The sequence below is a fragment of the Glaciihabitans sp. dw_435 genome (genome assembly GCF_018449675.1).
Lineage (GTDB): Bacteria > Actinomycetota > Actinomycetes > Actinomycetales > Microbacteriaceae > Glaciihabitans.
Genome location: NZ_JAAVUZ010000001.1, coordinates 400,512 through 513,148, shown reverse-complemented (window position 1 = coordinate 513,148; position 112,637 = coordinate 400,512). Strand labels below are relative to the sequence as shown.

115 protein-coding genes and 1 tRNA gene (2 of these 116 cut by a window edge) are annotated in these 112,637 nt (G+C 66.0%); 43 read left to right on the top strand and 73 right to left on the bottom strand.

Annotated elements, in window-relative coordinates:
• The 8 genes from rbfA to HB677_RS02390 all read right to left on the bottom strand — a co-directional run.
• A protein-coding gene (gene rbfA / locus HB677_RS02425) for a 30S ribosome-binding factor RbfA (RefSeq protein WP_213814041.1) crosses the window boundary here: on the bottom strand, window positions 1-418 show its 5' portion. The gene continues 143 nt to the left of window position 1, outside the view; the window shows 418 of its 561 coding nt (coding positions 1-418); the start codon lies at window positions 416-418; its stop codon lies off the left edge, out of view.
• 183 nt (window positions 419-601) lie between these two features.
• Window positions 602-3,376, bottom strand: a complete 2,775-nt coding sequence (infB, locus tag HB677_RS02420; RefSeq protein ID WP_213814040.1) for a translation initiation factor IF-2 — start codon at window positions 3,374-3,376, stop codon at window positions 602-604.
• A 94-nt stretch (window positions 3,377-3,470) separates the two neighbouring features.
• The gene (locus HB677_RS02415; protein ID WP_213814039.1) at window positions 3,471-3,743 is read right to left on the bottom strand and encodes a YlxR family protein; all 273 of its coding nucleotides are present in this window, start codon (window positions 3,741-3,743) and stop codon (window positions 3,471-3,473) included.
• 26 nt (window positions 3,744-3,769) lie between these two features.
• The gene (gene nusA / locus HB677_RS02410; protein WP_213814038.1) at window positions 3,770-4,771 is read right to left on the bottom strand and encodes a transcription termination factor NusA; all 1,002 of its coding nucleotides are present in this window, start codon (window positions 4,769-4,771) and stop codon (window positions 3,770-3,772) included.
• A gap of 132 nt (window positions 4,772-4,903) precedes the next feature.
• Entirely contained in the window at window positions 4,904-6,691 is a 1,788-nt protein-coding gene (locus HB677_RS02405) for a proline--tRNA ligase (RefSeq protein WP_213814037.1), read from the bottom strand.
• Window positions 6,692-6,737: 46 nt separating this feature from the next.
• Entirely contained in the window at window positions 6,738-7,886 is a 1,149-nt protein-coding gene (gene ispG / locus HB677_RS02400) for a flavodoxin-dependent (E)-4-hydroxy-3-methylbut-2-enyl-diphosphate synthase (RefSeq protein ID WP_213814036.1), read from the bottom strand.
• 45 nt (window positions 7,887-7,931) lie between these two features.
• Entirely contained in the window at window positions 7,932-9,368 is a 1,437-nt protein-coding gene (locus tag HB677_RS02395) for a site-2 protease family protein (RefSeq protein ID WP_213814035.1), read from the bottom strand.
• 82 nt (window positions 9,369-9,450) lie between these two features.
• On the bottom strand, window positions 9,451-10,530 hold the full coding sequence (locus HB677_RS02390) for a 1-deoxy-D-xylulose-5-phosphate reductoisomerase (RefSeq protein WP_213814034.1): 1,080 nt from the start codon (window positions 10,528-10,530) through the stop codon (window positions 9,451-9,453).
• A gap of 131 nt (window positions 10,531-10,661) precedes the next feature.
• Here HB677_RS02390 and HB677_RS02385 point away from each other — a divergent pair, with 131 nt between their 5' ends.
• Window positions 10,662-12,140 carry an HNH endonuclease signature motif containing protein gene (locus tag HB677_RS02385; protein WP_213814033.1) on the top strand — a complete coding sequence of 493 codons (1,479 nt, stop codon included), beginning with the start codon at window positions 10,662-10,664 and terminating at the stop codon, window positions 12,138-12,140.
• A gap of 79 nt (window positions 12,141-12,219) precedes the next feature.
• Here the strand turns inward: HB677_RS02385 and HB677_RS02380 are convergent, their stop codons facing one another.
• Together HB677_RS02380 and HB677_RS02375 are read right to left on the bottom strand one after the other, a co-directional pair.
• The gene (locus tag HB677_RS02380) at window positions 12,220-13,191 is read right to left on the bottom strand and encodes an FKBP-type peptidyl-prolyl cis-trans isomerase (protein WP_213814032.1); all 972 of its coding nucleotides are present in this window, start codon (window positions 13,189-13,191) and stop codon (window positions 12,220-12,222) included.
• 130 nt (window positions 13,192-13,321) lie between these two features.
• The gene (locus HB677_RS02375) at window positions 13,322-13,789 is read right to left on the bottom strand and encodes an OsmC family protein (protein ID WP_213814031.1); all 468 of its coding nucleotides are present in this window, start codon (window positions 13,787-13,789) and stop codon (window positions 13,322-13,324) included.
• A 64-nt stretch (window positions 13,790-13,853) separates the two neighbouring features.
• On the opposite strand from HB677_RS02375, the gene gabT reads away from it, so the two are divergent.
• Complete coding sequence (gene gabT / locus HB677_RS02370; protein WP_213814030.1) at window positions 13,854-15,200, top strand: 4-aminobutyrate--2-oxoglutarate transaminase; 1,347 nt, start codon at window positions 13,854-13,856, stop codon at window positions 15,198-15,200.
• Complete coding sequence (locus tag HB677_RS02365; RefSeq protein ID WP_213814029.1) at window positions 15,197-16,180, top strand: asparaginase; 984 nt, start codon at window positions 15,197-15,199, stop codon at window positions 16,178-16,180. The genes gabT and HB677_RS02365 overlap by 4 nt, the downstream gene beginning before the upstream one ends.
• A gap of 96 nt (window positions 16,181-16,276) precedes the next feature.
• Here HB677_RS02365 and HB677_RS02360 read toward each other — a convergent pair whose 3' ends face one another.
• The 13 genes from HB677_RS02360 to HB677_RS18720 all read right to left on the bottom strand — a co-directional run bounded on the left by HB677_RS02360 (window position 16,277) and on the right by HB677_RS18720 (window position 38,411).
• Complete coding sequence (locus HB677_RS02360; RefSeq protein ID WP_307852457.1) at window positions 16,277-17,071, bottom strand: ABC transporter permease; 795 nt, start codon at window positions 17,069-17,071, stop codon at window positions 16,277-16,279.
• Between the two features lie 68 nt (window positions 17,072-17,139).
• Window positions 17,140-18,054, bottom strand: a complete 915-nt coding sequence (locus HB677_RS02355; protein ID WP_213814028.1) for an ABC transporter permease — start codon at window positions 18,052-18,054, stop codon at window positions 17,140-17,142.
• Window positions 18,055-18,056: 2 nt separating this feature from the next.
• A complete protein-coding gene (locus tag HB677_RS02350; protein ID WP_213814027.1) occupies window positions 18,057-19,253 on the bottom strand; it encodes an ABC transporter ATP-binding protein in 1,197 nt (398 codons plus the stop codon).
• Window positions 19,253-20,458 carry a PotD/PotF family extracellular solute-binding protein gene (locus HB677_RS02345; RefSeq protein WP_213814026.1) on the bottom strand — a complete coding sequence of 402 codons (1,206 nt, stop codon included), beginning with the start codon at window positions 20,456-20,458 and terminating at the stop codon, window positions 19,253-19,255. The genes HB677_RS02350 and HB677_RS02345 overlap by 1 nt, the downstream gene beginning before the upstream one ends.
• 139 nt (window positions 20,459-20,597) lie before the next feature.
• A complete protein-coding gene (locus HB677_RS02340; RefSeq protein WP_213814025.1) occupies window positions 20,598-23,480 on the bottom strand; it encodes an FtsK/SpoIIIE domain-containing protein in 2,883 nt (960 codons plus the stop codon).
• A gap of 198 nt (window positions 23,481-23,678) precedes the next feature.
• Window positions 23,679-24,776: a zinc-ribbon domain-containing protein gene (locus tag HB677_RS02335; protein ID WP_213814024.1), complete on the bottom strand. Its 1,098-nt coding sequence runs from the start codon at window positions 24,774-24,776 to the stop codon at window positions 23,679-23,681.
• A gap of 38 nt (window positions 24,777-24,814) precedes the next feature.
• Complete coding sequence (locus tag HB677_RS02330; protein ID WP_213814023.1) at window positions 24,815-27,094, bottom strand: transglutaminase-like domain-containing protein; 2,280 nt, start codon at window positions 27,092-27,094, stop codon at window positions 24,815-24,817.
• On the bottom strand, window positions 27,091-28,521 hold the full coding sequence (locus HB677_RS02325; RefSeq protein WP_307852445.1) for a DUF58 domain-containing protein: 1,431 nt from the start codon (window positions 28,519-28,521) through the stop codon (window positions 27,091-27,093). Before HB677_RS02325 ends, HB677_RS02330 begins: the two co-directional genes overlap by 4 nt.
• Window positions 28,518-29,489 carry a MoxR family ATPase gene (locus tag HB677_RS02320; RefSeq protein ID WP_213814022.1) on the bottom strand — a complete coding sequence of 324 codons (972 nt, stop codon included), beginning with the start codon at window positions 29,487-29,489 and terminating at the stop codon, window positions 28,518-28,520. The genes HB677_RS02325 and HB677_RS02320 overlap by 4 nt, the downstream gene beginning before the upstream one ends.
• Before the next feature lie 13 nt (window positions 29,490-29,502).
• Window positions 29,503-35,478: an Ig-like domain-containing protein gene (locus HB677_RS02315; protein WP_213814021.1), complete on the bottom strand. Its 5,976-nt coding sequence runs from the start codon at window positions 35,476-35,478 to the stop codon at window positions 29,503-29,505.
• Between the two features lie 66 nt (window positions 35,479-35,544).
• Entirely contained in the window at window positions 35,545-36,999 is a 1,455-nt protein-coding gene (locus tag HB677_RS02310) for a serine/threonine-protein kinase (RefSeq protein ID WP_213814020.1), read from the bottom strand.
• A gap of 63 nt (window positions 37,000-37,062) precedes the next feature.
• Complete coding sequence (locus HB677_RS02305; RefSeq protein WP_213814019.1) at window positions 37,063-37,857, bottom strand: PP2C family serine/threonine-protein phosphatase; 795 nt, start codon at window positions 37,855-37,857, stop codon at window positions 37,063-37,065.
• Window positions 37,857-38,411, bottom strand: a complete 555-nt coding sequence (locus HB677_RS18720; protein WP_213814018.1) for an FHA domain-containing protein — start codon at window positions 38,409-38,411, stop codon at window positions 37,857-37,859. Before HB677_RS18720 ends, HB677_RS02305 begins: the two co-directional genes overlap by 1 nt.
• Before the next feature lie 177 nt (window positions 38,412-38,588).
• On the opposite strand from HB677_RS18720, the gene HB677_RS02295 reads away from it, so the two are divergent.
• From HB677_RS02295 to HB677_RS02285, 3 genes are all read left to right on the top strand, one after another.
• Window positions 38,589-39,071 carry an Lrp/AsnC family transcriptional regulator gene (locus HB677_RS02295; protein WP_213814017.1) on the top strand — a complete coding sequence of 161 codons (483 nt, stop codon included), beginning with the start codon at window positions 38,589-38,591 and terminating at the stop codon, window positions 39,069-39,071.
• On the top strand, window positions 39,068-40,501 hold the full coding sequence (locus HB677_RS02290; protein ID WP_213814016.1) for an aspartate aminotransferase family protein: 1,434 nt from the start codon (window positions 39,068-39,070) through the stop codon (window positions 40,499-40,501). The genes HB677_RS02295 and HB677_RS02290 overlap by 4 nt, the downstream gene beginning before the upstream one ends.
• Before the next feature lie 94 nt (window positions 40,502-40,595).
• Window positions 40,596-41,153 carry a YceI family protein gene (locus tag HB677_RS02285; protein WP_213814015.1) on the top strand — a complete coding sequence of 186 codons (558 nt, stop codon included), beginning with the start codon at window positions 40,596-40,598 and terminating at the stop codon, window positions 41,151-41,153.
• Window positions 41,154-41,264: 111 nt separating this feature from the next.
• Here the strand turns inward: HB677_RS02285 and HB677_RS02280 are convergent, their stop codons facing one another.
• Window positions 41,265-42,230 (bottom strand): aldo/keto reductase, encoded by a 966-nt coding sequence (locus tag HB677_RS02280; protein WP_213814014.1) that lies wholly within the window; start codon window positions 42,228-42,230, stop codon window positions 41,265-41,267.
• A gap of 93 nt (window positions 42,231-42,323) precedes the next feature.
• On the opposite strand from HB677_RS02280, the gene HB677_RS02275 reads away from it, so the two are divergent.
• Both HB677_RS02275 and HB677_RS02270 read left to right on the top strand, forming a co-directional pair.
• The gene (locus HB677_RS02275; RefSeq protein ID WP_213814013.1) at window positions 42,324-42,839 is read left to right on the top strand and encodes a methylated-DNA--[protein]-cysteine S-methyltransferase; all 516 of its coding nucleotides are present in this window, start codon (window positions 42,324-42,326) and stop codon (window positions 42,837-42,839) included.
• Window positions 42,836-43,411, top strand: coding sequence for a DNA-3-methyladenine glycosylase I (locus HB677_RS02270; RefSeq protein ID WP_213814012.1), 576 nt, complete (start codon window positions 42,836-42,838; stop codon window positions 43,409-43,411). The genes HB677_RS02275 and HB677_RS02270 overlap by 4 nt, the downstream gene beginning before the upstream one ends.
• Before the next feature lie 20 nt (window positions 43,412-43,431).
• Here the strand turns inward: HB677_RS02270 and HB677_RS02265 are convergent, their stop codons facing one another.
• The 13 genes from HB677_RS02265 to HB677_RS02205 all read right to left on the bottom strand — a co-directional run bounded on the left by HB677_RS02265 (window position 43,432) and on the right by HB677_RS02205 (window position 54,130).
• A complete protein-coding gene (locus tag HB677_RS02265; protein ID WP_213814011.1) occupies window positions 43,432-43,911 on the bottom strand; it encodes a DUF5684 domain-containing protein in 480 nt (159 codons plus the stop codon).
• 4 nt (window positions 43,912-43,915) lie between these two features.
• Window positions 43,916-44,656 (bottom strand): peroxide stress protein YaaA, encoded by a 741-nt coding sequence (locus HB677_RS02260; RefSeq protein ID WP_307852444.1) that lies wholly within the window; start codon window positions 44,654-44,656, stop codon window positions 43,916-43,918.
• 183 nt (window positions 44,657-44,839) lie between these two features.
• Window positions 44,840-45,100 carry a F0F1 ATP synthase subunit epsilon gene (locus HB677_RS02255; RefSeq protein ID WP_213814009.1) on the bottom strand — a complete coding sequence of 87 codons (261 nt, stop codon included), beginning with the start codon at window positions 45,098-45,100 and terminating at the stop codon, window positions 44,840-44,842.
• Window positions 45,101-45,102: 2 nt separating this feature from the next.
• Window positions 45,103-46,569: a F0F1 ATP synthase subunit beta gene (gene atpD, locus HB677_RS02250; protein ID WP_213814008.1), complete on the bottom strand. Its 1,467-nt coding sequence runs from the start codon at window positions 46,567-46,569 to the stop codon at window positions 45,103-45,105.
• Window positions 46,570-46,588: 19 nt separating this feature from the next.
• Entirely contained in the window at window positions 46,589-47,491 is a 903-nt protein-coding gene (locus HB677_RS02245; RefSeq protein WP_213814007.1) for a F0F1 ATP synthase subunit gamma, read from the bottom strand.
• A gap of 24 nt (window positions 47,492-47,515) precedes the next feature.
• Window positions 47,516-49,153, bottom strand: coding sequence for a F0F1 ATP synthase subunit alpha (gene atpA / locus HB677_RS02240; RefSeq protein ID WP_213814006.1), 1,638 nt, complete (start codon window positions 49,151-49,153; stop codon window positions 47,516-47,518).
• A 33-nt stretch (window positions 49,154-49,186) separates the two neighbouring features.
• Window positions 49,187-49,981 (bottom strand): F0F1 ATP synthase subunit delta, encoded by a 795-nt coding sequence (locus HB677_RS02235; protein ID WP_213814005.1) that lies wholly within the window; start codon window positions 49,979-49,981, stop codon window positions 49,187-49,189.
• A 3-nt stretch (window positions 49,982-49,984) separates the two neighbouring features.
• Window positions 49,985-50,542 (bottom strand): F0F1 ATP synthase subunit B, encoded by a 558-nt coding sequence (locus HB677_RS02230; protein WP_213814004.1) that lies wholly within the window; start codon window positions 50,540-50,542, stop codon window positions 49,985-49,987.
• Between the two features lie 9 nt (window positions 50,543-50,551).
• Window positions 50,552-50,788 (bottom strand): ATP synthase F0 subunit C, encoded by a 237-nt coding sequence (gene atpE, locus HB677_RS02225; RefSeq protein ID WP_213814003.1) that lies wholly within the window; start codon window positions 50,786-50,788, stop codon window positions 50,552-50,554.
• Window positions 50,789-50,856: 68 nt separating this feature from the next.
• The gene (gene atpB / locus HB677_RS02220) at window positions 50,857-51,657 is read right to left on the bottom strand and encodes a F0F1 ATP synthase subunit A (RefSeq protein ID WP_255546048.1); all 801 of its coding nucleotides are present in this window, start codon (window positions 51,655-51,657) and stop codon (window positions 50,857-50,859) included.
• A gap of 120 nt (window positions 51,658-51,777) precedes the next feature.
• The gene (locus tag HB677_RS02215) at window positions 51,778-52,233 is read right to left on the bottom strand and encodes a hypothetical protein (RefSeq protein WP_213814002.1); all 456 of its coding nucleotides are present in this window, start codon (window positions 52,231-52,233) and stop codon (window positions 51,778-51,780) included.
• Entirely contained in the window at window positions 52,230-53,456 is a 1,227-nt protein-coding gene (locus tag HB677_RS02210) for an MraY family glycosyltransferase (RefSeq protein ID WP_213814154.1), read from the bottom strand. The genes HB677_RS02215 and HB677_RS02210 overlap by 4 nt, the downstream gene beginning before the upstream one ends.
• On the bottom strand, window positions 53,453-54,130 hold the full coding sequence (locus HB677_RS02205; protein ID WP_213814001.1) for an L-threonylcarbamoyladenylate synthase: 678 nt from the start codon (window positions 54,128-54,130) through the stop codon (window positions 53,453-53,455). Before HB677_RS02205 ends, HB677_RS02210 begins: the two co-directional genes overlap by 4 nt.
• Window positions 54,131-54,187: 57 nt before the next feature.
• Between HB677_RS02205 and HB677_RS18715 the strand changes: the two genes are divergently transcribed.
• Together HB677_RS18715 and HB677_RS02195 are read left to right on the top strand one after the other, a co-directional pair.
• Window positions 54,188-54,814, top strand: coding sequence for an HAD family phosphatase (locus HB677_RS18715; RefSeq protein WP_213814000.1), 627 nt, complete (start codon window positions 54,188-54,190; stop codon window positions 54,812-54,814).
• Window positions 54,811-55,443, top strand: a complete 633-nt coding sequence (locus tag HB677_RS02195) for an HAD family phosphatase (RefSeq protein ID WP_213813999.1) — start codon at window positions 54,811-54,813, stop codon at window positions 55,441-55,443. Before HB677_RS18715 ends, HB677_RS02195 begins: the two co-directional genes overlap by 4 nt.
• 51 nt (window positions 55,444-55,494) lie before the next feature.
• On the opposite strand, the gene prmC is transcribed toward HB677_RS02195, so the two are convergent.
• The 10 genes from prmC to HB677_RS02145 form a co-directional block, all read right to left on the bottom strand.
• Window positions 55,495-56,364, bottom strand: coding sequence for a peptide chain release factor N(5)-glutamine methyltransferase (gene prmC / locus HB677_RS02190; protein WP_213813998.1), 870 nt, complete (start codon window positions 56,362-56,364; stop codon window positions 55,495-55,497).
• Between the two features lie 17 nt (window positions 56,365-56,381).
• Window positions 56,382-57,461 carry a peptide chain release factor 1 gene (prfA, locus tag HB677_RS02185; protein WP_213813997.1) on the bottom strand — a complete coding sequence of 360 codons (1,080 nt, stop codon included), beginning with the start codon at window positions 57,459-57,461 and terminating at the stop codon, window positions 56,382-56,384.
• A complete protein-coding gene (gene rho, locus HB677_RS02180; protein ID WP_307852443.1) occupies window positions 57,461-59,839 on the bottom strand; it encodes a transcription termination factor Rho in 2,379 nt (792 codons plus the stop codon). Before rho ends, prfA begins: the two co-directional genes overlap by 1 nt.
• 139 nt (window positions 59,840-59,978) lie before the next feature.
• Window positions 59,979-60,914 (bottom strand): homoserine kinase, encoded by a 936-nt coding sequence (gene thrB, locus HB677_RS02175; RefSeq protein WP_213813995.1) that lies wholly within the window; start codon window positions 60,912-60,914, stop codon window positions 59,979-59,981.
• The gene (thrC, locus tag HB677_RS02170; protein WP_213813994.1) at window positions 60,911-61,987 is read right to left on the bottom strand and encodes a threonine synthase; all 1,077 of its coding nucleotides are present in this window, start codon (window positions 61,985-61,987) and stop codon (window positions 60,911-60,913) included. Before thrC ends, thrB begins: the two co-directional genes overlap by 4 nt.
• Complete coding sequence (locus tag HB677_RS02165; protein WP_213813993.1) at window positions 61,988-63,325, bottom strand: homoserine dehydrogenase; 1,338 nt, start codon at window positions 63,323-63,325, stop codon at window positions 61,988-61,990.
• On the bottom strand, window positions 63,322-64,725 hold the full coding sequence (lysA, locus tag HB677_RS02160; protein WP_213814153.1) for a diaminopimelate decarboxylase: 1,404 nt from the start codon (window positions 64,723-64,725) through the stop codon (window positions 63,322-63,324). Before lysA ends, HB677_RS02165 begins: the two co-directional genes overlap by 4 nt.
• Window positions 64,726-64,861: 136 nt before the next feature.
• Complete coding sequence (locus HB677_RS02155; protein WP_213813992.1) at window positions 64,862-65,791, bottom strand: LmeA family phospholipid-binding protein; 930 nt, start codon at window positions 65,789-65,791, stop codon at window positions 64,862-64,864.
• Window positions 65,792-65,793: 2 nt separating this feature from the next.
• Window positions 65,794-67,455, bottom strand: a complete 1,662-nt coding sequence (gene argS / locus HB677_RS02150) for an arginine--tRNA ligase (protein ID WP_213813991.1) — start codon at window positions 67,453-67,455, stop codon at window positions 65,794-65,796.
• A 49-nt stretch (window positions 67,456-67,504) separates the two neighbouring features.
• Window positions 67,505-68,299 carry a transglutaminase family protein gene (locus tag HB677_RS02145; protein ID WP_213813990.1) on the bottom strand — a complete coding sequence of 265 codons (795 nt, stop codon included), beginning with the start codon at window positions 68,297-68,299 and terminating at the stop codon, window positions 67,505-67,507.
• Window positions 68,300-68,547: 248 nt separating this feature from the next.
• Between HB677_RS02145 and HB677_RS02140 the strand changes: the two genes are divergently transcribed.
• On the top strand, window positions 68,548-69,069 hold the full coding sequence (locus HB677_RS02140) for a flavin reductase family protein (RefSeq protein ID WP_213813989.1): 522 nt from the start codon (window positions 68,548-68,550) through the stop codon (window positions 69,067-69,069).
• Window positions 69,070-69,071: 2 nt separating this feature from the next.
• On the opposite strand, the gene HB677_RS02135 is transcribed toward HB677_RS02140, so the two are convergent.
• Window positions 69,072-69,731 (bottom strand): pyridoxal 5'-phosphate synthase, encoded by a 660-nt coding sequence (locus HB677_RS02135; RefSeq protein ID WP_255546046.1) that lies wholly within the window; start codon window positions 69,729-69,731, stop codon window positions 69,072-69,074.
• 24 nt (window positions 69,732-69,755) lie between these two features.
• Here HB677_RS02135 and HB677_RS02130 point away from each other — a divergent pair.
• Window positions 69,756-69,830 (top strand) — tRNA-Arg (locus tag HB677_RS02130).
• Window positions 69,831-69,867: 37 nt separating this feature from the next.
• Here the strand turns inward: HB677_RS02130 and HB677_RS02125 are convergent.
• Window positions 69,868-70,770, bottom strand: coding sequence for an NAD-dependent epimerase/dehydratase family protein (locus HB677_RS02125; protein WP_213813988.1), 903 nt, complete (start codon window positions 70,768-70,770; stop codon window positions 69,868-69,870).
• Window positions 70,771-70,858: 88 nt separating this feature from the next.
• On the opposite strand from HB677_RS02125, the gene HB677_RS02120 reads away from it, so the two are divergent.
• The 5 genes from HB677_RS02120 (at window position 70,859) to HB677_RS02100 (ending at window position 75,929) form a co-directional block, all read left to right on the top strand.
• On the top strand, window positions 70,859-71,215 hold the full coding sequence (locus HB677_RS02120; RefSeq protein ID WP_213813987.1) for a MerR family transcriptional regulator: 357 nt from the start codon (window positions 70,859-70,861) through the stop codon (window positions 71,213-71,215).
• An 82-nt stretch (window positions 71,216-71,297) separates the two neighbouring features.
• Entirely contained in the window at window positions 71,298-72,032 is a 735-nt protein-coding gene (locus HB677_RS02115; protein ID WP_213813986.1) for a VOC family protein, read from the top strand.
• A gap of 56 nt (window positions 72,033-72,088) precedes the next feature.
• Window positions 72,089-73,093 (top strand): alpha/beta fold hydrolase, encoded by a 1,005-nt coding sequence (locus HB677_RS02110; protein ID WP_213813985.1) that lies wholly within the window; start codon window positions 72,089-72,091, stop codon window positions 73,091-73,093.
• 92 nt (window positions 73,094-73,185) lie between these two features.
• Window positions 73,186-73,863, top strand: a complete 678-nt coding sequence (locus tag HB677_RS02105; protein ID WP_213813984.1) for an SDR family NAD(P)-dependent oxidoreductase — start codon at window positions 73,186-73,188, stop codon at window positions 73,861-73,863.
• A gap of 56 nt (window positions 73,864-73,919) precedes the next feature.
• Window positions 73,920-75,929: an AarF/ABC1/UbiB kinase family protein gene (locus tag HB677_RS02100; RefSeq protein ID WP_213813983.1), complete on the top strand. Its 2,010-nt coding sequence runs from the start codon at window positions 73,920-73,922 to the stop codon at window positions 75,927-75,929.
• A 22-nt stretch (window positions 75,930-75,951) separates the two neighbouring features.
• On the opposite strand, the gene HB677_RS02095 is transcribed toward HB677_RS02100, so the two are convergent.
• Window positions 75,952-76,593 (bottom strand): phosphoribosyltransferase, encoded by a 642-nt coding sequence (locus HB677_RS02095; protein ID WP_213813982.1) that lies wholly within the window; start codon window positions 76,591-76,593, stop codon window positions 75,952-75,954.
• A 126-nt stretch (window positions 76,594-76,719) separates the two neighbouring features.
• Here HB677_RS02095 and HB677_RS02090 point away from each other — a divergent pair, with 126 nt between their 5' ends.
• Complete coding sequence (locus HB677_RS02090) at window positions 76,720-77,196, top strand: SRPBCC family protein (protein ID WP_213813981.1); 477 nt, start codon at window positions 76,720-76,722, stop codon at window positions 77,194-77,196.
• Window positions 77,197-77,236: 40 nt separating this feature from the next.
• On the opposite strand, the gene HB677_RS02085 is transcribed toward HB677_RS02090, so the two are convergent.
• From HB677_RS02085 to HB677_RS02075, 4 genes are all read right to left on the bottom strand, one after another.
• Window positions 77,237-77,533 (bottom strand): SHOCT domain-containing protein, encoded by a 297-nt coding sequence (locus HB677_RS02085; protein ID WP_213813980.1) that lies wholly within the window; start codon window positions 77,531-77,533, stop codon window positions 77,237-77,239.
• A gap of 23 nt (window positions 77,534-77,556) precedes the next feature.
• Window positions 77,557-77,823: a DUF6325 family protein gene (locus tag HB677_RS18245; protein WP_307852456.1), complete on the bottom strand. Its 267-nt coding sequence runs from the start codon at window positions 77,821-77,823 to the stop codon at window positions 77,557-77,559.
• On the bottom strand, window positions 77,726-77,983 hold the full coding sequence (locus tag HB677_RS18930; RefSeq protein WP_374193755.1) for a DUF6325 family protein: 258 nt from the start codon (window positions 77,981-77,983) through the stop codon (window positions 77,726-77,728). Before HB677_RS18930 ends, HB677_RS18245 begins: the two co-directional genes overlap by 98 nt.
• A gap of 96 nt (window positions 77,984-78,079) precedes the next feature.
• A complete protein-coding gene (locus HB677_RS02075) occupies window positions 78,080-78,730 on the bottom strand; it encodes a DNA alkylation repair protein (protein ID WP_213813978.1) in 651 nt (216 codons plus the stop codon).
• A gap of 132 nt (window positions 78,731-78,862) precedes the next feature.
• Here HB677_RS02075 and HB677_RS02070 point away from each other — a divergent pair, with 132 nt between their 5' ends.
• Window positions 78,863-79,237, top strand: coding sequence for a DUF4180 domain-containing protein (locus HB677_RS02070; RefSeq protein WP_255546116.1), 375 nt, complete (start codon window positions 78,863-78,865; stop codon window positions 79,235-79,237).
• Here the strand turns inward: HB677_RS02070 and HB677_RS02065 are convergent.
• Window positions 79,187-80,803: an ABC-F family ATP-binding cassette domain-containing protein gene (locus HB677_RS02065; RefSeq protein ID WP_213813977.1), complete on the bottom strand. Its 1,617-nt coding sequence runs from the start codon at window positions 80,801-80,803 to the stop codon at window positions 79,187-79,189. The genes HB677_RS02070 and HB677_RS02065 overlap by 51 nt on opposite strands.
• Window positions 80,766-81,482 carry an SRPBCC domain-containing protein gene (locus tag HB677_RS02060; RefSeq protein ID WP_213813976.1) on the bottom strand — a complete coding sequence of 239 codons (717 nt, stop codon included), beginning with the start codon at window positions 81,480-81,482 and terminating at the stop codon, window positions 80,766-80,768. Before HB677_RS02060 ends, HB677_RS02065 begins: the two co-directional genes overlap by 38 nt.
• A gap of 215 nt (window positions 81,483-81,697) precedes the next feature.
• Between HB677_RS02060 and HB677_RS02055 the strand changes: the two genes are divergently transcribed.
• Together HB677_RS02055 and HB677_RS02050 are read left to right on the top strand one after the other, a co-directional pair.
• Window positions 81,698-82,072, top strand: a complete 375-nt coding sequence (locus HB677_RS02055; protein WP_213813975.1) for a hypothetical protein — start codon at window positions 81,698-81,700, stop codon at window positions 82,070-82,072.
• Window positions 82,073-82,152: 80 nt separating this feature from the next.
• The gene (locus HB677_RS02050) at window positions 82,153-82,509 is read left to right on the top strand and encodes a TIGR02611 family protein (protein WP_213813974.1); all 357 of its coding nucleotides are present in this window, start codon (window positions 82,153-82,155) and stop codon (window positions 82,507-82,509) included.
• Between the two features lie 26 nt (window positions 82,510-82,535).
• Here the strand turns inward: HB677_RS02050 and HB677_RS02045 are convergent, their stop codons facing one another.
• A complete protein-coding gene (locus HB677_RS02045; protein WP_307852442.1) occupies window positions 82,536-82,928 on the bottom strand; it encodes a DUF1294 domain-containing protein in 393 nt (130 codons plus the stop codon).
• A gap of 161 nt (window positions 82,929-83,089) precedes the next feature.
• Between HB677_RS02045 and HB677_RS02040 the strand changes: the two genes are divergently transcribed.
• Complete coding sequence (locus HB677_RS02040) at window positions 83,090-83,839, top strand: putative protein N(5)-glutamine methyltransferase (protein WP_213814150.1); 750 nt, start codon at window positions 83,090-83,092, stop codon at window positions 83,837-83,839.
• A gap of 6 nt (window positions 83,840-83,845) precedes the next feature.
• On the opposite strand, the gene HB677_RS02035 is transcribed toward HB677_RS02040, so the two are convergent.
• A complete protein-coding gene (locus tag HB677_RS02035; protein WP_307852441.1) occupies window positions 83,846-84,256 on the bottom strand; it encodes a PPOX class F420-dependent oxidoreductase in 411 nt (136 codons plus the stop codon).
• A gap of 149 nt (window positions 84,257-84,405) precedes the next feature.
• Here HB677_RS02035 and HB677_RS02030 point away from each other — a divergent pair, with 149 nt between their 5' ends.
• Entirely contained in the window at window positions 84,406-84,900 is a 495-nt protein-coding gene (locus HB677_RS02030; protein ID WP_213813972.1) for a CarD family transcriptional regulator, read from the top strand.
• Between the two features lie 10 nt (window positions 84,901-84,910).
• Here the strand turns inward: HB677_RS02030 and HB677_RS02025 are convergent, their stop codons facing one another.
• Together HB677_RS02025 and HB677_RS02020 are read right to left on the bottom strand one after the other, a co-directional pair.
• Window positions 84,911-85,240, bottom strand: coding sequence for an ATP-dependent DNA ligase (locus HB677_RS02025; RefSeq protein WP_213813971.1), 330 nt, complete (start codon window positions 85,238-85,240; stop codon window positions 84,911-84,913).
• A 45-nt stretch (window positions 85,241-85,285) separates the two neighbouring features.
• Complete coding sequence (locus tag HB677_RS02020; protein WP_213813970.1) at window positions 85,286-85,645, bottom strand: hypothetical protein; 360 nt, start codon at window positions 85,643-85,645, stop codon at window positions 85,286-85,288.
• A gap of 61 nt (window positions 85,646-85,706) precedes the next feature.
• On the opposite strand from HB677_RS02020, the gene HB677_RS02015 reads away from it, so the two are divergent.
• The 7 genes from HB677_RS02015 (at window position 85,707) to HB677_RS01985 (ending at window position 91,154) form a co-directional block, all read left to right on the top strand.
• On the top strand, window positions 85,707-86,798 hold the full coding sequence (locus tag HB677_RS02015) for a glycerate kinase (RefSeq protein WP_213813969.1): 1,092 nt from the start codon (window positions 85,707-85,709) through the stop codon (window positions 86,796-86,798).
• Window positions 86,799-86,878: 80 nt separating this feature from the next.
• Window positions 86,879-87,460 carry a sigma-70 family RNA polymerase sigma factor gene (locus HB677_RS02010; protein ID WP_213813968.1) on the top strand — a complete coding sequence of 194 codons (582 nt, stop codon included), beginning with the start codon at window positions 86,879-86,881 and terminating at the stop codon, window positions 87,458-87,460.
• Complete coding sequence (locus HB677_RS02005) at window positions 87,450-88,223, top strand: hypothetical protein (RefSeq protein ID WP_213813967.1); 774 nt, start codon at window positions 87,450-87,452, stop codon at window positions 88,221-88,223. The genes HB677_RS02010 and HB677_RS02005 overlap by 11 nt, the downstream gene beginning before the upstream one ends.
• A 108-nt stretch (window positions 88,224-88,331) precedes the next feature.
• The gene (locus HB677_RS02000) at window positions 88,332-89,063 is read left to right on the top strand and encodes a PspA/IM30 family protein (RefSeq protein ID WP_213813966.1); all 732 of its coding nucleotides are present in this window, start codon (window positions 88,332-88,334) and stop codon (window positions 89,061-89,063) included.
• Window positions 89,064-89,089: 26 nt separating this feature from the next.
• On the top strand, window positions 89,090-89,524 hold the full coding sequence (locus HB677_RS01995; protein WP_213813965.1) for an NUDIX domain-containing protein: 435 nt from the start codon (window positions 89,090-89,092) through the stop codon (window positions 89,522-89,524).
• An 11-nt stretch (window positions 89,525-89,535) separates the two neighbouring features.
• Complete coding sequence (locus HB677_RS01990; RefSeq protein ID WP_307852455.1) at window positions 89,536-90,210, top strand: NAD(P)-binding domain-containing protein; 675 nt, start codon at window positions 89,536-89,538, stop codon at window positions 90,208-90,210.
• A 122-nt stretch (window positions 90,211-90,332) separates the two neighbouring features.
• Window positions 90,333-91,154, top strand: coding sequence for an arginase family protein (locus HB677_RS01985; protein WP_307852440.1), 822 nt, complete (start codon window positions 90,333-90,335; stop codon window positions 91,152-91,154).
• Between the two features lie 15 nt (window positions 91,155-91,169).
• Here HB677_RS01985 and HB677_RS01980 read toward each other — a convergent pair whose 3' ends face one another.
• On the bottom strand, window positions 91,170-91,967 hold the full coding sequence (locus HB677_RS01980) for an NAD(P)-dependent oxidoreductase (RefSeq protein ID WP_213813963.1): 798 nt from the start codon (window positions 91,965-91,967) through the stop codon (window positions 91,170-91,172).
• Between the two features lie 113 nt (window positions 91,968-92,080).
• On the opposite strand from HB677_RS01980, the gene HB677_RS01975 reads away from it, so the two are divergent.
• Together HB677_RS01975 and HB677_RS01970 are read left to right on the top strand one after the other, a co-directional pair.
• Window positions 92,081-92,866, top strand: coding sequence for a crotonase/enoyl-CoA hydratase family protein (locus tag HB677_RS01975; RefSeq protein ID WP_213813962.1), 786 nt, complete (start codon window positions 92,081-92,083; stop codon window positions 92,864-92,866).
• A gap of 59 nt (window positions 92,867-92,925) precedes the next feature.
• Window positions 92,926-94,344 carry an NAD(P)/FAD-dependent oxidoreductase gene (locus HB677_RS01970; RefSeq protein WP_213813961.1) on the top strand — a complete coding sequence of 473 codons (1,419 nt, stop codon included), beginning with the start codon at window positions 92,926-92,928 and terminating at the stop codon, window positions 94,342-94,344.
• A 22-nt stretch (window positions 94,345-94,366) separates the two neighbouring features.
• On the opposite strand, the gene HB677_RS01965 is transcribed toward HB677_RS01970, so the two are convergent.
• Window positions 94,367-95,572, bottom strand: coding sequence for a glycosyltransferase (locus HB677_RS01965; protein ID WP_213813960.1), 1,206 nt, complete (start codon window positions 95,570-95,572; stop codon window positions 94,367-94,369).
• A 50-nt stretch (window positions 95,573-95,622) separates the two neighbouring features.
• Here HB677_RS01965 and HB677_RS01960 point away from each other — a divergent pair, with 50 nt between their 5' ends.
• Both HB677_RS01960 and HB677_RS01955 read left to right on the top strand, forming a co-directional pair.
• Complete coding sequence (locus tag HB677_RS01960) at window positions 95,623-96,078, top strand: hypothetical protein (RefSeq protein ID WP_255546043.1); 456 nt, start codon at window positions 95,623-95,625, stop codon at window positions 96,076-96,078.
• Window positions 96,075-96,902: an SDR family NAD(P)-dependent oxidoreductase gene (locus HB677_RS01955; protein ID WP_213813959.1), complete on the top strand. Its 828-nt coding sequence runs from the start codon at window positions 96,075-96,077 to the stop codon at window positions 96,900-96,902. The genes HB677_RS01960 and HB677_RS01955 overlap by 4 nt, the downstream gene beginning before the upstream one ends.
• 39 nt (window positions 96,903-96,941) lie before the next feature.
• On the opposite strand, the gene HB677_RS01950 is transcribed toward HB677_RS01955, so the two are convergent.
• Window positions 96,942-97,355, bottom strand: coding sequence for a siderophore-interacting protein (locus HB677_RS01950; protein WP_213813958.1), 414 nt, complete (start codon window positions 97,353-97,355; stop codon window positions 96,942-96,944).
• A gap of 89 nt (window positions 97,356-97,444) precedes the next feature.
• On the opposite strand from HB677_RS01950, the gene HB677_RS01945 reads away from it, so the two are divergent.
• Window positions 97,445-98,494 (top strand): LLM class flavin-dependent oxidoreductase, encoded by a 1,050-nt coding sequence (locus tag HB677_RS01945; RefSeq protein ID WP_213813957.1) that lies wholly within the window; start codon window positions 97,445-97,447, stop codon window positions 98,492-98,494.
• A 154-nt stretch (window positions 98,495-98,648) separates the two neighbouring features.
• Complete coding sequence (locus HB677_RS01940; protein WP_213813956.1) at window positions 98,649-99,155, top strand: hypothetical protein; 507 nt, start codon at window positions 98,649-98,651, stop codon at window positions 99,153-99,155.
• 28 nt (window positions 99,156-99,183) lie between these two features.
• Here the strand turns inward: HB677_RS01940 and HB677_RS01935 are convergent, their stop codons facing one another.
• Window positions 99,184-100,599 carry an amidase gene (locus HB677_RS01935; RefSeq protein ID WP_213813955.1) on the bottom strand — a complete coding sequence of 472 codons (1,416 nt, stop codon included), beginning with the start codon at window positions 100,597-100,599 and terminating at the stop codon, window positions 99,184-99,186.
• Window positions 100,600-100,690: 91 nt separating this feature from the next.
• Here HB677_RS01935 and HB677_RS01930 point away from each other — a divergent pair, with 91 nt between their 5' ends.
• Genes HB677_RS01930 through HB677_RS01920 form a run of 3 tightly spaced genes read left to right on the top strand, consistent with a single transcriptional unit; the run spans window position 100,691 to window position 102,752 of the window.
• Entirely contained in the window at window positions 100,691-101,089 is a 399-nt protein-coding gene (locus HB677_RS01930; protein ID WP_307852439.1) for a GntR family transcriptional regulator, read from the top strand.
• Window positions 101,086-101,976 carry an ABC transporter ATP-binding protein gene (locus HB677_RS01925; RefSeq protein ID WP_213813953.1) on the top strand — a complete coding sequence of 297 codons (891 nt, stop codon included), beginning with the start codon at window positions 101,086-101,088 and terminating at the stop codon, window positions 101,974-101,976. Before HB677_RS01930 ends, HB677_RS01925 begins: the two co-directional genes overlap by 4 nt.
• On the top strand, window positions 101,973-102,752 hold the full coding sequence (locus HB677_RS01920; RefSeq protein ID WP_213813952.1) for a hypothetical protein: 780 nt from the start codon (window positions 101,973-101,975) through the stop codon (window positions 102,750-102,752). The genes HB677_RS01925 and HB677_RS01920 overlap by 4 nt, the downstream gene beginning before the upstream one ends.
• On the opposite strand, the gene HB677_RS01915 is transcribed toward HB677_RS01920, so the two are convergent.
• Together HB677_RS01915 and HB677_RS01910 are read right to left on the bottom strand one after the other, a co-directional pair.
• Window positions 102,753-103,121: a hypothetical protein gene (locus tag HB677_RS01915; RefSeq protein ID WP_213813951.1), complete on the bottom strand. Its 369-nt coding sequence runs from the start codon at window positions 103,119-103,121 to the stop codon at window positions 102,753-102,755. It abuts the gene before it with no gap.
• 57 nt (window positions 103,122-103,178) lie between these two features.
• The gene (locus HB677_RS01910) at window positions 103,179-103,613 is read right to left on the bottom strand and encodes a glyoxalase/bleomycin resistance/extradiol dioxygenase family protein (protein WP_213813950.1); all 435 of its coding nucleotides are present in this window, start codon (window positions 103,611-103,613) and stop codon (window positions 103,179-103,181) included.
• Window positions 103,614-103,718: 105 nt separating this feature from the next.
• On the opposite strand from HB677_RS01910, the gene HB677_RS01905 reads away from it, so the two are divergent.
• Window positions 103,719-104,045: a multidrug efflux SMR transporter gene (locus tag HB677_RS01905; RefSeq protein ID WP_213813949.1), complete on the top strand. Its 327-nt coding sequence runs from the start codon at window positions 103,719-103,721 to the stop codon at window positions 104,043-104,045.
• Window positions 104,045-104,572 (top strand): TetR/AcrR family transcriptional regulator, encoded by a 528-nt coding sequence (locus tag HB677_RS01900; protein WP_213813948.1) that lies wholly within the window; start codon window positions 104,045-104,047, stop codon window positions 104,570-104,572. Before HB677_RS01905 ends, HB677_RS01900 begins: the two co-directional genes overlap by 1 nt.
• A gap of 25 nt (window positions 104,573-104,597) precedes the next feature.
• Here the strand turns inward: HB677_RS01900 and HB677_RS01895 are convergent, their stop codons facing one another.
• From HB677_RS01895 to HB677_RS01865, 7 genes are all read right to left on the bottom strand, one after another.
• A complete protein-coding gene (locus HB677_RS01895) occupies window positions 104,598-105,176 on the bottom strand; it encodes a GNAT family N-acetyltransferase (RefSeq protein WP_213813947.1) in 579 nt (192 codons plus the stop codon).
• Window positions 105,177-105,215: 39 nt separating this feature from the next.
• On the bottom strand, window positions 105,216-105,896 hold the full coding sequence (locus tag HB677_RS01890) for a uracil-DNA glycosylase (protein WP_213813946.1): 681 nt from the start codon (window positions 105,894-105,896) through the stop codon (window positions 105,216-105,218).
• 14 nt (window positions 105,897-105,910) lie between these two features.
• The gene (locus tag HB677_RS01885) at window positions 105,911-106,624 is read right to left on the bottom strand and encodes a Type 1 glutamine amidotransferase-like domain-containing protein (protein ID WP_213813945.1); all 714 of its coding nucleotides are present in this window, start codon (window positions 106,622-106,624) and stop codon (window positions 105,911-105,913) included.
• Complete coding sequence (locus tag HB677_RS01880) at window positions 106,621-107,142, bottom strand: phosphoribosyltransferase (RefSeq protein ID WP_213813944.1); 522 nt, start codon at window positions 107,140-107,142, stop codon at window positions 106,621-106,623. Before HB677_RS01880 ends, HB677_RS01885 begins: the two co-directional genes overlap by 4 nt.
• A gap of 35 nt (window positions 107,143-107,177) precedes the next feature.
• A complete protein-coding gene (locus HB677_RS01875) occupies window positions 107,178-107,954 on the bottom strand; it encodes an SDR family oxidoreductase (RefSeq protein ID WP_213814146.1) in 777 nt (258 codons plus the stop codon).
• Between the two features lie 149 nt (window positions 107,955-108,103).
• The gene (locus HB677_RS01870; RefSeq protein ID WP_213813943.1) at window positions 108,104-109,582 is read right to left on the bottom strand and encodes an MFS transporter; all 1,479 of its coding nucleotides are present in this window, start codon (window positions 109,580-109,582) and stop codon (window positions 108,104-108,106) included.
• Window positions 109,582-110,148, bottom strand: coding sequence for a PadR family transcriptional regulator (locus HB677_RS01865; RefSeq protein ID WP_213813942.1), 567 nt, complete (start codon window positions 110,146-110,148; stop codon window positions 109,582-109,584). The genes HB677_RS01870 and HB677_RS01865 overlap by 1 nt, the downstream gene beginning before the upstream one ends.
• Window positions 110,149-110,313: 165 nt before the next feature.
• On the opposite strand from HB677_RS01865, the gene HB677_RS01860 reads away from it, so the two are divergent.
• Window positions 110,314-111,630, top strand: a complete 1,317-nt coding sequence (locus HB677_RS01860; RefSeq protein ID WP_213813941.1) for a bifunctional o-acetylhomoserine/o-acetylserine sulfhydrylase — start codon at window positions 110,314-110,316, stop codon at window positions 111,628-111,630.
• 43 nt (window positions 111,631-111,673) lie between these two features.
• On the top strand, window positions 111,674-112,637 hold the 5' portion of the coding sequence (locus HB677_RS01855; protein WP_213813940.1) for a homoserine O-acetyltransferase. It continues 242 nt past the right edge of the window; only the first 964 of its 1,206 coding nucleotides appear in the window; it begins with the start codon at window positions 111,674-111,676; the stop codon falls past the right edge of the window.

The window sequence follows — 112,637 nt, the reverse complement described above, 5'->3', positions numbered from 1 at the left end:
CGCGCGGCTTGACGTAGGGGTCTTCGTCCCCGGCGTACTGGGCGTTCGCGGCGAGGCCGGAGACCTCGGTGTCGCGGTTGCGCGCCTCGACGAGAAGGGAGTCGATGAGAGCCGCGTTTTCCGGGATTCCATCGGGAATGAATTCGAGCGACGGGGTGAGGCGGGCGGTGATGTTCTTGCCCACCTCGCTGCGCAGCATTCCCGTGGCCGACCGGAGAGCCGCGGCCGAATCGGCCCGCTCTTCGTCGGTGCCGTACACGGTGAAGAAGACGGAGGCGTGCTGCAGGTCACCGGTGACGCGAACGTCGGTGATGGTGACGAACCCGAGCCGGGGATCCTTGATCCCCTTCTCCAGACGCTTGGCGATGATGACCTTGATGCGATCCGCCATCTTGGCGGCGCGAGCCGGATCAGCCATGGACTACTCCTTGCGTGTGTGGGCCCCGAAACGCAGTGCGCTCGCGGGGCAGTGACCTGTGATGGTCTTCTGTTTCACGTCTCCCGCGCTAAGCCGCGGGAGGGGTCCCGGGTTTCCCTGCGGAGACCCGGGGTCGGGGGTCCCGCTCTCCCTGAGGAGAACGGGACCCCGACGACCACGCGGTTAGACGCGCGGCTTTTCCTTCATTTCGATCGTCTCGATCTCGTCACCGATCTGGATGTCGTTGAACTTGCCGAGGCCGATACCAGCCTCGAAGTCCGTACGAACCTCGGTGACGTCATCCTTGAAGCGACGCAGCGACTCGATGGCCAGGTTGTCCCCCACCACGACGCCGTCGCGGATGACCCGCGCCTTGGCGTTGCGGGTGATGGTACCCGAGCGAACGATGACACCGGCGACGTTTCCGAACTTGGAGGAACGGAAGACCTCGCGGATTTCTGCGACACCGGACTGCACCTCCTCGTACTCGGGCTTGAGCATTCCCTTGAGGGAGTTCTCAATGTCCTCGAGTGCGGCGTAGATGACCGAGTAGAAGCGAACGTCGACGCCTTCACGTGCAGCACGCTCGCGCGCCTTCGTGTCGGGACGAACGTTGAATCCGATGATGATCGCGTTGTCGACCGTTGCGAGGTTGACGTCGCTCTCGGTGACAGCACCAACACCGCGGTGGATGATGCGCAGGGCGACCGAGTCGTCCACATCGATCTTGAGCAGCGATTCCTCGAGCGCTTCAACAGCACCGGAAACGTCACCCTTGATGATGAGGTTGAGCGAGTCGACCTTGCCCTCTTCGAGTGCACGGGTGAAGTCCTCGAGGCTGATGCGCTTGCGGGCACGGGCCAGCTGAGCGTTACGCTCAACGGCTTCGCGCTTCTCAGCGATCTGACGAGCGGTGCGGTCATCCTCAATAACAAGGAAGGTGTCACCGGCGCGAGGCACCGTCGACAGACCCTGCACCTGCACCGGACGAGCCGGAGCGGCCTCGGCCACTGCAACGCCGTCCTCATCGAACATGGCGCGAACCTTGCCGTACGCGGTACCGGCGACGATCGAGTCACCGACGCGAAGCGTTCCCGACTGGATGAGCACGGTAGCAACAGCACCGCGTCCCTTGTCGAGGCGAGCTTCAATGGCGACTCCACGTGCGTCCTTGTTCGGGTTGGCGCGAAGGTCGAGACCCGCGTCAGCAGTAAGGAGCACAGCGTCGAGCAGCTTGTCGATGCCGAGGTTGTTGAGCGCCGAAACGTCAACGAACATCGTGTCTCCGCCGTACTCTTCCGCGACGAGGCCGAATTCGGTGAGCTGCTGGCGAACCTTGGCCGGGTTAGCGCCGACCTTGTCCACCTTGTTCACCGCAACGACGATCGGGATGCCAGCGGCCTGGGCGTGGTTGAGCGCCTCAACCGTCTGCGGCATGATTCCGTCATCGGCCGCGACCACGAGGATTGCGAGGTCAGTGACCTGTGCACCACGTGCACGCATGGCGGTGAACGCCTCGTGACCCGGGGTGTCAATGAAGGTGATGGCACGTTCGATGCCCTCGTGCTCGGTCCAGACCTGGTAAGCACCGATGTGCTGGGTGATTCCACCCGCTTCGCCGGCAACAACGTTGGCGTGACGGATCGAGTCGAGCAGCTTGGTCTTACCGTGGTCAACGTGACCCATGACCGTGACAACCGGGGGACGAATCTCGAGATCGCTCTCTTCTTCGTCCTCAAGCTCCTGGTCAAGGTCCATGCCGAAGCCGCTGAGCAGCTCGCGGTCCTCGTCCTCGGGCGACACCATCTGAATCTTAAAGCCCAGCTCGTCGCCGAGGATCTCGAAAGTGGCCTCGTCGAGAGACTCCGTCGCGGTCGCCATCTGTCCCAGGTGGAACAGGACGGTGACCAGGTTGCCGGGGCTCGTGTCGATCTTGTCAGCGAAGTCCGTGATGGAAGCTCCACGACGCATGCGGACGATGGTCGAACCGTCGCCACGGGGAACGCTCACGCCGCCAAGCGACGGAGCTTCCCTGAGCTCGAATTCTGCCCTCTTCGTACGCTTTGACTTGCGGGCCTTGCTCTTGCCGCCACCACGACCGAAGGCACCAGCGGTACCACCGCCGGGACCACGGCCACGGCCGCCTGCGCCGCCACCGGCCGGACGCGGAGCGCCGAACGCGGGTGCTGCACCGGGGGTGCCGCCGGGACGCTGGAAACCGCCGCCTGCAGGTCGGCCGGCTCCGCCGGGACGCTGCTGGAACGGGGCTCCGCCGGGACCGCCGGGACGCTGGCCGAAGCCGCCCGGACGGGCACCCTGGCCGGGACCACCGGGACGGGGAGCGGAGGGACGGGGAGCACCGGGACGCGGGATGGCGCCGCCGGTTGCGGGAGCGCCGGGACGCTGCATGCCCTGGTTGCTCGCGAACGGGTTGTTACCCGGACGCGCCGCTCCCGGACGCTGCATGCCCTGGTTGCTCGCGAACGGGTTGTTACCCGGACGAGGAGCTCCCGGACGCGGAATGCCCGACGGACGCGGAGCTGCAACATCGGACGAACCGGTTGCTGCTTCGGGGGCCTTCGGTGCGGGGTTAGCTGCGGCGGCCTCGGCCTGAGCCTGGCGTTCCGCAACCGTGAGGGGTGCCGGGGTGGGCGGGACGACCTCGACCGGAACCTCGGCTACCGGAGCAGCAGGGGCAGGGGCGGGGGCGGGAGCCGGCGCGGGGCGCGGTCCACCGGGGCGGGGAGCCTGGGCGCGAACCGGCGCGGCCGGAACGGCGGCAGGCGCCTTGATTCCATCGGCTTCGAGCGCAGCTTTCAGCTTGCGCGCGACCGGTGGTTCGATGCTGGAGGAAGGTCCCTTGACGAATTCGCCCATTTCCTTGAGCTTCGCGAGGGCAACCTTGCTATCGACGCCGAGTTCGGCGGCGACTTCGTGTACGCGTGGTTTGGCAGCCACTTTTCTCCTGTCTGGGTCTGCACCCGGACAGGGGCAGACACCTAATTACGGACGGGTCTCATTTCGAGCCGCTCATTAGTTGTCCATAGGTCAATCAGCCTGTTCTTTGGGGAACCTCGGACGAGATTCCGACTGTTGCGCGGACCTGCTCGGTGGAAAGCGCCGTTGTGACGCGCAGCGCACGGCCAAAGGCCTTGCGAGCGACGGCTTTCTCGACGCACTCGGGCGTGGGATGGACCCACGCGCCTCGGCCAGGAAGTGTCGCGGACGAATCCGGTATCACTTCGCCTTCGTGTGCGACGACCCTCAGCAAAGTGGATTTATCGGCGCGCGAACGGCAGCCCAAGCAGGTTCTTACGGGTTCCATGATACCCCCTGCGCAACTTCCGTGGTTCAGCTCTCGAGGATCGAGTCGGGCTGGATGTCAATCCGAGCGCCCGTGAGCTTCGCCGCGAGCCGCGCGTTCTGGCCTTCCTTGCCGATGGCGAGGGAAAGCTGGTAGTCCGGCACGAGTGCGCGGACTGCCTTGAGTGACTCGTCAATGACGAACGCACTGGTCACCTTGGCGGGCGAGAGCGCGTTCGCTACGAACGTCGAGAGGTCCTCCGAGTAGTCGACGATGTCGATCTTCTCGTTGTTGAGCTCTGCCGTCACCGCACGGACACGCTGGCCGAGTTCGCCAATGCATGCGCCCTTGGCGTTGACCCCAGGCTGCGTGGCACGAACAGCGATCTTGGTGCGGTGACCGGCTTCACGGGCGAGAGAGGTGATCTCCACGATTCCGCTGGCGATTTCCGGAACCTCGAGTGCGAACAGCTTGCGCACGAGGGACGGGTGCGTGCGGCTGACGGTGATCTGCGGTCCCTTGAGTCCCTTGGTCACCGCGGTGACGTACACGCGGATGCGCTTGCCGTGGGTGTAGTCCTCGCTCGGGACCTGCTCCTCGGGAGGAAGAATCGCCTCGATCGAGCCAAGGTCGACATGGATCATCCGGGGGTTGGGGCCCTGCTGGATGATGCCGGCAACAATGTCACCCTCGCGTCCGCGGAACTCGCCGAGAACGTGCTCGTCGGCGATGTCGCGCAGTCGCTGGTTGATGACCTGCTTCGCCGCGAAGGCCGCGATACGACCGAAGTCGCTCGGGCTGTCTTCCGCTTCACCGATGACGTTGCCGTCCTCATCACGCTCCTCAACAAAGACGGTGACGTGACCCGACTTGCGGTCAAGCTCAACGCGCGACTTCGTCAACGGGGCATCCCCGGGAGCCAGGTCGTCTTCACCCGCGTGCTTGAGGTAGGCAGTGTGAATGGCCTGTTCGATGATCAAAACGAGTTCCTCGAAAGGAATCTCTCGCTCGCGCTCCAAGAGACGCAGCACGCTCAGGTCGATGTCCACTGAGGGCCTCCACTATTCAAATTCTTGTGACTCCGCTGGCTCGTGCCAACAGATGTCCTTCGTCTACGGTACCCGAACCTTGTCGGTCGCACATGACGCGGCCGGGCACGAGCCCGACCGCGACGGTCGTTCTTAGAGCGCTGCGATGGCCGCGGCGACCTCCGCGACGGGAAGCGGGGTGCGCTCCCCCGTGCGTCGGTCCCACAGCTCTACGGTGCCGTCTGCTGCGCTGCGACCCACGATGACGATGACCGGAACGCCGAGGAGCTCAGCGTCGCCGAACTTCACCCCCGGGGACACCTTGGGTCGGTCGTCAAAGAGCACGTCAAGGCCACTGTCCTCGAGCGTCGCGGAGAGCGCCTCGGCGACCTCGTACACGACTGCGTCCTTGCCCGCGGCGACGATGTGCACGTCAAACGGCGCAACGTTCTTGGGCCAGATCAGGCCCTTACCGTCGTTGTTGCTCTCGGCGATCACGGCGAGGACGCGCGTGACACCAATGCCGTACGAGCCCATGGTGACGGTCACGAGCTTGCCGTTTTCATCGAGAACCTTGAGCCCGAGGGCATCCGCGAAGAAACGTCCAAGCTGGAACACGTGGCCGATTTCCATACCGCGCGCGAGCTCGACAGGGCCGGATCCATCGGGAGCGGGGTCGCCCTCGAGAACCTCGGCGACGTCGGCAATCCCATCGGCGGTGAAGTCGCGTCCCGCAACGAGACCGAAGACATGCTGACCGTGCACGTTGGCGCCCGTGATCCAGCCGGATCCGTCGACCACGCGGGGATCCAGCAGGTAGCGGATGCCAGTGCTCGAGGTTTCACCGAGGACCGGGCCATCCACTCCCCATGGACCGATGTATCCCTTGACCAGCGCCGCGCGTCCCTCAAGCTTCGCGTGTGCGGCGAAGTCTTCCGGGGTTGCAGCTTCGACCTCGGCCGGCTGGAAAACTACCTCGGCGCGCTTCATGTCGACGTCGCGGTCTCCGGGAAGGCCGATGACCACCAGCTCACGGTTCCCATCGACGTTCTTCACCGTCAGCACGATGTTCTTGAGGGTATCCGCGGCGGTCCACGCGCGCCCGTCGGGTCGCGGGTGCTTCTCGTTCGCGACCGCGACGAGGGTCGCGATGGTCGGCGTGTCGGGGGTGTCGAGCACCTCAGCGGGAGTGAGGCCCTCGATGGAGCGTGCTTCGGGGGCACGTGTCACGAACGCCTCGACGTTTGCGGCGTACCCGCCGGCGGAACGAACGAAGGTGTCCTCTCCAACCAGGGTCGGGTGCAGGAATTCCTCACTGCGGGCGCCACCCATAAGGCCGCTGTCGGCGGCAACGATGACGTAGTCGAGGCCGAGGCGGGTGAAGATCCGCTCGTACGCGTCGCGCTGCGCCTGGTAGCTGACGTCGAGCCCGGCATCGGTGTAGTCGAAGGAGTACGCGTCCTTCATGGTGAATTCGCGGCCGCGCAGCAGACCACCGCGGGAACGGGCCTCATCGCGGTACTTGTCCTGGATCTGGTAGATCGATAGGGGCAGGTCCTTGTACGAGGAGTACAGGTCCTTCACCATCAGGGTGAAGACCTCTTCGTGCGTGGGGGCCAGAAGGTAATCGGCGCCCTTGCGATCCTGCAGCCGGAAGATGCCGTCGCCGTATTTCTCCCAGCGACCGGTCTGCTCATAGGGCTCACGGGGCAGCAGCCCGGGGAAGTGAACTTCCTGCGCACCGGCAGCGTCCATCTCCTCGCGGATGATGGCCTCGATCTTGCGCTTCACCCGGAGGCCAAGCGGCAGCCACGCGAAGACACCCGGCGCCTGACGGCGGATGTAGCCGGCGCGAACCAGCAGGCGGTGGCTCGCTACCTCCGCATCGACGGGGTCTTCGCGGAGGGTACGGACAAAGAGGTGTGAGAGGCGTGTTGGCACGGGTCCAATGTTACCGGCGCACCGCCGGACGCTCCGAACGCCGCTGTTACGCGGTGACGACGACGGGAGAACCGAGTTCGCCAGCCGGCATTTCGGCGGCCATGCGGTTGGCCTCTTCGATGAGGGTTGCAACGATCTCGGACTCGGGGACGGTCTTGATGACCTCTCCGCGAACGAAGATCTGGCCCTTGCCGTTACCGCTTGCGACACCCAGGTCGGCGTCACGTGCCTCGCCGGGCCCGTTGACGACGCAGCCCATGACCGCAACGCGGAGGGGAACTGTCATTCCCTCGAGTCCGTCGGTGACGTCGTTGGCGAGCTTGTAGACGTCCACCTGGGCGCGTCCACAGCTCGGGCAGGAGACGATCTCGAGCTTGCGCTCGCGCAGGTTGAGCGACTGCAGGATCTGCAGTCCAACCTTGATCTCCTCGGCGGGCGGCGCGGACAGTGACACACGAATGGTGTCTCCGATGCCCTCCGAGAGCAGGATGCCGAAGGCGGTCGCGCTCTTGATGGTGCCCTGGAAGCTGGGTCCGGCCTCGGTCACACCGAGGTGCAGGGGCCAGTCGCCGCGCTCGGCGAGCAGGCGGTAGGCCTTCACCATGACGATCGGGTCGTTGTGCTTGACAGAGATCTTGAAGTCGTGGAAGTCGTGCTCCTCGAAGAGGCTCGCCTCCCAGACGGCGCTCTCGACGAGGGCCTCCGGGGTGGCCTTGCCGTACTTCTGCAAGATCGAGGGCTCGAGCGAACCGGCGTTGACACCGATGCGGATCGATACGCCTGCGGCCTTGGCTGCTGCGGCAATCTTTCCGACCTGGTCGTCAAACTTGCGGATGTTTCCGGGATTGACGCGAACGGCGGCACAGCCGGCATCGATCGCGGCGTACACGTAGTTCGGCTGGAAGTGGATATCCGCGATGACGGGGATCTGGCTCTTCTTCGCGATGATCGGAAGCGCTTCGGCGTCGTCACGGCTGGGCACGGCGACGCGAACGATGTCGCAGCCGGAGGCCGTCAGCTCGGCGATCTGCTGGAGAGTCGCGTTGATGTTGGTCGTGGGTGTCGTGCACATGGACTGCACGCTGATGCGCGCATCGCCACCGACGAGCACCTTTCCCACCTTGATCTGACGGGATTTGCGACGCGGCGCAAGGATTTCGGGGACTTTCGGCATTCCAAGATTGATTGCAGGCACAAACAGATTCTACTTCTCGTGTCTCCGTGGTCGCTGGATGCGGCGCTAGAAGATGCTGACCGGTTTCACGATGTCTGCATAAACCAGTAGCAGGCTCATGCTGCCGAGCAGAATGACCACGACGAAGGTGATGGGCACCATCTTGGCCGTGTCGACGGGCCCCGGGTCGCGGCGCTTGAAGATCTTGGCGAAGAATCGGCGGATGCCCTCCCACAGGGCTCCCGCGACGTGGCCGCCGTCGAGCGGCATGAGCGGCACGAGGTTGAACACGAAGAGGGCGATGTTGAGCGATGCGATGAGTCCGATGAGGGCGGAAATCCGCTCGACGACCGGGATCGTGTTGAGGCTCGTGATCTCTCCCGCGATGCGGCCAACGCCCACGACGCTGATCGGGCCGTTGGGGTCCCGCTCACCCGGCCCGAAGGCGGCGTTGACAATATCAACGAGACGGCTCGGCAGGTTCACGATGAGGTGCACAACACTGCCAATGTTGTTGCCCACCGCGGGAAGCACTGCGCTGACGGGCTGCTGGACGATCTCGGATGCCGGCCCAATGCCGAGGAATCCGACCTTGCTGGTGATGGCCTTGCCGCTCGAGTCCTCGATGACCTTGTTGTTGCTGTCGTAGCTGACGCGGTCTGTCAGCAGCGGGGTGGCGGTGAGCGTGACATCCGCCCCGTCGCGCTCGACGACGATGGTGAGGGGTTCTCCGGCGGAGTCTCGGATGATCGAGGTGGCCTGCGCCCACGTGGTGATGGCGGTGCCGTTCATGCTGAAGAGCTTGTCGCCCGGCTTGAGGCCTGCCGCCGCGCCTGGGGCGGCCGGGTCATCCGCTGCGCACTCCGTCTGTGAGCTCGTGGAGGCGATCACGCAGGCCGACACGGATCCGACCGTCGTGCTCAGCTGGGCGGTACCGAAACCGCAGAGCAGCACCGCGTAGAGAACGAGCCCGATGAGGAGGTTCATGGTCGGGCCGCCGAGCATGATGATCACGCGCTTCCAGATCGGAAGGTTGTAGAAGGTGCGGTGCTCTTCACCCTCGACGACCGTGGCAGCGCTGGCGTCGCGGGCGTCCGACACCATGGTCGACAGCACGGAGCCGGAGCGCGGTTCATCGGTGAGGTCAGGGGTGGTGAGTGTGGCAACTGTGGACTTGTAGTCCTCCGCGAGCTTCGCATCGTCCTGAACGAGAGTCTGAAAGAAGCCGGTGCTCGCGGTACGCGCCTTGCCGCCCTTCTTGGCGGGCGGGTACATGCCGGACATCGAGATGTAGCCGCCCATGGGGATGGCCTTGAAGCCGTACTCGGTCTCACCGAACTTGCGGGAGAACAGGGTGGGCCCGAAACCAATCATGTACTGCCCGACGCGGACGCCAAAGAGTTTGGCCGGGATGAGGTGACCGATCTCGTGCAGACCGATCGAGACCGCGAGGCCGACGACAACCACGAGGATCCCGAGAATGTAAAGCAGCACAGTTTCCACGAGCACAGAGTACAGCCGGGATCATCCGAGCCCTCTGTGCGGTGGCTGGGTGAACCGTATGGAGCGGCCCTCCGAATACGGACTAACGGGACGCGATGAGCGCGTCGGCCGCGGCGCGTGCCGTCAGCTCTGCCGCGAGAACGGCCTCGAGCGACATCTCCCCCGCCTCGTGTGCCTCAACCACGCGCTCGACGATGTCGAGAATGTCGAGGTATCCGATGCGCCCGGCGTGGAAGGCGAGAACCGCCTGCTCGTTGGCGGCGTTGAACACCGCGGGAAACGTCTTGCCGGCAATGCCGACGCGCTTGGCGAGGTCCACGGCGGGAAATGCCACCGTGTCGAGCGGCTCGAAGGTCCACGTGCTCGCGGTCGTCCAGTCGAGCGGCGCGCCAACACCGGGAATGCGGTGCGGCCAGTCCAGCCCCAGCGAGATCGGCAGGCGCATGTCCGGCGGTGACGCCTGCGCGATGGTGGAGCCGTCAACGAACTCGACCATGGAATGGACGATGGACTGCGGATGAACCGTGACGTCGATTTTCTCGTACGGCACATCGAACAACAGGTGGGCCTCGATGATCTCGAGTCCCTTGTTGACGAGGGTTGATGAGTTGGTCGTCACGACCAATCCCATGTCCCATGTGGGATGCGCGAGTGCCTCGCGGGGCGTGACGTTCGCGAGAGACTCACGGGTTCGTCCACGGAAGGGGCCGCCCGAGGCCGTCAGCACGAGGCGACGCACCTCGTCCGCGGTTCCGGAGCGCAGCGCCTGCGCAATCGCGGAGTGCTCGGAGTCGACGGGAACAATCTGGCCGGGGGCAGCCGCGTTTGTCACGAGCTCCCCGCCGACGATCAGGCTTTCCTTGTTGGCAAGGGCAAGGGTCATCCCGGATTCCAGCGTCGCCAGAGTGGGTCCGAGCCCGACCGAGCCGGTGATGCCGTTAAGCACCACGTCGGCGCTGACGGACCTGACGAGGGCGGATGACTCGTCCGCACCCATCGCGACGTGCTCGACGCCAAACGCGGCAGCCTGCTGGTCGATCAGCTCGCGGTTGGTGCCGGCGGACAGGCCGACGACCTCGAAGAGGTGGGGATTGGCGGCGATGACGTCGAGCGCCTGGACGCCGATGGACCCTGTGGAACCGAGAATGATGACCTTGCGCACGCCTGCCAACCTACCCGGTTCGCCGCGGGTCGGGCATGTGGCACTTATCCACAGTTCGCGGCGTCGGCCGGTTATCCACCGATCGCCACAGCGCGGGCCACCGCGGCGAACACCCCTGAAACGATGAGGTCATGGATGACTCGCTCGATTCCACCCCGTCGGTCGCCGACGGGTCGGCAGCAGCGACGTCTCTTGCCTCCGAGCTCCTGACCGGGGCTACGGCCGTGGCTTCCCTTGGCAACACCGCGGCCGATATTGCGTCACTCGGGCAGGATCGACTCCGTGACGCGTTGGAGCTCGTGACGGCAGTGCAGCGCAGCCTCGATCGCTACGCGATTGCGATTGCGTCGCGGGTTGCGTTCTTCTCCCGCCTCGAACTGGGCGGTTCCGGTCTGGCACAGCGGGAGGGGCGTCGAACGGCGGAAGGATTCATCCAATCCGTCACGGGCAGCACGCGTGTCGTGGCGGCCACGCTCGTTCAGGTGGGCACCATGGTCGACAATGTCCTCGCCGCCGAACGCCTTGCCGAGACGGATCCCGAAGCAGCCGCCACCGTGTACGGAGACGTCTGGCAGACACCGCTGGTGCGCGCAATCGAGAACAATCAGCTGCGTCCCGACGCGGTGGACAGCATCCGACGGGGGCTCGGAAATCCCGGCGCGGGGGTATCAACCGACCAATTGCGCACCGGCTGCGAACTTTTGGTGGCCTCTGGGGCTGGCGGCGGGACCGCCGGAGTCCGTCCCACCACCGACGAGCTCTACAGGGCCGCCCGTGACTTCCGCGACCGCATCGACTCGGATGCCGTCGAGCATCGCGAGAAGACTCAGCACGACAATCGGTATCTCAAGGCGTACCGCCGGGCCGATGGCATGGTGCAGGGTTCCTTCCGGCTGTCTCCCCCGGACGGTGATCTGTTGTTGCAAATGCTCGATCAGGGAACCAGCCCCCGCCGCGGTGGGCCTCGGTTTGTGCGGGACGACGAACGCGCATGGGCCCGGAAGGTGATCGATGATCCCCGCACAAACGAGCAGATCAATGTGGATACCCTCATTGCCGCTCTTCACCTCGCCGCGAACGCCGACCACTCCCGGCTTCCCGGACAGCGTCCCGCGGTCCGGGTGATCACCACCGCTACTGTCGCCGGCAACCGCGCCGAACCGGGGCTCCTCGAAGACAGCCACCAGCCCGTGTCTGCTGGGTCCGTTGAGCTATTCATCTGCGACGCCGGCACCATGCAGGTCGTCGTCGATGAGCAGGCGCAGATTCTGCAACTTGGTCGCGAACAGCGCCTCTTCAGCAGACGACAACGGATCGCGCTCGCGGTGCGCTGGGGCGGTTGTGCCTTCGTGGGTTGCGAGCGACCCCCGGGCTGGTGTGAAGCCCATCACGTTCGCTGGTATCAGCGCGATAACGGCCCCACCGACATCGCGAATGGCATCCTCCTCTGTCGACACCACCACATGCTCATCCACAACAACGGGTGGGACATCCACCTGGAGAACGGAGACTACTGGCTGATCCCGCCGGCGTCCGTGGATCCATCCCGAACACCCCGGTTGCTGGTGAGCAAGAACGGTCTGATTGAGGAGATCCGGGACGCGCGCTAATTGGGCGCCGCGACACCAAAGGCCCGCTGGTTCACTTCGATCGAAGTGGACCAGCGGGCCCGATGAATCGTGCTGGGGACTAGCTCAGTCCCAGAATGTCGATGACGAACACGAGGGTGTCTGTGCCCTTAATGCCTGCCGTCGTGTTGCCCTCGGTGCCGTATCCGAGCGACGGGGGAATGGTCACGAGGATCTGGGATCCAACGGTCTGTCCTTCGAGCGCCTGCTTGAAGCCGGCAACGACGGCGCCGGTGTTGAACGTGGCGCTTGCGCCGCGCGCCCAGCTGTCATCGAAGATCGTCTTGGTGGACCACACGGTGCCCTGGTAGTTCACAACGACGTTGGAGTTTTCGGGAACCGTGGCTCCCTTGCCCTTGATGAGGACCTCTTTCTCCAGCTTGGTCGACGGGTTACCGCTCGGGATGGTCACCGTCGGTACGCCAGCGTCGGAAAGCTTGACGGTCGGGAGACCTGCAACCGGCTTCTGCGCGTCGCCCGTCGCCTTGGTCAGGAGGGTGTCGGCCTTGGAGATGACGTCGGCAACGAAAACGATACTGTCGGTCGCGGCGATGTTGTTGGTCTCGGACCCGGTCGTTCCAAACGCGTCAACCGGAGGAATTACACCAACAACGCGAGAACCAATGGTCGAGCAGTTGAGCGTCTTGACGATTCCGGGGATGAACTTGGCCTCGTCGAGCTCGAACGTCACCGGCGTGGTGGCGTAGCCCGTGTTCGTGATCTCGGCACCGGTGGTGCCGTTGTACATCGTGAATTCGACCTTGACGCGGTCGCCGGTGACGACGGCCTTGCCATCGCCCTTGGTGACAACGGTGCGCTGGGTGGCGGTCGCGGTAACGGGAGTCGTGAGCTTGACGGTCGGCGCCTTGCCTACGGCACCGGTCACGGCAACGGCGTCAGATACCTTGCCCGACGCCGCCGGCGTGCACGCCGATGCCGCGGTGGTTGAGCTGCTGTCGGAGGTTGAGGAGGTGCAGGCGGCCAGTGAGGCCATCAATCCGACGGCGAGAACGAGTGCAGCGGCTTTGCGCACAATGCGCCTTCCTGTTAGCGAAAAAAATCAGCTTCCAGTCTGCAACATCACCCTGAGTGTTTAAGCCACTCCGGGACTCGCCCAGTGAATTCTTGGGGTTTCGTTACCCCACCCGGTGCGGAGTGCCCGGTTACCGCGTCAGTGTTGTCGGCTCGTGCCGAACCGGAAAGTTCATCGACGCGGCAATGAAACACTTCTCCTCGGCCTCGTCGTGCAGCGCAAGCGCCAGGGCGGAATCGCCCGATTCGATCGTGACGACAGGGCGCAGGGTGACAGAGGTGAAGTGTCCCCCGCCGTTGCTGGTCTGCCGCATGCTGCCGACCGCGGCATCCGTATAGTCCGTCACAACGATGCCGTGACTCGCGGCGACGTGGAGGTAGCTCAGCATGTGGCACTCACTGAGCGAGGCAAGCAGCAACTCTTCCGGATTCCACCGGTCAGCGTCGCCCCGGAACGGACGGTCGGCCGATCCGGCGATGGGGTGCTTGCCCTCAGCGACGATCGAATTGGACCGGCCATACGACTTGTAGTCGCTCGTGCCAGTTCCCCGGTTACCCTCCCAGGTCACGGTCACCGCGTACGAATGGTCGATGTTCATGAAGCGTCTCCTCTGGCCGTGTTCTCTGCTGCTGTGCGTGCCTGGCCACTAAAGTTAGTCCACCATGACTGACACGCTTGAGACCCCCAGCGCCCCCGTTATTGTCCAGGAACGCCGCATCGTCACCGCGATTCCCGGTCCAAAGTCGCAGCAGTTGCATGAGCGACGACGGGCGGTTGTGTCCGATGGTGTGTCATCCACCCTGCCTGTCTACATCGACCACGCACACGGAGCGATCGTCGTGGATGTCGATGGCAACCAGTTCATCGACCTGGGCGCCGGCATTGGGGTAACGACGATCGGTCACACCAACGACGCCGTGGTGGCGGCCGCGACGGCACAGCTCGCTGACTTCACCCACACGCTCTTCACCATCACTCCCTACGAGTCCTACGTGCGCGTGGCGGAACTTCTCGCGGAGCACACTCCCGGAGACCACGCCAAGAAGTCCGTTCTCGTCAATTCGGGTGCAGAGGCCGTGGAGAACGGCGTCAAGATTGCGCGCAAGTACACCGGGCGGGGCGGCATTGCCGTGCTCGAGCACGCGTATCACGGGCGTACCAACCTGACGATGGCAATGAACTTCAAGGCAGCGCCCTATTCGACGGGCTACGGCCCTTTCGCTGGCGACGTGTATCGCGCACCGAACTCATACCCGTTCCACGACGGCCTCACCGGACCTCAGGCTGCTGCGCGCACCATCGGTTACCTCGAGAAGACCGTCGGCGCCTCCGAACTCGCGTGTCTGGTTGTCGAGCCGATTCAGGGCGAGGGTGGATTCCAGGTGCCGGCCGATGGGTACCTTCCCGCCCTTCAGCAGTGGTGCACCGACAACGGCATCGTCTTCATCGCGGACGAGATTCAGAGCGGCATGGCGCGCACGGGCAAATACTTTGCCAGTGAGCACTTCGGGCTCGTCCCCGATCTCGTGCTGAGCGCGAAGGGCATCGCCGGCGGACTCCCCCTCGCCGGTGTCACGGGTCGCGCCGAGATCATGGATGCCTCACAGCCGGGCGGGCTCGGCGGTACCTTCGGCGGGAACCCTGTCGCGGCGGCCGCCGCCGTCGCCGTCTTTGAGCAGATCGAAAGCCACAACCTGCTGGCCGAGGCCGGTCGGATCGAGGGTGTGCTGAAGCCAGGGCTGCTGGCGCTGCAGGAGAAGCACCCGGTCATCGGCGATGTTCGTGGAATCGGCGCGATGATCGCGATCGAGCTGGTGCAGGAGGGCACGCACGAACCGAACAGTGCCGCCGTGACATCCATCGCCGCGTACGCCGCACAGAACGGTGTCATCCTGCTGACGGCCGGCACGTATGGAAATGTCCTGCGCTTCCTGCCGAGCCTCGCCATCAGCGACGAGCTGCTCGTAGACGCGCTCGGCGTGATCGCCGACGGGTTCGCCGCGCTGTGATCGTCGCGCCGCGTCCGCTGACAGCTGACGGATCGGTCGAGCTCGCCGTTCTCGAGCGCAGTGGCTGGATCGAGTCCCGGCATCTGGGAGCCGCGATTGTGGTGGATGCCACGGGCGAGGTGCTCCGGTCGCTCGGTGATACCTCAGCACTGATCTATCCCCGCTCCACGCTGAAGCCGCTGCAGGCGATTGCCGTGCAGCGCGCGGGGGCGACCCTCGAGGACGAGCAGCTCGTGCTGTCGACCGCAAGCCACGCAGGAACTCCCGAGCACGTGCGCGTGGTGAGAGCGATTCTGGCGAGCGCCGGCATTGGCGAGGATGCACTCGGGTGTCCCGCCGACTGGCCCGGTGACCCGGCGTCACGCGCGGCGGTGTACGCAGCCGGTGGAGCCTCATCTCCCATCTACATGAACTGCTCGGGAAAGCACGCCGCATTCCTGCTTGCCTGTGTGCGCAACGAGTGGCCTGTCGAGGGCTACCTCGAGCCCGGGCACCCCCTGCAGTCGCTCGTCCGCTCGGTGGTCGAAGAATTCACCGGCGAGAGCATCGAGCACAGTGGTGTTGACGGGTGCGGGGCTCCGGTGCACGCGGTCTCGCTCACCGGCCTCGCCCGCGCGGTTGGCAAGGTCACCGGTGGCGGCGATACCGATGGTGCGCGCCTCACTGCCGCCATTCTTGAGAACCCCTGGGCCATCGACGGACCGGGGCGCGCAAACACGGTCGTCATCGAGAACCTGGGCATCGTCGCGAAGCTCGGCGCCGAGGGCGTGATGATCATGGGGACGGCGGATGGCACGGCCGTCGCCGTCAAGATCCTCGATGGCAGCCTGCGCGCGGCGACTCTTGTCGCGCTCACTCTTCTCGTATCCGTGGGCGCAGTGGATCAGTCCGGCGCGGACGCCGTGCTCGCGGCAACGCTGGAGAAGGTCACCGGCGGGGCCGAGCTCGTCGGAGACATCCACACGACGTTCGAGGTGTAGCCCCGTACGGCGCCTCTGATCCACGGGACGCTCGAGGTACAGGCACGATCGGCGCCTGGTGTCACACCGCGCTCGCGATGCGGGCGCCAGCACTCGTTAGCGCGTGTTGGCCAGGCGTTTGCGGCGTGCCGCGGCGGACACCTGGGTGGCAATCACGATGACCAGTGCCAGCAGGAACACGGCAGACGCGATCACGTTCGCCTCCGCCGGGATGCCACGGGCGGCGGCCGTGTAGATGTACTTGGGGAATGTGGTGTCAGCGCCCGAGTTGAAGTTCGTGATGATGAAGTCGTCGAAGCTCAGGGCGAATGACAGCAGGGCGGCCGCAACAATGCCGGGTAGCAACAGCGGGAACGTGACACGCCAGAACACCTGCGCGGGCGAACCGTAGAGGTCGCGACCCGCTTCCTCCAGCGCGGGGTCCAGGCTCGCCACGCGGGCCTTGACCGTCACCACCACAAAGCTGATGCAGAACATGGTGTGGGCGATGATGATCGTCGTCATGCCCTTCTGAACGCCAGCGCTGAGGAACTCGGCGGCAAGGCCCGCACCCAGTACAACCTCGGGTGTGGCCATGGGGAGGAACAGCAACAGGCTGATCGCCGACCGGAAGCGGAAGCGGTACCGCACCAGGGCAATCGCGATCATGGTGCCGAGAATCGTCGCGATGACGGTCGCCACCACGCCGATGATGATGCTGTTGCCGAATGCCTGGCAGATCTCCTGCTTGTTGCACACGTGCAACCACTTGTCGAGGGTGAAACCACGCCACGAGATGTTCGACTTGATCGAGTCGTTGAACGAGAACACCAGCGTGTAGACGATGGGGATGAGCAGGAACACCAGGGCGAGCACCGTATAGGTGGGCAGTAGCCAGGAACCGAGTCCCACGCGCCTGCGCCGGTCCCGGGTCGGAGGCGCCGTGACGCCCGTGGCCAATGAGCGAGCTTCCTGCAGGGTCACAGCAGGTCCTCCGTTCCGCTTCTGCGCACATACACTCCGACGAGTACGAGGATCACTGCCATCAAGATGATGGACATGGATGCCGCGGCCGGATAGTTCAGCTGGATCAGGAAGTTGCTCTCAATCACGTTTCCGATCATCGTGGTGCCGCTACCTCCGAGGAATTCGCGACTCGCGTTGATGTAATCGCCGGCGGCCGGAATGAACGTCAGCAGCACGCCTGAGACGATTCCCGGCATCGACAACGGGACGGTGATCTTGCGGAAGGTGGTGAACGGCCCCGCGTACAGGTCGCCGCCCGCTTCGAGGTACCGCGTATCGAGTCGCTCGAGGGAGGCGTACAGCGGAAGCGTCATGAACGGGATGAAGTTATACGTGAGACCGAAGATCACCGCGGCCGGCGTGCCTGTCAGGTGCGCATCGGGGCCGAGAAGTGAGAGGGCCTTCAGCGACGTCACCACGAAAGACTCGTCTGACAGCAGCGACTTCCAGGCGAGCGTGCGCAGCAGGAAGCTGATGAAGAAGGGAGCGATCACGAGCACGAGCGCAAGGTTCTGCAGCAGCGGCCATCGACGTGCCTTCACGCCGATGAAATAAGCGAGGGGGTAGCTGAACAACAGCGCGAAGACCGTCGCCGCCAGCGCGTACACGAACGACCGCAGGATTTGAGCGCCGTACTGCGTGATCGCGGTGGTGTAGTTCTCCCAGCGGAAGGCGGTCTGGTACTCGCCGATATCCCCAAACTCCGACGGTGCCTGCAGCGACGTGATGACGAGCGAGACGAGCGGCACAAGGAAAAACAACACCAGGTAGAGAATGCCCGGGAGCAGAAGCAGCAGCGCCACCTTGCTCCGGCGCCGCGGTGCCTGATCGACCGCGACGGCGTTGCCCGCGAATGCTCCGAACGCCATGGTCAGGAACCCTCGAGCTCGGTGAGGAGGGCCTTCTTTTTCTGCACGGCGATCGATGCGGTGTCGGTGTCCGACGAGAAACGCGGTGCTTCGTCCGGGTCATCCGCAAGTCCGAAGCCGTGCTCGATCTGCCAGACAACCCAGACCTCTGTTCCCACCTGGGCAACGGGTCCGAAGACCATGTTCTGGGCGAACACGGTGATCGGCGCAAATCCGGGGATCGCAACGATGTACTGGGTGCTGACACCGCTGAAGGAAACGTCGATGACCCGTCCCGGGCCCAGCATGTTCTGGGCGGATGTCACGGTGGGCTCCGACGTGTGCAGCAGCAGCTTCTCGGGGCGAACTCCGACGGTGACCGCTCCCCCGTGGCGCTGCGCCCGAGCCGACGGCACGACGATCTTCTGCCCCTCGACGACGACGGTGAGAGCATCGGAGGTGTGGCTGCTGACGTTGCCGGTGAAGAGGTTGGACTGCCCCAGGAAGTTGGCGACGAAGGCCGTGCGGGGTAGCTCGTACAGTTCCTCCGGTGCACCCATCTGTTCGATGCGTCCCTTGTTCATCACCGCGACCGTGTCGGCCATCGTCATGGCTTCCTCCTGGTCGTGGGTGACGTGGAGGAAGGTCAATCCGACCTCTTCCTGAATGGTCTTGAGTTCCAGCTGCATCTGGCGCCGCAGCTTGAGATCCAGCGCGCCAAGGGGCTCGTCGAGCAGGAGGAGGGCGGGTCGGTTGACGATGGCACGGGCGAGGGCGACGCGCTGCTGCTGCCCACCGGAGAGCTGCACGGGCTTGCGCGCGGCGAGGTGGTCGAGTTCAACCAGACGGAGTGCTTCGTGGGCCTTGCCCGTGGCATCCGCAATCTTGCGACGCTTGAGGCCAAACGCAACGTTCTCCAAGACGCTCATGTGGGGGAAGAGCGCGTAGCTCTGGAAGACGGTGTTGACGGGGCGCTGGTACGTCTTGGTCGTGGTGACGTCCTTGCCACCGATCAGGATCTTGCCTGCCGTTGGTTCTTCGAGTCCCGCCACGAGGCGCAGCGTTGTCGTTTTGCCACAACCGGAGGGACCAAGGAGCGCAAAGAAGGATCCGGCCGGGATGGTGAGGTTGAGATCCTCGATGGCGGTGAAGCCGGGGAATCTCTTGGTGATGCCCTCGAGACGGAGATCGGCGCCGGAGGACGCGAACGAATCGGCCATTACGACCCCAGCAGGATCGCCTGGAACGCGGCGCCGAGCTCGCTCTCCTCCGCGCCGGTCAGCGTGCGGAAGATGTGGGCGGTGGCGAGCGTCTCGTCATTCGGGAAGATGAGCTGATTGTCGACGAGTTCCGGCGCGATCTTTTCCATGGCGGCCTGGGCACCCTCGACGGGAGTGATGTAGTTGACCCACGCGGCGACCTCGGCGGCAACCTCGGGCTGGTAATAGTAGTTCATCAGTTCCTCGGCGTTGGACTTTCGCGGCGAACCGATGGGGACGATGAAGTTGTCGTTCCAGATGGTGCCGCCTGCCTCGGGAATCACGAACTCCCACTTGTCGCCGGCTTCGGCGTTCAGGGTCGTGATGTCGCCCGACCAGCAGATCGCGGCAAGCGTGTCTTCGCTCTTGAGGTCTTCGAGGTACGCGTTCCCCTTAACGTTTCGGATCTGGCCGTCGTCGATCTGCTTCTGGAACACGTCGATCGCGTCCATGAACTTGTCGGTCTTCCAGTCGCTGGAGATGTCGACACCCTGCTCGAGCATGATCAGGCCGATCGTGTCGCGCATCTCCGAGAGCACGCCGACCCGGCCTTTGAGAGATGAATCCCACAGGTCCGACACGGACTTCAGCCCATTGGGGACCTTCTCCTTGTTCCACGCGATGCCCGCGAAGCCACCCTGCCAGGGAAGCGACTTCTTGCGACCGGGGTCGAAGTCGGGGTTCTGCAGCGACGTCAGCAAATTCTTCGAGTTGGGAATCTTGTCTAGATCGAATTCCTGCACGTACCCGAGACGGATGAGCCGACTGACCATCCAGTCGGTGAGGCAGGCGAGATCTGCACCGGTGTCCTGACCGAGCGCGAGCTGGTCTTTGATCTTGCCGTAGTAGGTGTTGTTGTCGTCCACGTTGACGCCGTAGGTCACCTTGATGCCTGACTCCTTCTCGAAGGCGAGGAGCGTGGGGTAGTTGCCGGCGTCATCTTCGTCGATGTAGGCGGCCCAGTTGTCCCACGCGAGAGTTTTGTCGGACGCCGACTTGTCGGCAGCGGCCGTGGGCGCTGCCTTGCCGCCCGTGCTGCACGCGGCGAGAGCCAGGGCCGCGGCGCCTGCGGTACCGGTAGCCAGCAGGGAGCGACGACTCACCTGCGACGAACGTGCCTGCTGCACGAGGCGGCGGATGAATGGATCTTCGGGCAACCCTCGCATGAGGCATCTCCTTCACCGGAAGTGATCTTTGGTCACTGGGGACGAAACTCGTTGCTCGATACTGGCACAGGCGGGGCGACTGACACGAAAATAGTGAGCAGTTCGCCTATGATGTAACAAGAATTTCACGAAATCAGCACTAACCGACGCATATTCCTGCGGAATCAATGGTTAGGGGTTCCGGATGAACGGGGATGCGCCGCGCCCGGTGGCGTGGCCCGCTGGGCGGCCTCCCTTCCGTGGCCAGTTCGAGTGTGACGCGCTGCACGTTTCCGTCCGGCGTCACGCGCCAGCCGGCCCTCTCGCCGGATAACGGCGGAGGCGGGGGTTCCCGCAGGCCCGTCAGCGTGCGAAAGTCCGCCACGGAACATCCGTCGAAAATCACGCTCATGCTGCTTCGAAGTTCGCCGATTGCTCCCCAGTGCGCCTGCCACTGAGAGGGATCCCCCACCAGCACCGACGGAAGCGGATCCCCCCGGGACACAAGAAGTGCCCGCGGGTCCTGCGCTGCGGACGTCAACTCTGTAACCGCGCGTGACGGGAGGGTGGTGCGGAGCTCCCCGGCGAGCGCAGCGGCCCGCGAGGAAACGATCACTGTCGCGCTCGGGTCGGTCGCGACATCCACTGTCCACGAACGGGCGGAAACGCGCGCGGGCGGCGGCGTCTCCCCCGCAACGATCTGCACCCGCGTTGTTCGCCACCAGCCGGCGCCGGGCGGCAGGTCCGGTGCCCAGCTCTGCGTGTCGCCTCCCGCGAGAAGATGCTCCTGCCGGTTCGGCATGCGTAGCAAGAGCGTTTGGCCACAGAGGGCGACGAGGCCGTGCAGGCTCCCGGGAACACGCTGCATCGTCACCACCGTGTGAACACCCACCCCTGGCCCCTCGCGGAGCAGTCGCGTGATCCTGTCGATGAGCCCCGCGGCGTAGTCATCCGGGCAGGACGAGACCACGGCGTCCACGTCATCAAGTAAGAGAACGTGCCCGGGGTCCGGCTCGGTAAGCGCGCCCGTCACGGCGTCCCAGATGGACGCGAGGTCGCCGGCGACAGGGACGACCGTGGCGGAGGAAGGCGCACGACCCAGTGCGTCGAGAAAGCGGGTCTTGCCGGATCCGGCGCCCCCGATCACGGCGAGGTTGCCGTGGACGGTCGGCGTGTAGTGCGCGACCACCCGACGCTGCTCGTCGGGGAGGTCCGCCAGACCGAAAGGAATGCTGCCGTCGACGGCGCGGGATGCCACGACAGAAGCAAACTCGCCCGGCGTCAGTATCACGGGCAGGGGTTCACACCACGGCCGCCGCGCTCGCTCGGCGGACGCCCACCGTCCGGCCACGGCAGCGATGTCCGCCGCCGCGGCCCGTGCGACCTGGACCGCACGGGGTGAAGTGCCGGAGGTAGCGATCAGCGCGCGGCCCGGCACATCCGGGGGAAGCGCTGCAGCGTCATCCGTTCCGATGATCATGGTGCTGTCAGCGGCGCTGGTGACGCGCAGCGAGATTCGCAGGCCGCTGTTCGCCAGGATTCCGTCCCGAACGATTCCCCCGGGGCGCTGCGTACACAGCACCAGGTGAATCCCGAGGGACCGCCCCCGCGCGGCGAGGTCGGTGAAGAGGGCGTGCAGGTCGGGATATTCGTCGACCACGGCGGCGTATTCGTCCACCACGATGACCAGCCGGGCGAACGCATCGGCGTGCGGCATATCGTCCAACGATCGCGCCCGAACTGCCGCAAGCAGTTTTTCCCTGCGCCGCACCTCTGCCCGCAGGCTGGTCAGCGCCCGGAGGGCCTCGGTCGTGTCGAGGTCGGTGATGACGCCGACGCAGTGCGGGAGCGACTCGAGAGGATCGAAGGAGGCGCCGCCCTTGAAGTCGACGAACAGGAAGCTGACCTCGGTGGGTGCCCTGCCCGCGGCCATGGCAAGGACCCAGCTGATCAGCAGCTCGCTCTTTCCGCTCCCGGTCGTGCCGCCGACGATGGCGTGGGGTCCGTCGGCAACCAGATCCACGGCGACCATTCCCGCGTCACCGATGCCGATGTCGCACTCAAGCCCCCGGCCTCCATCGCTGGGTTCGCGCAGCAACGGCTCCAGGTCAGCGCTCGCCGGAATCCGGGTGTGTTGCGGACCCACTCCGTCGATAGCTGCGCGCCGGGCGATGCGCGCCGCCCAGCCTGCAACGTCTTCCGCGGTGACGAACTCGACCTCGACCGGTCCGATCGCGTCTGCGTCGGGATGCCGCACAACCTCCGCGCCGGAACCGCCGACCGCGACGACGACGCGGGTCGAGCGTGGCAGTGCCTCCAGGGTGGGCGCCACGGCGATGACCACCTCGGGAGGGACGCCCCCGGGCGACAGGACGATGGCGTCGCACCCGTCCGACGCCTCCCGTCGCACGATCCGGTGCGGAATCCCGTCGAGACAGCGCCAGGCACTTTGGCCGTCGGGAACGGCAACGCCGACCCGGTCGGGTGGCAGGGCCGCCACCACCTGCACCGCGATTGCCCGGGCGGCAGCAGCAGCGATGGTCGGAGGCCCGACACACCCGACTCCGAGTCGCGCGTCCGTCACAATGGGAGCGGCTGGCAGAAAGCGTGCCTCCTCGCGGAGCTCCGTGAGGCGCGCCTCGACCGAGGGCGACACCTGCCCCGGGGCATCCGTGTCCACCTCCAGTGCACTGTGAACCCTGCCCGTTCCCAGCCGAATGGGGACAGGTCGTGTGAGATCTGCACGCCACCTCTCGGGATCGTGATCGGGAGCGTCGATGAGCGACCGTGCGGACGGCGCAAGCCTCGCCAGCCCCGCTGACTCGCTGCGGTGCATGGAGGCGATGAGCTGACGGGTGCGTTCGTAGTCCCTATCGAATCGGGCGCGTTCTTTCTTGCGTACCCTTCGGGAGTCGAGCCGCGAGTCACCGACGCTGGCAATGGCGATGACGGGACCAAGCACGGCGAACAGCAGTGCATACGGTGAGGACGTCAGCAGCCAGAGGCCGACAGACGCCGCGACGGGCGCCAGGGTCGCCAGCATCGGAAATGGGTGCGCTCGCGGGGTCTCCGGTGGTCGCGGCAGGGCCAGGCGCGATGGGCGCGGCGAACCGCTGGGTGGCTGGGGCGGGACCGAAACGGCGGATGACACGATCCGATGAAATCACCCGGGTAGCCGTCGTGGCACGGAACTCGGAGAAGCGTGCACAGCCGGGGCTGAGACACGGGTGGGGAGGAGCGGTCAGCTGACGATGAGGAACTGTTCGCCGATGTCGATTCGGGTTCCACGGGCGATGCGGTAGCGCTTGCCTGCGTCCAGGCGTCTGGCTTGCTGTTCGGGTTCCCGGGCGACGGAACCGTTGCCGGAGAACCTGTCGCAGACCCAGAACGCTCCCGCCTCCTGGCCGAACTCGAGGTGGGTCTTCGAGACTGACTTGCCCGGGTCGGAAATGACGATGAGGTTGTCGAAAAACTCGCTGGGCTGTGGGCGCGGGTTGCGGCCGAGAAGTCCCGAGCCGTAGACCGTGAAGCTCTCGCCGGTGCTGAACTGGAGCACGAACCGCTCGCCCCGGTCGGAGCGACGCACGATGCGGGTCTTCTCGAGGTCGTCGACGTCGAGATCATCGAGGTCCAGGTCGCTCACCGCGGCGGGAGGCTGAGCCGGCGACGCCGGACGAGGCGCGGGGGAAGTCGAGGGCGCGGGCGACGCGGTCGAGATCGGGGGCGCCGCAGAGACGGGCGGGGCTGTCGAGATCGGGGGCACCGCGGACACGGGAGGCGCGACGGGCACAGCGGAGTCGGCCGCGGGAACAGCGGTGGAAAACGGCGGCACTGCGGACACCGGCTCGGAGACAATCGGAGCGGGCGACGCCGGCGGAAGCTGGACACCACGCCGAATTGCACCCGGCGGCGGCGACGGCACGGGGCGCGCCGCGGACGCGGACGGCGCACTCGTGAGCGCATTCGTCGGCGCATTCGTTGGCCCGGGTGTCGGCTCGGGCGTCGGGACGCGGACGGGCGCGGGGTCCGCTCGGGGCGTCACCACGGGAACAGACGACGTCGACACCGGCGTCACGTGCTGCTCATCGAGGCTGGCGAATCCGGCGATCAGCTCGTCCCGGTTGAGGGCAACAGTGTCCCGCGGCCCTGGCATGGTGAGCGCCGACCGCACCACGAATCCGCACACGCCGCAGAAGATGTCGGCCTTGCCCAGCACGGCGTTGCACTGCTCGCAGCGGGGAGCTGCCGCCGCGGCATCCCGCGCACTGACGGAGCGACCGCATTCGCCGCAGAACATGGCGCCAGCGGGAAGCTCGGCTCCGCACGAGGTACAGGTCATGGCGTGAAACCCTCTCGCAGTTCTAAAGCCTTCGTCAACTATATCCGTCGGCCCATGGAGCGCAGCGAGATGCGCGCCCGCAGCCGCTGCCACCGCGTCTTGCCGGAGTTCAGCGAGGCGGTGAGCTCGCGAACCGACGTCCACACGAGGTCGGCCTCGGCCACGTCCGGTTCGGACGGAGAGAACACGGCACGGTCCGCCACCGCCGCGAGCACGAACGGCTGCGTCCCACCGACAACGGCGGCCACCTCACTGCGGGTCGCGGTCGCCGGCGGGTCAAATCCGTGATCGAGCACGCTGTCCTCGAACTCGCTCCACCCGCCACGAATTCTGTCGAGAGTGGATGTCGCGCGGCGACGCCTGCGCCGACGGCGCACCTTTGCCGCAATCACGACGAGGAACGGGGCCATCAGCACGGCGACGCCCACGGCAACCCACCCGACGACACGAGCGACGGCGAGGATTATCGCGAGCACCGGGTCCGTCGTGGCGGGGTCGTTCTGTTCGCTGTCCGGCGTCGTCTGGCGGTCGACGGGCGCGGGGTCCGAGACCACCGGCGGCACAACGCTCTGTGGACGGGAGATGCGGGTCGGGTCCTGCGGCTGCTCTGCCGGGATGTCGCGCACCGCAGGGTTGGGGTCGATGGCGACCCATCCGTACTCCCGGGTATCGACCTCCACCCAGGCGGACACGTCCCGCCCACGCACCTGCTGCACGTCGGCGGATGATTCGGGCACGAATCCCATGACGACACGGGCAGGGAACCCCAGCTGCCGAGCCATCAGCGCGGCCGTCACCGAGAACTGTTCGGCGTCGCCGATCATTCGCTGGTCGGTCAGCAACTCGCTGATGCGGTCGATGGAGTGACCGGATCGGCTCGGTACGGCGTCCGCGCCCACCCCGTGGCTGACGTACCCATCGCGGGCCAACCCGGCGAGCATTGCCACCAGCTGGTTTCCCTGGCCCTTGACGCCGGCCACATAGGACGCGAGAACGGAGTTGAGTTCCGCCGGCACAGCGCCGAGCGGCGGAACCTGCGCCGTCCCCGCCTGCAGGGTGGGGTACTGCGCAACCGTGGGCTGATCCGGCAGAACCGTATCGATCGAGTAGCTGTCGCCGGCGGCGAGGCCGTCCAGGACGACCGCCGACCCCGTGGTGGTGTTGTAGTAGAACGAATTGCGCAGTTCCGTGGCATCCGCTCCCCCGGTCACCGCGAAGCGCTCAAGCGCTCCGGCACTCGGCACCCACATCCCCGCGTAGTCGCCGACGTCGACCGTGAGCGTCGCGGGCGTTCCCCGCACGGCGCTCTGATCGAGTTCGAACGGCAGACGGGTGAAGGAGCCCGACGCGCTGTCGACAACCGAACTTCCCACCGAGTACACGACGCCGTTGTAACTGTCGAGCGTGGCGAGCTTCAGCCGTGCGCCCTTTGGCAGTCCCCGCACCGTGAGCAGCACGTCGTCGACGGTCGGCTCCTGCCAGTACGTGCGGAAAGCTGCGAGCGGACTCGTGGAATCCCGCGGGTCGAACGGCTGCACCGTCGCCGCGCGGAGCACCTCACGCGCACTTGCCGGGGGCAGGGCAGCAACCACCACGACGGCGGCCCCCGCGGCGATCGCGAGCAGCACCGTCGCAGCGATCCCCGCACGAACCCCGGTGAACCTGCTGTCGGCGCTGGTGCGCTCGGAATCCTGCTTGGTCGTCAGGCTGCGGATGCTGACGTGCCGTCGGTACCAGCGTCGCCAACTGATCCAGAGCAGCGTCACCGACAGCAGGGCGAGCGGCAGCACCACGGGCAAGAACGGAGTCTCGCCGCCGAACACGAGGGCAATCACGTACAGGGCGATCGGGCCAAGCACCGCAAGGTCGCCATGGCGGGAGCGGAGGGCGACGGATGCCGCGACGACCGTCACCACCAGAATCAGCAGGTAAAACGGCACCAGCAACGACTCGTAACTTCCCACCGGCAGCGAAATGGTCAGCAGCTGTTTCCACCCGAACGCAGCCCCGAGGATCAGCTCGCGCAGACCCGTCAGCGTGGGAACGATACCGCTCGTGGCCTGCGACGGTACCGCCAGCGGTACCCCGAACGCGAAGTAGGCGAGCAGGGTTGCTCCGGCCACGATGGGTGCCGACCAGCGGAAGACCGCCCCGAGAATCGCAATGAGCGAGGCGACGACGACGGTGACCGCCACCACGACCACGACCTGTGGGGTGCGGTAAATCGGCCAGAGCGCGCACGCGGCGACTCCCACCGCGAGCCACAGGGCGAGCGTGTTGAGGACGATGAAGCTGGCGCTGGGCCGAGCGGCTCTCATACCGCCGCCGATCGTGCCAGCGACTTCTGGAGGTCCTGGAGGGAACCGATCGTAAACACGCTGAGACCGGCCACCCTGCGCAGCCCGGGAACCGTGTCCGGGTCGCACACGATCGCGACGACTTCGACACCGGCAGAGAACTGGGTGGAGGCCGCCCGGAGCTGACCGACGGTCGCACCGGAACCGCAGACGAGGAACGCCACGGAGACACCGGTCACGAGGTCTGCCGTCACGTGCGCGACATCCTCGATCCTCAGCGCGGTATCCGCGCTCTGCACCACGGCGAGATCGTCGAGCAGACGCGCCCGCGTCAGGGTGGACAGCGGACGAACGGCGAACACCTTGCGCTTGGCAAACTCCGGCGTCGCCTCGCTGACGACGACTGTCACGTCCCGGGTATCGGCGATCGCGCGCGCACCGAGGGATCCGGCAGCGCTGACAGCCAGCTCAAACTCGTCGTCGGTCGCATAGTCGGTGCGTGCAAGGCTCAGCGCGATCACCAGGTGGCTTCGGCGGGTCTCTTCGAATTGCCTCACCATGTAGCGACCGGTCTTCGCCGTCGATTTCCAGTGGATGTTTCGGCGTTCGTCTCCGGGCTGATACTCACGCAACGCGTGGAAAGCGATGTCACTGCTGGTGAGGTCCCTCGTCGCGTTCCCCTCGAGGTCGCGCACGAATCCCGTCGTCGTACTGGGGATCGCGATCGTGCGCGGGTGCACCACGAGGGAGGTCGTGTCCGTCCAGACAAGCTCACGCCGGACGAGCCCGATGGGATCGGCGCGCACGGTGCGCGCGGGCCCGACCGTCACGATGCCCCGGCGCTCGGTGGGCAGGATGAACTCGCGCTCCAGCTGTGATTCGCGGGCGAGGCTCGGAAGCGGGAATTCTGCGAGGCCCTGACCGATGGGTACTTCCACGGTGCTGCCAAACACCCGCCGCCGACGGGAGTTCCGAACAACAAGGGAACCCCCGGCCCCCTCACCGACGACGACGCGGTGGGAAACCAGGCGCAACTCAACGGACAGCGTCGTGCGGCCGATCAGGTACAGGGCAGCGAGAACCAGGACACCGCTCAGCGCCCACCCCGTGACGACAAGCTCGGTCCAGCCCAGCCCGTACCCGAACACGAAGGCGAGGGGGGTCGCGAGCAGTACCGCCCATCCGACGGGAGTCACAACGGCTGTCGCACGTCTCGTCACGCGGTGAAGACTGACCAGCGCGGCACCGGAGACCCGGACCACGGCGATCACGAAGTCGGCGAGCGGTCCCTGCCGGGTACCGACGATGCGGGTACGGGCATTCGTCAGGCCATCCGTGCGTCCGGAGGTTGTGGTCGTCGAGTACGCGTCGGCGGCCCGCGTCGAACGTGCGGTGACCGAGCGTGCGCCAACGGAGCGCGACGTGGTTCGACCGGTTCGCGTGCTCACACGGCTTGCCTGTCACTCGGTGGCGGAGTCTCGATGAGGATCTGGGCGATGATGCTGGAGGTGGTGACACCCTCGAACTCGGCCTCGGGGTCCAACACCAGCCGGTGCGCGAGCACGGGTTCGGCCAGCGCCTTGACGTCATCCGGAATCACGTAGTGGCGGCCGTTGGCGGCGGCGAGTGTCTTGGAAGCCCGCACGAGCGCCAGCGCTCCGCGCACGCTCACGCCGAGCCTGACCTCGACGGCCGACCGGGTCGCGTCGACGAGACGGGAAATGTAGTCATTGATGGACGGGTCGACGTGCACGGTACGGGCCAGCGCTGCCATGCTCAGCACGACCTCCGCGGTGACGATGCTGTTCAGCGTCACGGTGTGGGCGGACGTCTCCGCTCCCTCGAGAATGCGAAGGGTCGACGCGTGGTCGGGGTACCCGATCGAGGTCTTCATGAGGAAACGGTCGAGTTGCGCCTCGGGCAACCGGTAGGTGCCCGCCTGTTCAATGGGGTTCTGGGTCGCGATGACCATGAACGGGCTTCCCACGTCGTGGCTGACGCCGTCAACGGTCACCCGTCCCTCCTCCATGACCTCGAGCAACGCCGCCTGGGTCTTCGGGCTTGCCCTGTTGATTTCGTCGGCCAGCACGATGTTGGCGAAGATCGGCCCGTGGTGAAACTCGAAGTCGTTGGTGCGCTGATCGAAGATGCTGACACCGGTGATGTCGCCGGGCAGAAGGTCGGGCGTGAACTGCACCCGGCTGCTCGTTCCCTGCACCGTCTGCGCCATGGCGCGCGCGAGGGAGGTCTTTCCCGTGCCGGGGAAATCCTCCAGCAGCAGGTGCCCGCCGCTCAGCAGCGAGGTGAAGCCGAGTCGGATGACAAAGGTCTTCCCCATGACCACTTTCTCGACGTTCGTGACGAGACGCGCGAAGGTCTCCGAGAACCAGATGGCCTGTTCGGGTGTCATGGTCATTCTTGGTTCTCCATTACGAGTGAAAGCTTTGCCATGTGTACGTTCTCACATACTGCGTTCCGTTGGCCGTGATCGTGACGGTGAGGCTGGGGAAGTCGCCCGTCGGAACCGCCGTGCCCGAGTCATCCGTCGTCGTCGACTCGGTCACGTCACACGTGCCCGCGCCAGACCCGAGCGCGCTCTCACCACCGCCGCACGAATAGGTCACCGCATCGTATCCGTTGCCGGCAGGCGCAGACGTCCAGCTGTACTGGCCGGTCGCCGGCGTCGTCACGGGCGTGACGGGCGGGTCGGCGGGATCGGTCGGGTCCGGCGCCGGCACGGCCTGGCCGGGAGTCTGCGTGAAGTTCTGTCCGCCGAGGGCGCTGTTGCTCACGGGCACGCCCACGGGGAAGGGCGCCGACCAGTTCGCGCTGCACAGCGGTGTGCCGACATCGGAATACGTACGGCAGGCCTTGACCTGCACCGACACACGCTCGCCATACTGCTGGCCGTCGGCCGTGAGGAAGGAACCCAGCGTGCGCGGACCGCGCTCCGTGCCATCGATCGACCCGCCGCTGAGCTTGTAGATGAACGTGTCGGACGCGCGGCTGGCGATGGTGGTCGTCGTAAACGAGCGCAGCTTGTAATCCCAGGCGAAGTCACCGTTCGGCTCGGGAGTGGATGACCCGTCCGCCGCCAGGGTGGAAATCGAGGTAACGGTGCCCGGCCGTGCCCGGGGAGTCGCTTCGACGACGACGCTCGAGGTGCACCCCATACCGTTGAAGGCAAACACCACAAACTTGTAGCGTGTGTCCGGGGCCAGCCCCGTGAACGTGGTGCTCGTCGCGGTTCCCACGTGCTTGATCACGGGACTCGCGATACCCACCTGCGGCAGTCCCGGGAGGTCACCCGCCACCGTGCACAGCGGAGCGACGTTCGTGTAGACCGCCGCGAAGTACTCGGTGATCGGCCGTCCGTCGTCGGAGAATCCGCCCGGCCAGGTGAGCGTCGCGGTCGTTCCCTCGCCGATGTCGGCGGAGGCGGTCGGCGCGGCCTTGCGGTCGGGATCGCCGGCCGGATGCGCCGCTCCGGTTGCCTTCTTCCACGAGGCGAGCGTCGACGCCGCCGAATTCCTCGACGAGATGCTGAACGCGACGGTCGACCCGTTCGCGATGCCGGGGTCGGTGACGGTGCGGCTGTACTGCGTGCCGGGCGCGTCCAGCGGGTTCACGCTCACCTCGATCGTCGGCAGACCGTCGACGTCAAGGACGTACTTCGTGATCTCGGAACCGCCGCCTGAGTTGACGGGTTTGGCCCAGCGGACGCGGAAGCCGTGGTCAAGCGGCGTCGCGGTCACGTTGGCGGGGGCATCCGGAACCACATCCGACCAGACGTTGGTGGCGTTCTGCGCCGGGTCGGAATCACCCACGGCATTCTTCGCGACGACCACGATTCGCACGGCGTTGTCCGGTCCGTTGCCCGGAGTGGCGACCTCACACTGCGCTCCGGCACAGTCGGCGCTTCCCAGCACGGCGCCGGTCGCCGGGTCGGCGAGATCCACGTGGTACCCGGTCAGCGGCGAGTTGTTCGACGATCCACTGTTCCAGGCGACGGTGAGCTGCCGATCGGCGAAGCTCGCCACCCGCACATTGGAGACCGGGTCGGGCCTGTCCTGCACGGAGATGCGCACGGTGCCCCACACGTACCGGTTGGGGTCGTCCGTGGCATCCGCTATCTGATATTGAAGTTCCGTCTCGCCTGGCTTCGCGGACGCGGCGACCGTCACGGCGAGCTCGCTCTTGTCGCGGCTGGGCGAGACTGCGATGCCCTTGGGAAGCTGGTTGCCTCCCACTCCCCTGATCGCGACGACCCTCAGCGGCGTCGCCGGGAACGGGTTGGTCGCCGCGTCGTTGGCGAGGACGTCGACGGTGGATGTCTCGCCCCGGCGCACCTGGGTCACGTCCGTCGCCGCGGTTGCCAGCGGTTTCGTCGAGGGCACCACGTTGAGCTGGATGCGTCCCGCCTGGCCGGTCGACGCGCTGTCCCGCACTCCGATGGAAATGTTGGTGATGCTGCCGGTGGCGGCGGATTCGTTGGCTCGCAGGGTGAGGAGGTGGCCGGACAGGGCATAGGTGAATCCGACGGGAAGCGGGCTCAGGACGGTGTAGACCAGCTCGCCGGTGTCGTCCGGGTAGGGGTAGTTGGTCAGTCGCACGAGGTCGATCTGCTTCGACTCCGCGGGCTCGACCTCGAGCACCGCGCCGGCAAACGTGGGTGGCTGGTTCTCACGCGGCAACACCGTGATGGGCAGCACCAGAATCGCGGTGTGCCCATTCGGGTCATCCGCTGATTCCCCGTCCGTCACTTCGAAGGAGATCGATGCTGCGCCGAAATAGCGGTCCGCCGAGGTGAAGGTGAGGGTCTCGGGCCCAACGACGAGGTTGGTTCCGTTGCTGTGCGTGGCGGTCACCGAACCGGCGTCGGTGAGCCGAACCGTCTTGTCGCCGACGGCGAGCACGTAATCATTGAGGTGGATCACGAGCTTCGCCTCGCTGGCGACCGTGAGGGCGGGCGCGTTGCGGTTGAGCTGGGGCAGGGCATCCCGGAATCCGGGCACCCAGATGAAGGCGTAGGAGAAGACGTTGGGGTCCTGGGGATGGCTGACCCGGAACGGGATGATCTGGCTGTCGTTCTCCACGGTCACCCGGACGCGCTTGTTGGCGAGCACCTGCGCACGCGAACTGTAAGCGGGATCGATGGTCACGCCGAGCGCGGACGGACTTCCGTCGGCAAAGAACACGTGGCCGAGCACCGCGACGTCCACGGTCGGGTGGTCGAGGATGTCGGTGAGCGTCAGCACCGTGTCCCCCGCGACCGGGAAGGCAAGAGGAGCATTCGGGTCGACGGTCACTCGGACGAAGTTCGAGCTCGTCCCGCCGAACCCGTTGTCAATCGTGTAGACGACACCGTACGTTCCCGGCACGTCAGGTGGACGGATCGACACCAGCTCGTTGGCGACCGAGGCGCGGGTGACCGGATCGTTCGGAACAACGCTCACGACGTGCAGCGGCCGGCCGTCGGGGTCGGAATCGTTGGCGAGCACCTGCACCGAGACGGTGACCCCCGGACGCACGGTGATCTCGTCGAGGATCGCGACGGGATTCCTGGCGCCATCCGCCCGCGCGGTGATTCCGACACGGACGGTCCCGGTCGCGCGCGCTCCGAGCGCGTCGACGACCGTGTACGTGAAGCTGTCCGTTCCCACGGAGTAGTCACCGGCACGGTAGGTGATCGAGTCGGCATCGACGCTCACCACCGACCCCTTCTGCGGGTTCGTGGCCTGGCCGATGAGTTGCACAGAGTCACCGTCGGGGTCGATGCCCGACAGCGGGACGGCGATGGTCACCGTCTCCCCCGCGAGCGCCCGCGCGACGATCGGCGACGGCACGGGAGCGTTGTTCGTGGCGACATCCGCCTCGCGCACGGCGATGCGCACCTGCGCCCGCGCGCTCTGGCCGTCCGGGCCGTCGACCTGATACACGGCGGTGAAGTTGCCCGTGTGATCGGGGGCAAGGTAGCGCAGCACGCGGCCGGAGCCGAAGAGCAGACCGGCGCCGGAAGGGAGACCACGGGCGAGGGTGGGAAGCAGGGTCAGCGCTTCGCCGTCCGGGTGCTCGTCATTGTCGAGCACCGGGATATCGATGGCCGCCCCGACTCGCACGGTGATCTCGTCATCGTTGGCGACGGGCGGCTGCAACCGGCTCGGGGAGGCGATCTCGATGACAGTGATGATCCCCTGCGCCTCGGCGAGCCCGTTGCTGACGGTGTAGTTGAAGGTCACCGGCTGGTCGATCGGGGCGCTCAGCCGCACCTGCACATACCGCTGCTCGAGCACCTCGGTGGAGACGCCGGACGCGGTGGGAAGACCGGAGATTCCCGTGACGAGCAAGACACCTCCGGCCGGGTCGATGTCGGTTCCGGCAACGTCCACGCGCTCGGTCTGCAGCGACCGCACAAACACCGTCTTCGGAATGGTGACGGGCTTTGCGTTGGCGTCGGGAGGCGAGATGACTTCTACCCGCACCACGCCGGTCGCCGACAGGTCACCGTCGGTGACCACGTAATCGAGGTAGTGGGTGCCGACCTGCGAACTCGTAAAGCGGAATGATCCCGCCTCGTAGCTGGGGGTGACTGTCGACCCCGTGCGCGCGGGCACGCTGTTGAGCCGCACCGCGCCGGTTCCTCCCCGCACGTGTTCGAGCGGGAGAACCGTCACCTCGGAGTTCGCGGTGACGACCACGATAAAGGGATCGGCGACGATGGGAACCTTGCCCTGGGCGCGCACGGTAATGGCGATGGTTCCCGTGCCCTCGGCCGAGCCATCCGACACAACGATTGCCACCTGCTTGAGCGCGGCCCCGGAACCGGAGTCCGTGAACACCACGGACCCCTGCGGACGCGAGGTCACAATATTGGGAGCGGGGGCGGATGCCGCGCTGAGGAAGAACGCGTCACCGTCGGGGTCAACCCAGTCGCCCAGCACCTGCGTGGTCACCCGTCCACCGGTCGCCACCGTCGCGGTACTCGATCGCACCTGCTGCGGAGGTGAGTTCTGCGCGGGAGTGCGTACGGTCACCTTCACCGAGGCGGACGCAGTCCCACCCCGCCCGTCACTGATCGTGTACCGGATCGTCGCCGATCCCGACGCCTCGTCCGTCACAGTGATCTGCAACTGTTGGCCGTCGTTGATCAGGTCGATGTGCCCGAAACTGCCGTCGAGCTCACCGACGCTGTCGATGGCCAGCACGTCCCCGTTGGGGTCGTAGTCATTGAGCAGCACGGGCAGCACGCTTGCGCGCCCGGGGCGAGCTCCGAACGAGTCATCCACTGCCACCGGCGGCTGCTGGATCTTGTCCTGCTCTGGAGGGGTGTCTTCGTTATTGTCTTGCTGCGACTGGTCTGCGTCGGGCGGGATGAGCTCCGCCCAGTTGTTGATGAGCTCTCCCGAAGCCTGCACCGCCCACGAGTCGCCCGCGAGTCCGTCATTGAGGAGCACGCGGTCGCCGTTGCTGTGGAAGCCAAGCTCCGCGTTGGCGGGCATCGCGGAGAGTGGGAGGACGGACCCCTCCGCCGGATCGTTCGCGCACTGCCGCCAAGCCTGGCCGCTCGTCCATGCGGTGAAGACGCAGCCGCCGGAGATAAGGGGGGCCGCGGCCGTCCCCGACCGCCCGGTGTCGATCTTGGTGACCACGCGGGACGGCAGGGCCGCGGAATAGACCCCCGTGGAGTCTGCGACGAGCACCCGGGTCGCATCCCCTCCGGGCTGCTGAAGGATCGCCGCCGCGGCCAGATCGGGGACGCTCGCTGTTCCATCGGCCGTGTAGAGCAGCCGGGCGGTCGCGTCCAGCACGACCCAGCGTGCGCCCGCGGAGGTGATGCTGAGATCGCCGGTCGCCGGAATCGTGACCTTGTCCGTCGACCGGACCGCATCGGAAACCTCCGGGTCGATGCGGTAGACGGCACCAGCGGTCGGTGAGTAGACGAACATACGACCGTCATCATCCATGCTCGCGATGGTGTCGGCGCCAAGGCTCAGGGTGGGCGTCGCCTCCGCATCGAATGTGCTGAGCTGGCTGACCGGCGTGATCCACAGCTGCCCCGTCCCGCGGGCGAGAATGACCGCTGTGTCACCGGCCAGGTAGACCTGCGGACGACTCGGCGGCAGCGGGACGCTGTCAGAGATAGCCGACGTCGCCGGATCGATGATGTCCAGCTTGCTCGTGCCGTGGTCGAGGGCGAGCACCGTCGACCCACCCTGCAAAACATCAACGTCGCTGCCGGTTCCGGACACCACCGAATTGAGCTCGAGCACCTCGGTGTTTGCCCGACCGACGGCCTGCTTGGACCCGTTCGACACCCACACGGCGGCGTCGCCAAGGTCAAGTTTCTGCGCGGTGAACCCCGTCGACGTCACGGCGACGACGACGATGAGTGCCGCAACAACCACTCCACTGGTCACGGTAAAGAACAGCGAGCGGTGGCGGCGTATCCATGTCCTAATCACGACGCCGCGTCATTCTCCGACGTCCACGCACTTTTCGCCGCTGGCCGACCCCGTCTTACCGTCACGATTGACCGACACGGTCACGCACACCCGGTCGCCCGCGGTCGCATCCACCACAAAGCTGGTCGATCGCTGATTGCTGACCTGCCCGTCCGCCGTGATCTGGAAGGTGTCGGTAGCGGCAATGCCCGGATCCTGCCAGGTGAATTCCACCGACCGTGCGGACACGGATGCCTGGACATCAGCGACCACGGGAATGCTCGTGTTGCCCGCCCGAACGAGAATGAAGGTGGCGGTGACTCCCAGCGCAATTACGACGATGGCGCTGGCCAGGAGTACCCACGCGAGAGTCTGCATGCTCTTCTTCGGCTCCGTGGTCGCGCTGGCGGACCGCACGGACGGATTGCTCTCGAGCACCGCGACACTACTGGCCGAGGGAATCGAGTTTGCCAGCGCGCTGCGGCGGCGACGTCGCGCGCCCGGGCGAGCGAGCGAGCTTGCGACACCGCGAACAGCAGTGCGGTCTTCGAAGTCAGCAACGGTCGCCAGGGCCCAGTCATCCATGGCCACCTCGATGGCGGTCTGGGCCACGCCCAGCTCGCTCTCGATCGCCTGGAACTCGTGGATCAGCTCGAGCACACTCCCGGGGCGGTTTTCGGGTTTCCGGGCCATTCCGGCCGCGAGCACGCGCTCGAGACTCGCCGGCACATCGGGGCGACCAATGGGCAAGGGCTTCGCCTTGGTGATGCGGTTGATGACGTCCGTGGACGAATTCGACCCCCCGGGCGCTTCAAATGGCGACCTCCCAGCCAGGAGGGAGTACACGGTTGCCGACAACGACCACACCTCGGACGCGACGCTTCCCGGGGTTTCATCGAGAAGCACCTCCGGGGCCGACCAGGGGATCGACATCCCGACGGATTCCTGACCCTCCATCTCGCTCCGCGTCGCAGCGATACCGAAGTCGGACAGCACCGGATGCCCATATGCCGTCAGCAGAATATTGCTGGGCTTGATGTCACGGTGGAGCACTCCCGCACGGTGCGCGGTCTCGACGGCGCTGCCGATCTTGACCGCAATCCGCAACACCTCGGCGACGGGAATGCGTTCCTTGCGGTAGCGCGTGCTCAGCGACGAGGAGCACAGCTCCATCACCAGGTACGGACGCCCATCGGATGACACGCTCGCCTGGTACACGGTGAGGATCGACGGATGTGCGCTGAGCTGTGCCATGAGGTTCGCCTCGGCCTGGAACATCTGCCGCACCTGGTCGTTGACAACCTCGCTGAGCATCACCTTGACGGCGACCTGGCGGCGAGGCATATTCTGCTCGAACAGGAAAACGTCGGCGAAGCCACCGGAGCCGAGGACGTGCACGTGGGAGAACCCCGGAAGCACCGGAGGCACGGACGGAAGGCGTCGTACCAAGGTCCACCCCTTCGCCCAGTCGACAGATCTGTCCATTGTAGGCAGGCCATGTCACGGTTTAGCCGCCTCTACCCCCGAACGGGGGGCGGCGTTTCGTGCCTAATTTTCGGCGGGTACCGACAGTACGTCGACGATGATCGTGGTCACGTTGTCGCGACCTCCGGCATCGAGAGCCGCCTGCACGAGGGCAGCGGCCGTGTCCAGCGCACTGTGGCCGGCGGCGAGTTCCGCCAGGAGCCCGTGGTCGTCCACTTCCTTGGTCAGCCCGTCGGAGCAAATGAGCAAACGAAGTCCCGCCCGCATGGGCACCAGCCAGTAGTCCACCTCGGGTGCTTCCCCGAAGCCCACCGCACGGGTGATGATGTTGCTGTCCGGATGAATCTCCGCCTGTGCCCTGCTGATCAGACCGGAATCGACCATCTCCTGCACCACCGAATGGTCGGTCGTCACCTGCACCAGCTCGTGCGGCGTGTAGCTATAGACCCGGCTGTCACCGACGTTAAAGACACCGAAGTATGGCTTGCCACCCTCGACGGCAAGGATCGCGCCCGTCGCCGTGGTTCCGACGCCCATGTCGTTACCGACGCTCACGACATCGATGTCCTCCGTGGCACGGACAAGTGCCGTGTCCACCGCGGCGGCCGAAAGAAAGTCTGTCGTTGTCATTTCTGCAAGGCGCGTGACAACAGCGGCGCTGGCAAGGTCCCCCGCGGCGTGACCGCCCATACCGTCGGCTACGGCGAACATGGGTGACCGGGCGACATAGCTGTCCTCGTTCGCCCGGCGCCGCTTTCCGACGTCGGTCGCCGCTGCCCAGGACAGGCGAACGACAGATTCGGGATGCCCCGGAAGCGCGACCGTGAACTCGGCGGTACTCGTGCCGATCTCGGTCATCAGAGACTCTGCATCGGGAGAATCTCGATGATGTTTCCGTCGCCGATGTCGATGAGAGTGCCGGGCGACACGACAAGCGACTCACTCTGCCGGAGCTTGCGCGGTTGGGTTCCCGGCACGCTGACGATGGTGCCGTTGGTCGATTTCAGGTCGGTGACCACCACGGTCATGCCGAGCTGGCGGATCTCGAGGTGGCTGGACGACACCTCCTGCAGCGGCGATGGAACGCGCACCAGACGGGGCATCCGGTCGGCCGCAATGCGCGGGTGGTGCGGTGCGCGTCCGATGTACGCGGGCAGATCGAGCGGGATCGCCGTGCGGGAGATGCGGAACCTGTAGAACATCGCGGGCGCCGCGGGCGGGGCTGGCGCGACCGGCTCAGAAACGAGAGCGCCGCTGGCATCTCTCGGTCGCTGTTTGGGCTGCACTGTCTCGGCTACCGCTGACACCACATATTTGGATCGGATGGTGTTTGCCAGGTCTGGCTCCGACGTCGCCTCGGAGGCACCGGAAGGGCGTTGGGCGGCAACAGTATCGTCGAGTTCTTCGTGCACAGTCCTATTGTCGGTGCAGTTCAGTCCCCGATGTAACTCATCACGTATTTTACGGGCACCCACTTCGTCCGCGATGCTGCGGGGCAACGGCGCATCGCCTGCTGATTCCGATGGTCATTCGCGCGTAATGATGCGGAATCGCTTGTATCGCGCTGTTGTCACTGCCACAATCAACCCATGAGTGCGCCTCAGAGGACCCCCAGCTCGAAGCCGATTCAGCTCGATGACGTATCAAAGGCAATCATCGAACAGCTGCAGAACGACGGACGTCGCTCCTACGCGGAAATCGGCAAGGCCGTCGGCCTCAGCGAGGCGGCCGTGCGCCAGCGGGTGCAGAAGCTGACCGACTCCGGCGTGATGCAGGTCGTCGCGGTCACCGACCCGATGCAGCTGGGGTTTTATCGCCAGGCGATGATCGGCGTTCGCGTGTCGGGAGACACGACCACCGTCGCCGACGCTCTCGCACAGATCACATCGGTCGACTACGTCGTTCTCACGGCGGGAAGTTTCGACATCCTCGCGGAGGTGGTCTGCGAGAACGATGACGATCTCATCGAGCTGCTCAACAAGAGGATCCGTGCGATCCCGGGCGTGCTCTCCACAGAGACGTTCGTCTACCTCCGACTTCACAAGCAGTTCTACAACTGGGGAACCCGATGACAACCACGGAACAGAACGTCAGCCCGTCCGCCGGCGCGACCGGCAGCAGCAAGTTCTCCGAGGCGGAGCTTCAGCAAAAGGCGCGCGATCACCTCTGGATGCACTTCAACCGCCAGTCGATCATGGAGGACGGCGGTGGCGTCCCCATCATCGTCAAGGGCTCGGGCCATCACATCTGGGACAGCGCCGGCAAGAAGTATTTCGACGGGCTGTCAGGACTCTTCGTCGTCAACGCGGGTCACGGGCGCAAGCGTCTGGCCGAGGCCGCTGCCAAGCAGGCCGAAGAACTGGCCTTCTTCCCGCTCTGGTCGTACGCCCACCCCGCCGCCATCGAACTCGCCGACCGTCTCGCCGGCTACGCACCGGGCGACCTCAATCGTGTCTTTTTCTCCTCCGGCGGCGGCGAGGCCGTGGAGACGGCGTTCAAGCTCGCCAAGTATTACTGGAAGCTGCAGGGCCGCCCCACCAAGCACAAGGTCATTTCCCGGTCGGTCGCCTACCACGGCACCACGCAGGGCGCACTGGCCATCACCGGCATCCCCGGCATGAAGGAAATGTTCGAGCCCGTGACGCCCGGCGGCTTCCGCGTACCGAACACCAATTTCTATCGCGCGGCCGAAATGGGTGCGCCGAGCGACGACCCGTACCTGTTCGGCCAGTGGGCGGCGAACCGCATCGAGGAGATGATCCTGTTCGAGGGTCCGGAAACGGTTGCCGCCGTCTTCCTCGAACCCGTGCAGAACAGCGGCGGCGCCTTCCCTCCGCCTCCCGGCTACTTCCAGCGCGTGCGGGAGATTTGCGACCAGTACGACGTGCTGCTGGTCGCCGACGAGGTCATCACCGGCTTCGGCCGGATCGGCAACATGTTCGCCTCGACCACCTACGGCTTCCAGCCCGACATGATCACGTGCGCGAAGGGCATGACCAGCGGCTACTCCCCCATCGGGGCAACCATCATCAGCGAGAAGCTGTACGAACCGTTCAAGCACGGCGACACCTCCTTCTATCACGGCTACACGTTTGGGGGTCATCCGGTGTCCTCGGCCGTTGCCCTCGCCAACCTCGACATCTTCGAGGAAGAGAAGCTGCTCGAAAACGTACGGGAGAACTCTCCCGTGTTCCGGGCGACGCTCGAGAAGTTGCGCGATCTGCCGATCGTCGGCGACGTGCGCGGCGACGGGTACTTCTTTGGTATCGAGCTGGTCAAGGACAAGGCAACGAAGGAAACCTTTGATGCGGATGAGTCGGAGCGCCTGCTTCGCGGATTCCTCTCGAAAGCACTCTTCGAGGCAGGTCTCTACTGTCGTGCCGACGACCGCGGAGATCCCGTCATCCAGCTCGCTCCCCCGCTGACCATCGGCCCCGCAGAGTTCGATGAGATCGAGGGAATTCTGCGAACCGTCCTCACGGAAGCGTGGACGAAGCTGTAGTTCGCGCGCGGCCAATTGTTAACGCTGGATAAATTTTTGTGACACGTCACCTAAATCGGGAATAGTTCACAGAAACATACGCTTGCATGGTGTTATGACCGTTACAACTGACCCCAAGTACATCGCCGGAACCTGGACCCTTGACCCGGCCCACTCCGACCTCACCTTCTCCGTTCGCCACCTGGCGATCAGCAAGGTCCGCGGCTCGTTCGAGAAGTTCGACGTCACCGTCGTCACCGCCGAGGACCCCAAGGACTCGACCGTCGAGGCCACCGTCGACATCGCTTCCGTGAACACCGGCCAGGCCGACCGCGATGGCCACCTGCGCACGAGCGACTTCTTCCTCGTCGAGGAATACCCCACCATGACCTTCAAGTCCACCTCCTTCGAGGTTGACGGCGAAGACCTGACCATCGTTGGCGACCTCACCCTGCGTGGCGTCACCAAGTCCGTCACCCTCAAGGGTGAGATCGGCGGCGTTATCGTCGACGGCTACGGACAGACGAAGGCCGGCGTCACCGCTTCCACGAAGATCAACCGCAGCGAGTTCGGCGTCAGCTGGAACGCTGCCGTCGAGGCCGGTGGACTCACCCTGGGTGAGGCCGTCTCGATCGACCTGGAGATCCAGGTCGTTCTGCAGCCCGCCGCGTAATTTCTTTTCCCTGCGGCCGGTGGCCGCCTTCAACCTCGTGTTGGCGGCGGCCACCGGCCCTTCGTTCGTTAAGGGCGCTGTCTGTCGTGTCTCGACAGCGCACCATTCGCGTCAGGCGAAGATCTCGGAGATCGCCGCGATGTCGGCGGTCGAGGCATCCCACGCCGTCGCCGCCTCGGCGTTCTGCACGATCTGTTCCGGCTTCGTTGCCCCGGCGATCACGCTCGTGACGCCCGGCTGCGCCAGCAGCCACGCAAACGTCGCCGCCAGCATCGTCACCCCACGCTCGTCGCAGAACGACTGGTACCGCTCGACGCGATCCCACGGCACACCGTCGAGCGCCTCGGGCCGGATCGCGGTGAGGCGCCCGTCGGCAGGGCCCTGGCCACCGCGCGAGTACTTGCCCGTGAAGAGTCCATTGTAGAGCGGGAAGAACGGCAGAAAGCCAAGCCCGTACGCGTTGACGGCCGGCAGCACTTCCACCTCGACATCGCGCTCCAGCAAGCTGTATTCGTTCTGCGCGGAGATGAACTTCTCGTGACCCGCGAGGCGAGCGACGTATTCGGCATCGGCAATCTGCCATCCGTCGAGGTTCGAGTGGCCGATGTAGCGCACCTTGCCCTCGGTGATCAGGTCGTCGAGGGCGCTCAGCGTCTCCTCAATCGGCGTGATGCCGTCGGGACGGTGCAACTGGTACAGATCGATCCAGTCGGTCTGCAGGCGCCGCAGCGAGGCCTCGACCGCGAGCCGGATATAGCGGCGCGATCCGCGGGCATCCCAGTCGGGTCCGTTCGTTCCCGCCATGTCCATTCCGAACTTGGTCGCCAGCACGATCTCGTCGCGACGCCCCTTGAGACCGTGTCCCATGAGGGTCTCGCTCAGCCCCCGTTCGGATCCGTAGATGTCCGCGGTGTCGAACAGCGTCACACCCGCATCGATCGCCGCAGTAATGAGCGCGTTGGTCCCCTCCTGCGATTCGGTCGCGGTTTTCGCCCGGCCGAAGTTGTTGCAGCCGAGGCCAACGGTCGACACGACCAGGCCGGAATTGCCAAGGGTTCTGTACTCGATATTCGCCATACTCCTATCCTCCTCCTCACGGTGTCCGCGCCAACTTTCCCCATGTCCGAAAAGTGCCAGATGCGGGGCGGATGACCCGGCTACAGTCAAACCATGTTCCCCCGTTCAACTCCCCCCGTATCCCCCGCCTACCTGCGTCGCGTGCCGTCTCCGATTGGCCGCCTCGAGGTCGGCAGCGACGGAACATCCATCACGTCGCTGTCCATTGAACGCGCAGGCGCCCTGCCGTTCGATGATGTCCCGGAGAAGTCCACCGACGTTCTCGAGCGCGCCGCCGCGCAACTGTCCGAATACTTCGCCGGTGAGCGCCACGATTTTGACCTGCCCATCTCCACCGGCGGCACCGAATTCCAGCGGTCCGTGTGGGCAGAACTTGCCGCACTGCAGTGGGGCGAAGTCGCGACCTACGGCGAAATCGGCCTGGCAACGGGCCGCCCCACCGCGGGTCGGGCCGTCGGTGGCGCCGTCGGCGCAAACCCCATTCCGATCATCGTGCCCTGTCACCGCGTGCTCGCAACGAACAAGAAGATCACCGGCTACAGCGGCGGCAACGGCATCCCCACCAAGGTGTGGCTGCTCGACCACGAGGGCATCGAGCACACCGCGTGAGCGCCGTCGTCGGCGCCGATGGCATCGCGCGGTGCCCGTGGGCGGGCAGCGACCCCGAGTATCTGCGCTATCACGACGAAGAATGGGGACGCCCGCTTCACGGCGATCAGCCGCTGTTCGAGAAGCTCAGCCTCGAGGGCTTCCAGGCGGGGCTGTCCTGGATCACGATTCTGCGACGTCGGGAGGGCTTCCGTGCCGCGTTCCACGGGTTTGACCTGCAGCGGGTCGCGGCAATCGACGATGACGAGGTAGAAGCGCTGATGCTCGACACCCGGATCATCCGCAATCGCGCAAAAATCCTGGCGACGCGCTCCAACGCCCGCGTGGCGATCGAGCTCACCGCGAATGCCACCGGCGCCCTCGACGAGCTGATGTGGAGCTTCGCCCCCGCAACGCACGTCAGGCCCACCGGGCCGGGTGATATCCCCGCGGTGACCCCCGAATCGACGGCGATGAGCAAGGCACTGCGCGCGCTCGGCTTCAAGTTTGTGGGACCCACCACCATGTACGCACTGATGCAGTCGGGCGGCATGGTCGACGACCACGTCGCCGGCTGCTGGCGAGCCAGCTAGCTGCACACCACGGTCCGGGGTCAGGCAGCCGGCGCGTACGGGCCGACCGCGGATCCGTACCCGACGAGCGGTGCGGGATATCCGCGGGCCGCAAGAAGCTCGGGCCGGTACACGGACGACCGGGATCCCAGCATGAAGAGCCAGACGAAGGGCAGGAAGATCCCGAGCACAACAAAGCTCGGGTCCTTGCCGAAGGCAATGCCGGAACGGTACATCCCGATGTAAATGAAGATGGAGGTGACCAGGCTCCCGAAATACGGAATCAGCGAGAACAGCGCCAGGTACCCGGGCTGCCCGCTCACTTCGAGCCACTTCCAGTGCGCGTAGAACGGGATCCACGCGATCCAGGCCGCGACCCCCACCTTGCGGAAGAACGCGCTCAGCGCGATGGCCATCAGCACGTAGGTCGCCACGATCACGGCCACAATCACGAGTCCGTAGATCAGGAAGACGATTCCGAGAATGCTCGCGGTGTCGGGGTCAAGCGGGTGTGGTTGCATGGCCTCAGACTAGGAGGTCGAGCTCGCCGTCGGAGCCACGTTCCAGAGTGATGTTGTTGGCCGCCGCCCATGCGAGCAGGGAATCGGCCGTCGGATGATCGATTCCCGACTGCGCGAGAGCCCGAACAAACTGGCCCTTTCCCTTCTTGTTGAAGTGGTTGAGCGCCCGTTTCGTCCCATCCGCTCCGCGGGACAGCACCCGAAGGTAGTAGCGCTCCGTACCGGTGGGAACCGGACCAAGCTCGACGTACGATTCCGACCGCAGATCCAGAACGAGTCCATCATGGGCGTCGATCGCGGCCGAGACCGGAGCGCGCCAGAGGTGTTTGAGTCGCAGCTCCGGCAGCCGGGTGTCGTGCGACATCCGGTACGCGGGTATCGGATCGCCCGCCCCCACCAGACCAAATAGGGCTGAGTGCACCACGACGTGCTGCGCAAGGAAAGCGCGCGCGCCGGCATCGAGGGTGTCCGCCGCCAGCCCGTCATAGAGCACCCCGGTATAGCGATCCATGGCCGGCATCACCGGGGACGAGTGGATGACCCGGTTGCGAGCCACCTCGAACATCAACGTCGGCCCGATCTTGAGTGCCTTCGCTGCCGTCGCATCGTCGTGCGACAGCGCGACAAGCGCGCTGAGAACCTGCTCACGCGCCAGACTAAGGTCGGTGTAGCTGAGGGCGTCGAGCGTGAGAACGCGCGTGTCGTCTCCGCCGTCCCGCTTTGTCTCGGACGGAGGCAAAATCACCAGCACTAGGTGGCGATGGGGTCAGGCGCCGGCGTGGCGCCCGGGTTCAGCGATCGCACGAAGTTAACAGCAAAATCGACCGGGCCCGCGAATGAATCCGCGAAGCCCGGTCGATGAGGTGAAACTGCGGCGATCGCGTGTGCACCGGCACCCGAGGGGCCGGCGGCGGCGATCAGCAACGAATTAGACCAGTTCTGCTTGTCGTGAGACGACGGTGACAACGTTGTGCTCGACGGACAGGAACCCGTCAGACGCGGTTGCCGTGATGACGTTGCCGTCCATCGTCGTGACGCGCACCTCGCCAGCGGACAGGATGGCGAGGATCGGCTCGTGCCCAGGCAGGATACCGATCTCACCCTCTGTCGTGCGTGCGATGATCTGCTTCGCCGCGCCCGACCACACTTCGTGATCGGCCGAGACGACACTGACCTTGAGTTCGGCCATGGTTAGCGGTTGTCCTTCTGGATCTTGGCCCACTGCTCTTCGACGTCGCTGATTGCACCGACGTTGAAGAACGCCTGCTCTGCGACATGGTCGAACTCGCCCTTGGTGATCGCGTCGAACGACTCGATCGTGTCCTTGAGCGGGACGGTCGAACCCTCAACACCGGTGAACTTCTTCGCCATGTAGGTGTTCTGCGAGAGGAACTGCTGGATACGACGTGCGCGGGAGACGGTGATCTTGTCTTCCTCGGAGAGCTCGTCAACACCGAGGATCGCGATGATCTCCTGGAGTTCCTTGTTCTTCTGGAGGATCGCCTTGACCGTGGTGGCCACGCGGTAGTGGTCCTCGCCCAGGTAACGCGGGTCGAGGATACGGCTGGTGGAGGTCAGCGGGTCAACGGCCGGGTACAGGCCCTTCGATGCGATCTCACGGCTGAGCTCAGTCGTGGCGTCGAGGTGCGCGAAGGTCGTTGCCGGAGCCGGGTCGGTGTAGTCGTCAGCAGGAACGTAGATTGCCTGCAGCGACGTGATCGAGTGACCACGGGTCGAGGTGATGCGCTCCTGAAGAACACCCATCTCGTCCGCGAGGTTCGGCTGGTAACCCACGGCGGAAGGCATGCGTCCCAGAAGGGTCGACACCTCGGAACCGGCCTGGGTGAAGCGGAAGATGTTGTCGATGAACAGCAACACGTCCTGCTTGGCGACGTCGCGGAAGTACTCCGCCATCGTCAGCGCCGACAGCGCTACGCGAAGACGCGTTCCTGGCGGCTCGTCCATCTGGCCGAACACCAAGGCGGTCTTGTCGAAGACTCCGGCCTCGTCCATCTCGGCGATGAGGTCGTTGCCCTCGCGGGTACGCTCTCCAACGCCGGCGAAGACGGACACTCCACCGTGGTCCTGCGCAACGCGCTGGATCATTTCCTGGATCAGAACGGTCTTACCGACACCGGCACCACCGAACAGTCCGATCTTTCCACCCTGGACGTACGGGGTGAGAAGGTCGATGACCTTGATACCGGTCTCGAAGAGCTCAGTCTTCGACTCGAGCTGGTCGAATGCCGGCGGCTGACGGTGAATCGGCCAGCGCTCGGTGATCTCGATCGGCTCGCCACCCTCGTTGTTGAGGATGTCGCCGATGACGTTGAAGACCTTGCCCTTGGTGATGTCGCCAACGGGAACCGAGATGGCCGCTCCGGTGTCGCGAACTTCCTGGCCGCGGACAAGTCCGTCGGTGGGGTTCAGGGCAATGGCGCGAACGAGGTCGTCACCGAGGTGAAGTGCAACCTCAAGCGTGATCTCGACCTCTGCCTCGCCGGGGATGGCGATCGTGGTCTTGAGCGCGTTGTACATCGCGGGAATCGAGTCATGGGGGAACTCGATGTCAACGACGGGGCCGGTGACGCGCGCGATGCGTCCGAGACCCGGCGTCGACGCAGCCGGAGTGCCGGCGGCGGGGGCTGTGATAGTCATGGCTTCCCTTATCTCTGTATTACTTCTTGGCCGAGCTGAGGGCGTCTGCGCCGCCCACGATCTCGGAAATCTGCTGCGTGATCTCGGACTGGCGGGCGTTGTTGGCCAGTCGCGTGTAGGTGTCGATGAGCTTGTCGGCGTTATCGCTAGCCGACTTCATCGCCTTCTGCGTTGCTGCGTGCTTGCTGGCGGCCGACTGCAGCATCGCGTTGAAGATGCGGCTTTCGATGTAGACCGGCAGGAGAGCATCGAGAACATCGGAGGCTTCCGGCTCGAACTCATAGAGCGGAAGCACCTCGTTCTCGGCGGGAGGCTCGACACCCTCCACGATCTCCAGGGGCAGCAAACGCACAACCTCGGGGCTCTGCGTGAGCATGCTGATGAAGCGGTTGTAGACGATGTGAATCTCGTCGACTCCGCCCTCACTCGCGGGCTGCAGGAACTTGGCGACAACTGCATCGCCAATTTCCTTCGCCGTCTCAAACACCGGGTTCTCGGTCTCGCCGATCCAGCTCTGCTCGTACGCACGCTTGCGGAAGCCGAAGTACCCGACGGACTTCCGTCCTACCAGGTAGTAGACAACCTCGCGGCCCTGGCTCTGGAGCAGTGTTGCCAGCTCCTCGGCCTCGCGCAGCACGTTGGTGTTGAAGGCTCCGGCCAGACCACGGTCTGACGAGAAGATGACGATCGCGGCGCGTTCGATTTTCTCCGGCTCCGTGGTCAGGACGTGGTCAACGTTCGAGAACGTTGCCACGCCTGACACGGCGCGGGTGACGGCGCGCGAGTACGGCAATGATGCCGCGACCCGCTGCTGCGCCTTCTGAATGCGGGAAGCCGCGATCAACTCCATGGCTCGGGTGATCTTCTTGGTCGTCTTGGCAGACTTGATTTTCTGCCGGTAGACCCGAAGTTGCGCTCCCATGTTTCTCCTGTGTTCCTAGACCGATCAGCGCTTCTGCTTGACGATCTTTTCCTGGTTGACGTCTTCTGCGGCGAGCTCGTTGAACTTCTCCGAACCCACGGACAGGAGCGGCTTGCCCTCGCCCGTCTGGAACTCGAGCTTGAACTTGTCGACGTGCTCTTCGAGCCCGGCAACGGTGTCGTCGCTGAGCACGTTGGTGTCGCGCAGGGTGGTGAGGATCTCGGTGTTGCGACCGAGGTAGTCGAGCAGCTCGCGCTCAAAGCGGAGGATGTCTTCAACCGGGACCTCATCGAGCTTGCCGTTCGTTCCGGCCCAGATCGCTACGACCTGGTCCTCGACGGGGTACGGCGAGTACTGCGGCTGGCGCAGCAACTCGGTGAGGCGGGCACCGCGAGCAAGCTGGCGGCGGCTGGTCTCGTCGAGGTCGGATGCGAACATTGCGAAAGCCTCGAGCGAGCGGTACTGAGCAAGCTCCAGCTTCAGCGTTCCCGAAACCTTCTTGATCGACTTCACCTGAGCGTCGCCACCAACACGCGAGACCGAGATTCCCACGTCAACAGCAGGACGCTGGTTGGCGTTGAAGAGGTCGGACTGCAGGAAGATCTGGCCGTCGGTGATGGAGATCACGTTGGTCGGGATGTATGCGGAGACGTCGTTGGCCTTGGTCTCGATGATCGGAAGACCGGTCATGGAGCCAGCGCCCAGCTCGTCGGAGAGCTTCGCGCAACGCTCCAGCAGACGGGAGTGCAGGTAGAACACGTCACCGGGGTATGCCTCGCGTCCCGGCGGACGGCGCAGCAGCAGGGACACGGCGCGGTAGGCCTCGGCCTGCTTGGACAGGTCATCGAAGACGATCAGTACGTGCTTGCCGGCGTACATCCAGTGCTGGCCAATGGCCGAACCGGTGTAGGGCGCGAGGTACTTGAAGCCGGCGGGGTCGGAAGCGGGAGACGCGACGATCGTCGTGTACTCCATTGCTCCGGCTTCCTCGAGAGCGGACTTGATGCCCGCGATCGTGGAACCCTTCTGTCCAATGGCCACGTAGATGCAGCGAACCTGCTTGTTCGTGTCACCGGAGGCCCAGTTGGCCTTCTGGTTGATGATCGTGTCGAGTGCGATCGCGGTCTTACCGGTCTGGCGGTCACCGATGATCAGCTGGCGCTGTCCGCGGCCGATCGGGATCATGGCGTCAATTGCCTTGATTCCGGTCTGCATGGGCTCGTGCACCGACTTGCGCTGCATGACGCCGGGAGCCTGAAGCTCCAGCGCGCGGCGGCTGTCGGTTGCGATCTCGCCGAGGCCGTCCAGCGGGTTTCCCAGCGGGTCGACGACGCGGCCGAGGTAGCCCTCGCCCACGGGCACGGAGAGAACTTCACCCGTGCGGGTAACCTCCATGCCTTCGACGATTCCATCGAACTCACCGAGGACGATGACACCGATCTGATTCTCTTCGAGGTTCTGCGCGAGTCCAAGCGTGCCATCGGCAAACTTGATGAGCTCGTTGGCCATGACGCCCGGAAGGCCCTCGACGTGAGCGATACCGTCACCGGCATCCGTTACGTAGCCGACCTCGGTCGTTGCAGACTTGCCCGGCTCGTACGCCTTGACGAAGTCCTTCAGCGCATCGCGGATCTCGTCCGGGCTGATGGTGAGTTCTGCCATTGTGTTCCTTACTCCTGAAGTGTTCGTAGCGCGCTAGCGAGCGAGCTGAAGTCTGAGGTCGTTGAGCTTGGTTGCCACGCTGCCGTCGATGACATCGTCACCGATTTGCACGCGGACGCCGCCGAGGATGGCGGGATCGACGACCTGGTTGACGCTGAGGCTGCGGCCGTACTGAGCGGAAAGTCCCTTGATGAGACGATCGAGCTGCGCCTGTGCAATCGGAGCAGCAGTCGTGACCGTGGCGACCGTGAGGCCAGCCTGGTCGGCGACGACGGATGTCGCGTAGCGAAGCAGTTCGCCGACGCGACGGTCACGGGGCTGCTGCACGAGCGCCCTCACGATTGCCACCGTCTGGGCACTTGCCTTGCCGGCCAGAAGCTCGTCAACGAGCGACAGCTTTGATTCCGCGGAGCCAAGCTTGCTTCCCACCGCGAGCTCAAGCTCGGAGTTGGAAGCGACCGCCCGCGCGAAGGTGAACAGTTCGGCCTCAATGGACAGTCCCGCCGGGGCGGAAGCGGCCGTTGCGCGAATCGCAAGCTCTTCGATGCCGGCGAGAAGGTCATCCTCGCTCGACCAGCGGCCGTCCACTGCGGCGCGCAGAACTGCCTGTGCACCCGGGGTAAAGGAACCGAACAGGGCGCCGATGATGCCGCTCTTGTCCACTCCCTCTGCCGTGTGGTCAGCGAGAGCGGCACGAAGCGGCGCCGAGTTGCCGATAACCTGACCGGCGGAGAACAGCTGCTCTCCCGTGGCCAGATCGGGCGTGCCGGTCAGCGAGTCGAGCACGCCGACCGCTGAGGCGAGTGCCTCTCTCGTTGCTGAACCCATGTGTTATGCCTTCGTCTTCTCGTCGGTGGAATCGGCGTCCTCAAGCTCCGCAAGGAAGCGGTCAACAATTGCCGACGCCTTCTTGTCGTCGCTGAGGCTTTCGCCGATGACACCCGATGCGAGGTCAATAGCGAGCGACCCTACTTCGGCGCGGAGAGAAACGATCGCGCTCTGGCGCTCGGCCTCGATCGTGGTCAGCGCGTTCGCAGTGATGCGAGCGGCTTCAACCGATGCCTGCTCCTTGAGCTCGTTCAGGATCTTCGTGCCGTCGAGACGGGCCTGCTCGCGAATACGAGCCGCCTCGGCGCGAGCCTCGGCGAGCTGCTTGTTGTACTCGTCGAGGGCAGCTGCGGCTTCCGCCTGAGCGGACTCCGCCTTCTTGATGCCGCCTTCGATGATCTCGGCGCGAGCGTCGAGTGTCGTCTTGACCCTGGGCAGGATGAGCCGCCAGAAAACAATGAACAACACAACGAAAACGAGCGTGGCCCAAACGAGGTCAGCGGTTTCCGGGAGGAGCGGGTTGTGCTCCGCCTCCGCGGCCGTAATCAGTGTGCGAACCATTGGGGGGCCTTACTTGGTGAAGATGAAGTACGTGGCGATACCGATGAAGGCGAGCGCCTCGGTGAATGCGATACCGATGTACATGAGGACCGTGAGGCGACCCTGGAGTTCGGGCTGGCGGGCGACGGACTCGATGGTCTTGCCGACGACGATGCCTACACCGATTGCGGGGCCGATTGCAGCGAGGCCGTAGCCGACCGTCGCGATGTTTCCGTTGATCTCAGCGACGATGGATGTTGCGTCCACGTTGTGTGTTTCCTTCCGTGATGGCGGATCTGGCTTTTGCCGGATCCGTGCAGTGCATTGTTAGGTACTTAGTGCTCGTCCGCCAGCGCAAGCTGGAGGTAGACAGCGGTGAGCAGGGTGAAAACGTAGGCCTGAAGTACCGCGACCAGGATTTCGAACAGTGTGAACACGAATCCGAAAGCAAGAGTTCCGACGCCGAACAGCGCCGCGGGGCCGCCGACCTGGAAGAAGAAGAACTGGGTTGCCAGGAAGAACAGCACCAGCAGCAGGTGGCCGACGATCATGTTCATCAGCAGTCGCAGCGTCAGGGTGACGGGCCGAAGCACGAAGGTCGAGATGAACTCGATCGGCGTCACGATGATGTACAGCGCCCACGGCACTCCCGGCGGGAACAGCGCGTTCTTGAAGAACTTGCCTGGGTGCTTCTTGACGCCCGCGTAGATGAACGTGACGTAGGAGATCACCGCGAGGATGATCGGAATTCCGATCACCGACGTGCCGGCGATGTTCATCAGCGGCACGATGCCGGTGATGTTCATTCCGATCACGAGGAAGAAGATCGTGGTCAGCAGGGGAAGGAAGCGCGTGCCGTCCTTCTTGCCGAGCAAGTCGATCGCGATGCTGTCGCGAGGAATGGACAGACCCCACTCGACCAGCGACTGGAAGCGACCGGGAACGATCTTCATCCGGCGGGTACCGAGCCAGAACACGAGCACGAGAGCAACGACCACGATCACGCGAATGATCATGATGCGGTTCATCTCGAACGGCGTACCAACGAAGAGAACAGCGTCGGGGAAGAACTCGTTGATCGAGGGTCCGACGAACTCTCCGCCGCTACCGTCTTCGGTGGCTAGAGGAGCAAACAATGTGAGAGCGTGGTGTAACAGCGCTGTCTCCAGATTCGGGGCGTTAAATCACGCGGCGATAGAAAAAATGGGGGGTGATCGATCCACAGCCTATCAACAGATTAGGCGGTGACCGAACTTCTAGTCGTTTGGTCCACCCGTTGAGGCACTCCCAGGAAGAGCAACGTCGACGTATGGTACCCGTGCTCTCGTGACCACGAGGACGTCGACAACGAGGCTGCCGATGACCGCAACGACGATGCTGAGGAACAGCACAACCGACTGCACCCACGCTTGATCCTTGAGGATGAAGACGAGCACGAGGAAGATCACAAACTTCACGAGCCATCCGCCCATGATGATGCCAAAGAAGGCCGGGCTCAACATGTCCGAACGCGATGGTTTGCTGGCAACAATGATGCTTGCCGCGGTGATTCCGAGGAACACCGCTGCCATGGCCGTGCCGACGAGCGCACTGGCGACTCCCGCTCCCCCAGCCACGAACCATCCGACGATGGAACCCACCACGGCGATGCCAAGGGCGAGCCAGGCGTTGTAGATCAGCGAGCGTTTAAGGGCGGGGAGTGCGCTCTTCACGAGGCAACTCCTTTCTGGGGATCAAGGGGATCGACGGACGCGACGTCCAGCGGGTCGAGGCGGGCCATCTGCGGCGCCACGGGGCTCGCGCTGGACTTGGCCGACTGGGCCGCGGCTTCAACCCGCTTACGGCGGCTCAGGGGCGCGAGGGTAAAGACAGCAGAGACCGCGAGGCCGACGACGATGAATGCAACCGCCCAGTACCAGGGCACAAACATGAAGGCGAGACATCCAACGGCTACCACCGCCGTCCATGCGTAGAAGATCAGCACCGCGTGCAGGTGCGAATGTCCCATATCGAGCAACCGATGGTGCAGGTGGAGACGGTCGGCACTGAACGGTGACTTTCCCGCGTGCAGCCTGCGCATCACGGCCAGTCCGAAGTCGAGCAAGGGAATGACGAGGATCGCCAGGGGCAACAGAATCGGGATGAATGCGGGGAACAGGTCGCCGCGGCCAAACTGGTTCGCATCCACGGCCGACGGATCGACCTCCCCGGTGACCGAAATGGCTGACACCGCCATCAACAGGCCGACCAGAAGCGCGCCCGCGTCTCCCATGAAGAGCTTCGCGGGGTGGAAGTTCAGCGGCAGGAAGCCGAGGCACGCGCCAATGAGCGCCGCGGTGATCAGCGATGCCAGGTTGAAGTACTCGGTGCTGCCGTTGGACTGCAGCAGGTAGCTGTAGATGAAGAACACGCCGTTGGCGATGATGGCGACACCGGCCACCAGTCCGTCGAGACCATCGATGAAGTTGACGGCGTTCATCACGAGGACCACGAGAAACACGGTGATGACCAGCGACGGGAAGGACGACACGAGCAGGATGCCACCGATGGGGAGGCTGAGGATCTGGACGCCACCCCAGACGAGAACGCCCGCGGCAATGATCTGACCGGCGAGCTTGGTCAGCCAATCAAGGTCGAAGATGTCATCGACGACACCGACCACCACGATGATGAGCGCGGCGGCGAGAATCGCCCAGATCTTGCGGTCCTCGGAGAAGACGAGGCTGAGCTGCGGTATCTGCGACGCGATCCCGATCGCCACGACGATACCGAGAAACATCGCCACTCCCCCGAGCCGGGGCGTCGGGCGGGTGTGCACGTCGCGCTCGCGGATCTTCGGATACCAGTGGAACCGGTGGCTGAGCTTGTAGATGACGATCGAGAGGCCCCAGGTGACCAGGCCGGAGACCACCGTCAACAGGACGTAGAAGATTATGCGCACCGGTCTTCACCCACCACGTCGAAGATCGCCTGGTCGGAGATGACTCCGTGGCGGACGATGCGCAGTTTGCCCTCGGGCAGGTGCAGTGCGGTGGCATCAACGATCGTGGAGCCACGCTCCGTGGCATCCGGATATCCCGCTCCGACAACGCCGGCCTCGAGGTAGACCGATACCGAGTCACCGAGGGCGTCGAACGCCTCGGTCGCGGTGCGCGCGGCGGGATGACCCGTGAGATTGGCGCTGGAGACCGCGAGTGGTCCGGTCTCGGAGAGGATTTCGAGTGCGACGCGGTCCGATGGCATGCGCAGCGCCACCGTTCCGCGGGTCTCGCCGAGATCCCAGACGAGGGACGGTCGGGCGTTCACGATCACGGTCAGGCCGCCGGGCCAGAAGGCGGCGACAAGAGCCCGGACCTCGTCGGGAACGGTTTCTGCGAGGGCATCGAGCGTGGGGATGCCGGGAACGAGCACCGGGGGCGGCGACTGGCGTCCGCGGCCCTTGGCGTCGAGCAGGCGCTGCACCGCTTCGGGGGAAAAGGCGTCAACGGCGACCCCATACACAGTGTCAGTGGGTATGACGATCACCTCACCGCGCCCAATCGCCGCGCGGGCGAGGCGCATACCGGTCAGCAGCTCGGTCTCAACCGAGCAGTCGTAGATAAAGGCCATGTCCAGTACATCGTAGCTGCCACCCCTGATGACCAGCCGCGATACGGTTGTACCACCGTGGACCTTTACCTTTTTGATTACGACAGAACCCTGTACGCCTACGATTCCCGAAAGCGCCTTCCCGCGCAGAGTCGCCTGAGCGGGGTAAGCCAGTACCATCTGGCAAAGAGCTGGTGGGTCGCCGGGTATGAACGACGCGCCGAGAGCGGCGAGTGGCCGACCTCTGCCGAATATCTCGACAAATTTGCCGAGATCACGGGCGCGCGTATGACGCTGCAGGAATGGGCCGAGGCCCGCCAGGAGGCGAGCACCCCCAACCCGGGCGTCATTGCGGCCCTTCGTCGCGCGTCGACCCTGGGCACGGTCTCGCTGATGTCGAACAACCCGTCGCCGTTCGTCGAATCGCTCCCCCTCGTTGCCCCCGAGGTCGTCGAGATTCTCGGTGGAAACCTGCTCGTGAGCTTCCAGATCGGCGTGCGCAAGCCCGACCCGCGTGCCTTCCAGCTCGCCGTCGAGAAATATGGCGCCCGCCCGGAAGACACATTCTTTGTGGATGACTCGGCCGAGAACGTTGCCGGAGCAGCATCCATTGGCATCACGGCCCAGCACTTCGAGGTGGGTAATCCCTCAGCGGTCGCCGATCTCGATGCAGCGATCGAGGCGTTCCGAACGAGAAACTCATGACCTTGCTGTTCATCTTCGACATGGACCAGGTTCTCTACGACTACGACTGGCAAGTACGCATGGCCGGCATGACGGAGTTGACAGGCCTGAGCCTCGAGGAGCTGCGCGAGCGCTGGTGGCACGCAGAGGGCGAGATGGCAGCAGAGGCCGGCGTCTTCCGCACCGGTACCGAGTACCTCGCGGCCTTCTGCGAAGCGCTGGGGGCGGATGTCTCGCGAGCCGACTGGCTCCGCGTGCGCGCCTCAGCCATGACCCCGTGGCCCGAATCGATTGACGCGGTGCGCCGCGCATCGGAACTCGGACAGATCACGCTGCTGACGAATAACGGAGCCCTCGCCGGTGAGAACCTGCACACCCTCGCTCCGGAGCTTGTCGAGCTGTTCGGCGAGCACCTGCTGACCACGAGCTTCTACGGCGCCCGCAAGCCTGACCCGACGGTGTTCGAGAGCGTTCTCGAACGGTACGGCGTTGCGGCCTCCGACGCGTTCTTCGCCGACGACATGGAAAACAACGTCGACGCGGCGGCGGGCGTGGGGATTACCGCCCACCACTTCACATCACCGGCGGGCATGCGCGCCGCCATCGAGTCATTCGCCGCCTCACGCACGACGGCGGTCGACGCGCACTAACCCGGCGGCACATACCGCCCGACGGCAGCCACTAGGGCCGTGCAGCGGTGATCAGCGCAGGGCTGTAGTGGCCCGGTCGCGGCCGAGATAGTCGCGGTGTGTGGCGACGGCGGTCCAGCCATCCGCTCGCAACAACTCGGCGATCGCGGCTCCCTGAAGCTCGCCGTGCTCCATCACGAGCGTTCCGCCGCTGTGCAACAGGCGCAGCGCCGTCGCGGACACCGCGTGCACCACGTCGAGACCGTCGTCGCCGCCGTAGAGAGCATGCTCCGGGTCGAAGAGACGCACCTCGGGGTCGCGGGGAATTGCCCCGGTGGGGATGTACGGCGGGTTGGAGATGACAACGTCGACTGTCCCGTTGAGTTCGGGGAGCGCGTCGGCGAGGTCGATGAAGATCATGGTGGCGTTGTCCGCCTTGACGAGCTCGCGGTTCTGCTTCGCCCAGATGAAGGCACGCGGCGAGTTCTCGACGCCCCAGATTCGGGCGTGCGGCACCTCTGTCGCCATGGCTAGAGCTATTGCGCCGCTTCCGGTGCCGAGGTCGATGCCGATCGGCGACGGAGACGCGACTGCGCGCAGTGCGTCGATGGCGAACTGGGCGACCTGCTCGGTCTCCGGCCGGGGCACGAAGGCTCCCGGGCCGATCGACAATTCCATCGACCGGAACGGGGCGAGCCCCGTGATGTGCTGCAACGGCTCGCGCGCGGCACGTCGGGCGATGGCCGCGATGACCTCGTCGCGCTGTGACGCGGTGATCGTGGCATCCATTACGGCCTTCGCCTGAATCTGGCCGCGGCTGAAACCCAGCACATGGCCGAGCAGCAGCTCGGCGTCCACGCGGGGCGAAACGACGCCCGCAGTCTCGAGCTGGGCCACGGCGCGATCAAGCACCGTGGCCAGCAGGAGGGGTTCCGCATGCATTCGATCGATGGTCAGGCTCACGCCTCAGAACCGATGTCGGCGAGCTGGGCTTCCTCATCCGCGTGGATGCACGACTCGATGACGGGCTCGAGGGCACCGTTCATCACGGCATCCAGGTTGTACGCCTTGTACCCGGTGCGGTGATCCGCAATGCGGTTCTCCGGGAAGTTGTACGTGCGGATGCGCTCGGAACGGTCCATGGTGCGAATCTGACTCTTGCGGAAGACGGATGCCTCGGCGTCCGCCTCTTCCTGATAGCGCGCCAGAATTCGTGCACGAAGCACACGCATTCCAGCCTCACGGTTCTGCAGCTGGCTCTTCTCGTTCTGCATCGCGACCACGATGCCCGTGGGCAAGTGGGTGATGCGAACGGCGGAGTCGGTCGTGTTGACCGACTGGCCACCGGGGCCACTCGAACGATAGACGTCGATCTTCAGGTCGTTCTGGTTGATCTCGACCTCTTCGGGCTCGTCAACCTCGGGGAAGACGAGAACGCCGGCGGCCGAGGTGTGAATGCGCCCCTGCGACTCGGTGGCGGGCACGCGCTGTACGCGGTGCACGCCGCCCTCGTACTTGAGGTGAGCCCAGACGCCCTGCGCGGGGTCGGTCGAGTTGCCCTTGATGGCGAGCTGCACGTCCTTGTAGCCACCCAGATCGCTCGAGGTCTGCTCGATGATCTCGGTCTTCCACTTCTTGGATTCCGCGTAGTGGAGGTACATGCGCAGCAGGTCGGCGGCGAACAGAGCCGATTCGGCTCCGCCCTCCCCCATCTTGATCTCCATGATGACGTCGCGGCCATCGTTGGGGTCACGAGGAATCAGCAGACGACGGAGAGTCTCCTCTGCGGCGGCAAGGCTCTCTTCGAGAACCGGGACCTCCGCAGCGAAGGACTCGTCCTCCGCAGCCATTTCGCTGGCCGCGGCGAGGTCATCCGTCAGGTCATGCCACACGTTGTACGCCGCGACGATTCGGCTCAACTCGGCGTAGCGCCGGTTGACCTTCTTCGAGCGCACTGGATCGGAGTGAAGCTCCGGATCCGCGAGCAATTCCTGCAGTTCGTCGTGCTCAACGAGCAGCGAGTTTACCGATTCGAACATCAGTCGTCTTTGTGACTGTTGCCACCGGTCGGGGCGGGCAACGACTTCTGAATCTGCATGAGGAACTCGACGTTGGACGACGTTTCCTTCAGCTTGCCGAGAACGATCTCGAGTGCCTGCTGCTGGTCGAGACCCGCGAGGGCGCGACGCAGCTTCCAGGTGACCTTGACCTCATCGGTGCCGAGCAGCATCTCTTCGCGGCGGGTACCCGACGCGTTGATGTCGACGGCGGGGAAGATGCGCTTGTCGGCCAGCTGGCGCGACAGGCGGAGCTCCATGTTGCCGGTGCCCTTGAACTCTTCGAAGATGACCTCGTCCATCTTGGATCCGGTCTCCACGAGCGCGGTGGCGAGGATGGTGAGCGAGCCACCCTCCTCGATGTTGCGCGCTGCACCGAAGAAACGCTTCGGCGGGTAGAGGGCAGACGAGTCGACGCCACCGGAGAGGATACGACCGGAGGCAGGAGCCGCCAGGTTGTACGCGCGTCCGAGGCGGGTGATCGAGTCGAGCAGCACGACGACGTCGTGACCAAGCTCGACGAGACGCTTGGCGCGCTCGATGGCGAGCTCGGCAACCGTGGTGTGGTCCTCAGCGGGACGGTCGAAGGTGGAGGCAATGACCTCACCCTTGACGGTGCGCTGCATGTCGGTGACCTCTTCGGGACGCTCGTCGACGAGAACGACCATGAGGTGAACCTCGGGGTTGTTCTTGGCGATGGCGTTCGCGATGGCCTGGAGAACGAGCGTCTTGCCAGCCTTGGGCGGCGAAACGATCAGTCCGCGCTGTCCCTTTCCGATCGGCGACACGAGGTCGATGATGCGGGTGGAGAGCTTGGATGACTCGGTCTCGAGGCGCAGACGCTCCTGCGGGTACAGCGGAGTCAGCTTGCCGAACTCAACACGGTTAGCGGCTTCCTCGACGGGCAGGCCGTTGATCGAGTCGATGCGCACGATCGCGTTGTACTTCTGGCGACCCTGGTTGTTGTCACCCTCGCGCGGCTGGCGGATGGCGCCGACAACGGCGTCTCCCTTGCGGAGGTTGTACTTCTTGACCTGGCCGAGCGACACGTACACGTCGTTGGCGCCGGGCAGGTAACCGGAGGTGCGCACGAAAGCGTAGTTGTCGAGAACGTCGAGGATTCCGGCAACGGGGATGAGCACGTCATCCTCGGTGATTTCGGGTTCGAAGTCGTCGCCGACCGGTCCACGTCCACGCTTGCGGTCGCGGTAACGGTTACGTCCACCGCGGTCGTCGCCGTCCATGGGGATACGGTCGTCGCGACCGTCCTGGTTGCGGTCCTGCTGGTTGTTGCGGTCCTGGCGGCCGGTGTTGTCCTGGCGGTCCTGCTGCTGGTTACGGTCCTGACGACCGCCGTCCTGCTGGGCACGATCCTGGTTACGGTCCTGGCGACCGTTGTTGTCCTGGCGGTCCTGCTGCTGGTTACGGTCCTGACGACCGCCATCCTGCTGGGCACGATCCTGGTTACGGTCCTGCTGGTTGTTGCGGTTACGACCGTTGCGGCCGTTCTCGCGGCCACCCTCGGTCTGTTCCGTGCGAGGCGCGTCGGCGCGGGCGGCCTCCGCCTGCGGAGCCGCCTCGTCTGCGGGCGCTGCGGCGTTCGCGTTGGCGTTTGCGTTTGCACCGCGCTCTCCACGTCCACGGCCACGACCGCGTGAGTTGCGGGATACGGGAGCATCGGTCGGTTCGGACTCGACAACGGCATCGGTCGGTTCGGACTCGACAACGGCATCGGTCGGCGCATCCGCGGTGACGGGCTCGGCGACGATGGGGGCAACGCCCGATTCCGCCTTGTTGACGTGGGCGGTCGCCGAACGACGGCGCGAAGCGGCACGAGCGGCGATGGGCTCCTGCGTGAAGACTGCCTCCGGAAGCTCTTCCTCGACGGGGGCAGCTTCGATGGCCTCTTCTACGGGGGTCGACGCAATAGCGCGCTCGACGGGAGCGGCCTCGATGGCGGGCTCGACCGGTGCTGCGGCGGCAGCAGCGGCCGCGGCCTCTGCGGCCTTGACGGCGTCGGCCGTGGTGGCACGACGCGGTGCGCGCTTGCGCGGTGCGGTGGCGACGGGCGCCTCCGCTGCGGGCGCGCTCTCAACGGGCGCTGCCTCGACCTGCGCTACGTCAGCGACAGGCGCCTCGAGCGGGGTCTCGACGTCGGTGACGACGTCGGCGCTGTTTCCGGTGCTCGCACCGGCTGAAGTTTGGATCTCGTTAATAGCGTCCACGAGTGCTCCTTTGCGAAGTTTGGACGCGCCTGCAAGTCCCAGCTCGCTCGCCAGAGCAACAAGCTCGGGGAGGCGGAGGGCGCTCAGATCGGCGCGGGAATCCGTGCTCGTTGCACGGACATTGACATCAGTCACGAAAAAGGTTTCCTTTCGACTCTGAGCGCTGAACATCTCAGAGGTAAGCGGATCGCTTGTTCGCAGTCTTGCGCGGGGTGTGCAGGATAGATCTGCGGGTTAGCGATTGCTAGTAAGAGTGCAAACCGGGTTCTTCTGGCTAGGCCAGAGCTTCTACCGGGTGCGGAACAACAGTAGCACCTTTGAAGTCCACGGCGAGCATGAGCGCGCTCCACGGTGTGAGTGATTGTGATGCCACGAGTTCGGCGGCAACGAGGCGCTGCGCCGGGTCGCTCCCCAGCACCAAAATCGACGGGCCGGCCCCGGAAACTACGGCGGCCAGGTCATTGGCCCGCAGCAGTTGGATGAGGGAGTCAGTCTCGGGCATCGCGCTTGCACGATAGCTCTGGTGAAGCCGGTCTTCCGTGGCGGCGAGCAGTAGCTCGGGGCTCTGAATGAGGGCGGCGATCAACAGTGCGGATCGGGAGACATTGAAGATGGCGTCCGCGTGGGGTACCGACGTCGGCTGCAGGCTCCGTGCGAGCGCGGTCGACATCGTGGTTTCCGGCACGAAGACGAGCGGGGACACACCGCGGTGCACGATGAGCTTCTTGTGCTTCGGACCCTCGGGTGTCATCCACGCGATGGTGAGGCCACCGAACAGGGCGGGCGCGACGTTGTCGGGGTGCCCCTCCATTTCGGTCGCGAGCGAGAGCAGCTCCTGAGAGCTGATCTCGACGACTCCCTCGAGCAGGCCCTTCGCGGCCATGATTCCGGACACGATCGCGGCGCCCGACGACCCCATTCCCCGTCCGTGCGGGATGGAGTTGCGTGCGATGAGGTTGAGACCCGGCATCTCGATGCCGTAGGCGGCAAAGGTGTGGGCGATGGCCGTGACGACGAGGTTGGTCTCATCGGTCGGGACTTCGCCCTCGCCGATGCCGTGAACCTCGACGAAGACGCCGGGCTCTTCGCGCACGGTGACCGTGAGCTCGTCGTAGAGCGACAGGGCGAGCCCGAGCGTGTCGAATCCCGGGCCAAGGTTTGCCGTCGTTGCGGGCACCTTGACCAGCACGGACCGGCCCTGAAGCGTCATGCCTTGCTCAGTCCCAAAACACTCGCGACCTCGCTGGTGTCGGCGGCGACGACGGTCGGGGTGACGTCGGACCCGTCTGCGGTGCGCAGGGCCCACTGGGGGTCCTTGAGGCCGTGGCCGGTGACCGTGAGAACGACAACCGAGTCCTTGGGGATGTGACCGGCCGCGGCGCGCTCGAGCAGGCCCGCGACACTGATCGCGGAGGCGGGCTCCACGAAGATGCCGACCTCGGCGGAGAGGATGTGGTGCGCCTCGAGGATCATGTCATCGCTGATCGCGCCAAAGTAGCCGTCGGTCGCTTCACGGGCGGCGAGGGCAAGCTCCCATGATGCGGGGTTTCCGATGCGGATCGCGCTGGCGATCGTCTCGGGGTTTTTGACGACGTGACCGACAACGAGCGGGGCGCTGCCGGCAGCCTGGAAGCCGAACATGCGCGGCAGCTTCGTGGTGGCGCCGCGGGCGAGGTCCTCGGTGTAGCCGCGCGAGTATGCGGTGTAGTTACCGGCGTTGCCGACGGGAACGATGTGGATGTCCGGGGCGTCGCCCAGCACTTCGACGACCTCGAACGCGGCGGTCTTCTGACCCTCGATGCGGTCGGGGTTGACCGAGTTGACGAGGTGCACGGGGTAGTTGGCGCCGAGGTCGCGGGCGATGTCGAGGCAATCGTCAAAGTTGCCCTGGATCTGCAGCAGCTGCGCGTTGTGCGCGATCGCCTGAGCGAGCTTGCCCATGGCGATCTTGCCCTCGGGCACGAGAACGGCGGCGGTGATGCCGGCGTGGGTGGCGTACGCCGCGGCAGACGCCGACGTGTTGCCGGTCGATGCACAAATGACGGCCTTGGCGCCGTGCTCGACAGCCTTGGAGACGGCCATCGTCATTCCGCGGTCCTTGAACGACCCGGTCGGGTTCATGCCCTCGAACTTGACGTAGACGCGGGCTCCCGTGCGGGCAGACAGCGCCGGCGCGGGAATGAGCGGGGTGCCTCCCTCGCCGAGGGTGATGATCGGCGTTGCATCCGAAATATCCAGACGATCGGCATATTCGCGGAGTACTCCGCGCCACTGGTTGGCCACTTACAGTCCCTCGACTCTCAGTACAGACACAACGGAACTCACGACATTGCTGGCTTCCAGGGCCGCGACGGTTGCGGCTAGGGCGGCTTCTGAGGCCTCGTGAGTGCCAATGACTAGGGTAGCGGTGGACGACGAGTCGTCCGTACGCGCCAGCGGGCCCGCGCCCGATCCGGCGGACTGGGCAACGGCCTCCACCGATACACCGTTGTCACTGAAGACACCGGCGATTTCGGCGAGTACGCCGGGCTGGTCGACCACCGACAGGATGATCTGGTACCGCGTGGTCACGCTGGTAATGGGCAGCACGGGCAGGTTCGCGTGGGTCGATTCGGCAACACCGGGTCCGCCGATGACATGACGACGTGCCGCGGAAACGAGGTCTCCGAGCACGGCGGATGCGGTCTCGATACCACCGGCACCCGCGCCGTAGAACATGAGGTCTCCGGCGGCTTCCGCCTCGAGGAACACGGCGTTGTTCGCCCCGTGCACGGCGGCGAGTGGATGCCCCGTGGGCACCAGCGCCGGATGAACGCGGGCACTCACGCCCTCGACACCCGTCACCGGGTCGGTCACGCGCTCGCAGATGGCGAGCAACTTGATGACGTAGCCCGCCTTACGTGCGGATTCGACCTGCGCCAGCGTGACGGAGGAAATGCCCTCCCGGTAGACGGACTCGAGCGGCACGGTGGTGTGGAACGCGAGGCTGGCGAGAATCGCTGCCTTCTGCGCGGCGTCGTAGCCCTCGATGTCGGCGGTGGGGTCTGCCTCGGCATACCCGAGCGCGGTGGCAGTCGCGAGAGCGGATTCGAGCGACTCCCCCGTGGTCTCCATGAGGTCGAGGATGAAGTTGGTGGTGCCGTTGACGATGCCAAGGATGCGCTTGACGGTGTCACCGGCGAGGCTGTCGCGCAGCGGACGGATGATCGGGATGGCCCCGCCCACCGCCGCCTCGTAGTAGAGCTGTGCTCCGACCTGCTCGGCCGCGTCGAAGAGCTCGGGGCCGTGGGTCGCCAGCAGCGCCTTGTTGGCGGTGATGACGTCTGCGCCGGAGTTGATCGCCTGCAGGATGTAGCTGCGGGCGGGCTCGAGCCCTCCGATGAGTTCGATCACGATGTCCGCGCTAAGAATCAGCGACGTCGCATCCGTCGTGAGCAGGTGGGCGGGGATGTCCGTGGTGCGCGGAGCCGCGATGTCGCGAACGGCGACACCGATGAGCTCGAGTCCGGCTCCGGCGCGGCTGGCGAGCTCGTCACCGTTCTTCAGCAGAAGCTCGGCGACCTGGGCACCAACGCTGCCACCGCCGAGAAGGGCGATGCGCAGGTTGCGGTACTCGATCATGATGCGTCCAATCCTGCGTCGCGACGCAGTAGGTCTTCTTCGGTTTCTCCGCGGATCAGTGTTCGCACTGCTCCGTCTCGCACGGCAACGACGGGAGGCCGGCCAAGGTAGTTGTAGTTGCTCGCGAGCGACCAGCAGTACGCGCCGGTCGCGGGAACCGCGAGAAGGTCGCCGGGGGTGACATCCCCGGGGAGGTATTCGGAGAGCACGACGAGGTCGCCGCTCTCGCAGTGCTTGCCAGCCACGCGCACGAGGGCAGCCTCCGCGTCGGAAACCCGACCGGCGATGCGCGCGCTGTAGTCGGCGCCGTACAGCGCCGGACGGATGTTGTCGCTCATGCCACCGTCGACACTCACGTACTTGCGCACGGCGGTGGTGTCGTCGTCGAGCGAAACGACGACGTCCTTGATCGTGCCCACCTCGTACAGGGTGAACGTCGAGGGCCCGATGATGGCGCGACCCGGTTCGATCGCGATCACGGGCACGTCGACACTGTGGGCTGCCGCCTCTTCCGCCACGATGTCGGCGAAGCGCACGGCGATCTCGTCGATGGGCAGCGCCTTGTCGACGCTCGTGTACGCGATTCCGAAGCCGCCGCCGAGGTTGAGCTCGGGCACCGGGCCATCCGCCAGCAACTCTGCGTGCACCGCGAACAGGCGACGGGCCGCCTCGGCGAATCCGTCGGCCTCGAAGATCTGCGACCCGATGTGCGAGTGGAGTCCGAGGAACCGCAGCGACGCGTGCGACCGGATGCGGGCGACCACGTCGGCGGCTTCCGCGAGCGGGATGCCGAACTTCTGGTCCTCGCGGGCGGTGGCCAGGTATTCGTGGGTTGACGCGTGCACGCCTGAGTTGATGCGCAGGCGCACGGGCTGAACGCGACCGTGGCGGGACGCGGCATCCGCCACCCGCTCGATCTCAATGAGGCTGTCGAGAACGATGGCTCCGATGCCCAGGCCGACCGACCTGTCGATCTCGGCGAGGCTCTTGTTATTGCCGTGCAGGCCGAGGCGCGCGGGGTCAACGCCCGCGGCGAGCGCGACGGCGAGCTCTCCCCCACTGCACACGTCAATGTTGAGACCCGCGTCGTTCATCCAGCGCGCGACCTCGACGGAGAGGAACGCCTTGCCGGCGTAGTACACCTTCGCGGTGCCGCCGATGCGGGCAAACTCCCGGTCGAATGACTCGCGGATGCCCCGGGCCCGGTCCTTCACGTCGGCTTCGTCCACCACGAACAGCGGCGTGCCGTACTGGCGGGCGAGCTCGGAGGCGGTGACCCCGGCGACGGTGATCTCTCCGTCCGCGGAGCGGGAAGCGTTCTGCGACCAGACGGTCGGAACGAGCGCGTTGGCGTCGTCGGGCACGGAGAGCCAGGACGGGGCGAGCGGGTTGGCGGACACAGGCGAATACCTCACGGAATATTGAACGAGTGAGGCGAGCGAACCCGGCTTGGTCCCTGAAGCCGTCTAAATCCTACCGGCACGACCGGCCCCGCGTTCGCCCACGCATGTGCGATGCCGTCATGGAGCGGCACGATCAGGCGGGGCAGGTTCCCTTGGTCGTCAGTCCCTCGCCGCCGAGGGTCGCGCCATCGCCGTTGATCGCGATGACCAGACGCTTGTCGGTAACCCGCACACCCTCGAGAACGAGGTCCGACGGCAGTTCCGAGGCAACGCAGAACGTTCGCGGGGCCAGCAGCGGTGTCGCGAGGCTTCCGAAGAGACCGTTGCGGAACTCGTCGGCCGTTGTCTTCGCACCGTTGAGGGTGATCGATGACGGCGTCAGCACCAGCTCGCCGTTCGTGGCTCCCGGGGTGAAGCTCACGGCGATCGGGAACTTGAGGGCGAACACACTGATCTCCGCGGTCGCCGTTACTTGCCCGTCACCGAGAGTCGCGGTCACCGGCACATCGGTTCCTGCCGCCGTCGCCAGCAGGGAGTTGAGACCCTCCTCGTCGACGCTGAAACGCAGGGCGAGTTCCTTCACCGGCTGATCCTGGTCCAGCGGGATATCGTGCGCCACGACGCTGGCGCTGCCGTTGATCGATCCGACGGTCAGGTCGGGCACGGCGATGCGCACGGTGTCGAGGTTGCGGGCGATCAGCTGTGGGATCAGCAGCCCGCCGCCGAGATCGACGCCGACCGTGTCATCCGCCGACAGACTCAGCGTTTTCACGATCTGGTCGCGCACGTACCCGGTGGCATAGGAGCGCACAACCTGCTCGGCGATAAAGAATCCGGCGACGAGTACGACAACGACGCCAATAATCCAGGCGAGCAGGATGACCCTGCGCCGACGTTTCTTCGGAGGGACGACCGGTTCGCCCGCCAGCGGCTCGAGCACCTGGGTGTCGCCCTGCTCTACCGGCGGGATTTCCCGGGTCACCTCGGTGCCGGGGATCACAGCCGTGTCGCGGGGATCCGTGTCTCGGGGATCGGTGTCGCGGGAAGCCGGGTCGTCGCTCACGACTACATCCGCTCGGGGGCGCCGACTCCGAGCAGGGCAAGGCCGTTGCGCAGCACGGTTCCGGTGGCGTCGTTGAGCCACAGGCGGGTGCGGTGCACGTCGGTGACCTCTTCTTCGCCGAGCGGGGTCACGCGGCACGCGTCGTACCAGCGGTGGTAGTACCCGGCGAGCTCTTCCGCGTAGCGCGCGATCCGGTGGGGCTCGCGCAGCTCCGCGGCCTGGCGCACGATGCGGGGGAACTCGGCGAGCGATCCGAGCAAGATGCTCTCCGTCTCGTGCGTGAGCAGGCTCGCGTCGAACACCGAGCGGTCGACACCGGATGCCGCGGCGTTGCGCGCGACCGCGCTGGTGCGGGCGTGTGCGTACTGCACGTAGAAGACGGGGTTGTCGTTGGTGCGCTTGGTCAGCACGTCGAGGTCAATGTCCACCTGCGTGTCGGTGGAGGAGCGCACGAGCGAGTAGCGGGCGGCGTCGACGCCGACGACCTCGACGAGGTCCTCCATCGTGACGACCGTGCCGGCGCGCTTGCTCATGCGCAGCGGTTCTCCGTCGCGCACCAGGTTGACGAGCTGCCCGATGATGATCTCGAGGTTGACGTACGGCGTATCGCCGAACGCGGCGGTCATCGCCATGAGGCGCTGCACGTACCCGTGGTGGTCGGCACCAAGCAAAATGATGTTGCGCTCGAACCCGCGCTCACGTTTGTTGAGGTAGTAGGCAAGGTCGCCCGAGATGTAGGCGGCCTCCCCGTCGCTCTTGATGACGACGCGGTCTTTGTCATCGCCGAAGGAGGTGGTGCGCAGCCACGTGGCACCATCGGCCTCGTAGATGTGGCCGAGCTCGCGCAGGCGGGCTACGGCGCGGTCGACGGCACCAGACTCGTGCAGCTCGTTCTCGTGGAAGTAGACATCGAAGTCGACACCGAACTCGTGCAGGCTCGCCCGGATGTCACCGAACATGAGCTCGACGCCCACCGAGCGGAAGACCTCCTGCACCTCTTCCCGTGTGGGGATGGTGGACAGGTCTCCGGGGTAGTCGTTGATCACGCGCGCGGCGATATCGGAGATGTACACCCCGCCGTAGCCGTCTTCGGGAGCGGGCTCACCGAGGTAGCTGGCAAGCAGGCTGCGCGCAAACCTGTCGATCTGTGCACCGTGGTCGTTGAAGTAGTACTCACGGGTGACGATGCCGCCCTCGGCAGAGAAGATCCGCGCGAGGCTGTCACCGACGGCCGCCCAGCGGGTTCCGCCGATGTGAATCGGACCGGTGGGGTTGGCCGACACAAACTCGAGGTTGATGGTGACGCCCTCGTAGAGGTCGCCCCTGCCGTACTCGGGCCCGGCGTCGACGATGGTCTTCGCGATCGCCCCAGCTGCGGCGGCATCCAGCGTGATGTTGATGAAGCCGGGACCGGCAACATCGACGGATGCCACACCCTCGGCCTTACCGAGTTCCTCCGCGATCTCGCCCGCGAGCTCCCGAGGGTTCGCACCCACGGGCTTGGCGAGCTTCATCGCGATATTGGACGTCCAGTCACCGTGATCACGGTTGCGCGGCCGCTCGAGGGGGACGTCGGCAATCGTCGGCTTTTCGGATGACCCGCGGCGCTCCAGCACTCCCGTGACGATGGCGAGCAGGGTGGCGGAGAGTTCGGCGGGATTCACAGGGCAAGATTCTACCGGAGGGGCCAGAGCGGCCGGTGCTGCGGGCGGGTCAGCCCAGCTGCACCAGTTCGTAGCCGTCGTCGTAGGGAAGGCTGTCAGCCGCCACGGTCACCAGCATCGACATCACGGCGAGGTCGGTCCAGTTGCTCGTGAGCCACGCGGTGTCGGCTGCGTCCCGGCCGGTGGAGATGCGCAGCAGGCTCTGTCGTGGCGCCAGGCGCGTGGCATCCACTACCCACCATTCGCCGTCGACCCAGGCCTCGACGACCGCGTGAAAGTCCATCGGCGACAGCCCCGGTGCGTACACGGCGACCATGCGGGCGGGCACCTCCATGGCGCGCAGCATGGCGATCGTGACGTGCGCGAAGTCGCGGCAGACGCCCTCGCGGTTGAGCAGAGTGCGGGTGGCGCCGTCGGTCGGAAGGCTGGAGCCGGAGGTGTAGCGCAGACGGTTGAACACCCAGTCGACAATCGCGCGCACGAGAACGTGGCCGGTCAGACCCCAGAACTCGGAGCGTGCGGTCGGTGCGAGGCTGTCGGACTGGCAGTAGCGACTCGGTCGTAAGTAGGTGATGAGGTCGATCTCGTCCGTGGGGACGGGTTCCGCGCGCCCGTCGATCTGCGCGTTGTAATCCACGATCATGCGTCCGGCGCCGCTGACGAAGTGGTGCAGACGCGTGCCGTGGATGTCGTGCAGTTCGCGTGAGTCGAGCTTCACCCCGTCGAGGATGAAGTCCAGGTTTTCGGACGCGATATTCGCCCCCAGCGCGGCGCTGAGACTGAACACCATATTGGTGTTGCCACGGATGTCGAGCTCGAGGTGCGCTGAGACGTTTCGCTGCATGTTCCCGATGATGTCAGACCGCGGGCGCTCACGCTGGCGACGGTACGGGCCGCCGCCGGTGTGCTATCGCGGTGTCGACCGGGTGCGTACACCGGGCGGTTCATTATTCGTCATAAATTCCGCTCACGATCAGCAATTCGACAAGAGTGATGGATGACCCGGCCGCCACATCACCGTCGGTTCGACCCCCGCCGCCGTGCGGGAATGTCACACACTATTTACATACTCCCGATCGGAAATCGCGCCGCATGCAGAACGTATCCGTCCACGACACCGCAGCCGTCGAGACCGCGTTCGCCGGATTCCCCTCGGGCGTCGCCGCACTGACCGCGATGGTCGACGGGGTACCGACCGGGCTGGTCGCGACATCCTTCACCGTCGGCGTCTCGTTCGACCCGCCGCTCGTGCTCTTCTCGGTGCAGGACACCTCCGCGACCTGGCCGCTCCTGCGCACCGCGGCACGCATCGGCGTCTCAGTTCTCGGACGCGATCACGAGGACGTCTGCATCCAGCTCGCCTCGCGCAACCGCGATCGCTTCGAGGGAGTGTCGACCCACACGACCGATGCCGGAGCGATCTTCATCGAGGAATCGGTCACCTGGCTCGACTGCACGATTTCTGCGGAGATCCCGACCGGCGACCACACCATCGTCGTGCTCGCCGTCTCCTCCATCCGGCACTCCCCCGGCAAGGAGCCGCTGATCTACCACGACCGTGCGTTCAGGGCGCTGGTCGAGCACGCGGAGGCCGCCGCCGACATCGCGGCCTGACGCTACGGCCAGAGGATGTCGCGCGACCAGCCGCCGGTCGCCGCGTCGCGCAGGTACCGCAGCCGCACCTGGTCGCGTTCGCGCTCTGCCTGCCAGAATTCGACGCTGTCCGGGATGACTCGGTAGGCGACCCACTCGGCCGGAACGTACTCGGGTTCCGCCGCAATCTTCTCGCGCGCGGCCTCAACGCGGGCGTCGCGGTCCACGACCGGCTCGCTCTGCTCCCCCGCGATCGCGGACGCCCGGGCGTTGGGGCTGCGCGCGAGGAAGTCGGCTTCGCTGACCTCGCGGGGCCCCTCTTCCACGCGACCCACGATCCGAACCTGTCGACCCTGCTCGCGCCAGTACAGCAGGAGCGCGGCGTGCGGGTTCGCCGCGATTTCCCGACCCTTGGGACCGGACGACAGCGATGCGAACCAGACGGCCTCGGCGTCGACATCCTTCAGCAGCAGGGTGCGATTGTCGGGGATTCCATCGGCGCCCGTGGTGGCAAGTGACATCGCGTGCGGCTGGGATACCCCGGCGTCGAGCGCCTCGTTCAGCCAGTCAACCAGCAGTGGAAGGGGTGCGGCGGGCGTGGCATCCGTATCGAATCTCGGAAGCTCACCGCCGAAGACTCGCAATGCCCGGAGTCGATCGCGGAGAGTGGCGTCCATGCTCATACTGCTAATCTAGCTACGCACTGGGCCCCCATAGCTCAGGGGATAGAGCACTGCCCTCCGGAGGCAGGGGCGGCAGTTCGAATCTGCCTGGGGGCACCAACAGTTCCAGCTTCATCGGCACGTCGTCCCTCGCGGACTAGGAAGCGGATGTTCCCGAGCTCGCGTATGACCCGTATCGAACATCATCGGTCAGCGAGCCCGCGGCCGGCGTCCACCCGAAAGTGCTGCGGGCCTTCGCCGCGCTGAGGGAACTGGTGGACGTCAGCGTCGTCACGGCGGAGCCCATGCTTTGCTCGGCCACGGCAAACGGGATCGACACTGCCGGCGCACCGGTCAGGTCTCCGATTGCCTCCGCGAGTTCCTTGAACGTGAACGGCACATCTCCGACCGCGTTGTACGCGCCGGCGACGGGCCGCTCGAGCGCACGAACGTACAGGTCGGCAAGGTCGTCGACGTGAATCGGCGCCCAGGAGTTCGCACCCTCGTCGATGTACGCCGCCGCGCCGTGAGCCCGCGCGCCGGCAATGAGGCTGGTCAGCAGCACCGTGCCGCCTCGCCCGAAGATCAGCCCGGCGCGAACGCTCATGCCGGTGACCCCCGCCGCGCCGAGCACGATGCGTTCCGCAGCGACCTTTACGGGCTGGGCGCTGACATCCGGCAAGACCGCGTCCTCGTCGGTGTCCGTGGCGTTGGCGCCGTACACAAGTCCGGTGGAGGTATAGATAACCGGTGTTCCGGCACCTGCCTCGCCCGCTCCGTCCACGAGCGCCTGCACGGCGGCAAGCTCCTCGCGCACGGATTCCTCCGTCGACGCGTAGTCCGACGCGGCGTAAACGACGGCATCCGCGTCACGGGCCGATGCGGCGAGAATCTCGGTGTCCGCCAACGATCCGGGCACCGGCTCCGCCCCGTTCTCCCGGACACGGGCCGCACTCGCTTCCGAGCGCGTCAACGCGGAGACAGTGTGCCCGGCACCGATCAGCTTTTCGATAACCACCGAGCCGAGGTAGCCCGTTCCGCCGACGATGAAGATGTTCATGATGCTCCGTTCCGCAGCGCTGTTCGCCGCGTCTCCATCACGATAAAGTGTGACATCAGTGTTAAGGTCAAGCGGGAAGGAACAACGCATGCGCATCGGTCAGCTCAGCCGGGAGACGAAGACCAGTCCCCGCTCCCTTCGGTACTACGAAGAGCTCGGGCTCATCGCGACAACGCGGCAGCCGAACGGGTATCGGGAGTACTCAGAGGCGACCGTCGACACCGTCCGGACCATCCGAACCTTGCTTGACCTCGGGTTTCCGACATCGCTGGTCGGCGAAGTCCTCTCCTGCAACACGACCGACCCTCTTCGCGACGACTGCTCGAACGTCGTAACCCGCATGGCGACCATCCGGGACGAGATGGAGGCGAAGGCTCAGCAGCTGGGTGCAACAAGCCGCACGCTCACGTCGTTCATCGAGCGAGCATCGGCCGTCTCCCGCTGACCAGCGACAGCCACACCGAGAAAGCCGGTGGCGCCGACACATCGTTACCCACAATCGGTCTCCCCATGAATAGTGTTGCGACATGGCGCTGCGACTCGTTCAGGTGAATATTAAGGCTCGGGATGACGCGGAGCTCGGTCACTTCTGGGCGAACGCTCTTGGCTGGGGCATCTCCAGCGAGGGTCCCGGCGTCACGAATCTCGAACCCATCGGCTTCTCGTGGCCGGATCCGACCGCCGTCTGCATTGACCTCGTCACCGTCCCCGATCCGGAAACTGTTCACTACCGGGTGTACCTCGAACTTGCCACCGCGTCTGCCGATCATCGCGAGGAACTGATCACCCACCTGACAGGCCTCGGCGCGACATCCGCCCCATCGGCCGATGGCGTCGCCAGCACGGCCTTCGCCGACCCGGAGGGCAACGTCTTCCGGGTGTTGGAGCCGCTGGCGGTCGACGAGGAAACGGGACCGATTGCCGTCGTGGTGGTTGCCTCGGCGGACCCGCGGGAGATGGCCCGGTTCTGGGGTGGGGCCATGGACTGGACCGTGCTGCACGCCACCGACGATCTCGTCCGGCTCCGGTCATCCGCGGGTGTTGGTCCGTTCCTGGAGTTCCGTCGCGGCGACGTCCCCGCCTCCGCGGTCTCCCGCATTCACCTCGACGTGGCGCCCTACCCCGGTGACGATCAGGCCGCCGAGGTCGCGCGCCTGCAGTCGCTCGGCGGTGCCCCGGCGGACGTCGGCCAGGGCGATGTGCCGTGGAAGGTTCTTCGGGATACCGAGGGCAACGACTTCTGCGTGCTGTCCCCGCGCTGACGGCCCGGCCAGCGCCGTGTGAAACACTTTATGGTCAGTCCAGGAGGTAATCACGCATGGCCCGCACCGTTCGAACGAAGGATACGGATGTCACGGTCTCGCGCGTGTACTCGGACGATGGCGCGGTATTTGTCCGCATCAGCACGATCGGCACCACCGGCACCCGGCCGTTCATCCTCGTTCCCGGCATCGGGGTCTCCTCCAACTACTTCGAGCGTCTCGCTCCCAACCTGAACGAGTTCGGGCCCGTGCACGCGCTCGATCTTCCCGGGTTCGGCGGAGTACCCCATCCCGACTCCGCCATGACGATTCGCCACTATGCGGACCTCGTCGGTCGGGTCATCGACACGCTCGGGCTCGACGACCCGGTGCTCGTCGGCCACTCGATGGGCACGCAGGTCGTCGTCGACCTGGCGGCGCGCAGGCCCGAGCTGTCGACTGTTGTTTTGATCGGTCCCGTCATCAACCCCGACGAGCGGCGCATTGGGCTGCAGGCAATCCGGTTCCTTCAGGCGGCCGTGCACGAACCGGGACGGGTGAAGTTTCTCGCCGTGAGCGCGTACCTGTTCTGTGGGGTCAAGTGGTTCTCACGAATCCTTCCGAAGATGATGCGGTTCCCGATCGAACGGGCAATGCCCCACATCGCGGCGGACACCCTCATCATCCGCGGCGAATATGACGCCGTCGCGCCGAGGGCCTGGGTCGAGCGGGCTGGCCGTCTCATCCCGTCGTCGCGCCTGTGGGAAATCCCGCACGCGGCACACTCGGTGATGCACGCCCACGCCCAGGAAGTTGCGAGACTGTGCGTCGAACACGCGCGGCACCCGTTCCAGCCCTCCGAAGCGCGTGAACTGCACGTCTACGAGAATGCAGGCACCGGGGACGAGAAAAGGGACTTCGACCCCTCCGCCGCCGATGTGATCCAGGCGGTCACGGGTCGCGCCACGGAAATCGGCGTCATCATCCGGGGCGACGACGAGGCCATCGCCGAGGGGAAGACCAAGCACGCGGAGGCGATGAAGCGGGCGCGACGCGCGGCCGACCCCTCGGTCGACGACTGAGGCCTCTTCCTTACCTTCCCGGCGGACCGTGTCGGTGTCACACCCGACCTGCCCGGCGCCCGAAGATCGCTTCAGGCATCTACGGTGGGCGTATGGATCTGGATCTGAAGAATCGCGTGGTGTTGGTCGTCGGTGGAACGGGACTCATCGGGCGTGCCGTCGCCGCTCAGCTCCGGCAGGAAGGCGCTGTCGTGGTTACGGCAGCGCGAGGCGGCAGTGCAGACGTGGTGGTGGACGCCTCCGATTCCGCGTCCATCGACGCCGCCATCGCCACCGTGCTCGACCAGCACGGGCGTCTCGATGGGCTCGTCGTAACCGCCGCCCCGAGCGCCCGCACGCTCGATCAGTCCCGCAATGCCGACCCGGCCCAGGTGGCGGATGCGTTCGAGGCAAAGTCGATGACCTTCCTCCGACTCGCGAACGCGGTCATCCCGCACATGCGCGCATCGGGATTCGGCCGCATCGTCGGCGTCAGCGGTCAAAACGCGTTGACGACGGGAAATATCACCGGCTCGATCCGCAATGCAGCCCTCATCATCGCCGCGAAGAATCTGGCCGACGACCTCGCCGGCACCGGCGTCGCGGTGAACACGGTCAATCCCGGAACGGTGACCCCGACGCCCAGCAGCACGATCGAGCACGGTCGCCCCGGCGAGTCCACGCCCGAACAGATCGCGGACCTCGTGACGTTTCTCACGTCCCCGCGAGCAGCCGTGTCCGGTGAGTCGATCGCCGTCGGCCACCGCATCCGGGGCATTGTGTCGTTCTAGACAGCGCCGGAGCGTCCTAGGGTAGAGCCACTGCCGACTACCGAGGGGATCTCACCATGCTTGCCGATGTCCTCATCGTTGTTCTCGGTGTGATCTCGGCGGTCCTCGTCGGGTACGCAAGCCGCAGGATCCTCGATACGCCGGTCGGCTGGCCCCGCAGCATCGTGGTCGGCGTGCTCGTGTTCGTCTGTGGGCTGCCATTCGGATTCTGGGTCGCGAAGCAGAGCGGGATCGTCTCTGCCAGTGGAGCGCTGCAGAGTTCCGCACTCATCGCGACCGTCGTCGTCGTTCTGTCCGTCGCGTGGGTGTTCGCGATCGGGGTCGGAATACTCGTCGCTCTCGAGCTCGTCTGGCCAACGGCATCCCTCCGCAATCCCATCACCGAAATTCGCGCAGCTCTCCGCCAGCGCAAGCGCACCCGCCGGTATGCGCAGATTCTGGCCATTGCGTCCCGTCGCGGTGTCGGGTGGGTCTTCCACGGGCGCACGCACGCCAACGGTGGGCACGCGACGTCAGAGGAGCGGGCGGCGGCCATCGTCGACACCATCAACGAATCGGGCGTCACGTTCGTCAAGCTGGGCCAGGTGCTGTCCACACGGCGCGACCTGATTCCCGAGCCGTATCTCAGCGCCCTCGGATCCCTGCAGTCGGCCGCGACGACGCTGCCGTGGGAGACCATTTTGTCCACGATCGAAGCGGAGCTCGGCCGACCGGTGGCCGAGGTATTCGGTTCCATCACCGAGACTCCCCTCGCCGCGGCATCCGTTGCCCAGGTCCACACGGCGGTTCTGGTGGACGGAACACCCGTGGTGGTCAAGGTGCAGCGGCCCACCGCGCGGGCGCAGGTCGAAGCCGACGTTGACATCATCGTGCGCCTGGCCGAGCGAGCGGAGCGGCACTCCCTGCAGGCGCGGGACCTTCACGCGGAGTCGATCGCGCGCGGGTTTACGACGACTCTGCTCGACGAGTTGGACTATCGCGTCGAATACAACAACACGGAGATGCTCCGGTCGACGATGCGATTGATCGACGGTCACCGCCACTCCGACGACATCACGATCACAGTGCCCACGCTCTACCCGGACGCCAGCACGCGGCGCATGATCACGATGGACATCGTCGAGGGTGTGCCGCTCAGCGCGGCGACCGACCGACTGGCGGCGCTCTCGTCGGAGGAACGTGACGCGCTCGCGGTGGGACTCATGAACGCAGTGCTCGAGCAGATTCTCGTGTACGGGGTTTTTCACGCCGACCTTCACCCGGGAAACGTAATCCTGAAGCCCGATGGCAATCTCGGGCTCATCGACTTCGGTGCGGTCGGCATCCTCGAAAGAAGCCAGCGCCAGAACCTGGCCACCTTGCTTCTCGCCGCCTCTGCCGAGGACGACATCGCCGCAACCGACGCGCTCCTTCTGATCGTCCAGGTTCCGGATGATGCGGACGTCGACGCGTTTCGCCACGACATCGGTGTCGTGCTGACCACTGTGCAGCACCGTCCGAGCGGCAGCAGCTCCATCTTCACCCTCATGCTCGATGTCATCCGGCAGCACCACATCGCACTGCCCGCCACGCTGTCCTCCGCCTTCCGCAGCTTTGCGACCCTGGAGGGGTGTCTCAAGGTTCTCGTGCCCGACTTCGATATGGCCGAGCGCGCGCTCTCCCACATTCCGGCGTTGACCCGGCGGATGCTCAATGTGAAGCGGCTCGCGATATCCGCTCAGGCCCAGGCGGCCGTGGTCTCTGCTTACGCGCGCAAGCTCCCGCGTCGGATCGAGTCGCTCGGCTCCCAGCTCGAACGCGGGACGCTGAACGTGCGGGTCCGCTCGCTTGCCGACCCCGCTGACCAGTGGTTCGTCGGGGTGCTCGTCTCCGAAGTGCTCGGCGTACTGGTGTCGATCACGGCGGTCGTCATCGCCATCGTGTTGATTGTCTCGTCCAGCGGACCCCTGCTGGCTCCCGGGCTGCACCTGTTCGACCTTCTCGGGGCGTTCATCGGTTTCCTCGGGTTCCTCGGCATCCTCCGCACCGTACGCAGGATCTTCATCCGGCGGCCCCGGGCCCGCTGACGCTGCGTTGCGCGACCGCCGACTACCGATGCACGCGGGCGAGCAACGACACCACCTCGTCCGTCGTCGTCGCCGCGAAGTCGGTGTAGTGACTGCCCACCGCAAAAAAGCGGTCGGGCATGGCCACGCACACCACGTCGTCGGCCTCATCCATCCGGAATCCCGCGGGAGCGACCGGCGCCGCCATCACGATGCGGGCGGCACCACCCGCGCGGACGGCGAGGCATGCGGCTCGTGCCGTCGCACCCGTCGCGATTCCGTCGTCAACGGCGATGACAACGCGGCCGGCCAGGTCGAGGCGTGCCCGTCCGTGTAACAGGGCGGCACGGTCATCCACTTCCGTCCGCTCCCGCTCCCGAAGGGCTGCGATCCCGGCGGGAGTGAGCCCGGAGTAGTTCACGAGCGACTGGTCGAGCACGACGACCCCACCCTCGGCCACGGCCCCCATCGCGAGCTCTTCCTGAAAGGGCACCCCAAGCTTGCGCACGACGACCACCCCGAGTTCCAGCCCCAGTGCCGCGGCGATTTCGAACGCCACCGGAACGCCACCCCGGGGAATTCCGACCACCACGGCATCCGTGTGACGAAAGCGATCCAGCCGCGCTGCGAGCCTCCGACCGGCGTCGACACGGTCCGTGAAGACCACCGGAGCATCCCCCGCCATGACCACGCATCCCCTTCCATGCCACCGAAATCCGTCTCCACCAGTGTCATTCGGGCTCCTCATCCGCAACAGTGGGAGAGGGCATCTGCCCGCCCGGCAACCTCGACGCGACAAGGACGACGCGACATGACCGACCGAATCGACCCAGCACTCGACCTGAGCATCTCCCGGGTCATCCACGCTCCCCGCAACGCCGTGTGGACTGCGTGGACCACGCCAGAGACCTTCGAACAGTGGTGGATTCCGGCGCCCGCCGTGTGCAGGGTCGCGGCGATGGACCTGCGACCCGGCGGCGCCTTCCAGACGCTGATGAGCGAGGACGGCTCCGACTTCGTTCCGCACATGACGGGATGCTTTCTCGCCGTCGACCCCGGCGAGCGCATCATTTTCACGACCGCGCTCGTCGCGGGTTTCCGCCCGGCCGCCGACCCGTTTATCACCGCGGTCTTCACGCTGACGGATCATTCCCTCGGTACCGAGTACGTCGCAACCGCGCTGCACCCCACGAGCGCCGTGCGCGAGCTTCACGAAGAACTCGGCTTCTACGAGGGATGGGACGCCGTCACCGCCCAGTTGGCAGCGCTGGTCGAGAACACCGAATAGGGACGAGGACAGCGGATGCCCCGGGCGGGAGCGCCCCGATTCACGCGAGCAACTTCGCCTTCGCCGACGCAAACTCCTCGTCGCTCAATACGCCCTGCTGACGCAGCGCCTCGAGCTTCTGCAGTTCCGCCACCAGGTCCACACCCGGAGCCTCCGGCGGGAGGTTTGCCGCGGCCTGCTCGGACTCGTACTGCTCGCTCTGCCACTCCTCCGTGGCCCGGGCCTGCTGGTGGCGCCGCATACCGCCGGTCACTGCGGTCGCGGTCCCGGCGACGACAGCGGTGCGTGCCGCGAGGCCGAGAAGACCGGGCCGCCCGAAACGTCTAAACAGGGGCATGATTCCTCCTATGCTCGCTACTCTCAGCGGCTCAGTTCGGTCAGGACCGCGTTGACCAGGGGTGCCGGAATCCGGTCGGTGTGCACGACAAACCCGCCGGCATCGGCAATGCGGTTGGCCAGGTTCTTCGCCCACAACAACTCGACCACGAGCAGCGCCGCCGCGGTGCCCAGGGGCAATTCCTCCGCCAGTTCATGAATGTCGTTGTCCGACGCCAGCCCACTCGCCTCGAGTTCTACGGTTCCGAACCCGTACTCGTCGCTGACGTCCTCGACATCGACGGCACTGATCTCCCCCCGTCTCAGACCGGCTGACTACCACGAGGTCGAGCAGCCGAATGGTCTCCGATTCGATGAGTTCGGTGATGGCACCCGTCACTTCCGGTGATGGGCGGTCATCGTTGAACGCGATGAGAAGAAATTCCACGGGACCGTACGTGAACGACGTCATGACTACCTGCTTCCGGGAGAGACAACGATTGTGATCCCGGCCGCGCACGTGTTCTTCACCCTTCGCAGGTGAGCGGCCTGGGTGTGTCGGAGACCGTCAGCCGCCCGCCACCGTGAGGTCGGGGCGACTCCGCGCGACCTCCGCCTCCACGGCATCGATCGCCTCCCCCACGATCACGCGGTCATCGGCGCCACCCATGGGGCCGTCCCGCAGCGCCTTCGCGTGACGGGCGAACCAGTCCCAGTCTCCCCGGCCCGCCTTCAACGCGCGCAACGGCGACAGCAGCGCGGCACGCGACAGCCAGACGTCCGGATCGTGCACCCAGCGGTCGAGCACGACCCTGGCCTTCGTCTGAGCCGCGCGATCGAGCCCATCGATCAAGGGGCCGATCACATCGGTCGCAAGCGGGTCGACCAGGTCGCGCAGGCCAGCGCCGCGCACAAACCCTTCCATCCGGGTCAGGTCGGATACCCGCAGCATCCCGAGTCCCGACTGCAGCAGCACTACCGCCGCCTGCCGTCGCTCGAACACCGGAAGCGACCACAGTTCCGAGCTGAGCGCGGTGATCTCGTCGTGGCCGAGCGCCGGATACCGCCGCTCCATGTCTCGGATCGCCCCGCGAACGGCGCCGGTCGACGCCCCATAGAAGCTCAGGCTGCTCGCCAGGCGTTCCCGTGCGTCATCGGCGCGATACCAGTCGCCCTCCCGTTGCAGCGCGGCGTCAACGAACTCACCGGCATCACTCACCCGCCCATTGTCCGCCCGAACCCGGTGCGCGTAACAATCGACCACACGCACCCCACATCGCCTACGGTCTCTGTCATGCGCACAGACGACAGGGACGGCACCGTCGTTCTCTTTATCGATCCCGGTTGACCGCTGATCGCGACGTCCAACGACACATCAGACCTCATTGGGAACGCGTGGATGACCCACGCCGACGTCATCGCTGTGCCCGTCGAGCGCCTCGATCCCGCGTTCTTCCGGCTGAGCACACTCTTCGCCGGCGACCTCACACAGAAGGTCGTGAACTATCACCTGAGGCTGGCCGTCATCGGAGACGTCACCGCGTGGGAACGGGAATCGGACGCGTTCCGCGACTTCGTCTGGGAGTCCAACCGGGGTAACCACATCTGGTTTGTGCCGGACGAGGCGGCCCTGGACGCAAAGCTCGCTCCGCGCAGGGCCGCCCACCGTCTGCGCTCACAGCTCGGTGATCACACCCCCGGCGGCCAGCTCGATGGTCAGGGTTAGGCCGAGACGCGCGAGAAACCCATCATCGTGGCTCACCACGATCACCGCCCCGCGGTAACGCGCAAGGGCGCTGACCAGTTGGTCCACGCTCGCCAGGTCGAGGTTGTTCGTCGGCTCGTCGAGCACCAGCAGCTGCGGCGGCGGTTCGGCGAGCAGCAGCCGCGCGAGTGCCACCCGGAATCGTTCCCCGCCCGACAGCGAGCCGACGGGACGGTCGACGGTGGCGCCGCGCAGACGAAAACGCGCCAGACGATTCCGGATTGCCCCCGTCGACACGAGTGGCGCAAGGGCCCGCACGTTATCGAGCACGCTGGCGTTGTCGTCGAGCCCGTCGAGGCGCTGCGGAAGGTAGCCGACCCGGTCGGTGAAGAGCTCGCCGTCCGCCCGATCCTCGTCCGGGTCGGTGCCGCCGTCCCGGGTCGATACGCCGAGTAGCGTGTCCAGCAGGCTGGTCTTTCCCACGCCGTTGGCGCCGATCAGGGCCACGCGTTCGGGCCCCTGCACGACGACGGTGCGGTTGGTGCCCCGCAGTTCCGCGATGCGCCGGCCGGACGGGACATCCGGATCCGGAAGATCTACGTGGATGCTCTCGTCGTCGCGCACGCGGGACTCTGCTGCATCCAGTGCGGCCTGCGCCGACTGCACCTTGCCGTCCCCCTCGGTTCGGAGCTTGCCTGCGGATACCTGCGCGTCGGACTTGCGCTGGTTCATGAGGATCTTCGCTCCCCGTTTGTTCTCGAAACTGGTCTGTGCAGACCGGGCCCGGTGGGCCAGTTTCGTCTCCGCTTCGATGCGCTGTCGTTTCTCCGTCGCGACAACCTGTTGTGCCGCCCGTGCACCGTTCAGCGCGGCCGACTGCTCCAGATCGAGGCGTTCCCGCCAGCGGCTGTAGGGTCCCCCGAAGGTGGTGAGGCGCGACGCGTGAAGCTCCGCCGTGTCATCCATCAGCTCCAGCAGCGCCGTGTCGTGGCTGACGACGACGAGGGTTCCGCGCCAGGACGTGACGATCTCGCCCAGTCTCGCGCGCGCGTCACGATCGAGATTGTTGGTGGGTTCGTCGAGAAGGGTGATCGGCGCCTGAAGCAATCGCAACCCGGCGATCGCGACGAGCATCGACTCTCCGCCGGAGATCTCGTTCACCCGCCGTCCGAGGTCCTGGGCGCCCATCCCCAGGGGGCCGAGAATTTCGGCTGCTCGGGTCTCCACGTCCCAGTCGTCTCCGACTGTCGCGAAGTGCTCGTCGGAAATATCGCCGGATTCGATCGCCCGGAGGGCGGAAAGCTGGGGCGCGATACCGAGGAGCTCCGCGACGGTCGTGGCGACGCCGAGAGTCAGCGTCTGGGGAAGATGGGCGACCTCGCCCGTTGTCACGATGTGCCCGGAGGTGGGGCGAAGCTCCCCGGCGATGAGGCGGAGCAACGTGGACTTGCCGGCGCCATTGGATCCGACGAGTCCCGTGCGGCGCGCACCGAAGGTGCCGGTGACACCGGCGAGCGCGACCGCTCCGTCGGGCCAGATCAGCCCCACGTCAGTGAGGGAAATGGGTGAGTTCTTGAAGGTGGACATGCGTCTCCCGGGTAGTCAGTGGACGCACTGACCTGCAACGCCCGGGAATGGGGCGGTCGACGAGAGTCAGCGCGCGGAACGCGGCGTGAAACCGTCGAGAATCTTCACCGGATTGCCTAACCTCGGGGACAAGAACGCATCCAGTGTCGCAGAGCACCCGCCCACACACAACAGGTGCCCGGGTGCCTCGCTCCGGGTTGAAGCTCGTGACCAGACGGTCGAGAGTGCGGCTCCAGCCCTCGCGGATACCACTCGCGAGCCACTCGCCCACCCGATCCTCGGAGATGTACTCGGCAAGACGCAGCGTCAGCGTCAGTTCCGTCGCGTCCCCCACCTCCATGAACGTCAGGGTGATCACGATGTCCTCCCGCAGGTCGTGCAGGTCGATCTTCGGCCAGCCGTCCACGGCGCCCCAGATGAACGACAGCCTCTCGAACGGAACAATCTCGAGGTAGACGCCCCCGGTGACGTAGTCGGTCTCGGCGTCCAGGACCATCTTTTGGCGCCAGGTGCCGCCCACCCACAGTTCGAGTTCGATCGGCTCGTCCGCCGGCAGCCCGTCGTTGAAGAACCACTGCAGGTCGGCGGGATTGGTCCACGCCTTGAAGACTAGTTTTGGCGGCGCATCCACTATCCGCACCAGCGTGAATTCCCTGAGTGATGCGTCCGACTCGACCACGATTGATTGCCTCCCACGGTGGAGGACACGGTATCTGCGGGAGATGCGCCCGCACGCGTCCTTCTTCTCAAGTGGCGTCGCTACCAGCTTCCATCGTCGAGCCGGTGTGGGCAAGGCACCGGGCCCGATTGGTTGGCGTGGCCCTTGGGCGCAGGGCGGGCCGGACGTAGGGTGAGGATGACCGTAATCGTCAATGCGCACACCCGGGGGTTCCGATGACCGAATTCGAACTGCAGTCGCTCTGGTCGAAGGCCCGGCAGCACGTGATCGTCTCGCAGCTGGCACCCACCTTCCTTCTTATCGTCTCCGTCGCCTTGCTGATGGCGGGGCTCGGACACGCGAGTGTGCCGATCAAGCTCGCGGCCGCCGGAATTCTGCTGGCATCGGGCATTCTCGGCGCCGTCGCCCAGGTCTCCTCGGCGAACGAGGCGCTGGCCATCGCCGACGAGGTGAGCACGGTTCCGGGAACCGGCCCGCTCAGCAGCCGGATCGCCGCCGAACGTCCGTGGATCAATGTGGTGCGCCTGCTCACGCCCGCGATCTTTGTGCTGATCTACCTCGCCCTGTTGTGGGCCCTGTTCATCAACTGATGTCCGTCTAAAACACAAGCCCCAGGCGTTTCGGGAGGGACATGGTGGTCTTTCCCAGCCGCAGCTTCTAGATTCATGAAATGACGATTGCAGCGGCACGTAAGGTTCGGGATGACTCCACCCCGCGTCATCCGCTGATCCGGTGGTTATCGTCCACCCGCGCCCGTCTCGAGCACTACCCCCGCACCCGTTTCGTATATCGCGCGATCGTCGCCGTCATCGGCGTTGCCATCGTGTTGGTCGGTGTGGTGCTGATCCCGCTCCCGGGGCCGGGATGGCTCATCGTGTTCCTCGGCTTCGCCGTTCTCGGAACCGAATTTGCCGCCGCCCGACGGTTCAACGCCTTCCTCAAGCGCATCGTGCACCGCACGGCGGCCCGCTGGCGCCTGTACCGGGCACGGCGTCGTGCCGCGAACCGCACGAACGTCGCGCGCTGACGCCTGCCGGCATTCCCACGCCGGGACTACGGCACAGGGACCAGCGGCCACCCGAGCGCGACCAGCACCAGCAGGTTGACGGCGACGGTGATCCAGAAGACCCACCGGAAGCTCCGCTTCACGGTCTTGTGTCGCAGCGTCTGTTGAGCGACGATCGCCCCGGGCCATCCACCGGCCATCGCGACCAGGTGCAACGTTTTCTCGCTGATGCGTCTGCGCCCGGCAACGGCCGCTGACTTGTCCATCGCGTAGAGGACGAAGCACACCACGCTCGCCACGATGTAGACGCCGGCGACCCAGATCGGCAGCGCTCTGTGGGCGAGGATGACGCCGTAGACGACCAGAAGAACGACGATCGCGAGGTAGCTGGCCGCACCGGCACCGGAAATGCGGCGGGAACGGGAGGCTGCGGATCGCACGGATGGTGCCTTTGAACGGGAAGTGAGGGGTGGGGGGACACCCATGCTATTCGTCGGCGGCGATGCACCCTCGCGGCGCATCCGCGTAGCATGGCGCCACACCCACCACGAAGGACACTCTCACGACCGGTCCAGCCACGCCTCTTTCCCGGGACACCGCGATCGCCCGTCTGCGCGCCGCCGGCTGCGTCTTCGCGGAAGACGAAGCCGACCTGCTCCGTGCCGAGGCGACGACGGACGAAGACCTGCACGCGATGATCGCCCGCCGGGAAGCCGGGGAACCGCTGGAATACATCGTCGGCTGGGCCGAGTTCTGCGGCACACGGATGGTCGTCGCTCCCGGCGTTTTTGTGCCGCGGCACCGCACGGAATTTCTCGTGGACGTCGCCGGCGGGCTCCTCACCCGGGGTGGCGTCGTGCTCGACCTGTGTTGTGGTTCCGGCGCCGTCGGTGCGGTGCTGGCCGCGAGCCACCGAGACATTGAACTCGTCGCGTCCGACATCGACCCCGACTCGGTCGCCGTGGCCCGTCGCAATGTGGGCGACCGTGGACTGGTCGTCCTGGGCAATCTCTTCGACGCCCTTCCGCCGGACCTTGCGGGCCGCGTGACCGTGCTCGTCGCGAACGCCCCCTACGTTCCGACCGCAGAAATCGCGCTCATGCCGCCGGAGGCACGTGACCACGAGGCCCGCGTCACGCTCGACGGGGGCTTCGACGGGCTGGACGTGCATCGCGAGATTGCCGCGCATGCGTGCGAGTGGCTCGCTCCGGGCGGACACCTGCTGATTGAGGTGAGTGATCGCCAGGCGGATTCCGCGGCAGAGCTGTTCACCCGCGGCGGCCTTGTTGCCCGCATCGTCGCGTCGGACGAGGGGGACGCCACCGTGGTGGTGGGGCTCAGGGCTGTGTAGACCGGCTCAGGGCTGTGTAATCCGCAGGATGACGCGCGGTTTCTGCCGCTTCGCCGCCAGGCGTTCGATGAACATCGTGATGCGGTACTCGAGCCCATACTTACGGCGGATGATCGCCGTGATGCGCTCGCGGCTCGGGTCATCCGCAAGAATTATTGCCTCGGCAGTCACGGACACGGCGCCGTCGTCGACCTTTCCCATCCGGCCACAGGGGCGGAGCTCGACGTGGCCTCCGTTGCGGATGCGCTTGACCTTGCCGCTCTCCTCGGGCGTCGTCACGACGAGGGCGTCGCCGTCGCGGGCGATCCAGACGGGCGTGGAGACGGCCTCGCCGGTCTTGCGAAACGTGGTGAGCGACACAAAACGCTCGTCGCCCAGCGCGTCGAAGCCGGACAGGGATGGGGATGACACGGACACGGGCGGGCTCCTCGGATGGCGAATGCGCTACCACTCTGTCGGACGCTGCCTCCGGATACAACGCCTGTCGTCGCATTCGCGGTGACTGATACCGTCGCTGCACGACCCGCGCGGGTCCGCTCAGTTCGATGGATTGAAGGCGCCCGACAATGAACTTCGAAGTGGGAGAAACTCTCGTGTATCCGCACCACGGCGCGGTCACCATAACGAGAGTTCAGGACCGTGCGGTGAAGGGTGTCGAGAAGACCTTCATTACGCTCCGGGTGCACGCGAGCGATCTGGTCATCAGTCTGCCGACCGAGAGCGCCGAGCTCGTGGGCATGCGTGACGTCATCGACGAGGCGGGCATCGAGGCGGTGTTCGGGGTGTTGCGGGCGGAGATCGTCGAAGAGCCGGGCAATTGGTCACGACGTTTCAAGGCGAACACCGAGAAAATGGCGAGCGGCGATGTGTACCGCGTCGCCGAGGTGGTGCGGGACCTCTGGCGGCGGGAGCAACAGGGCGGCGTGTCCGCCGGCGAGAAGAGGATGCTGCTGAAGGCGCAGCAGGTGCTCGTCGCCGAGCTGGCGCTGGCCGCGGACAGCAGCGACGCCGAGGCATCCGCCCGCCTCGAAACCGTGCTGCAGACGGCTCCGGTCGAGTGAGCATCACGGGCTAGACGTGCGATTTCGGCTGGGGTGTCGTGCGCCCGGGTTCATCGATGAGGTACAGCCCCTGTGTCTGGTTCGCTGACACGGACAACTGCTCCAGCCAGTCCTTGTTGATGGCGTGCCGGACAGGCGACGAGAAGACGAAATAGAGGGGAATCGACTTTTCGATCCAGATGCTGCTGCGGCCGTTACCCACGGTCGGGTCGTCTTTCCAGGAGAAGAAGAAACCTTCGTGACGGCGGAGTTTGGCGGAAATGACGAGATGGAGATGGGCAAGAACCCGGTCATCGAACTCGATTTCCAGCTTGGATTCGCCGTACAGAAGTTTTCCCACTGACATCCGTCCTTTCTGTAGCCCGACGGCGAAGCGGACACCGCTTCAGGTAGCGGCGTCCGTTCCGTCGCTGAAGTCGTTGGCGTAGTCGCTGATGAGCGCATCCGGTCCCTGCTGGTGCTGCGGGTGAGGACTCGCCAACAGCGCCGCGCGCCGCGCGAGCTCCGCAATCGTGAGGTCGTCTTCGACCTCGACGAACGTGCCTTCCTCGGGCACGATGACCAGTTGGCTGGCCGGCCCGATGAGCAACTGCGCGCGCCCGACGTCACCGGAGTCGAGCGAAATGGGAATATCGATGGTGTCCGAGCTGTCCCTCTGCGAGAGCACCTCGGCGTATCGAACGATGGCCTCTGCCAACGTGTCACCGGTAATCACGGAGCCGCTGGCGTAAAAAATACGCTTCACCTCATCAGTGTTACTGCGCCTCGTCTGGTCGCTCAAGCCCCCCTCTCGTTATTCTGAGCGCGTGGAGAACACCGTCGTTATCGCACCGGACTCATTCAAGGGATCGCTGCCGGCACCCCGTGTCGCCCGGTCGATCGCCGAAGGATGGTCGCGGATTCGCCCGGGCGACCGGGTCGTGGTCCTGCCCCAGGCCGACGGCGGCGACGGAACCCTCGACGCCATCGAGGTGGCGGTGCCCGCCGCGACCTGGCATAGCGCCGGGCAGGTCACCGGGCCCGATGGCGAGCCGACGCCGGGGCGGTGGCTGGAGATGCCGGGAGGCATTGCGGTCGTCGAACTCGCACAGTCGAGTGGGTTGCCCCTGATGCACCGGCTCGACCCCGGCAACGCCTCCACGCGCGGGCTCGGTGAAGTGATTCGGGCAGCTCTGGCAACGACACCGCGCCGGCTGGTGATCGCGCTCGGCGGTTCGGCGTCCACCGACGGTGGTGCGGGCGCCCTGAGCGCGCTGGGCGTCACATTTGCGGATGCCTCGGGCGCCGCGCTCCCCGACGGTGGCGCCGCGCTCGTGCGGCTCCACACCGTCACCACGGCTGAACTTGCGCCTGCGCCACCCGATGGGGTGTTGCTCCTCACGGACGTGACGGCGCCATTGCTCGGTCCGCATGGTGCGGCCACCGTATTCGGTCCCCAAAAGGGAGCGACTCCGGCGCAGGTCGCGATGCTCGAGGATGCCCTCGCCCGGTACGCCGCCATTCTCGGCGGTGACCCCGAGGCGCCCGGAGCCGGCGCGGCCGGCGGCACGGGATTCGGTTTCGCGACGCTGTGGGGAGCGCAGACGACGCCAGGAGCCGCGCGCATCAGCGAATTGACCGGGCTCCCCGGCGCGATGGACGGCGCCGACGTGGTGTTGACCGGTGAGGGCAGGTTCGATGAGCAGTCGAGGGGCGGAAAGGTCGTGGGGTCCGTGCTGGCGCTGGCCGCGACATCCGGTGTCCGTTCCGGCATCATCGCGGGATCGCTCGCCGCCGATCCCGGCGTCTGGTCTGCCTCGCTCACCACCCTTGCCGGCAGCAGGGCCGCCGCGATGGGCGACACCGAGCGCTGGCTGCGCGATGCGGGTGCGGCGGCGGCACGGCAGCTCGGCGGATAGCGGCATCCGCACACGTCCCCAACCTTTAGAGTGCGTCGGGCGTCTTGGTAGTTAGAAGCTCTTCAGGAGGGGTCACATCCGTGTCAAGCAGCACAGCAGCATCGCACGCCCGCTGGGAACAGGTCGTCGAACGACTCGTTGCCGAACGTGGCGACGCGCTCACCCGGTACGCCTACTTCGTATCGGGGAGCCAGGATGACGCGGCAGACCTGGTGCAGGACGCCCTGGTCAAGACGTTCGGGCGCCTGCGCAACGGGTTTTCCGTTGCCAGCGCCGAGGCATACGTGCGCCGCGCCATCCTCAACACCTACCTCGACCGTGGACGCCGCACGAGCAGGTGGCGCAAGATCGCTCACCTCGAGACCGTCACGGAGATCGCCCCGGCAACCTCCGACGGCTCTGACCTGGCGCTCGACCTGCACGAGGAGCTTCGCAAGCTGTCGCCCCGCGAACGCGCCTGCCTCGTGCTCCGCTACTACGAGGACATGAAGGTCGACGACATCGCCGCGACCCTCGAGCTCAGTTCCGGCACGGTCAAGCGGTACCTGAGCGACGGCCTGTCGAAGATGGCCACGCGGCTGTCCGAGGATGCCCTCGACGAAGAAATTTCCACCGATTCGCACACCACCACCGACACCACAGGAGTACGCAATGCCAGCTGAACCGAACCTGCATGACCTGTTCCGCGCGGAGTCCGACTCCACGACCGGCTCGATTGACACGCAGAGCGTCATTCGTCGCAGCCGCCGGCGTCGCCTTCCCGCGCAGATCGGTGTGGGCTCCGTCTTTACCCTGGCGATCGCGGGCGTGGGCGTCGCCGGGATCACCGGTGTGCGCAACCTCGGCAACTCGGGAGGGTCCGCGTCCACCGCGAGCGACTCGAGCGTGTCGGCGACGGACTCACCGATGACTGCCGAGGGCGCTCCGACCGGGTCATCCGCCGGCGCGAAGCGCGCACCGGCGTCGCGCATCAACCTGTGCGGCGGAACCCTCGCCGAGGTCGCCCCCAGTGACTCGGGCCTCGTGCTCACCACCCACTTCTCCGACGCCGCCGTCGGCGCGAAGAGCGTCGCCGGCATCGTGACGCTGACCAACACCGGCACGGCGACGGTGAAGGGATGGACCGGCCCAACGCCCACCGTCACGCTGTCGCAGAAGGGCATCGTGCTCTGGCACAGCAACGGACCCGAAATCGCCCTGGGAGTGCAGGTCGACCTGGCTCCCGGTGAGTCGATGGACTACAAGACCACGTTCACACCTGTGGTGTGTGGGGTTGAGGATGACACGGCCGAGAGCTTCCGGGACGACCTGCCGGCAGCCCCGGCCGGCGTGTACCAGCTGTCCGCCGCGATGGATGTCTCCAGCGACGACACCGGGGACGCACTGCTGGTGACCGGCCCCCTGTCCAACATCACCCTGAAGTAACCGCAACTCCCGCACGACAATCGCCGTCACCGTCTGGGGTGGCGGCGATTCGTGGCATCCGGCCGCAATCGCTGGCTATCACTCAGGGTTTCGTGGAAAGCTAGCGGCATGGCAAAGCAGTCAATCCTCGGTCGTATCGCCCAACTCGCGAAGGCAAACATCAATGCCCTCCTCGACTCGGCCGAAGACCCGCAGCTCATGCTCGACCAGATGGTTCGGGACTACACCAACAGCATCTCCGAGGCGGAGAGCGCGGTCGCCCAGACGATCGGCAACCTGCGCCTGACGGAGCAGGACTACCGCGAAGACGTCGACAACGCGGCCGACTGGGGCCGCAAGGCGCTGGCAGCCAGCGCGAAGGCCGACCAGTTGCGGGCGGCCGGCAACGCGGGTGACGCCGACAAGTTCGACAACCTGGCGAAGGTGGCCCTCGGCCGTCAGATGTCGAGCGAGGCAGAGGCCAAGGCCGCCGAGCCCACCATCGCCTCCCAGACGCAGGTCGTCGACCAGCTGAAGAAGGGCCTCGACGCCATGCGCGGCAAGCTCGGCGAGCTGACCGCGAAGCGCAATGAGCTCGTCGCGCGCTCCAAGATGGCCGCGGCGCAGAGTCAGGTGCACGACGCACTGAAGAGCATCGACCTGCTCGACCCGACCAGCGAACTCGGGCGCTTCGAGGACAAGATCCGCCGCGAGGAAGCCAAGGTGCTCGGCCAGCAGGAGCTCCAGGCCTCCAGCCTCGACGCGCAGTTCGAGAGCCTCGAGAACATCGACAAGCAGACCGAGGTCGAAGCCCGCCTCGCGGCGCTGAAGTCCGGCGGCACTGCCGCCATCGGTTCCTGATCGACCAGCAGAGCCCCACCAACGACGTGGTCGCCCGCCCGGTCATCCGGGTGGCGGCCGCGCTCATCGTTGACGGCACCGGGCAGCTGCTTCTCGTGCGCAAGCGCGGCACCGGGATGTTCATGCAGGCCGGAGGCAAGATCGAACCACAGGAGACACCCCTGGCGGCTCTCGTGCGGGAGCTCGGCGAGGAACTGGGGCTGACCCTCGACGGCAACACATTCGAATACCTCGGCCGCTTCGACACACAGGCCGCGAACGAGCACGGCCACGATCTGATCGCCGAGGTGTTCGCCGTGGAGACCGACCAGGTACCGGTGGCGGCCGCCGAAATCGACGAGCTGCGGTGGGTCGATCCCGCCTCACACGAGGGCATTCCGCTCGCGCCCCTCACCACCGACGTACTGATTCCGCTCGCACTCGACCGGTGGACCCGCGCTGCCAACCCGCGAATCCACTGAGTGTCGGGAAGATTTCTCACGGACGGGCGGTTTCGGTTGACATGACAACAATCGGAATTATCGGTGCAGGACACATTGGCAGCCAACTCGCACGGGCTGCCACCCAGAACGGCTACGACGTCGTGATCAGTAACTCACGCGGGCCGGAGACGCTCAGTGAGCTCGTCGAGGAGCTGGGTCCGAAGGCCACCGCTGCCACCGCAGCAGGCGCCGCCGCTGCCGGAGACTTCGTCATCGTCACCGTCCCGCTGGGCGCCATTCCGTCCATCCCCGTCGAGCCCCTCGTCGGCAAGATCGTGATCGACACCAACAACTACTACTTCGAGCGCGACGGTCACATCGCGGATCTCGATAACGGCACCACCACCGTCTCGAGCATGCTGCAGGACCACCTTCCCCAGTCCAAGGTCGTCAAGGCGTTCAACCACATTCACTTCGACAAGATCCTCTCCACCGCGACGCCCGCCGGCACCCCTGACCGCCGCGCGCTCGGTACCGCGTCCAACTTCCCGGAGGCGATTGAGCTACTGACGACGTTCCAGGACGCCATCGGCTTCGCCACCGTCAGCGCGGGAGACCTCTCCGAGAGCTGGCGCCTCGACCGCGACCAGCCCGCATATGGCCCCCACCAGACAGTCGAGCAGCTGACCGCCAACATCGCCGCGGCAACCCCCGTCGGCAAGTAGCCGGACGCCCCGCGGTCACCCGCGGGGCTCCCCCCGCCCCCGCGCCGACGGTCGGTTCGGCCGACCACCGCTCAGAGCGAACGCTCCCCGCGCCGCAGGCGACGCGTGCCACACTGACATACGTGGCTGTCACCTTTGTAGTAGTCCCGCAATGGCAGGGATCCGGTTCTTCTCGTGCGATGCGATTGGTCGACGGGGCGCAGGCCATCCGCAATGACCTCCCCGCGTCCTCCACGGTCGTCGTCGATGTGCCCCTGGAGGCCGGCGACGAACAGGGAACGACGGTCTCGCGCCTGAGCTCCCTCCGCCTCGTGCGCGACCGTCAGCTGCAGGTGCTGCGGTCCCTCGACGACATCGCCGTCACCATCGGCGGAGACTGCGGTGTCGAGCTTGCCGCGGTCGAACACGCGCTGCGGGATCCGGATGTCGCGGTCGTCTGGTTCGACGCCCACGCCGATGCCAACTCCCCCACATCCTCGCCGTCCGGCGCATTCCACGGCATGGTGCTGCGCACGCTGCTCGGAGATGGTCCCGACGCCCTCGTTCCCGCTGCACCCCTGCGCGCGGACCGGGTCATCCTGGCCGGCACGCGGGCGGTGGATGACGCGGAGGCCGAGTATCTCAGCACCGCGGGCATCCCCACCCTGAGCGGCACCGACCTCACCCCGGAGTCGCTGGTTGCGGCGATCGACGCCAGCGGCGCGACATCCGTCTACCTGCACATCGACCTGGACGTTCTCGACCCCGCGGAGATCGGCGGTATCGGATACCCGGAGCCGTTCGGGCTGTCCGCCGTCGACCTCGTGGCCCTGATTCGCGCCGTGAAGGATCGTTTCACGCTCGCCGGCGCGGGTCTCGTGGAATTCGCGCCAGGTTCCGAGGAGCAGGCGTCCGATGACCTGCCCACGATCCTGCGCCTGCTGGGCGCCCTCACCCGCAAGTAGCGGGCAGCGCTCGAGCTAGAAGGGGCGCTGCCGGTCGAGCGTGAAGGCGGGCTCCGCCATCACGCCCGCCTGCTTGCCGACGGCGACGGGCTCCGTGTGGAACAGCGCGCTTGCGTCATCCTCGGGAAAGTATCCGAGAGCGTGGCCGCTGCTGAGATCGGCCCAGGAGTGCGCGTTGTTGGAGTAGGCGAGCAGCACGGCGAAGTCGTCTCCGTCACGCGTCATGGCGGCGATGAATGCCCGCACTGCGTCCGCGGGACTCAGCCAGACGCTGAGGTCGCGCGCCTCGACCGGCTGGGACTTGAACGCGCCGATCCGCAGGCACGTCGCGGTAAAGCCGAACTTGTCGACATAGAGCTGGCAGAGCGCCTCCCCGGCGACCTTGCTCACCGCGTAGAGGCCGTCAGGACGCACCGGCGAGTCGGATGAGACGGTGTCTCCCGCGTCGTACATGCCGAGCGTGCGGCCGGTGCTCGCGTAGACCACCCGGGAGACCTGGGCGGTGCGCGCCGCCTCGAGCAGGTGCCATGTGCCGATCACGTTGACCGAAACCAGGTCGTTGAAGTCGGCCTCGTCGGGAATGGCGGCGAGGTGGATGACACCGTCCGTTCCCTGCAGCGCGTGTCGCAGCTCGTGCGGGTCGGCGAGGTCGGCGATCACGGCGCGCTCCCCGAGCTTCAGGTCCGCGGGCTCCACCGTGTCGATAAGGATGAGTCCGGCGACGAGGGGAAGAAGTCCCTCGCGCAGCGTCGTCCCGATGCGGCCGGAGGCCCCGGTGATGGCCCAGATCTCGCGCGAAATGTCTCGTGTCATTCGCTCAGCTTATGCACCGGGTCATCCACCCGGCTGCCCCTTGCGGGCACGCGGTGTTGTTGACAACCGCCAATGGATTCCCGCGCGAGTGGGCGTCATCCTAGGCTCGGGCCATGACGGACGCGAGAGTCACTGTTGACCGAGATGGACACGTGCTGCTGATCGGCTTCAACCGGCCGGAGAAGCGCAACGCCGCGGATATGCGACTGCTGTCCGAGCTGTCGCTCGCCTACGCGCTGCTCGACGAGGACCCCGACCTGCGCTGTGGGTTCGTGTATGCCCACGGAGACCACTTCAGCGCCGGACTCGATCTCGGGGACATCGCTCCGCACATCGGGGCTGACGGCGTCGACACCGTTGCCGAGGGCGGCATGAACCCGTGGCAGACCGGCGGGCGCCAGCTCACCAAACCGGTCGTCATGGCCGTGCAGGGCACGTGCCTGACGCTCGGGATCGAGCTCATCCTCGCCAGCGACATCGCTGTGGCCGCTGAGAACACTGTGTTCGGCCAGGTGGAGGTGACGCGGGGCATCCTCCCGTTCGGTGGGGCGACCACGCGCTTTCCACGCGCGGTGGGCTGGGGCAACGCGATGCGCTGGATCCTCACCGGCGATACTTTCGACGCCACGGAGGCACTCCGCATCGGCCTGGTGCAGGAGGTGGTGCCCGTCGGCGAGCAGTATGCCCGGGGCGTGGAGCTGGCCCAGCGCATTGCGGCGCAGGCGCCCCTTGCGGTGCAGGCGACGCTGGCCAATGCCCGCATTGCGGTGCGGGACGGGGATGCCGCGGCGGAAGCACGGCTGCAGCCCGAGTTCGCCCGGCTCGTGAACACCGAGGACGCGCACATCGGGTTGCAGGCGTTCCTCAGCCGCACCGTCGCAAAATTCGTCGGACGGTAGGCCGCGCGGTTTAGGGTGGGAGAGCCGCACATCCGGCCAGCGACTCTGGAGGAAGCTCAATGACGACCACCGAATACGACCTCATTGTCATCGGAGCCGGGGCGGTGGGCGAGAACGTCGCCGACCGTGCCAAGCAGGGCGGGATCAGCGTGCTCCTGGTGGAGAGCGAGCTCGTCGGTGGTGACTGCTCCTACTGGGCATGCATGCCATCCAAGGCACTTCTCCGTGGCGGCATTGCGCTGCGCGCGGCCAAGAACGTAAACGGCGCCAAGCAGGCGGTCACCGGCGACCTCGATGTCGCGGCGACCCTCGAGCGCCGCAACACGGTGACCAACAACTGGGACGACTCGGGCCAGGTCGACTGGGTCACCGGTGCCGGCATCGATCTCGTGCGCGGACACGGAGTAATCACTGGCGTCAAGCAGGTGACCGTCGATGACACCGTCTACACGGCCCGCCACGCGGTGGCCGTCAGCACCGGATCGGCGGCACTTCTGCCAGACATCCCCGGGCTCGCGGGCGTGAACCCGTGGGAGAGCCGCGACGCGACGAGCGTGCGCAACGTTCCGGCCAGCCTCGCGATCATCGGCGGTGGCGTCGTGGCCGTCGAGATGGCCACGGCCTATGCAAGCTTCGGCACCAAGGTCACCGTCATCGCGCGCAGCTCCCTCCTCGCCGGCCAGGAACCGTTCGCCGGCGAGATGGTCACCGAATCCCTCCGGGCCCTCGGCGCCACCGTGCTGATCGGCGTCTCCCCGACCTCCGTCACCCGTCCGGACGGCGACGACGGAGACGTGCACATCGTTCTCAGCGACGACGTGAGCGTCGACGCCGAACAGGTTCTCGTCGCCACGGGACGCACCCCGCGCACCCTCGACATCGGGCTCGAAAACGTGGGCCTCACCCCCGGCGACTGGCTCGACGTGGACGACACCATGCTGGTGAAGGGCTTCGACTGGCTCTACGCGACCGGCGACGTCAACCACCGCGCGCTGCTGACCCACCAGGGCAAGTACCAGGCCCGCGCCGCCGGCGACGTGATCGCGGCCCGCGCCCTCGGCCAGACTGTGCACGCCGGCCCGTGGGGTAAGCATGTCGCTACCGCCGATCACGAGGTGGTTCCACAGGTGACCTTCAGCGACCCGGAGGTGGCCTCCGTCGGCCTCACCGCTGCGGCGGCAGAAAAGGCCGGGTACGACATCCGCGTCATCGACTACGAACTTGGCAACGTCGCCGGGGCATCCCTGCAGGCCGATGGCTACAAGGGATCGGCGCGCATGATCGTGGACGAGAAGCGCAAGGTCATCCTCGGCGTCACCTTCGTGGGACAGGACGTCAGCGAGATGCTGCAGGCCGCCACGTTCGCGATCGTCGGCGAGGTGCCGCTCGATCGGCTGTGGCACGCGGTTCCCGCGTACCCGACCATGAACGAGATCTGGCTGCGCCTGCTCGAGACGTACGGACGACCCGAGGTCTGAGCCGGGGCCGGCGCGGCGGGCGCTAGCGGTCGAGGCTCGAGTAGAGCCCCATCAGGGACGCCGCGGCGGTCGCCCAGGTGAAGCCTTCGGCATGGGCGCGAGCGGATGTCCCGAGCGCCCGTAACCTCGCCGGATCATCGAGCAGCCCGGCGACGATCGCTCCCCACTCTTCGCTGTCCCGGCTGTCAACGAGAATGCCGGATTCGCCGTCCGCGACGGATTCCACGAGCCCGGTGTTGCGCGATCCAACCACCGGTGTGCCGCTGGCCGCCGACTCGAGGGCGACGAGGCCGAACGTCTCCGAGTGGGAGGGAATGAGGGTGAGATCGGCGGCGGCGAACAGGTCGGCAAGCTCGGGCTGCTCGAGCGCTCCGACGAGACGCACGTCGTCCTGCACGCCGAGCTCCTTCGCGATCTGCAGCAGCACCGCCAGGTATTCTTCGGCGCCCAGGGTGGGTTCACCGGCGAGAACGAGAAGGGGTGCGGACCCGCGTCGGTTCTTGACCTCGGCGAGCGCGCGGACCGCGAGGTCCTGGCCCTTAAGCGGTTGCACGCGGGCGGCCACGACGAGTAGCGGGCGGTCGGCGTCGATGCCGAGGCCAGCCCGCACCTCCGCGGACCGCACGGCACGGGTGGGCGAGAAGAGGTCGGTGTCCACTCCCGGCGGAATCACCCAGAGCCGGTCCGCGGGCGCGTGCACGTCGTCGATGAGAGACGTCACCTCCGCCGACGACCCCACCACGACCGCGTCGGCCTGGTGGGAGAGGAAGGTCTCGGAGTGGAGCCTGCGCGGCTGCTCGGGAGTGTCACCGGTCGCCAGCGAGCGGTTCTTCATCGCCCCGAGCGTGTGGAAGCTCTGCACAAACGGCAGTCCGAGTTCGAGGGCAACCGGCAGGGTGGCGAGACCGCTCAGCCAGTAGTGGGCGTGCAGCAGGTCGTATCGCGGTGAGCCCCGCCCGACCAACTGGGCAACGGCTTCGCCGAACTCGTCCGTGACATCCGCCAGTCCGTTCTTGGGCAGCGCGCCGGCGCCTCCCGCAGCGAGACTGCGCAGAGTGACACCGCGGTGCAACTCGACGGTGACCGGCTCTCCGACCGCGCGCGTCAACAGGTCGACCTGCACGCCCCGGGCCGCGAGGCTCTTGGCCAGCTCGAGGAGCGACACATTCATTCCGCCGGAATCCCCGCGCCCCGGTTGCGCGGCGGGCGAGGTATGCATGGAAATCATTGCGATTCGATGCATTCCGGTGACCATGGTCCAACTGTATTCTGCGGAGTATGGCGACACCTGTACTGCGCACACTCCCAGCAACGCCCACGCGGCGCCGCGAGCGCTACGCCCAGCAGGCGGTGCGGTCGGTGGTGCGCGTGCCCGGTGCGCGGCGCCTGCTGCTCAGTCCCGTCGTCGCCCGCCCCGGATTTTGGTTGGCGACCGGCTGCGGTCTCGTGTGGGGAGCGATCTGTGGGCCGGCAACCTTCCACCGCTCTCGCCGGCTGATCGTGGCATCCGGAATGCCCCGGCGAGCGTTCGGACGCGGCGGCACCACCATCGGCGCCGTCTACCTCACCCACGACAACCATGCGGATACAGTTCTCGAACACGAAGACGTTCACCGCGAGCAATGGCGCAGGTACGGACTTGCCTTCATCGCGCTGTATCTGGCCGCGGGAGCAAACCCCCTGTCCAACCGCTACGAACTAGAGGCAGGTCTCACGAAGGGTGGCTACCGATGAGCACGATTGTAATCACGGGAGCCAGTTCGGGAATCGGAGCAATTGCAGCCGCGAGACTGAGCGAACAGGGGTGGGATGTTGCCGTCGTCGGACGAAACGCTCAGCGAACGAGGGATGTAGCCTCGTCCGTCGGCGGCACTGCCTTCCTCGCGGACTACGACCGCTTCGATGACGTGCGCGAACTTGCCGCTGCTCTGCTCGAGCGGTATCCCCGCATCGACGTGCTCGCGAACAACGCGGGTGGCCTCGTGCCCCGCCGTGGCGCCACTGCCGATGGCAACGAGCGCACCATCCAGCACAATCACCTCGCCCCGTTCCTGCTGACGTCGTTGTTGCTGCCGCGGCTGACGGAGAGCGCCGGCCGGGTCATCCACACGTCCAGCGTCGCCCACCGGTGGGGCCGACTGCACACGGACAATCTCAACCGCACGAGCCTGCCCTACCTTGCCGGGTGGCCGGAATACGGGTCCGCAAAGCTCGCGACCCTGCTGTTCGCTCGGGAGCTCGCGCACCGCACCGGCATCCAGTCGTACTCGTTCCACCCCGGATTCGTGGGCACCTCGTTCGGCCATGACTCCCCCGTGCTGCGCACCCTGCTGCCCCTGAGCACCTCCGTGCAGGTCAGCCCCGATGCCGGAGCCGCCCCCATCGTGCAGCTCGCCTCACTCGAGCCGGTCGGGGCGCCCAACGGCAGCTACTTCGACGGTCTCAACCCGGGCGGAAGGACGTCACGGCAGGCGAAAGACGACGCCCTAGCGGCGCGGTTGTGGGATGCCACGGAGGCACTCATCGCGCAGAGCCCGACGGCGACCCGGCCGGTCTGACAGCAGCGCGCACCGTCGCTATGGCGAACGGTGGAGAGGTTAGCCGACCTGCTCGGAGGCGATGAGGCGCCGCAGGCCGGGAAGCGATGCTGCCTCGCCCACGATCCAGGTGGAGAGGTTCTGAGCGTGCTCCACGGTGACGACCATTTCGCTGATCCAGGCGCGCACGGCGCGGTCAAGAACCTCACCATCGGCGTGACCGGGACGGCTGTCGCGCGTGAGCCAGCAGACACTCATGGTGCTGGGAGCGTCGACGGTGCGGATGTCATCGGCACTGGCAACCTCGAGGAACGCGCGTCCACGGGTCTTGCGGGGCAGAGCCTCCAGAAGTGCACAGACCTCGTCGATCCCGGATTCATCGGCGACGAGAAGAACCCGGTGAGCGGTCGCGGACTGCTGCTCGGTAGCCAGAGCCCCCGAGCCACTGTTGGGGCTTCTTCTGCGTGTTGACATCGAAATAAGTATGGCATGCCTTACCTAAATATCGAAGGGCGATCCGGATCACGGGGAATACTCCCAGCCGACCGGTTGTATGCACAGGTATGGAATTCGGCATCTACTCCTTCGGCGATATTCACCTCGATCCGGCGACCGGCGAGAACGTCTCTCCGGAGCAGCAGCTCGCTAACACCATCGAGAGAATCAAGCTCGCGGATGACTCGGGCCTCGACTACTTCGGCCTCGGAGAGCACCACCGCCCCGACTACGCGATCTCTGCCCCGGCGACGGTGCTGGCGGCCGCCGCCACCGTCACCCGCCGCATCCGGCTCGGGTCTGCCGTGACGGTGCTCAGCACCGAGGATCCGGTGCGGGTCTTCCAGCAGTTCGCCACGATCGACCTGCTGAGCCACGGCCGGGCGGAGCTTCTCGCGGGTCGCGGATCCTTCACGGAGTCGTTCCCGCTGTTCGGTGCGAATCTGGGCGACTACGACGAGCTCTTCACCGAGAAGCTGAACCTGCTCCTCACTCTCAACGAGAGCGAGTTTGTGACGTGGAGCGGCAAGTTCCGCCCGACACTCGTCGACGCCCAGATCCTGCCGCGTCCATCGCAGAACGGGCGCGTGCCCGGCAAGCTCGACATCTGGATCGCGACGGGCGGAAACCCCGAGTCATCCGCTCGCGCCGGAGCCCTCGGACTCCCCGTCAGCTACGCCATCATCGGCGGAATGCCGGAGCGGTTTGCCCCGCTGTTCGACCTATACCGGCGGGCGGCGACGCAGGCCGGACACGATGCCGGCACGCTGCGGTCGGCCATTGCCGTGCCCGGCTTCGTCGGGTCCGACAGCCAGCGGGCGAAGGACGACTTCTTCCCGTACTGGATCGACTCGATGGCGCGCATCTCGGCCGAGCGGGGTTTTCCGACTCCCACGCGCTCGACCTTCGACGATGCCGCGGGCAGCCGTGGCGCCATCTTCGCGGGAAGCCCCAACGAGGTCGCCGACAAGATCATCGCGACGCACGGGCACCTGCACAACGACCGGGTCGGCCTGCAGATGGACTGGTCGGGGGTTCCCCAGCACCTCGTGATGAAGTCGATCGAACTGTTCGCGACCGAGGTCGCACCGCAGGTTCGTAAGGAACTCGCAGGCTGAGCGGTATTTGAGTGCGCTCCGGCGGGCGATACTGGACGGACACCGTTTCTCCCCGCTCAGAAGGGACACGATGTCGCGCCGACATTTTGCCACAGCCGCAGGTTTTCTCGTTCTCCTCTCCCTCACGGGATGTGCGACCGCTTCGTCGACGCCCGTGACCTCCCAGAGCGCCGCGGCGCCGACGGTGACCTCGACTCCCACGCCGACTCCCACCGACGACGCCCCGGCGAAGTTCGTTCCGGAGGACTACGACTGCAAGTCGATCCTGCCGCCGGCGACGCTCACGGTCTTCGAGAGCAAGAAGAGCGAGGGGTTCGTGCTGCAGGACGACTTCACCGACCGCATCCGCACCATCGGCGATGACCTCGCGAAGTTCGCCGACCTGGGCGGAATCCTCTGCCAGTGGGCGTACCCAAGTGGCTCGCAGCCGGTCAACTACGGCTACTCCCCGATCAGCGCCGATATCGCCGCCGCCAAGCGCGCGGACCTCGCCAAGGACGGCTACACCGAGACGACCAACGCCGAGGGAATCCTCGTCACCAACCCGGACTCGGCAGACATCCCCGACGCGTACCTGTTCATCGATGGCTACTGGTTCTACGGATCCACCGTCGACGTGCTGAACGTCATCACCGACAACCTTCTGCTCGCCCAGGAGTAGCCGGCGGTGTGGCGCCCGCGGGACGCCATCACCACTGCGCGGGGTGTCTCCGGTGCCAGCTCAGGCGACGCTCCAGCTGCGCCCCGATCGACAACAGCACGTGCTCGCCGCCCGGACGACCGATGAGCTGCACGCCCATCGGCAGGCCCTCGGCCGTCTGCGCTACGGGCAGCGTGATCGCGGGCAGCCCGCTGACGTTCGCGAACGAGGTGAACGGCGTGTACTGCACCTGCTGGGCGAAGTTGCGCTCGGGGTCCTCGGCGTCATACCAGCCGACCGGACGCGGGGTCATCGCCAGCGCGGGGGTAAGCACGGCGTCGTAGCTCGCGAACTGCCGGATGACCGACCGTTCGAAGGTCGTCAGCGCCAGCAGCGCCTCGGCCAGCTCGCGTGCGGACAACTCGCGTCCCCGGGCAACGAGCCAGCGCGTCAACGGCTCCAGCATTTCGAGCGTGTCGCCCTCGGCGGGGATCCCCGCCGCGCCCGCCTGCCAGATGGTGCGGAACGCGGGCGAGTAGGTCGGGTCGGGCTCGAGCGCCATCTGCTCGATGCCATGCCCGATGGCATTCAGCTCGGAGATTGCCAGGTCGAGGGCCGCGGATGCCTCGGGCGCGATGACAATCTCGTAGGCGTCATCCCAGGGCGAGGTCGTCATTACCCCGAGCTGGAAGCGTCCCTCGCCGCGGGCGGCCGCGTTGAGCAGCGCCCCACCATCCCAGCGGGGAGCACGAACCGCGAAGGGATAGGCGGAGCCGTCGATCATCGCATCAAGCAGCATCGCGGCGTCCGCGACGGTGCGCGCGAGCGGTCCGGTCGTCACCAGACCGCCCAGCTTGTCGATTCCGCTGCCCGAGGGAACGAGACCGCGGCTGGGCTTGAGCCCCACGAGCCCGGTCGCCGCCGCCGGGATGCGCACCGAGCCGCCGCCGTCCGAGCCGGGCGCCACGGGCAGAAGTCCCGCGGACACGGCGACGGCCGCTCCCCCGCTGGACCCGCCCGCGCCCAGCGCCACCTTCCACGGTGTGCGGGCGGGCGGCGCCACGAGGGACTCGGTGTAGCTCGGCAACCCGAATTCGGGCGCGTTGGTCTTGCCGAGGCTGATGCCACCGGCGGCGTCGAGCACCTCGACGATCTCGTCGGAGGTGTCGGGGATGTAATCCTCGAACAGGCGGGACCCGAAGGTCGTGCGCACCCCGGCCCGCCGGCTGAGGTCCTTGTCACCGAGGGGAATGCCCCACAGCGGTGCGGTCTTCGGCACGGATGACTCCACGTGCGCGGCACGCCGCAACGCGGCATCCGCTGTCACCGTCGTAAACGCTCCGAGTTCGCCGTTCAGCCGCTCGATGCGCGCGAGGTAGTGCTCGGTCAGTTCGGTCGGGGTGATGTCGCCGCGCTGCAGCCAGTCCCACTGCTCCTGCGCCGAGAGGTGATGAAGTTCGAACATCGTCCGAGCCTACGAGAAATGGATCTTGACAGCATGCCGCGAGGGTGGTTGGTTAGTTACATGAGTAATGAACCAACGAAGGGGGCGGACCGTGGATGAGTCGCGGCCGATCTTCGTCCAGATCGCCGAGCAGATCGAAAACGACATCCTCGACGGCGTCCTCGCCGAAGAGTCGCAGGTGCCGTCCACCAACGAGTTCGCGGCGTTCTACCGAATCAATCCGGCGACGGCAGGAAAGGGAGTGAACCTTCTCGTGGAGAGTGACGTTTTATACAAGAAGCGCGGAATCGGCATGTTCGTGCGCGCGGGGTCGCGCGCCCTGTTGGTCGCCAAGCGGCGCGAACAGTTCCAGGACGAATTTGTGCGCCCGCTCGTCGCGGAGGCCGCAAAACTCGGCATCTCGGCAGAAGAACTCACCCGAATGATCTCGCACACCCCGGCGGTCGATTCCCCGACCGCCCGCATCACGGGAACGGAACAAGTCATATGAGCGCAGTAGTCGAGGTTTCGAACCTCACCAAGCGATTCGGACACTTCACGGCCATCGACGACGTGAGCTTCCGGGTCGAGGAAAACACCATCCACGGACTGCTCGGCCGCAATGGCGCCGGCAAGACCACCATCATGCAGTTGCTGACGGGCCAGGATTTCGCCACCTCCGGCGATATCCGGGTATTCGGACAGTCACCGGTGGAGAACGCGGCGGTGCTCGGCAACACTTGCTTCATCAAGGAGAGCCAGCGCTACCCCGACAACTTCAAGCCATTCCACGTCTTCCGCAGCGCGCCATGGTTCTTCCCCAACTGGGATGAGGAGTATGCGCAGCTGTTGATCGCCGACTTCCGACTGCCCCTCAACCGGCGCATCAAGAAGCTCTCGCGGGGGCAACTCTCGGCGATCGGCGTGATCGTGGGGCTCGCGTCCCGTGCCCCACTCACCTTCTTCGACGAGCCCTACCTCGGGCTCGATGCCGTCGCCCGTCAGATCTTCTACGACCGGTTACTGGAGGACTACGCGGAACGTCCGCGGACGGTCATCCTCTCCACCCACCTCATCGATGAGGTCAGCAACCTCCTCGAGCATGTCCTCGTGATCGACGAGGGCCGGGTCATCATCGACGAGGCGGCGGAAGACGCCCGTGGATCGGCGACGACCGTGGTCGGGCCGCGCGGTGCGGTCGACGCCTTCCTCGGGCGCCGGGAGATCCTGCACCGCGACGGGATCGGCGGACTCGCCTCCGTCACCGTCGGCCCCCTCACCGGCCCGGAACGGGCTGCCGCCGCGGCCGCCGGCCTCGAGCTGGCGCCGGTATCCCTCCAACAACTCATCATCCGCAAGACCAATGTCTCCCAGACAGAATTCGAGCAGAGCGCATGACCGCCATCAGTTACGCCCCCGCCACCTCCGCGTCACGCCGGGGCCGCATGAACAGAGTGCTGGCGGTCACCCGCCTCCACTTCGTCGACATCTGGAGCATCTTCGCGGTGCCCTTCATGATCATGATCTTCATCCTGCTGGTGAACATGGCCATCTGGTGGCTGATCCTCACCTCGATCAGCGACCCCGAGAGCCGGGCCAACGCGCAGGAGGGCTTCTCGTACAGCGGGGCATCCTTCTACATCTACGTCTACATGATGGTGGTCGCCATCATGACCATCAACCTGACGTTCTCGTTCGCGACCGGCTACGGCGTGACCCGCCGCAACTTCTACCTGGGCACCTGCATCGCGTTTGTCACCCTCTCGCTTCTGTGGGCGGTGGTGCTGACGGCGCTCTCCTACATCGAGCAGGCGACCAACGGCTGGGCCCTCGGCGGGCACATGTTCTCGGCGATCTACTTCGGGGACGGAGCCTGGTACCAGCGGGTGTTCCTGCACTTCGTCGGCATGGCGTTCTTCTTCTTCGTCGGAGCCGCCGTCGCCACCGTTTACGTGCGCTGGAAGGCGTCCGGGATGCTGACGTTCTTCGCGTCCCTCGTGGTGCTGCTGGTCGGCGGCGCGGCCCTCGTCACGCTGACGGAGAGCTGGCCGCGGGTCGGAGAGTGGTTCGTCGACGCGGGATCCTACGGTGTCGCGGCGTGGCTGCTGGTTCCGACCGCCCTGGCCGCGGCGGCCGGGTGGCTCGTGCTGCGCAAGGCGACACCGCGCACGTAGCTACTCGAGTTCGTCGACGAGGTCGGTCAGGAGCGCCTGGAAGGATGCGGGCGCTCCTGCAACCACGCGGCGACCGGCAATAGGCCCCGCCCAGTGGAGCACCTTCGCCACATTGAACAGCTCGTATTCGACGCGCGAACCGCCCTCGTCGTTCTCGAGGACGCGCCACTCGCCGCGGTACCACCATCCGCCCTGGGCGATTACGAGCCGCTCTTCCGGGTCGGTGGAGAAGAAGTAACGCTTGTCCGGGCTCGGCGACAACCGGAGCGATATCGACTCGAAGACGGCGTCCGGGTGCGCGTGCACAACACCGGCAAAGGAGCGCAGCACGGTGTGCCTGTCGGGCAGGGGCGGGGGCGTATCGGGCATCCCAAAACGATACCGGCTGGAGGCTGGGCCGCAGTCCCGAGGTACGTCAGAGGCAAGTCAGAGGTCGAGTTCCGGCTCCCCCGCGATGGTTCCCAGCTCCTGGAAAACGGTCAGCTGCAGGCCACCCGGCGCCTCCAACCGCGAATTGAGCGAGCTCCACGGCGTGCGGGTTGGCGACGCGAGAATGGATGCCCCGGCGCGCACGAGCTCGCGGGTGACGGCGGTCGCGTCATCCACTTCGAACGCGACCCGCACGCTCATCGTCGACCGGCGGCTGACGGGCTCGCCAACTTCCACCTCGTCGATCATGCGGACCTGGGCGGGATTGGCGATCTCCAGCGTTGCCGACGGCACCGCGAGGATAGCGACGCGGGCTCCCCCGTCACCAGCGTACGACGCGGTCTCGTGCAGCCCGAGCACATCACGGTAGAACCGCACGGCAGCGTCAAAGTCGTCTGTTTCCACTACGAGGCGGAGTTGGCTGGCGCTCATGGCGCAACGCTACGGCGGGCGGACGAACCTGGCCAGCCCCGTCAAAGTCTGGTACGTTTGTACCATTCGTCTGGTACAGATGTACCACAAAGCTGGAGTATCACCATGGGCTACCTCTTTCTCGCGCTCGCGATCGTCGGCGAAGTCATTGCGACGACGTTCCTGAAGTTCACGAGTGGCGACAAGTCGTACTGGTGGGCGTATGTCATCGTCGGCATCGGATACGTGTTCGCCTTCGCGATGCTCGCGCAGAGCCTCTCCCGGGGCGTGCCGCTCGGCATCGCCTACGGAGTCTGGGCCGGTATCGGAGTGGTCGCGGTGGCGCTGATCAGCTGGATCGTGTTTCACGAGACGCTCACCTGGGTGCAAATCGGCGGCATGGTTCTCGTGGCCGCGGGCGTCGCGCTGCTGGAACTCGGGGGGAAGCACTAATGGCGATCACCCGGAAGGGGGAGGTTCGCCGCACGGCGCTGCTCGAGGCCGTCGTGCGCGTGCTCGAGCGCGAGGGTCCGACCGGGGTCACCCATCGTGCCGTCGCGGCCGAAGCCGGGGTGCCCCTTGCCGCCGCCACCTACTACTTCGCGAACCTCGACGACCTGCTCGTGAGCGCGTTGACGCTGGCGACGCAGCAACAGGTGGCGCTGATCGCGGGGCTCGGCGCCTGGGACATCCCGGGGGTCGCCCGCCTGCTGTTCGACGTCACGCACGGCAACCGGGCGGCCGCCATCGCCCAGTACGAGCTGCTGTTTCTCGCCATGCGGAGGGACAGCCTGCGTCCCGCCGCCGACCTCTGGTACCGCACCCTCGAGGACGCGGTGAATCAGCGGGTGAGCGATCCCCGGGCCGCCCGAGTGATCGCCCTGGCCATCGACGGACTCCTGTTGCGCATGCTGTGGACCGGAGAGCCGTCGACCCAGGAGTCCATCGAAGCATCGCTCCGGGACATCCTGCGCGCCTGAATCACGCCCCGGACAACGTTCGCCGCTACTTGAGGGACTTCTGCATGAGAACGGTGCCCAGCCAGCGGCCAAACTTGAAGCCGACGCGACCCATGTGTCCGATGTCTTTGAAGCCGAAGTTCTTGTGCATCTGAATGGATGCCTCGGCACCCTTGTCCGCGATTACGGCGATGATTTCCTTGATGCCGGCGGCCTTCGAGCGGGTCATGAGCTCCTGCATGAGCTCCTTGCCGAGACCCTTGCCCGTGGACGCCGGTCCCAGATAGATCGAGTTCTCGACGGTGAAGCGGTAGGCGGCCTTGTCCTTCCACGGATACACATAGGCGTAGCCGAGGATCTGGCCGCTGGGACTCTCGGCAACGATGAACGGGAAGCCCAGTTTCACCACCTTGCCGAACTTCTTCTTCAGCTCGGCGAGCGTCATGGCCTTCTCGTCGAAGGTGACCGTCGAGTTGCGCACGTAGTGGTTGTAGATCTCCCGCACGTGCGGCAGGTCGGCCTCGGTTGCCTGACGGATCGAGAACGCGAAGGGGGCCTCGGGCACGGGAGCCGGCTTCAGGTGCGGTGGCAGAACGCGACGCGGCTGGTATTCCTCTTCGAGCACTGCTGCGCCTTCCTCGTGGCCTTCGATGTCAGCCCTAGATTACCCGGCGAGCGACCAGTCCACGGGCGCTGCGCCCTGGGCAGTGAGCAACTCGTTCGCGCGGCTGAACGGCCGCGAGCCGAAGAAGCCCCGGCGGGCCGATAACGGGCTGGGGTGTGCCGACACGATGGTCGGGGTGCTGCCGAGCATCGGCTGCAGCGAGGCGGCGTCCCTGCCCCACAGGATGGCGACAAGCGGCTGCTCGCGTGCCACGAGGGTGCGGATCGCCAGCTCGGTCACCGACTCCCAGCCGCGGCCACGGTGCGATCCCGCGACCCCCGGGCGCACCGTCAGCACGCGGTTGAGCAGCATCACGCCGTGAGACGACCACGCGGTCAGGTCACCGTGTGGAGGGGTGGGCACGCCGAGGTCGTCGCGCAGCTCGGTGTAGATGTTCTGCAGGCTGCGGGGCAGCGGTCGCACGGCCGGGTCGACGGCGAAGGACAGGCCGATGGGATGGCCCGGGGTCGGGTAGGGGTCCTGACCCACGATCAGCACCCGCACCTCCTCGAGCGGATACGTGAACGCGCGCAGCACGTTCGCCCCCGCGGGAAGGTATCCGTGGCCCGCAGCTACCTCTTCGCGCAGAAAATCCCCGAGAGCGGCAACCGTTGGCGCGACAGGCTCGAGGGCGCGCGCCCATCCGGGGTCAACGAGGTCTGACAGCGGGTGCCGGTCCATCGGAGGGTGTCGTCCTACGCGCCGAGCGTGCTCACGAGAATGCCGTCATCGTGCGGGGTGACCCGCCACACGCTGCCGATGCCCTCGACCCGGAGGTCGCCCTCGCCCACGATCAGCACGGTGTCCTCGTCGATCGCGACGCCGCCGGCAACGAGTCCCGCCTCGGTGGCCGCGATCAGGCGGGCGAGCGTGCCCCACTGGGCCGCGTGCACGTCGACGGCGAGGTCGACGAGCCCGAGACCGGCGACCACGGTGACCTCCTCGAGGCCCTCGCCAATCTCCTCGGATCCCACGGGCACGTCGCCGATCTTCCAACCACCGACGATGGACTCATCGGCCGCGATCGCCGCACCGGCAGAGAACCCGAGGTAGGGAAGGCCATCGCCGACCAGCAGACGAATCTCCTCGACGATCGGGATGACCGCCTCGAGATAGTCGGGCGTCACTCCCCCGCCGATGAGCAGGCCATCGATGTCCGAGAGCAGCGATGACGTGGCCTCCGCGCCATCGGTGATGACGGTGATGATCGGGTCACAGGCGGCGATGCCGGTGAGCATGGCCGAGAACTGCGCACTCTTGTCGAGACCCGCGGCCGGGTCATCCGCAAGTAACAGAACGCCAATGCGCGGGATGACCCGGGCAGCGCCCGCGGCCCGTGACTGGGTTTCCGTGACGAAGTTCTGAAAAAGCGGGACGGACCAGCCGCCACCGGCGAGATGGATGCTCATACTTCTGCGGTCACCGGGGGAAGGGAGGACCAGGGGAACGCGATCCAGCGCGAGGTACGGCGCCAGGTGAAGTCGGGCTCCTGCGCCGTTCCGGGCTTGGAGTACAGGCAGACGCTGCGCACATCGGCACCCGCGGCGCGCAGCAACTGCACGACCATCGCGAGGGTGCGGCCGGAGTCGGACACGTCGTCGACCAGCAGCACGCGCTTGCCCGAGAGCGAGGGCTCATCGAGCATCGGCGGCAGCATGATGGGCGCGGGGAGCCGCTCGTTGACGCCGGAGTAGAACTCCACGTTCAGCGCGCCACAGCTCTTCACGTCGAGGGCGTACGCGATCGCGCCGGCGAGCAGGAGCCCGCCCCGGGCGATCGCGATGACCACCTCCGGATCGAAGTCGCTCTGGGCTACATCGCGGGCGAGATGTCGGGCGGCTTCACCAAACTCGAGCCAGCCGAGCACCTCCTTCTCGATTTCCTCGGAGTTCTCGGTATTGGCCGTCGTGTCAGCTGCGCTTCCCATGGAGACAACGGTATCGGGCAATTACACCCCGATTGTTACAGCTTCGGTGTGAGCACTCCGCGCGCGACCTTGTGGGCGGCCGCCTGCGCCACCGGCTTGATGGTGACGAGGTCGAGGTTCACGTGCGCGGGCAGCTCGATCGAGTGCACGATCGTCTCCGCGATGTCGGAGGCAAGAAGCGGATGTTCCACGCCGGCGTACACCGCGTCGGCCTTGGCCTGGTCGCCCCCGAAGCGCACCAGCGAGAACTCTTCGGTCTTGACCATTCCGGGAGCGATCTCGATCACGCGGATCGGTTCGCCGGAGAGCTCCAGACGAAGCACCGCGACGAGCGCCCGTGCGGCGAACTTCGCGGCGTTGTATCCGCCTCCGCCTTCGTAGGCGATGTGGCCCGCGGTGGAGGTGACGGTGAGAATGTCGGCGCTGCCGGCGTCGAGCGAGCTCGCGCGCAGCAGGGGAAGGAGGGCGCTGGTCACGCGCTGCACGGCGATGACGTTGATCTCAAACATCCAGCGCCAGTCGTCGGGATTGCCGTCCTCGACCGAGGCGAGCCCGACGGCGCCGCCCGCGTTGTTGACGAGGGCGTGCAGGGGTCCGGTAGCCGTCAGGTGTTCCGCCAGTGCGGTGACGTCGTCGGCGCTGGTGAGGTCGGCGACGAAGTAGCTGCACCCGGTTTCCTCGGCGAGCGCGGCCAGCTTCTCTTCGCGGCGGGCGACTCCCACGACGTCCCATCCGCGTTCGCGGAATAGCCGCACGGTCGCCGCTCCGATTCCTGAGCTCGCTCCGGTCACTACTACGCGCTTGTTCACCATGGAAGCAACCGTATCGGACTGCGACGGGGCTCCCGACAGCACGCGTTGCGCGCTGTCCCGGCCCAGCGGCGATACGACAATCGCGCCGTGATCCGGAAGGATCACGGCGCGATTGGTGGGTGCGACCGGGTGCGGTCGTCCGAGTTCAGCTAGTGCCCGTTCTTGACCCGCTTCGGCAGGGCGAACACGAGGAGGACCGCCACGATGCTCAGCGCGGAGCTCAGTCCGATGGCCCAGGTCGACGCGTCGACGAATGCCTGCGGCACGTCGGCTGCACTGCGGATCGAGGCAGCAGCGAGCTGGCCGAACAACACGCTTCCGACGACAGCGATGCCGACGGCGCTGCCGATGCGCTGCATGACGCCGATCACGCCGCTGGCGCCGCCCGCCTCGGAGCGGTCGACGGTCGCGACGATGAACTGCGCGTTCGGAGCGATGAACAGGCCGTTACCGAGGCCCGCAACCAGCAGCGGCAGCAGCAGCGCCCAGTTGGTGAGGTCCGCGGCGGGCACGTTCAGGAAGATGAGGAACACGGCAACGAGGCCGGCGGTCAACAGCACAACACCGATCAGCAGCACCCCGCGGCCGAGCTTCTCCGCCAGGCGGTTGCTCTGCGACGACCCCACGATCGAGCCGATCGCGAACGGAATCGACACCAGACCGGACTCGAGCGCCGTGTGGCCGAGTCCCGTCTGCCAGAGGATCGAGATTGTGAAGAAGATGCTGGTGAAGGCGGCGAAGTAGACGAGGGCGAGGATCGTTCCACCGGTGAAGGCGGGGTGGCTGAACAGGTGCGGCGGCACGAGTGGGCTCTTGCCCCGCTTGGTGTACGAGATCTCCCACAGGGCGAACAGCACGATCAGAACGGCGCCCGCGACGAGGGTGAGGTACGTCCACAGCGGCCATCCCTGATCTTCGCCCTCGATGAGGGGAACGAGCAGCGCGACGAGTCCGGCGGACAGCAACAGCAGCCCAAAGAGGTCGATGCCGGACCTGGTGTCCTTTGCGCCCTTGACGTCGTCCCCGTTCGGCAGCAGCAGGGCGGCGGCGATCAGCGCGATGATGCCGATCGGCAGGTTGACGCCGAACACGAGACGCCATCCGTCGGTCTCACCGAATGCCTGAATGATGAGGCCACCGACGATGGGGCCGAGCGCAGAGGAGACACCGATGGTCGCCCCCATGATGGCGAATGCCTTGCCGCGGGACTGCGCGGGGAAGAGCAACTGAATGAACGCCGTCACCGCCGGCACGAAGATTCCACCGGCGAGGCCCTGCACCACCCGCGCGATGATGAGCTGGAGGTCGTTCTGGGCAAGACCGCAGGCGAGGCTTGCGGCCGTGAACAGGGCGAGCCCGGTGAAGAACACCCACTTGTGCCCGATGCGGTCGCCGAGGCGGCCAGCCGGGATCAGGGCGAGGCCGAAGGCCAGCGCGTAACCGGAGATGATCCACGACAGCGTCGCCTCCGACGCGTCGAGACTCTGGCGAATGCTGGGAAGCGCAACGTTGACGATGGTGGTGTCGAGGAGCGCGATGAACATCCCGGCGAGCAGCACAATGAGCGCCTGCCAGGCACGGCGGGGTATCGCCGGGGCGCCGGTAGGCGCCGCGAGAGTTTCAGACATTAGGAAGGTTCCTTTCGGGCCGACTCGTCGGCAATGATGTGGGGAAGTTCGGCGAGGAGCTCTTCGTGCCAGGCGATCTCGGCGCGCAGCCGGCTCGCCTTGTGCTTCATGACGAATCGCTCCGAGATGGTCAGATAAGGGTCAGCATCGGCATTCTGGTTCTCCGACTCAACGAGCATCGAGCGGAGGCCGGTGATCCGTGCGGTGATGGTTGCCGGCAGACGGTCGAGCAGATCGGGGTCGAGCCGGGTCATGGCGAGGTCGAACGGATCGGGTTTCACGACGATCTCCCGCAGCCCGCTGAACCGGAGCACCGACAGTGCCGTACGACCCTCTCCGGTGATTCCATACACGTGACGCTCGGGATAACTGCCCTCACGCTCGGTGCGAACACTCTCGATGAGACCCTCCGTGGCGAGGCGCTTGATCGCCCCGTACACGGCTCCCACCGTGATATCGGTCCACAGGTGCACGTGCTCCTCCTCCGCCAGCAGGCGGAGCTGGTGCCCGTGCATCGGACCGCGCTCGTCGAGCGTGCCCAAAATGAACAGACGGATGGATGACATCGGACTACTCTCGCACGAGTAGTCCCGCGCGTCAACTCCCGATTTGACGCCGAAAGTCGCCCGATTACCTTGTGTGTCGGCACCCATTGCCGGGCCCCGGAGAGGTTCCTATAGTCGCTTCTCGAGTGGGCAGTCGTCCGCTCACCACCGTTCTTTGGAGAACTCATGAGTGACTGGAAGTTCGAGACCAAGCAGATCCACTCCGGCGCGGCACCCGACACCGCGACCAATGCACGAGCAACACCGATTTACCAGACCACGTCCTACGTGTTCAACAGCTCCGAGCACGCCCAGAACCTGTTCGCACTCGCCGAATTCGGCAACATCTACACGCGCATCCAGAACCCCACCCAGGACGTCGCCGAACAGCGCATTGCCGCGCTGGAAGGCGGATCGGCCGCACTCGTGGTGTCGTCGGGGCAGTCAGCGACGACGCTGGCCGTGCTCAACATCGCCCAGGCTGGCGACCACATCGTGTCTTCCGCGTCCATCTACGGCGGCACCTACAACCTGTTCAAGTACACCCTCGCAAAGCTCGGCATCGAGACCACGTTCGTCGAGGATCAGGACGACGCGGATGAGTGGGCACGAGCCATCCGCCCCACCACCAAACTGCTGTTCGCGGAGACCATCGGAAATCCGAAGATCAACATCCTCGATATCGCGCTCGTTTCCGATGTCGCCCATGCCCATGGCATCCCCCTGATCGTTGACAACACGATCGCGACCCCTTACCTCATCCGTCCCTTCGAGCACGGCGCCGACATCGTCGTGCACTCGGCAACGAAGTACCTCGGAGGCCACGGCACCGTCATCGCGGGCGTCATCGTCGACGGCGGCAGGTTCGCGTGGAGTGAGAACGTCGAGAAGTTCCCCGGGCTGACGGAACCCGACCCGAGCTATCACGGCGCCAGCTACACCACGGTCCTTGGCGACGCCATCGCCTACGTCATCAAGGCGCGCGTGCAGTTGTTGCGCGACATCGGGTCTGCGATCTCCCCCGCCAGTGCGTGGCAACTCATCCAGGGCATCGAGACGCTCAGCCTTCGCGTGGAACGGCACGTCGCCAACGCGCAGGCGGTTGCCGAGTTCCTCGAGAATCATGACGACATCGCGTCGGTCAACTACTCCGGACTCCCCTCGAGCCCCTGGTACTCCGCAGCCAACCGGTACGCGCCGAAGGGTGTCGGTGGTGTCCTGTCGTTCGAGCTGAAGGGCGGAGTCGACGCCGGTCGAGCCCTGGTCGACAGTGTCACGCTGTTCAGCCATGTCGCCAACATCGGCGATGTGCGGAGTCTGATCATCCACCCCGCCTCGACCACGCACTCGCAATTGACGCCCGACCAGCAACTCACCAGTGGTGTGACGCCGGGACTCGTGCGCCTGTCCGTCGGCATCGAGAACATCGACGACATTCTTGCGGACCTGACCGCGGGGCTCGCAGCCGCGAGGGAGGCATCCGGAGTGCGACGAACGGCGTAATAAAGCGCCGTCCAATCGCTCGTTCGTCGATACTGGGCAGACCATGGATTGGCAGACACCCGAGGACACCGTTCCATCCGCATTCATCACCGAGGCGAACGCACGGTCGCTTCTGGGCAAGCCGGCCGCCACGGGCGCGTGGCGCGTCGGCGACCCCGTCGCGGATCGCGTGTTCGCGTCCATCGGAGCGCTGACGCTGGAGCGGGGTGACGTGATCCCGTCGGTGCGCATTGCGTACGAGACGCACGGAACACTCAACGCCGATGCCAGCAATGCCGTGCTCGTCCTGCACGCCCTCACCGGCGACAGCCACCTCACCGGGGAGGCGGGACCGGGCCAGCCGACCGCCGGATGGTGGGGCGGGATCGTCGGACCCGGACTGGCGATCGATACGAACGAGTGGTTCGTAGTCGCGCCCAACATGCTGGGTGGGTGCCAGGGCAGCACGGGACCGTCGTCGTATGCGCCGGACGGCGCGGAGTGGGGAGCACGATTCCCCTTCATCACCATTCGCGACCAGGTCGCCGCACAGGCGCAGTTGTCTGACACCCTCGGAATTCATCGCTGGGCAGGTGTCATCGGTGGGTCCATGGGTGGCATGCAGGCGCTTGAGTGGGCCGTGGGCTATCCCGAGCGCGTCGAGCGCGTCGGCGTCCTCGCGGCGCCCGAACTGAGCAACTCCGACCAGATTGCCCTTGGCTCCGTGCAGACGGAGGCGATCCGAATGGACCCGCGCTTTGCGGACGGCGACTACTACGACGCCCCGGACGGCGAGGGGCCCCACCGCGGGCTCGCACTCGCGCGGCGCATGGCCCTCCTGAGCTACCGATCCCCCACCGAACTCAATGACAGGTTCGAACGCAGCTGGCAGAGCAGCGTGACTCCGCTGGGCGGAGGGGGACGATACGCCGTGGAGAGCTACCTCGACTTCCACGGGAACAAGTTCTCGCGGCGCTTCGACGCCAACAGCTACGTGACGCTGATGGATGCGATGAACTCCCACGACA

Excerpts from the sequence above, each read along its gene's own strand:
- HB677_RS02110 (WP_213813985.1), top strand. The coding sequence starts at position 72,089 with ATGGCCCGCACCGTTCGAACGAAGGATACGGATGTCACGGTCTCGCGC.
- HB677_RS02135 (WP_255546046.1), bottom strand. The coding sequence starts at position 69,731 with ATGAGCATGGACGCCACTCTCCGCGATCGACTCCGGGCATTGCGAGTC.
- HB677_RS02285 (WP_213814015.1), top strand. The coding sequence starts at position 40,596 with ATGACCGTTACAACTGACCCCAAGTACATCGCCGGAACCTGGACCCTT.
- atpA (WP_213814006.1), bottom strand. The coding sequence starts at position 49,153 with ATGGCAGAACTCACCATCAGCCCGGACGAGATCCGCGATGCGCTGAAG.
- prmC (WP_213813998.1), bottom strand. The coding sequence starts at position 56,364 with ATGCATGCGGAACCCCTCCTGCTGGCCACGGTGCTTGATCGCGCCGTG.
- HB677_RS02345 (WP_213814026.1), bottom strand. The coding sequence starts at position 20,458 with ATGCGAGGGTTGCCCGAAGATCCATTCATCCGCCGCCTCGTGCAGCAG.
- HB677_RS02330 (WP_213814023.1), bottom strand. The coding sequence starts at position 27,094 with ATGAGAGCCGCTCGGCCCAGCGCCAGCTTCATCGTCCTCAACACGCTC.
- HB677_RS02355 (WP_213814028.1), bottom strand. The coding sequence starts at position 18,054 with ATGGCGTTCGGAGCATTCGCGGGCAACGCCGTCGCGGTCGATCAGGCA.
- HB677_RS01870 (WP_213813943.1), bottom strand. The coding sequence starts at position 109,582 with ATGTCTGAAACTCTCGCGGCGCCTACCGGCGCCCCGGCGATACCCCGC.
- HB677_RS02385 (WP_213814033.1), top strand. The coding sequence starts at position 10,662 with ATGGATGACTCGCTCGATTCCACCCCGTCGGTCGCCGACGGGTCGGCA.
- HB677_RS02005 (WP_213813967.1), top strand. The coding sequence starts at position 87,450 with ATGCCAGCTGAACCGAACCTGCATGACCTGTTCCGCGCGGAGTCCGAC.
- HB677_RS02265 (WP_213814011.1), bottom strand. The coding sequence starts at position 43,911 with ATGCAACCACACCCGCTTGACCCCGACACCGCGAGCATTCTCGGAATC.
- HB677_RS02125 (WP_213813988.1), bottom strand. The coding sequence starts at position 70,770 with ATGAACATCTTCATCGTCGGCGGAACGGGCTACCTCGGCTCGGTGGTT.
- HB677_RS01955 (WP_213813959.1), top strand. The coding sequence starts at position 96,075 with ATGAGCACGATTGTAATCACGGGAGCCAGTTCGGGAATCGGAGCAATT.
- HB677_RS01915 (WP_213813951.1), bottom strand. The coding sequence starts at position 103,121 with ATGCCCGATACGCCCCCGCCCCTGCCCGACAGGCACACCGTGCTGCGC.
- HB677_RS02280 (WP_213814014.1), bottom strand. The coding sequence starts at position 42,230 with ATGGCGAATATCGAGTACAGAACCCTTGGCAATTCCGGCCTGGTCGTG.
- HB677_RS02205 (WP_213814001.1), bottom strand. The coding sequence starts at position 54,130 with ATGGCCTTTATCTACGACTGCTCGGTTGAGACCGAGCTGCTGACCGGT.
- HB677_RS01965 (WP_213813960.1), bottom strand. The coding sequence starts at position 95,572 with ATGATTTCCATGCATACCTCGCCCGCCGCGCAACCGGGGCGCGGGGAT.
- HB677_RS01975 (WP_213813962.1), top strand. The coding sequence starts at position 92,081 with ATGACGGACGCGAGAGTCACTGTTGACCGAGATGGACACGTGCTGCTG.
- HB677_RS02305 (WP_213814019.1), bottom strand. The coding sequence starts at position 37,857 with ATGACCGAGATCGGCACGAGTACCGCCGAGTTCACGGTCGCGCTTCCG.
- HB677_RS02140 (WP_213813989.1), top strand. The coding sequence starts at position 68,548 with ATGCAGAACGTATCCGTCCACGACACCGCAGCCGTCGAGACCGCGTTC.
- HB677_RS02065 (WP_213813977.1), bottom strand. The coding sequence starts at position 80,803 with ATGTCCACCTTCAAGAACTCACCCATTTCCCTCACTGACGTGGGGCTG.
- HB677_RS02195 (WP_213813999.1), top strand. The coding sequence starts at position 54,811 with ATGACCTTGCTGTTCATCTTCGACATGGACCAGGTTCTCTACGACTAC.
- HB677_RS02090 (WP_213813981.1), top strand. The coding sequence starts at position 76,720 with ATGACCGACCGAATCGACCCAGCACTCGACCTGAGCATCTCCCGGGTC.
- HB677_RS02030 (WP_213813972.1), top strand. The coding sequence starts at position 84,406 with ATGAACTTCGAAGTGGGAGAAACTCTCGTGTATCCGCACCACGGCGCG.
- HB677_RS02245 (WP_213814007.1), bottom strand. The coding sequence starts at position 47,491 with ATGGGAGCGCAACTTCGGGTCTACCGGCAGAAAATCAAGTCTGCCAAG.
- HB677_RS02050 (WP_213813974.1), top strand. The coding sequence starts at position 82,153 with ATGACGATTGCAGCGGCACGTAAGGTTCGGGATGACTCCACCCCGCGT.
- HB677_RS02095 (WP_213813982.1), bottom strand. The coding sequence starts at position 76,593 with ATGGCGGGGGATGCTCCGGTGGTCTTCACGGACCGTGTCGACGCCGGT.
- HB677_RS02055 (WP_213813975.1), top strand. The coding sequence starts at position 81,698 with ATGACCGAATTCGAACTGCAGTCGCTCTGGTCGAAGGCCCGGCAGCAC.
- HB677_RS01875 (WP_213814146.1), bottom strand. The coding sequence starts at position 107,954 with ATGGTGAACAAGCGCGTAGTAGTGACCGGAGCGAGCTCAGGAATCGGA.
- HB677_RS02100 (WP_213813983.1), top strand. The coding sequence starts at position 73,920 with ATGCTTGCCGATGTCCTCATCGTTGTTCTCGGTGTGATCTCGGCGGTC.
- HB677_RS02415 (WP_213814039.1), bottom strand. The coding sequence starts at position 3,743 with ATGGAACCCGTAAGAACCTGCTTGGGCTGCCGTTCGCGCGCCGATAAA.
- prfA (WP_213813997.1), bottom strand. The coding sequence starts at position 57,461 with ATGTTCGAATCGGTAAACTCGCTGCTCGTTGAGCACGACGAACTGCAG.
- HB677_RS01865 (WP_213813942.1), bottom strand. The coding sequence starts at position 110,148 with ATGTCATCCATCCGTCTGTTCATTTTGGGCACGCTCGACGAGCGCGGT.
- HB677_RS02235 (WP_213814005.1), bottom strand. The coding sequence starts at position 49,981 with ATGGGTTCAGCAACGAGAGAGGCACTCGCCTCAGCGGTCGGCGTGCTC.
- HB677_RS01925 (WP_213813953.1), top strand. The coding sequence starts at position 101,086 with ATGAGCGCAGTAGTCGAGGTTTCGAACCTCACCAAGCGATTCGGACAC.
- HB677_RS01935 (WP_213813955.1), bottom strand. The coding sequence starts at position 100,599 with ATGTTCGAACTTCATCACCTCTCGGCGCAGGAGCAGTGGGACTGGCTG.
- HB677_RS02120 (WP_213813987.1), top strand. The coding sequence starts at position 70,859 with ATGCGCATCGGTCAGCTCAGCCGGGAGACGAAGACCAGTCCCCGCTCC.
- HB677_RS01900 (WP_213813948.1), top strand. The coding sequence starts at position 104,045 with ATGGCGATCACCCGGAAGGGGGAGGTTCGCCGCACGGCGCTGCTCGAG.
- HB677_RS01880 (WP_213813944.1), bottom strand. The coding sequence starts at position 107,142 with ATGGGAAGCGCAGCTGACACGACGGCCAATACCGAGAACTCCGAGGAA.
- HB677_RS02290 (WP_213814016.1), top strand. The coding sequence starts at position 39,068 with ATGACAACCACGGAACAGAACGTCAGCCCGTCCGCCGGCGCGACCGGC.
- HB677_RS01945 (WP_213813957.1), top strand. The coding sequence starts at position 97,445 with ATGGAATTCGGCATCTACTCCTTCGGCGATATTCACCTCGATCCGGCG.
- HB677_RS02375 (WP_213814031.1), bottom strand. The coding sequence starts at position 13,789 with ATGAACATCGACCATTCGTACGCGGTGACCGTGACCTGGGAGGGTAAC.
- HB677_RS01970 (WP_213813961.1), top strand. The coding sequence starts at position 92,926 with ATGACGACCACCGAATACGACCTCATTGTCATCGGAGCCGGGGCGGTG.
- HB677_RS01885 (WP_213813945.1), bottom strand. The coding sequence starts at position 106,624 with ATGAGCATCCATCTCGCCGGTGGCGGCTGGTCCGTCCCGCTTTTTCAG.
- HB677_RS02295 (WP_213814017.1), top strand. The coding sequence starts at position 38,589 with ATGAGTGCGCCTCAGAGGACCCCCAGCTCGAAGCCGATTCAGCTCGAT.
- HB677_RS02085 (WP_213813980.1), bottom strand. The coding sequence starts at position 77,533 with ATGCCCCTGTTTAGACGTTTCGGGCGGCCCGGTCTTCTCGGCCTCGCG.
- HB677_RS01980 (WP_213813963.1), bottom strand. The coding sequence starts at position 91,967 with ATGACACGAGACATTTCGCGCGAGATCTGGGCCATCACCGGGGCCTCC.
- HB677_RS01950 (WP_213813958.1), bottom strand. The coding sequence starts at position 97,355 with ATGTCAACACGCAGAAGAAGCCCCAACAGTGGCTCGGGGGCTCTGGCT.
- HB677_RS02145 (WP_213813990.1), bottom strand. The coding sequence starts at position 68,299 with ATGCAGCGAAACGTCTCAGCGCACCTCGAGCTCGACATCCGTGGCAAC.
- HB677_RS02340 (WP_213814025.1), bottom strand. The coding sequence starts at position 23,480 with ATGCTGGCGACCCTGGCGCCCGTCGCGGCGTCTGTCGGCCTCTGGCTG.
- HB677_RS02350 (WP_213814027.1), bottom strand. The coding sequence starts at position 19,253 with ATGGCCGATTCGTTCGCGTCCTCCGGCGCCGATCTCCGTCTCGAGGGC.
- HB677_RS02165 (WP_213813993.1), bottom strand. The coding sequence starts at position 63,325 with ATGATCGAGTACCGCAACCTGCGCATCGCCCTTCTCGGCGGTGGCAGC.
- HB677_RS01910 (WP_213813950.1), bottom strand. The coding sequence starts at position 103,613 with ATGAGCGCCAGCCAACTCCGCCTCGTAGTGGAAACAGACGACTTTGAC.
- HB677_RS01960 (WP_255546043.1), top strand. The coding sequence starts at position 95,623 with ATGGCGACACCTGTACTGCGCACACTCCCAGCAACGCCCACGCGGCGC.
- HB677_RS02320 (WP_213814022.1), bottom strand. The coding sequence starts at position 29,489 with ATGACCATGACACCCGAACAGGCCATCTGGTTCTCGGAGACCTTCGCG.
- atpD (WP_213814008.1), bottom strand. The coding sequence starts at position 46,569 with ATGACTATCACAGCCCCCGCCGCCGGCACTCCGGCTGCGTCGACGCCG.
- thrB (WP_213813995.1), bottom strand. The coding sequence starts at position 60,914 with ATGACGCTTCAGGGCCGGTCCGTGCTGGTCAAGGTGCCCGCAACGACG.
- HB677_RS02310 (WP_213814020.1), bottom strand. The coding sequence starts at position 36,999 with ATGGACAGATCTGTCGACTGGGCGAAGGGGTGGACCTTGGTACGACGC.
- HB677_RS01890 (WP_213813946.1), bottom strand. The coding sequence starts at position 105,896 with ATGGACCGGCACCCGCTGTCAGACCTCGTTGACCCCGGATGGGCGCGC.
- HB677_RS02275 (WP_213814013.1), top strand. The coding sequence starts at position 42,324 with ATGTTCCCCCGTTCAACTCCCCCCGTATCCCCCGCCTACCTGCGTCGC.
- HB677_RS02255 (WP_213814009.1), bottom strand. The coding sequence starts at position 45,100 with ATGGCCGAACTCAAGGTCAGTGTCGTCTCGGCCGATCACGAAGTGTGG.
- HB677_RS02335 (WP_213814024.1), bottom strand. The coding sequence starts at position 24,776 with ATGACCTGTACCTCGTGCGGAGCCGAGCTTCCCGCTGGCGCCATGTTC.
- HB677_RS01905 (WP_213813949.1), top strand. The coding sequence starts at position 103,719 with ATGGGCTACCTCTTTCTCGCGCTCGCGATCGTCGGCGAAGTCATTGCG.
- HB677_RS01920 (WP_213813952.1), top strand. The coding sequence starts at position 101,973 with ATGACCGCCATCAGTTACGCCCCCGCCACCTCCGCGTCACGCCGGGGC.
- HB677_RS02000 (WP_213813966.1), top strand. The coding sequence starts at position 88,332 with ATGGCAAAGCAGTCAATCCTCGGTCGTATCGCCCAACTCGCGAAGGCA.
- HB677_RS18930 (WP_374193755.1), bottom strand. The coding sequence starts at position 77,983 with ATGACGTCGTTCACGTACGGTCCCGTGGAATTTCTTCTCATCGCGTTC.
- HB677_RS01860 (WP_213813941.1), top strand. The coding sequence starts at position 110,314 with ATGAGTGACTGGAAGTTCGAGACCAAGCAGATCCACTCCGGCGCGGCA.
- HB677_RS02115 (WP_213813986.1), top strand. The coding sequence starts at position 71,298 with ATGGCGCTGCGACTCGTTCAGGTGAATATTAAGGCTCGGGATGACGCG.
- HB677_RS02105 (WP_213813984.1), top strand. The coding sequence starts at position 73,186 with ATGGATCTGGATCTGAAGAATCGCGTGGTGTTGGTCGTCGGTGGAACG.
- gabT (WP_213814030.1), top strand. The coding sequence starts at position 13,854 with ATGACTGACACGCTTGAGACCCCCAGCGCCCCCGTTATTGTCCAGGAA.
- HB677_RS02230 (WP_213814004.1), bottom strand. The coding sequence starts at position 50,542 with ATGGTTCGCACACTGATTACGGCCGCGGAGGCGGAGCACAACCCGCTC.